We start from the raw sequence: 115,343 nt of genomic DNA on the forward strand, positions 1-115,343 counted from the left end.
GCGGAACTGCTCGGCGTCCCCGACGTCGGACCGGACGACGACTTCTTCGCGCTCGGCGGCAATTCGCTTCTCGCGACCCGCTTCTCGTCTGCACTGCGTGCCCGCGCCGGACGCAACCCGTCGATCCGCGACATCTTCGACCTGCGCACGCCCGCCCGGATCGCGGCATCGGTCCCCGCCGAGGCCACCGGGCCCGAACTGGCGCCGCGCGAACACGGGGATCTCGCGCCGATGTCCGCGGCCCAGCGTCGCCTGTGGTTCCTGTTCCGCCTCGAGGGCGCGTCGGCGACCTACAACATCCCGTACACGATGCGGTTGCGCGGCGACCTCGACCTCGACGCGATGCGAGAGGCCCTGCGCCGCCTGATCGCCGGGCACGAGACGCTGCGCACGGTGTTCACCGAGGCCGGCGAGGACGACGCCGAGGCGATCGGCTACCAGCGCGTCCTGCCCGCCGACGAGTGCACTCCCGAGCTGCGGATCGTCGACGCGACACCGGACGAACTCGACGACCTGCTCGTCGAGGCGTCGCGGTATCCCTTCGACCTCGCGCACGACCTGCCGATCCGTGCGACCCTGGTGCGCACCGCACCCGACGACGCGCACCTGGTGGTGCTCGTGCACCACATCGCCGCCGACGAATGGTCCGCTACCCCGCTGGTCGCCGACCTGTCCGCCTGGTACGCGCACCTGACCACCGGCTCGCCCGCCCCGGCCCCGCTGCCGGTGCAGTACCGCGACTTCACCCTCTGGCAGGGCGAACGCCTCGAGCAGGGGCTGCGGGAGGAGCAGACCGAGTACTGGGCACGCGTCCTCGCCGGTGCCCCCGAGGAACTCGACGTGCCCCGCGACCGCCCGCGCGGCGCCGTGAGCAGCTACCGAGGTGGCGCCGTGCCGTTCACGGTGGATGCCGGCACCCGCGAGACCCTCGCCTCCGTCGCGGCCGAGTCCGGCGCGACGATGTTCATGCTCACCCACGCGGCCGTCGCGGCGCTGCTGCACGCGCACGGCGCCGGCACCGATATCGTGCTCGGCACGCCGGTCGCGGGTCGCCCCGACGCGGCACTCGACCGGATCGTCGGGTTCTTCGTCAACACCCTGGTGCTGCGCACCGACCTGTCCGGCGACCCCACGGTGCGTGAACTCCTCACCCGGGTGCGCGAGACCGACCTCGACGCCTACGCCCACCAGGACCTGCCGTTCGAGGTGCTGGTCGAACGGCTCGCCCCCGCACGCTCGCTGGCCCGCCAGCCGCTGTTCCAGATCATGGTGCAGTACCGCGACCGGCTCGACGGGATCCGCATGCCGGGCCTGACCGCCGAACCCGTCTTCGTCGAGACCGGCACCTCCAAGTTCGACCTGACGTTCGACCTCGCCGAGACCGACGGCGGCGCCATCCGCGGCCGGATCGAGTACGCCACCGACCTGTTCGACCACGCCACCGTCGACGGCTTCGCCCGGCGCCTGACCGCCCTGCTCGAGTCGGTCGCCCGGCGGCCCGACGCGCGACTGTCGCAGCTCGACGTGCTCACCGCCGACGACCGCGCCGCACTCGCGGCCGCCGAGACCGGCCCGGTCGTGGCGGAGGATCCCGTCACGATCCCGGAGCTGTTCTCCCGGCAGGTCGCCGCGACACCCGACGCGCTCGCCCTCGTCGACGACGCGACCGGAACTCAGTGGACCTACGCGGAACTCGACCGTGCCGTCGCGGCCCTCGCCGGGCGGCTGCGCGCCGTGCCCGGGGTGGGAGTCGACGCCGTCGTCGCGGTGGCGATCCCGCGGAGCGTCGCACTGGTGGTCGCGCTGCTGGCGATCCACCGCGTCGGCGCCGCCTACCTGCCGCTCGACGAGAACTACCCGGCGGAGCGGCTCGCGTACATGATGAACGACGCGCGGCCGGTCGCCACGGTGACCGTCCCCGGCTCCACCGTCCCGGAGGCTCCCGGTGCGGTGGTGCTCGAGGTAGGCGAATTCGGTTCGGCCACAGGGGAGCATGCCGAGCCGGTGACGGTTCCGACGCCGATGCCCGCCGACCGTGCGGCCTACGTGCTCTACACCTCCGGTTCCACCGGCACCCCCAAGGGTGTCGTGGTCGGGCACCGCGCGATCGCGAACCGGCTGCGGTGGATGCAGGACGAATACGGCCTGACCGCGGACGACCGGGTCCTGCAGAAGACCCTCTCCGGTTTCGACGTGTCGGTGTGGGAGTTCTTCTGGCCGTTGATCACCGGAGCGACCCTCGTCGTCGCGACTCCCGACGGTCACCGCGACCCGCACTACCTGCGCGACGTGATCGCCCGCCGGTCGGTCACCACGGCGCACTTCGTGCCGTCGATGCTCGCCGCGCTGCTCGACGTCCTCGCCGAGCAGGACGAGAAGCTGCGCCTGACCCGGGTGGTGTGCAGCGGTGAGGCGCTCACCGCCGACCACCGCGACCGCTTCCACACATATGTCGACGCCGAACTGCACAACCTCTACGGCCCCACCGAGGCGGCGGTGGACGTCACCGCGGCACCCGTTCCCGCACAGGACATCCCGTGGGTGCCGATCGGACGTCCCGTCGACAACACGCGCACCCTCGTCCTCGACGAGCGGCTGCGGCCGGTGCCGCCGGGCGCGACCGGTGAGCTCTACCTCGGCGGTATCCAGCTCGCCCGCGGCTACCACCGCCGCCCGGACCTGACCGCGAGCCGCTTCGTCGCCGATCCCTACGGGGCACCGGGGGAGCGGCTGTACCGCACGGGCGACCTGGTGCGCCTGCGCGACCGCGGCCGGGGACTCGAACTCGACTACATCGGCCGCGCCGACGGCCAGGTCAAGCTCCGCGGCCTGCGCATCGAACTCGGGGAGATCGAGGCGACGCTGGTCGCCCATCCGGACGTGGCGCAGAGCGCCGTGATCGTGCGGGGCGGCATGCTCGCCGCCTACGTGGTGCCCGTCGCCGGACACGGGATCGACACCGCGGAGCTGATCGCGCACGCCGCGACCACCCTGCCCGACCACATGGTCCCGGTCACCGTCACCGTCCTCGAGGCGCTGCCCTCGAGCCCGAACGGCAAGCTCGACCGCCGCGCGCTGCCCGACCCCCAGCCGACCGTCTCGTCGCGCCGCGTGCCCGAGGGCCCGGTCGAGACCGCCCTGTGCACACTGTTCGCCGAGGCCCTGCGTCTCGACGTCGTCGGCCCCGACGACGACTTCTTCGCGCTCGGCGGTGACAGCATCGTCTCGATGCGGGTCGTCGCCGCGGCACGACGCCGGGGCATCGAACTCGGCCCGCGGGAGATCTTCCGCTGGCGCACCCCCGCAGCCCTCGCCGCCCAGGTGCAGGTCGACGAGACCACCGGGGACACCGAGCAACCGACCGGGCCCGTGGACGACCGTGATCCCGGCCCGGTGCCGGTGCCGCCCGCCGTGCACGCGCTGCGCGAGACCGGCACCGAACCGGCCGGGGCGGCCCTCGTGTTCGCGATCGACGCACCGGCCGCCGTGGGGGAGACGCAGGTCGTCGAGGCCGTGCGCACGGTGGTCGCCGCGCACGACGCACTGCGCATGCGGCTCACCCGTGTCGCATCGGTGCTGTGGTCGCTCGACACCACCGCAGGCGACGAGGCATCCGTGCCGGTGCGGACCGTCGAGACCACGGACCTGTCCGCCGCCGAGGAACAGGTCCGCGGCGAGATCGCGGCCGCGCTCGACCCCGAGTCCGGTGTGGTGCTCGCGGCGACCCTGCTCACCTCCGGTGACGCCGCCCGGCTCGTGGTGGCGGTGCACCCGTGCGTCGCGGACACACGGTCCGTGGCGGTCCTCGCCGCGGACCTGCACGCCGCGCTGACCGGAGCCACCGTCGCGGCGCCCGCCGCGACCGCCCGCGGCGCCGCGACCCGGCTCAACGAGCGGGCACAGGACCCGGCGCTGCTCGCCGAACTCGCCCACTGGGCGCAGGTCCTCGTGCCGGGTGCGGCGCTGAGCACCGCGGTGCTTCCGGTGGCCGAGCCGTCGGGGCCGATCGAGGTCGAGACCGCGGTGACGGGGGAGGAGGACCCCGCCCTCGTCGCGGTCGCCGCCCTCGCCGTCGCCCGCGCCCGCACCGGTGCCGCCGGCGAACTGCTCGTCGAACTCGAACGCGACGCCCGCCGTGTCACCGAGGACGAACCCGACTGCACCCGCACCGTCGGACCGTTCGCCGTCGGGGTGCCCGTCCGGGTGCAGGTCGCCGACGATCCGGATGCGGCGGCCGCGGCGGTGACGGCTGCGCTGGACGCGGTGCCGGGAGACGGCAGCGGATATGCCCTGCTGCGGCATCTCAATGCTCAGGCGGCACCCGCCTTCACGGCGCTGGCCCGGCCCGACGTCCTGGTCCGGTCCGAGCCGCTGCCCGTGGACCGACGGGTGCCGGCCGCGCACGCGGTCGAGCTGTCGGTGCGGATCGAGGAGCGGGCGGACGGGCGTGTCCTCGTCGCCGCGCTGCGGTCGGACGGGCGGTTGTCCGAGGACGAGGTCGGTGCGCTCGCGGAAGCGTGGTCGGAGGCGGTGAACAGCCCTGTCCGAGCGGGGTGAGATCCCCACCGCGCGCCTAGTATGGTTAGCCTAACCATTAGATAGTCGTCCTGTTGCATACCCGCGGGTTCCCGCGGCGACCCGTGGGAGTGAGTGCTTACATGTCGGTGTTTCCCGTGACCCGAGCTCAGCGGACCATCTTCTTCGGTCATCAGCTCGACGTCACCGGGCACCTCTACAACACCGGCATGTACACCGAGAGCGTCGGTGACGACATCGACATCGACCGGATGATCGAAGCGGTCCGATCGGTCCTCGACGCCGCCGAGACCCTCCACGTCAACTTCGACGTCGACGCGGACGGCAACGTCGTCCAGATCCCCCGCGCGACCCGCGAGTGGGAGCTGCCCGTCCTCGACTTCCGCGACGAGGACGACCCGGTGGCAGCCTCCGACCGCTGGATGCGCGAGACGATGAGCGAACCGCAGGACCTCGCGCGCGACCTGCTGTTCCGCTTCGCCGTCCACCGGATCGCCGACGACCGCGTGCGGCTGTACCAGCAGTACCACCACATCATCAACGACGGATACGGCATCGCCATGGCGACCGCCGCCATGACCAAGGCGTACGTCGAGGGCAAGGGTCCCGACCGCGCGGCCGACTGGACCGTCGAACGCTACGTCCGCGTCGACGAGGAGTACGTCGCGAGCGAGCAGCGCGAACTCGACCGGAAGTACTGGCTCGCCGAGATGGAGGACCTGCCGGAGGTGACCCGGCTGCTCGGATCCGGGCGGGTCTCGAGCCCCGGCGAACTCATCGCCTGGTCGAACCTCGACGGCGTCGGCCGCGAACGCCTCGAGCGGTACGCCAAGGCGCACGGCACCCGCCCCGCCACCGTGCTCATCGCGCTGCTCGGCACCTACATCGCGCGTGCCACCCGCCGCCGCGACGTCGTGCTCAGCCTGCCCACCACCGCGCGCGGGGCCCGCGAACTGCGCACCATGCCCGCGATGGTCGCGAGCGTCCTTCCGCTGCGCTTCGACGTCCCCGACGACGCGCGCCTGTCCGACATCGCCGCGACCATCGACGGCAAACTGCTCGGTCTGCTCAAGCACGGCCGGTACCGCGGCGAGGACCTCGGCCGCGAACTCGCCGAGATCGACCCGGACTGGCGGCCCCCGACCGTGGGCGTGAACATCATGCCCGCGTCCGCCTCCCGGTACACCGTGGGCCGGGAGTCCCGCGCCCACATGCTGTCCTCCGGCCCGGTCGGCGAACTCGAGTTCATCGTCGTGCTGGAGAAGGCCGGCCACCCCGTGGAGATCGGCCTTCGCGGACACGCCGACGACGCCCCGCTCGCCCGGCAGTGCGCCGCCGCCCTGGACGCCTTCCTCGCCGACATCCTCACCGACCCCGAGGCGCCGCTCGGCACCTTCGACGTCGCCCCGGCCCCGGTCCTCGGGGACGTCACGGACCCGCAGCACGAGGAGACCCTCCCCGGCCCGATCGCGCTGATGCCCGCCACCGCGCGACGCCGGGACGTCGGCGTGGACGTCGCCGCCGACCTGCGCGAACACCGCCTGCCCGCACCCGAGGGTCTCACCGAGGACGCCCTGCGCGCCGCGGTCGCCGCCGTGGTCCGGCACCACCCCGCGCTGCGCACCACCCTCACCGCCCCGGCTCCGGTGCTGTGGCTGCTGTCGGTGAACGACGCCGCCGGACTCGACGCCACGAGCCTCGTCACCACCGCGGCGCTGCCCACCGGCACCGCCACCACGGAACTCGCCGGCCGCCCCGATCCTGCCGCGGGCCGCATCCTGACCGCCGTGTGGCTGACCGAAGCCGAGGAGGGGGCGGGCGAACTCGTCCTCCTCGCCCCGGCCGCCCTCGTCGACGAGACCTCCTGGTCGATCGTCACCGCCGACCTGCACCGTGCCCTGCGTGCCGCACGTCGCGGCACGGAGATCACGCTGCCGCCCGTGCCCACATCGCCGGCCACGCACGCCCGCGTCTTCACCGAACAGGCCGCGTCACCGCAGCGTCTCGCCGAGCTGCCCGACTGGATGACCACCGTCGCGCCCGGCGCCGAGTTCGCGGCAGCGGTGGCCTCCGGCCGGATGCGGACGCCCGTGACCCTCACCCTGACCGGCGACGAATACGATACGGCGACAACCGCGGTCGCCGGGCTCGTCTCGGGTGACGCCACCGACGTGTGGGCCGCGGTGACCGCCGCCGCGGTCGCCCGTCTCCGCGAGGGGGCCGAAGGCGAACTGCTCGTCGACATCGCCCGCGACGGCCGCGTCCCGCTGGTCCCCGGCACCGACCTCGGCCGCACGGTCGGCGCCCTCGACTGGACGACCCCGGTGCGCCTGACACTCACCGCCGACCCGCTTAACGCCCTGCGCGCCGCGAAGGAACGCCTGCGCGCCGCTCCCGACCGCGGTATCGGCTGGCCGATGCTGCGCTACGCCAACGTCCAGGCCGGACCGGCCCTCGCGCCGCTCACGCAGCCGCAGGTGCTCGTGCGCTCCTCCGGCGACCGGATCGGCTCCTACCTGCTCGACATCCACGTCGACAACGGAACCGATGGTGCGGCAGTCCGTTTCACCGCCGACGACGCGCTCGACGCGGACCTCGTGACACGATTCGCCGACGCGTGGCGCGCGGTACTCGACGACCTGCTCGACCGCGCCGACGCGGCCTCGGGGAAGACGACGCTCACCCCGTCCGATCTCGGGTATCTCACCCTGAGCCAGGCCGAGATCGACCGCGTCGCTCGCATCGCCCCGGTGCGGATCGAGGACATCTGGCCGCTGTCCCCGCTGCAGCGCGGCCTGTACTTCCAGTCGGTCTTCGACACGTCGAAGGACATCTACACCGCCCAGTTCTCGCTGGACTTCGGGCACCGCCTCGACGTGCCCCGCCTGCGTCGCGCCGCCGCCCGCCTGCTCGCCGAGAACCCCACCGTGCGAGCCGGTTTCACCGACGACGGCCTGTCCGATCCGGTGCAGTTCATCGGCTCCCCGGATCTCGAGGTGCCCTTCACCGAGGTCGACCTGACCGGCCTCGACCCGGCCGAACAGCAGGCCCGCGCCGAGAAGCTGATCGAGGAGGACCGGCTGCAGCCGTTCGACCTCGCCACCCCGCCGCTGTGGCGCATGCTCCTGCTGCACCTCGACGGCATAGACCGCCTCGTGGTCAACCGCGAGTTCATCCTCTGGGACGGCTGGTCCGGCGCGCTGTTCGTCGACGAACTGCTCGCCCGCTACGCCGGTGACGAGATCGCCGCTCCCGAAGCCGGTTTCACCGACTACCTCGCCTGGCTCGCGACCCGCGACCGTGCCGCCGCCGAACAGGCCTGGCGCGACGAGTTCTCCGGCTTCGACAAGCCCACCCTGCTGGCCGGGTCCACCCGCGACCGCGCCGCCATCGTGCCGCTGCGCATCGAGTCGTACATCGACGAGGAGCTCACCACGGCGCTGCGCGAGCGTGCCCGCAGCACGGGCGTGACCCTGAACGCGTTGATGAACGCCGTCGTCGGCCTGCTGCTCGCGGCCGAATCCGGCAGCACCGACGTCGTGTTCGGCTCCACCGTTGCCGGCCGCCCCACCGAGATCGTCGGCCTCGACCGCGTGATCGGCATGTTCCTCAACACCGTCCCGGTGCGGGTGCGCATGTCGGGCGCCGAGACCCTCACCGCTCTGCTGCGCCGCATGCAGGACGAGTACGTCGACCGGATGGAGTTCGAGTACCTCGGGCTCGGCGACATCCTCCGTGCCGTCGGCCACTCCGAACTGTTCGACACCCTGTTCGTGCTGCAGAACTTCAAGGACGCCGAGCAGATGGCGCGGCAGTCCGAGCGGTACGACATCGTCGCCGAGGACAGCCTCGACCACACGCACTACCCGCTCGCGATCGTCGTGTCACCCGGGCGGACCATGCACGTCAAGATCGACTACCGGCCGGACGTCGTCGACGCCGCCCGCGCGCAGGCGCTGCACGACCGGTTCGTGGCGCTGCTCGGATTCGTCGCCGGCGACGGCGACCTGCCGGTCGCGGCCGTGCCCGCCCTGACCGCCGCCGAGCGGACCGTCACCGAGGCCCGGCTGCGCGCCGGGATCCCCGCGGTCGAGGACGTCACGATCGCGGAGATGCTCATCGCCCGCGCCGCGACCGACGGCGAACGCACCGCCCTCGTCGCCGGTGGGGAGAGCTGCACCTACCGCGAGCTCGCCGGGCGCGTCGAAGCGCTGGCCCGCACGCTGATCCGCCGGGGCGCCGGCCCCGAGACGATCGTGTGCCTCGGCCTGCCCCGCAGCATCGACACGGTCGTCGCCCTGTTCGCGATCCTGCGCACCGGTGCCGCCTACCTGCCGCTCGAGCTCGACCAGCCCGACGAGCGCCTGCGCACCGTGATCGACGACGCGCAGCCCGCACTGTTCCTCACCACCGGGGCGGTGCAGGAGCGGCTCGGCCTGCCCGCCGACCACAGCATCCGCCTCGACGAGACGGTCTTCGGCGCGGCCGACATGCAGCCGCTCACCGACGCCGAACTCGGGGCCTTCGCACCCGGCCGCCCGGGTCGCCTCGAGCATCCCGCCTACGTCATCTACACCTCCGGTTCCACCGGCCGGCCCAAGGGCGTCGTCACGCCCTATCGCGGCCTGACCAACATGCAGCGCAACCACCAGGACGAGATCTTCGACCCGGTGGTCTCCTCGGTGGACGGACGGCGGATGCGCGTCGCGCACACCGTCTCCTTCGCGTTCGACATGTCCTGGGAGGAGCTGCTCTGGCTCGTCGAGGGCCACGAGGTGCACGTCTGCGACGAGGACCTGCGCCGCGACGCGACCGCGCTCGTCGCCTACTGCGACACCCACGCCATCGACGTCGTCAACGTCACCCCCACCTACGCCACCCAGCTGATCGCCGACGGTCTGCTCGACAAGGGGGAGGGGCAGCACCGTCCGCCGCTGGTCCTGCTCGGCGGTGAGGCCGTGTCGGATTCGGTGTGGACCCGGCTGCGCGAGACCGACGGCACCCTCGGCTACAACCTCTACGGCCCCACCGAGTACACGATCAACACCCTCGGCGGCGGCACCGGCGACAGCGCCACCCCCACGGTCGGTGTGCCCATCCGCGCGACCCGCGCCTACATCCTCGACCCGTGGCTGCGGCCGGTCGTCGACGGTGTGGTCGGCGAGCTGTACATCGCGGGTGTGGGCCTGGCCCGCGGCTACCTGAACCGCCCGGACCTCACCGCGGACCGCTTCGTCGCCGACCCGTGGTCGGAGGGTGGGCGCATGTACCGCACCGGCGACCTGATGCGCCTGCGGCCCGACGGCAACCTCGACTACCTCGGCCGCGTCGACGACCAGGTCAAGATCCGCGGCTACCGCGTCGAACTCCACGAGATCGAGGCCGTGCTCGAATCGCACCCCGAGGTCGGCACCGCCGCGGTGATCGCCGTCGACGACCCGCTCGTCCCCGGCACCAAGCGCCTCGCCGCCTACGCGGTCCCGGTCCCCGGCACCGACACCGACGAGCTGTCCGCGCGGCTCGTCGCCCACCTGCGGGCCCAGCTGCCGGACTACATGGTCCCGGCCGCCGTGCAGCTCATCGACACCGTGCCGATGACGGTCAACGGCAAGCTCGACACCCGCGCCCTGCCCGAACCGCAGGCCCCCACCGGTCTCGGCGGCCGAGCCCCGCGCACCGAGACCGAACGCGCCCTGTGCGAGGTCTTCGCCGACGCGCTCGGCCTCGACGAGGTCGGCGCCGACGACGACTTCTTCGAACTCGGCGGGCACTCGATGATCGCCATGCGCATCGTCGGCCGGATCCGCTCGGAACTCGGTGTGGACCTGAACATCCGGGACCTGTTCGAGGCACGCACCGTCGAGGAGATCGCCCGGCGCATCCCCGCCGCCGGTGCCGCGCTGCCGCCGCTGACCGTGCAGGAACGCCCCGACCGGGTGCCGCTGTCCGCGGCCCAGGAGCGGCTGTGGCTGCTGCAGCAACTGCAGGACGACAGCCTCGCCTACCACTACGCGCACGTCGCCCGCCTCGACGGCGCCGTCGACGCCGACGCCCTCGCCGCCGCGGTCACCGACCTCGTGGAACGGCACGAAAGCCTGCGCACCGTCATCGAATCCGAGGACGGAAGCCCGTTCCAGCGGATCCTGCCGGCGAGCGAGGCCGTGCGCTTCGAGCTCACCGAGGCCGCGGACGAGGACACCGTCCGCGCGCTGCTCACCGAGCGGCTGACCGCGTCGTTCGACCTGCGCACCGATCCGCCGCTGCGCGTGGTGCTGGTGCGCATCGCCCCGGACCGGCACGTCCTCGCCGTGGTCCTGCACCACGTCGCCACCGACGAGTGGTCGGACGCACCGCTGCTCGGCGACCTCACCCGCGCCTATCTCGCCCGCTCCGGTGGGACGGCACCGGACTGGGCGCCGCTGCCGGTGCAGTACGCCGACTACGCCCTGTGGCAGCGCGAGCTGATCGAGGCCGGTCTGATCGACAGCCGCGTCGAATACTGGACCGACACCCTCGCCGGGTTGCCCGACGAGATCGTGCTGCCCACCGACCGGCCGCGTCCCGCGCAGCCCACCGGTACCGCCGGGAACACCACCGCGACCCTGCCCGCCGACATCGCCGGCCGGCTCCGCACCGTCGCCGAGAGCCGCGGCGGCACCATGTTCATGGCTCTGCACGCGGCCACCGCGGCGCTGCTGTCGCGGCTCGGCGCGGGCGAGGACGTCGTCGTCGGCACCCCGGTCTCCGGCCGGTCCGACACCGCCCTCGACGACCTCGTCGGCTTCTTCGTCAACACCCTCGTGCTGCGCACCGACCTGTCCGGCGATCCGACCTTCGCCGAACTCCTCGACCGCGTGCGCGAGACCGACCTCGCGGCGATGGCCCACCAGGAGGTGCCCTTCCAACAGCTCGTCGAGCGGCTCGCCCCGCCGCGGGTGGAGGGACGCAACCCGCTGTTCCAGGTGATGGTCAGCTACCTGCAGCGCCCCGCGCAGCTGCCCGACCTGCTCGGCGTCCCCACCCGCTGGGAGCCGCTGAGCAACGTCCGCGCCAAGTTCGACCTCAACCTCACCTTCGTCGACGCCCCGGACACCGGCGAGGTCGCGGTCTCCGTCGAATACGCCGCCGACCTGTTCGACGCGGCCACCGTCGAGACCCTCCTCGGGGCGCTGCTGACCCTGCTGGAGAAGGTCGCCGACACCCCCGACGCGCGCATCGGTGCCGTCGCCCTCCTCGACGAGGACGACGCGGCCCGCCAGCTCGCCGTCGGCACCGGTGAAGCCGTGGCGTTCCCGCTCACCACGCTGAGCGGGACGCTCGCCGCCGCAGCCGCCGAGCACGCGGCCCGTCCGGCGCTCGAGGCAGCCGACCGCACCCTCACCTACGCCGACCTCGACGCGGCCTCCAGCCGTCTGGCCCGCGAACTCGCGGCGCTCGGCGCCGGCCCGGGCGAGATCGTCGCCGTGGCCGTGCCGCGGTCGGTGGAGCAGGTCGTCGCGATCCATGCCGTCGTGAAATCCGGTGCGGCCTACCAGCCGATCGACACCACGCTGCCCGCCGCCCGCATCGAGTACCTGCTCGGCGACGCGCAGCCGCGGGTCGTTGTGACCCGCAGCGACGTCGAACTGCCGGGCGACCACGAGCGACTCGACCTCGATGCTCCCGAGGTCCGCGCCCGCATCGACGCCCGGGACCCCGCGCCGCTGTCGGATGCGGACCGGACCGCGCCCCTGACGCTCGACCACCCGGTGTACGTCATCTACACCTCGGGCTCGACCGGTCTGCCCAAGGGCGTCGTCGTGTCGCACCGCGCCGTGGCGAACCGCCTGGCCTGGGTGCAGCGCGCGCTGCCGCTGGTGCCGGAGGACCGGGTGCTGCTGCGCACCCCCGCCACCTTCGACGTGTCGGTGTGGGAGTTGTTCGCGCCCTTCGCCGAAGGCGCCGCCGTCGTCGTCGGCGGACCGGACGCCCACCGTGACCCCGCCGAGGCCGGGCAGCTGCTGCGCGACGGCGGCGTCACCGTCGCCCACTTCGTGCCGTCGATCCTCGAGGAGACCCTCGCCGTCCCTGCGACCGCCGGGGCCACCGCGCTGCGCCGCATCGTGTGCAGCGGTGAGGCACTGTCGCCGCGCACCGTCGACCGGGCGGCGAAGGTGCTGCCGCAGGTGCGGATCCACAACCTCTACGGTCCGACGGAAGCGGCCGTCGAGGTCACCCTCGACGCCGACCCCGTATCCCGGATCGGTTCGCCCGCACGCGGTTCGGTCATCGGCCGGCCCGGCGCGAACGTGGGCCTGTACGTGCTGGACCGGAACCTGCATCCGGTCCCGGCCGGCACCCCCGGCGAGCTGTACATCGGCGGGGTGCAGGTCGCGCAGGGGTACCTGCGGCGCCCGGCCCTCACCGCGCAGCGGTTCGTCGCCGATCCCTTCGGCGGACCGGGGGCACGCCTGTACCGCACGGGCGACCTCGCCCGCTGGGACACCCGCGGCGAACTCGAATATCTCGGCCGCGGCGACGACCAGATCAAGCTGCGCGGTCTGCGCATCGAGCTCGGCGAACTCGAAGCGGCCCTCGAGGCCGTGACGGGTGTCACCCGCGCTGTGGCCACCGTCAAGCCCGGACCGGCCGGCGACGACGTACTCGTCGGATACGCAGTCCCCGCACCGGGGTCCGACCTCGATCCGGCGGACGTGCGCGGCGCACTCGTCGGACGGATCCCCGACTACCTGCTGCCCGCGCGGGTGCTGGTGATCGACACGGTCCCGACGAACTTCAACGGCAAGCTCGACCGGAACGCCCTGCCGGCACCGGAGTTCGACACCGCCACCGACCGGGCGCCGCGCACCGAACTCGAGGCGACGATCGCCGGATTGTTCGCCGCCGCACTGGGGCTCGACGAGGTCGGCATCGACGACGATTTCTTCGCGCTCGGCGGCCATTCGCTCGCGGCGATCCGGCTCGTCAACGCGATCCGCTCCGAACTCGGCGTCGAGCTCGCGGTGCGTGCCGTCTTCGACGCCCCGACCGTGGAGTCGCTGGCGCAGCGGTGCGCCGGCGCCGAACAGGTCGCCCCGCGCCCCGCCCTGGTGCCGGTGCGGCCGCGGCCGGAGCGTGTGCCGCTGTCCTACGCGCAGCAGCGGTTGTGGATCCTCGATCAGTTCGGTGCCCGCGGCGGTGTCTACAACGTGCCCGTCACCTGGCGGATCCACGGGCCCGTGGACGTCGCGGCCCTCGAGATCGCCGTCCGCGACGTCGTGCTGCGGCACGAGGCCCTGCGCACCGTCTTCCCGGCCCCCGACGGGCAGCCGCACCAGCTGGTGCTCGCCCCCGAGGAGGTGCGGGTGGTCGCCGACCGCCGCACCGTCGCCCCGGAGGACGTGCGCGACACCCTCGCCGCGGTGATCGACCACCGCTTCGACCTCGCCGCCGACCTCCCGGTGCACCTGGCGGTGCTCGACACCGGGGACGACACCGTGGTGGCGCTGGTGATCCACCACATCGCGGTCGACGAATGGTCCACCAAGGCGCTGCTCACCGATCTCGCCACCGCCTACGCGCTGCGGCAGGTGGGGCAGGAACCCGAGTGGGCGCCGCTGCCCGTGCAGTACACCGACTTCACCCTGTGGCAGCGCGAACTGCTCGGCGACGCCGCCGATCCCGGCTCGCTCGCCGCCCGGCAGCGCGACCACTGGCGGCAGGCCCTCGCCGGGCTGCCCGAGGAACTGCCGCTGCCGGTGGACCACACCCGCCCGGCCCGCACCACCTACCGCGGTGGCGCGGTGCCCTTCGCGCTCGACCCCGAGATCGTCCGGGCCCTGCGGGAACTCGCCCGCGCGCACGACGTGTCGATGTTCATGGTCGTGCAGGCCGCGGTCGCGGTGCTGCTGTCCGCCTACGGTGCGGGCGAGGACATCCCGCTCGGCACTCCGGTGTCCGGGCGCAGCGACGCGCAGCTCGAGGATCTCGTCGGCTTCTTCCTCAACACCCTCGTGCTGCGCACCGACCTGTCCGGCGATCCCACCGTCGCGGAACTGCTCGACCGGATCCGCCGCACCGACCTCGAGGCGTTCGACCACCAGGACCTGCCCTTCGAGCAGGTGGTCGACGCGGTGCTCGGCTCCGACCGGTCCGTCTCCCGCGCGCTGCACCCGCTCTTCCAGGTGATGATCGTCTATCTGGTCGAGCCGGATCCGCGCAGCGCCGGTGGGCTCGCGGCGGGTGTCACCCCCGAACCGCACCCGATGGAGACCTCGAAGTTCGACCTGTCCTTCGACCTCGTCGAGTACGCGGGGACCGACACCGTCGTGGGTGTCGTCGAATACAGCTCGGATCTGTACGAGCGGGCCACCGTCGAACGGTTCGCGGCCGGACTCGACCGGGTCCTGCGTGCCCTGGCCGAGGACGGGGCTCAGCGGCACCTGTCGGCCATCGACGTGCTGGCCACGGAGGAACGCGCACGGCTCGAGAGCTGGCGCGCGACCCCCGCGCTGGACGCCGGGACCGCCACGGCCGCCGACCTGTTCGACGACGCCGTCGCCCGCTACCCGCACGAGACCGCGCTCGTCGCGGACGGTCTCGAACGGACCTTCGCCGAACTCGCGTCGCAGGTCCGCCGCTGGGCGCGCCTGCTCGTCGACGAGGGCGTCGGACCGGAACAGCGGGTCGCGCTGGTGCTGCCCCGCACCGCCGACACGATCGCGGCGATGCTCGCGGTGCTCGTCTCCGGCGGCGCCTACGTCGCGGTCGAACCCCGCACGCCTGCAGAGCGTCTCGCGGCGATCCTCGGTACCGCGGCCCCGAAGGTCGTGCTCACCACCGGCGAGCTCGCGGGCTCGCTGCCGGAGACGGACGCGGCGGTACTCGCGGTCGACGACGAGGCTCTGGCCGTCCGGGTCGCGGGATACGACGACGCCCCGCTCACCGACGCGGACCGGCTCGCCCCGCTGCGCGCCGACCACCCGGCCTACGTCGTGTACACCTCCGGCACCACCGGCACCCCCAAGGGGGTCGTCGCGCTGCACCGCGGCCTGACCGCGCTGTTCCGCAGCCATCGGGCCGATCTGTACGTGCCGACGCAGGCACGTGCCGGACGGGACCGCCTGCGGGTGGGCCACGCGTGGTCGTTCGCCTTCGACGCGTCGTGGCAGCCGCAACTGTGGCTGTTCGACGGGCACGCCGTGCACGTCGTCGACGAGCGGGTCCAGCGCGACCCCGCCGAGATGGTGCGCATCGCCCACGAGTCCGGCTGGGACTTCCTCGAGGTCACCCCCTCGCACCTCGCGCAGCTGCTCGACCACGGTCTCGCCGACGACGGGAAGTGCCCCGCCTCCCTCGGTTTCGGTGGCGAGGCCGTCTCGCAGCCGATGTGGGACCGCCTGCGCGGACTCGGTGGGGACGGACTCGGTGGGGACGGACTCGGCAACGTCGGTGCCTACAACCTCTACGGCCCCAGCGAGAGCACGGTCGACGCGCTGGTGGCGCGGGTCTCCGACGCCGAGACACCCGTGACGGGACGGCCCGTCGCCGGCACCCGCGCCTACATCCTCGACAAGTGGATGCGGCCCGTGCCCATCGGTGTGGAGGGCGAGCTGTACCTCGCCGGCCGCGGCCTGACCCGCGGCTACCTCGCCGACCCGGGCCGCACCGCCGACCGGTTCGTCGCCGATGCGATCGATCCGGAGTTCCCCGGCGACCGCATGTACCGCACGGGTGACCGCGCCCTCTGGACGCCCGACGGGCACATCCGGTACCGCGGTCGCGGCGACGACCAGATCAAGATCCGCGGCTACCGCATCGAACCGGCCGAGATCGAGACGGTGCTGTCCTCGCAGCCGGGTGTCGCCGACACCGTGGTCCTGGCCCGCACCGACCTCGGTGCCGTGGCACGTCTGGTCGCCTACGTGGTGCCCGCCGGACACGGTCTCGACGCGGAGACCCTGCGCCGGGCCGTCGGCCGGGTCCTGCCGGACTACATGGTGCCGTCCGCCACGGTGATCCTCGACGCGCTGCCGAAGCTCGCCAACGGCAAGATCGACCGTGCCGCCCTGCCGCGGCCCGAACTCGCCCCGCGCGAGTTCCGGGCGCCGTCCACCCCGGCAGAGGAGCTGCTGTGCACGCTCGCCGCGGAGGTCACCGGCGCCGACCGGGTCGGTGTCGACGACGACCTGCTCGAACTGGGATGCGACAGTATCTCGGTGATGCGGATTCTCGGCGGGCTGCGTACGGCCGGTTACACGGTCGACGCGGAGTCGGTGTTCACCAGCGGCTCGATCGGTGAACTCGCGGCGATGCTCGGCGAGACCGACCGTGCCGGCCACGCCGAACGAGGATCGACGAGTCCGTCCACTTCCACACCCACTGGTTGTGCCCCAACAGAGGAGAATCGATGAGGATCCACAAGCGACTGCGCCGGATCGGCGTCGCCCTCGCCGCCACCGCCGTGCTGGCCGGTGTCGCGGCGTGCGGTTCGGACACCGACAGCGACACCACGGCCGAGACCACGGTCGCGGCCGAAGGGCAGTTCCCGGTCACCGTCAGCGGCAAGTTCGGTGAGGTGACCGTCGAGGCCGAGCCCACTCGGGCCCTGCCCCTGTCGCCGCAGGACGCCGACATCCTGCTGTCGCTCGGCGTCACGCCGATCGCGCTCCCCGTCGATGCACAGAACCTCGCCGCCACCAACGGCACCGGCGTGTGGCCGTGGGAGGCCGAGGCCCTCGGCGGCGACGTCCCGCCGCTGCTGGACATGGACGCCGGCGCCACCGTGATCGCCGAGAAGATCGCCGCGCTGCAGCCCGACATCATCGTCTCCACCGGCTTCTGGGGGCTCGAGGAGAACACCTACGGCCAGCTCTCCGAGCAGTTCCCGGTCGTGCACTTCGACGTCCGCGCGAACGGTGAGCCGTGGCAGGACTCCACCCGCAAGGTCGCCGCGGCCCTCGGCATCCCGGAGAAGGCCGAGGAGGTCATCGAGCAGGCCGAGGTCGATCTCGCCGCGGCCACGGAGCAGTACCCCGCCCTCGAGGGTGCCACCTACAACGCGATCATCGGTGACACCGGTGGCCAGCTGTCGGTGCTCGCCTCCGACGACCGCGGCATCGGCCAGTTCCTGAGCTCGCTCGGCCTCGAGCTCAGCGAGTACGCGACCACCCTGCCCGTCGACGCCGACGGCCGCGGTGTGCTGTCCTACGAGCAGATCTCGCAGCTCGACGCCGACCTGCTCGTCGTCGTCTCGCCCACCGGCGATCTCGGCTACCTCACCAAGTTCGAGGCCTGGAACCGGCTGCCCGCCGTCGAACGCGGCGCGGTCGTCTCCCTCGCCCGCAACACCGGAATCCCGAACGCGGTCGGCTTCCCGTCCTCGCTGTCGCTGAAGTGGGCGACCGACGAGGTCGCTCCGATGCTGGCCGACGCCGCCGCGAAGTCCGAGTGACGGACCGGTACCGATGAGCACAGGCGGCGTCCTCTTCGACCTGCGGCCGCTGCGCGAGAGCGCGGCGTTCCGCCGGATCTTCATCGCCCGCACCATCTCGATCTTCGGCATCGGGATGCTCATGGTGGGTGTCCCGATCCAGGTCTACGACCTGACGGGGTCGTCCCCGACCGTGGGCCTGGTCTCCGCACTCGAAGGGGGCGCCGCCATCGGCGGCATGCTGCTCGGCGGCATGCTCGCCGACAGGTACAACCGCAAGATCCTGATCCTGTTCGCCCGCACCGTCTCCGGTCTCACCTTCGTGGGCCTGGCGATCAACGCGGGCCTCGAGAACCCCTCGGTCCCGGCGATCGTCGTGCTGATGATCGTCAACGGTCTGATCGGATCGATCAGCATCGCGGCCCTGTTCGCGGTCGTGCCCACCCTCGTCCCCAAGGACCAGATGGTCGGGGTCGGGGCCCTCAACGTCCTCAGTGCCCGCGCCGGCGCCGTGCTGTCCCCGGCGCTCGGCGGCCTCGTCATCGCGGCGTTCTCCGTCGCGTGGAACTACTGGGTGGCCGCCGTCGGCACCGCGATCACCGTCGCGCTGCTGTCCGGGCTGCCGTCGCTGAACCCGCCGAAGGACGACCACGAGCACGACGGCTCCGGCGCACCCGCCGAATCGGTCGCGGCGTTCCTGCGCCGCGAACGGATCGTCGGCGGCGTGATGGTCGCCGGCATCGTGGCGATGCTCGGCGGCGGTGTCCTCGTCCTCGTCCCGGCCTTCGCCGCCGACCGGTTCGAGGGCAACTCGGTGGCCGTCGGCGTGATGTACGCGGCGACCGCCCTCGGTGCCGCCGCAGCCACCGTCACCAGCGGATGGCTCGGCCGCGCCCGCAAGCCCGGCACCGTCCTGCTCGGTGCCCTGTTCCTCGGTTTCGTCGTGCAGGCCCTCGTCGGCTTCACCTCGATCCTGGCGGTCACCGTGGTGCTGCTGGTGATCGTCGGCGTCTTCGGCGCCGTCCAGGAGGTGCTGCGCTACTCGCTGATCCAGACCCACACCCCGCACGCGATGCTCGGGCGGGTCAACGGCCTGTGGTCCGCCCAGGAGGTTGCCGGCATGTCGCTCGGTGCGCTCGTCGCCGGTCTGTTCGGCGGCATCTTCACCGCCCCCGAGGCCGTCGTCTGGTACAGCGCCGCGATGGCGGTGCTCGCCCTGCTGGCGGGGTTCGTGCTCCGGCGGTTGCGCACCGCGACCGCGGACCCGGATGCACACCCGGTCGCGGTCGAGTGACGATCCGCCGCGCGGTCGAAGGCCTCGCCCTCGTCGCGGTGGCGACGGGCGCCCTAGGGGTCGTCGTCCACTATCTCGGCCCGGAGAGCAACAAGCTCATCCTGCTGTCCTCGTTCGTGCCGCTGCTCGTGGTCGTCGGGATCGCCGGCACCCTGGTGCTGGCCGCGATCCGGGCGTGGCGCAGCGCCCTGATCGGCCTGCTGGTCGTGCTCGCCGGGGTGTGGACGCAGTTGCCGCTGTTCGTCCCGAGCCGCCCGAGCTTCCCCGACCGGGTCGCGGGGGAACCGATCACCGTCCTGCAGGCCAACATCCGGTTGGGAGAGGCGGACGCCGAGGGTGTCGTCGATCTCGTCCGGCAGCACGACGCCGACGTCGTGACCGTCGAGGAACTCACCGACGACGCTGTCGTCCGTCTGCGCGAGGCGGGCATCGACGAACTCCTCCCCGAGCAGTACCTGAAGCCCCGGCCCGAGGGTGGGGGCGGCACCGGCATCTACAGCCGGTTCCCGCTGCGGAACGCGGAGCCGCTGGGCCGGTTCGCGATGGAGAACCTCGTGGCCGATCTCGAGGTCGGCGACGGACGCACCGTCCTGCTCGCCGTCGTGCACCCCATGCCGCCCTATCCCGAACCGGCCTGGAGGTGGGCGGCGGAGATGGAGAAGCTGGGAGTGCTGCTGCGCGAGCGGGCCTCCGCCGGCACCCCCGTGATCGTCAGCGGCGACTTCAACTCCACCTGGTCGCACACCCGCTACCGGTCGCTGCTCACCGACGGTTTCGTCGACGCCGCCGACCAGACGGGGGCGGGCCTGCTCCTCAGTTATCCGGCCGATACGGTCTATCCCGCGATGATCGGGATCGACCGGATCATCACCCGGGGCGCGACCGTCGATCGCCCGGCGCGCGTGGACATTCCGGGTTCGGACCATCACGGTCTCGTAGCGTCGGTCACACCCTGGTTCGAATGAGATCGGGATATTCTGGACGGGTTGTCCTCGGGGAGAAGGGGGAGCGGTGGAATCCGACCGGCTGCGCGTGAGCGTGGTGGTGCCCGTGTACCGCAGCCTGCCCTACGTCGAGAAGTGCCTGGGATCCGTGCTGCGCCAGACCCGTCCGGTCGATCAGATCGTGCTGGTCGACGATCGGGGCGGGGACGAGTCGATGGATGCCGCGACCGGATTCCTCGACGAGCGCGGCGTCGCGTACACGACCGTCGTCCATCCCCGCAATCTCGGGCTCGGCCGCGCACGCAACTCCGGTCTCCGCAGCGCGACAGGCGATCTCGTGTGGTTCCTCGACAGCGACGACGAAGCCGAACCGCAGTTCGTCGAGACCCTCGTCGCGGCACTCGAGGACGCCGACGCCGACTTCGCGTGCTGCCGCACCCTGCGGGTCGACGAACACGACCGCCCGCTGCAGATCGACGAGGAACCGGTACGTGAATCCGTCGTGTCAGGAGTCGATTTCGCGCACGAACTGATCCGTGGCCGGGTGAAGTCGTATGCGTGCACGAAGCTGTTCCGGCGCGAGATCCTCGGCGACCGGCCGTGGGACGAGGGCCAGGCCTACGAGGACTTCGCCTCGGTGCTCCGGATCGCTCTCGACGCGAAACGGGTCGCGATGGTGGACGATCCGCTCTATCGCTACCTGTTCCGTGAAGGATCGATCTCGAACGCTTTGGGAGAGAGCACCTTCGACCTGTTCAAGGTCGGCCGCGACGCCCGTGCCGCCGTCCGCCGGCACGGGCTGGACCGCGAATGGCTCGACGACATGCGGGGATTCCACTACCGTCAGGTCCTCACCTCCGTCGCGCACCTCGCGATGCGTGCCAGACACGCGTCGACGGACCGTCCCGGCCTCTACGACACCGCGATCCGGAAGGTGCGCAGCGAGATCTCCCTCTCCGACACCGTTCCGCTGGTCCGGTCCGGATATCGGCGGGAGGCGGTCTTCGCGGTCCTGGTGAAGACGGCGCCGTGGCTCTATTCGGCGATCCTGCGTCACCGCTGAGAACACTTCGCCGACGACACAGGAGAACCCGCCGATGTCCCGCCCGTCCACACCGAACCCGTCCACACCCGGGCCGCTCGTCACCGTCCTCGTGCCCGCGTACGACGCGGCGCCCTACCTGCGCGAGGCACTCGACTCGATCCTCGCCCAGGACCTGCGCGATCTCGAACTGCTCGTCGTCGACGACGGATCCACCGACGGCACCGACGAGGTCCTCGCCGGGATCACCGATCCGCGGCTGCGCGTGGTCCGCCAGGACAACACCGGCCTCGTCGGGGCCCTCAACCGCGGGCTCGACGAGGCCCGCGGGACGTTCCTGGCGCGCATGGATGCCGACGACATCATGCCGCCCGGCCGCCTGAGCGCCCAGCTGCGCGCGATGACCGCCGATCCCGATCTGGTGGTGTGCGGCACCGACTACGAGATGTTCGGCGCCATCGAGGGCCGGGTGCGCATGCCCCGCACCGACGCGGCGTGCCGCCAGCGCCTGCTGATGGGGAGCTGTCACTGCGGGGCGTCGGCGATGATCCGCATGTCGGTGCTGCAGCGCAGCGGGATCCGGTTCCGCCCGGAGTTCGCGCACGCCGAGGACTACCGGTTCTTCACCGAACTCGCCGCCCACGGGAAGATGGGCAACCTCCCGATCGTCGGGTACCTGTACCGGATGCATCCGCACCAGGTCAGCGCCGTGTACTCGGACGAACAGCGGGCCGCGCACCTGCGGATCGCCCGCGAGTACGCCCTCGCGACCGGGGTACGCCCCCTCGACGACACCGAACTCGAACTGCTGTTGTGGGCCGGCCGCCCCGAGGGGGCGCTGCCGTTGGCCCTGGCCCGGCAGATGCGCAGGGTGGCCGGACCGGCGGCGCGCGCCGTCATCCGACGCCCGGGGGTGGAGACGATGCGGTTCGTCGGCCGCAAGGTGTACGAGGCCGCGGCGCGCACCCGCGGTTGACGAACCGTTCTCAGGCGGCGGCGGACACCGGGATCCGCACGAACTCGGCCGCGAACCGGCGCAGCGGCACCGCCACCACCGCGAGTGCCACCACGTTCCCGGCAAGCGTCGCCAGACCGACACCGAGCAGCTCGAGGTGCGGCACGAGCAGGGCGGCACCACCGATCGTGACCGCGACGACGAGGCACTGCACGACGAGCATCGATTGCAGCCGCCGCAGGATCTGCGCGAGCAGGAAGTACACCACGACGATCGCCCCGACGACGGCGTCGACGGCCATCACCAGCACCAGGCCGGTCGCGGCGCGGAAGTAGTCGGGGGAGACGAGCCACAGGATCAACGGGCCGCCCACCGCGAGCCCGGCAGCGGAGACAAGGGTGACCGTGCCCAGCATGCGGACCAGCCGGCGCAGCAGGTGCGGACGGTCGGCACCGGGGGAGGAGGCCTCCACGACGAACGACGAACCCACCGCCCCGCGCAGCAGACCGAGCGCCGTGCACATCGTCCACGCCAGGTTGAAATAGGCGTTCTGCTCGGGTCCCAACGCCGACATCACGATCAGCGGCAGCGCCAGCGGCGTGAGGGTGAGCACCAGCGACATCGTGAAGAAGACACCCTGGAACGCCCACAGTTCCCGTGTCGGGGGCAGAGCGGGCTCGAGCTCGCGGCGCTCGCGCACCACCGCCCGCAGCACCCGGACGAGGATCACCGCGGTGATACCGAACGCCAGCCCACCCCACGACCCCGCCATCGCCAGCGCGGACCCCGTCCCGGCCAGGGCGACCACCGGCACGATCTTCAGCACCGACAACGCGATGTTCTTCACGGCGACCGTGCGGGCGCGGCGCAACCCGATCAGCACCGGATCGGTGATCGCATACAGCGCGAGAGCGCACACCAGGAACGGGAAGGCGACGGACTCCGTGCGGGTGGGGAACAACCGGTCGCTCGACGGGCCGAGCAGGACGAACAGTGCACCCAGGAGCAGTGCCACCGCCCCGACGACGAGACCCCCACCGATGATCAACCGCGCGGACATCCTTCCCGCCGCGGGCAGGAACCGCTGGTAGGCCCCGCCCAGGGACAGGCACGAGATGGACGCGAGCATCGTCGCGGTGCTGATCACCGCGGAGGCGTGGCCCACGACCGCGGTGGCGAAGAACCTTTCGGCGACGGCCCAGTACACGAGGCCGAGCACACCGGTGGCGAGCGAGGAGAGCATGAGCGCCGCGGCGTTCGACTCCAGTCCCGGTGCGGCACCGCCACGGATCCTGCGCAGCAGCGTGCCGATCACGCGACGGTCTCCCCGTCGAGTGCGGCGATGAGCCGGGCGGCAGTGGCGGGCTCGACCTTGCGGGCGAACAACGCACCCGACGCGCGCAACCGGGATGCGTCCGCCGGCGTCAGCACGCGGGGACTCGTCGCCAGCAGATCCGACCAGTCGACGAAGTGCATCCCGTGGAGTTGGACCTCGTGGCGTTCCTCCTCCGTGGCCGCGGTGAAGTCCTGCGCGATCCGGTCCCGTCGCGGGGAGGCCGCGACGATCGAGTGGACGACGATCTCGTCGGGACCGAAGGTGTGCCGGTGGAACCGTATCCACGACGGGTGGGCGTCGAGGAAGGCGAGTACGTGGTCGACCGCCGCGTCGGTGAGCGCCCACCACTGGGAGCCCTGGTAGAGGTCGATCGTGGTGTCCACCCGGCGGGGGATGCGGCCGTCGAGACGCCGCAGCACGCGGTTGTCGTGGTCGGGGAAGTGCAGGCGCGACACCCGGGCAGGCGGCCGGACACCGGCACCTGCGAGACGCCGGTCGAGACGGAGGAACTCGGTGGGCGAATCCCACGCGCGCAGCACGTCGTCGAGCGGTGCGATCCGGAGGTCGGCGCCGGAGAGCAGGGCGTAGCGGGTGTAGCGGCGCCCGCTGTGCCGCGCGGCGCGCAGCAGCGCGACGGTCGCCTCGATCTGGCTCAGGCCACCCCAGCGCACGTCGATCCGCCGGTCGCCGCGCAGATAGGTCACCGAACCGCCGTCGGGCACCGCACGTTCGAACGGTTCGAGCGGTACCTTCGCGTCGATGTGCAGGTAGACGTCGATCGCGGGATGCCGCAGCGAGTCGACGAGGGCCCGGATCAGATCGGGATGCTGATGCGCCTGGATCAGCACCGCGGCGCGTACGGTCACGGCCGCACCCGTCCGAGGGCGGCCCGCACGTGCGCGGCGGTGCGCGCGACGTGCGGTGGGCGCAGCATCCCGACGTGGTCGCCCGCCACCCGTTCGACCGACACGACGTTCGGGGCGATCGCCGGCCACCACTGCGGATCGTCCGGATTGTCCTCGGCCATCACCACTTCGAGGTGCCCGTTCCACGGGCGGAAGCGGTGCATCAGGGCGACGCGTCGTCCGAGTTCGTGGAACAGCGACCACTGGGTCCGTGCCGGGTACTGCACGACCCCGGCGGTGAGCAGTCGCGCGCGGGTGCGCCACAGATCCGCCTTCGAGCGCGCGGGCTCCGCCGGTTCCGGTGCTGCCGGTGCCGGCTCGCTCCTGCGGGGCAGTTCGGGACCGCCCTGCGTGAGGGGGCCGTCGAGGATCGTGTCGAGACATACGACGGCCGAGACGGTCTCGCCGCGGGCCTCGAGCAGTCGCGCGACATCCATCGCGATCACCCCGCCGAGCGAGTGCCCGACGAAGAAGTACGGGCCGTGCGGCTGGATCCGCCGGATGTGCCGCAGATAGCGGCGGGCGGCCGACCGGATCGTCCAGTCCGGCAGTCCGCGCCGCTCGAGCCCGCGCGCCTGCAACCCGTAGACGGGTTGATCGGGTCCCAGCTCCCGGGCGAGCGGCAGCAGTGCGAGCGCCGTGGATCCCGCTCCGGCGAAGGCGAACACCGGGGTGCGGGTCCCCGTGGTCTGCAGCGCGACCAGCACCGAGCCGGTCGATCCGGCTCCGGTGGCGGCGGAGGTGCTGCCGGGTGCGGAGGCGTCGATGTGCCGGGCGAACTGCCGCAGGGTCGGGTTGTAGGCGAGGGTCGCCGAGGACGTCTCGATCCCGAAGCGGTCGCCGACCCGGGCGAGCATCTGCTGGGTCTGCAGCGAGTCGCCGCCGAGGGAGACGAAGTCGTCGTCGCGGCCGACACTGTCGAGCCCGAGGATCTCCGCCCAGATACCCGCCAGATCGCGTTCGGTGCCGGTGCCCGGCTCGACATGGGCGGGACGGCCGGGCGGGGGCGGCAGCGCGCCGCGGTCCACCTTGCCGCGTTCGTTGCGGGGCAGGGCGGGCAGCAGCACGATGCGGCCCGGCACCATCCAGACGGGCAGTGCGGCACGCAGTTCGCGGCGCAGGTCCGCCTCGGACGGCGCCCGCACGTCCGGGTCGACGGCGGCGTATCCGACGAGGGAGACGGCGGTGCCGTCGCGGTGCGTGGTCACCACCGCGTCGTCGACACTCGGCAGCGACCGCAGTGCGGCGGCGACCTCGTTCGGCTCGACGAGATAACCGCGAACCTTCACCGCGTCGTCCCGGCGACCCACGAGATGCAGACGGCCCTCGGTGTCGAACCGGCCGAGATCACCGGTGCGGAAGACCGGCAGGCCATCCGCGGTGCGGCCGAAGGCGTCCGGGTCGCCGGCGAGAACACCGTCCGCGTCGGTGAAATAGCCCTCGGCGATGAACGGCGACTCGATCACGAGGGTGCCGATCCGGCCCGGCTCGACCTCGGCGCCGTCCTCGTCCACCAGGCGAACGGTCTTGCGGGAAGCCGGTTCTCCGGCGGGGAGGATGCCCGCGGGGACGTCGGATCCGGTGTCGTAGGCCGCGAACGCGATGTTCCCCGTCTCCGAGGAGCCCGACAGATTGCAGTAGGTGCTCCCGGCGTCGAGTCGCTCGAGCAGTGCCCGCACGTCGTCGCCGTGGACGGGTTCCCCGCAGGTGGTCACCAGGCGCACACCACGCAGAACGTCGGGCCCGCAGACCTTCAGGATCGAGCGCAGCAGCGAGGGGGTGGTGTGCAGGGTGGTCGGACGAGTGTCGGCGAGCCAGCCCGGGACGGCGTCGATGCCGGTCTGCCGCGGGTCGATCACGTGCAGTGCGGCACCGTTCAGCAGTGCCGAGATCACGACGTCCATGCCACCGCCGAAGGCGAGCGGCAGGGGCAGACCCACCCGCTCGCCCGGCCCGATCCCGAGGCGTTCGCCGAACTCGCCCGCCTGATTGAGCCACAGGCGATGGCCCTGGCGCACCGCTTTCGGGGTTCCGGTGGAACCGGAGGTGAACAGCAGGGTCACCGGATCGCGGGCACCGATGTCCCGCAGCGGCACGTCCGCGGCGGGCAGCGAGCGGACGTCGGCGGGGGAGAAGCGGAGACCGCCGCTGCGCCGGTGGATCTCGGCGCGCCGGTCCTCCGGGAGCTGGGAGTCGAGGAGCACCAGCGGATGTCCGGACCGCAGAACCGACACGAGCGCAACGAGCGTGTCGAGATCGCCCGCGGTGTCCAGGGCGACCGGCTGTCGCGGGTCCGGAACACGCGCGACGATCGCGCGGGCCCGGTCGGTGGTCCGTTCGAGAAGTTCGCCGTAGGTGAGGGATTCGCCGCCGGACACCACGGCGGTGGCGTCGGGTGCGGTGTCCGCGACCAGGACGAAGCGATCGCGGACGGTGTGGGTGTCCGCGATCGGGTGGACGGGGATCATCGCAGTGCGGCCGCCCGAACGGTCGTCGCCGGAGCCGGCAGGCCGAGGCGGGGGAACAGCAGCTCCGCCGCGATCTCCGCTTCGCGGGCGAGCGGCCAGCCGGACAGGATCCAGATGTCCACACCCAGCTGCGCGCTCATCTCCCGGATCCGCGCGGCGACGTTGTCGGCGCTGCCCACGAGGTAGTTGCCGGTGCCCTTGCCCGCGATGTCGAAAGGGGGCTCCGCGGCGGTCCAGGTGGTCAGACCCGCCGCCATGTTGGGGGCGAACTCGAGTTCGCTGCGGGTGGGCAGCCGCCCGGCGCGCAGCGCCTCGATGCGAGCCTGCACCTGCGGGTCGTCGGAGCTCAGTTCCGCCAGGGGCGGGAAGTGGAAGCTGGTGAGGTTACGGTCGACCGTCTCGAGCACCGAATGCGGATCGGTCTGGGCGAGTTGCCATTCGAATCGCTCCCACGCCTCCTCTTCGGTCTCGCGCACGACGACGCTGGCGAGCACTCCGAATCGCATGGTGCGGCCGCGCGCCGCGGCGGCCTCGCGGACCCGGTCGAAGAGCCTGCCCATGTCCTCGGCCGGCCCCATGAACGTCAGGTAGGCGTCGAGTACCGCGGCGGCGTGAGCGATGCCCTCCGGCGACGCGCCGGTACCCCACAGCGGCACCCCGCCCGGCTGGCGGGGGCCGGGGATGGCCGGCTTGTAGCGGGGACCGAACTCGAAGTAGCGGCCGTGGTATTCCTCCGTGCTGTCGAGATACAGGTCCTTGAAGACGGTCCAGTACTCCTCGGAGACCGCGTAACGCTCCTGCTTCGAGTGGAAGCGCCCGTAGCGGGCCAGCACGGGGTCGGCGCCGTTGACCTGGTTGTAGATCAGCCGACCACCGGAATAGTGGTCGAACACCTGCGCCTGCTCGGCGAGCAGGGCCGGGGGCTTGATGCCGGGATACTCGGGAATCACGAACCGCAGCCGCTCGGTGTCGCCGACCAGCGAGATCGGTTCCCGTGCAGTCGTGAGCGCCCCGTAATAGCCGAGACGGTCGAGGACACGGGCCTGCTCGCGGATCCCCTCGAAGGACTGCGGGTAGCGGTGGCGGGCGTCCCAGGGGGCCTCGCCGTCGACCGCACCGATGTACCAGAGGATGTCGGGCGCGTTCGTGTCCTCGACCGTCATGCTGTTCGTTCGTTCCTTCGTCGGTCTCTAGCGCTCGTCGCAGAACTCGGTGATGGGCAGGCCGACGTGACGTGCCTCGGTGGGGACGTAGCCGAGCAGCTTGTCGCCGGGCTTCAGTTCGGTGACGTTGTTGACCGAGCCGCCCGGGCCGAGCAGGCGCACGTGCCAGTCGTCCTGGGTGATGACGTTGACGGACTTGCCGTTCGGGGCGGTCGCGGTGATCGACAGCAGCGGGCGCTTCTCGATCTTCACGCGGCCGATGCGCACCTCGCGTACGCTGCCGTCCGACCGCACGGCCAGGATCGGGAACCCGGCCTGCAGCTCGCTGATGTAGCGGGTGCGGTTCTCGGGGCCGAGCACGTAGGAGTGGACGGCGCCGGCGTTCCAGCGGAACGGGCGGGTAGGCATGTAGGGGAGGGGGTGGGTTTCGCTGCAGGACAGGAACATTCCGGTCGAGAACGAGCCGAGTAGGCAACCTTCGTCCTTCTCCAGGAGCGAGCAGGTGTCGATGCAGGCCCGGTCGCCCATGCCGATGTGCTCGACCTTCGACACGACCAGCTCGGACAGCTCCATCCGGTCGAGCTTGTGCTCGACGATGCGGGAGATCTTCACGACGTCGTCGGCGGTGCGGGGTGCGAGCAGCAGGCCGTCGGAGCCGTGCTCGAGAACGAGCTTGACGATCTCGGCGTCCTCGACGTCGGTCACCGTGGTGACGGTCCGCCCACCGGAGTTCTCGGCGGCGGCGATGACGATCTCGAGGGGGATCTTCGTCGGGTCGGTGAAGGTCAGCACCGTCCACGGCACCTCGCGGACGACCTCGCAGGCCTCCTGCAGGGTAGGGGCGTCGGAGACGACCACGTGCACACCGCGATCGGGGGTGTGGCCGATGTTCTTCGAGTTCAGGTGGGCGCGATCGCCGACGACGACGAGGTCGACCTTGTCGTACGGGAAGTCCTCGGCGACGGGCTCGTTCACCACGAGAATCCGACGCACGGTCGGCGGCAGGTCGGACAGGACCTCGACGGAGTCGGCGACGATACCGTCGACACGCTGGTGCAGGGAGGCCTGCACGATCGCGTCGAACTGCGACTCCTCGACGTCGCGGACGTCGATCCACGCGAAGTGGCCCTCGCGGCTCGCGGGTGCGCGGCAGGTGTCGGAGCCGGCTCCGTCGACCGGGACGATCTGATCGGTGACGATTGTGCTGTCCATGGGTGGACGGATTCCCTTCGTAGCGTGCGTGTCGGTGTCGCGCTGTGGAGTGACGTCAGGCGGTTTCGAGCCGGGGCTCGAGATCCAGGTGGTCGGCGGCGCGGGTCGGTGTCCGGATCCCGTGGACCATGGCCGACAGTGCGGACGCCACCGCGAACGGATTCTCCGCTCCGAAGACGTTCCTGCCGAAGCTCAAGCCTGCCACACCCGCGTCGAGGATCTCACCGGCGAGGTCGAGGACGGCCTGGTCGGTGGGGGTCCGGTCGCCACCGGCGACGCACACGGGGATCGGGCAGCTGTCGACGACGGCGCGCATCGACTCGGTGGCGCCCGTGTAGTCGAGCTTGACGATGTCGGCGCCGAGATCGGTGGCGATCGCGCCGAGGTGGGCGATCTCGGCGGCGGTGGGGCGGTCCGAACGGCGCGGGCCGCGGGCGTACATCATGGCGAGCAGCGGGACGCCGAGGGTCTCGCACTCGCGGGAGACCGCGGCGAAGTCCTCGAGCTGGCGGCGTTCGGTCTCGGAGCCGATGTTGACGTGCACGCTCACCGCGTCGGCGCCGAGCCGGAGTGCGTCCTCGACACCGGAGACGAGGATCTTGGCGTCGGTGTCGAGGCTGAGCTCGGTGCCGGCCGACAGGTGGACGATGAGCGCCATACGCGCGAAGTGGGTGGGGTCGACGTGACGGGCGCGGCCGCGGTGCAGGACCACGGCGTTCGCGCCGGCGTTCGCGAGGATGCCGACGGTGGTGTCCGCGTGGTCGGCGGCGCCGAGCGGGCCGATGGTCACCGAGTGGTCCATCGGCACGATGAAGGTGCGTCCCGTGGCGGGATCGCAGATGCGGGACATGCGAAGGGACTTACCGCCGGCCACGCGCTTGGGCGCGAGTGTGGATAGCGTCCGCATCGATTCTCTCCTGTTCGGCAGGGATGCCTGCAGCCGTCGGAACCCCGGCGACACCTTAGGGTAGGCTACACAAAACTGCCCGAGATGAGGATAGGGGGTCCCGTGCGATCTACGCCACTCGTCTCGAAGGTCCGGATTCGGGTACAGGAACCGGACGATCGACGCGACGTGGATGCCGCGACCGGTGCCGAGCTGCACGCCTACCTGCGCAGGATCGGTCTCCCGGTCGAGCGCGCCGAGGATCCCGTCGGCGAGGACCTGCTCCGGGCCGTCGTCGCCGCCCAGATCGCGACCGTGCCCTTCGAGAACCTCGACATCCACCGCGGGATCCCCGTCGACCTCGACGTCGCCGCGCTGACGGCCAAGCTCGTCACCGGGCGCCGCGGGGGCATCTGCTACGAACTCAACGGACTGCTCGCCCGGGTCCTGCGCGGGCTGGGTTTCGACGCCCGGCTCGTGGGGGCCACCGTCCTCGCCGAGGGGGTGCCGGGCCCGCCCCTGGGGCACGTCGCCGTCGTCGTCCGCGCGGACGGGCAGGTCTGGCTCGTCGACGCCGGTTTCGGTGGGGAGGCGCTCGTCGAGGAGATCACCGACGGCGACCCCGGGGCGGGGACACCGATCGAGGTGCGATTCGACTCAGGGGCGGCCTACCGCACCGACGGGACGGTGCGTCCGCTCTCGGACTTCGTTGCGATGGCCCACTGGCACAGCACTTCGCCGCGGTCGCGCTTCACCGGCGGGATCGTCTGCTCGGTCACCGGCCCGGACTCCCGTCGCACCCTGTCGTGCGCGCCGGACGGCGGCTACCGCCTCGTCGTCACCGCGGGTGGTTCCCGCACGGTGCACGACCTCGACTCCGTGCAGGTCGTGGAGGTCCTGCACCGCGACTTCGGCATCACCCTCGCCGATCCGCCGCGGCCCCGGACGTTCGGTTCTCAGGCGTAGGACCACGGAGTGGGGAAGGGCAACCCCAGATAGACCTCGCCGAGGGCGCGCTGTTCGGCCTCGGACTCCACCCACCGCCGCATGCGGCTCAGGCGCAACTGCAGGTCCATCGGATCGTCCGAGAGGGTGTGGAAGGTCGTGGTGAGCAGCCAGGAGAAGTGCTGGGCCTGCCAGATCCGGGGCAGACAGGTGCGGCTGTAGGAGTCCAGGTGCTCGCGGATGCCGTCCCGGTAGTACGCACCGAGGGCGTAGGACAGCACGCACGCGTCCGAGACCGCGAGGTTGAGTCCCTTCGCTCCGGCGGGAGGCACGATGTGCGCGGCGTCGCCGAGCAGGAACAGGCGGCCGTTCTGCATGGTCTCGCAGACGTAGCTGCGAAGCGGGGCCAGCGACTTGTCGAAGATCTCGCCGCGCTCGAGTTCCGGGTGGTCGACGCTCTCGCTGCGCCGGGTCAGTTCGTCCCAGATCCGCTCGTCGGGCCAGTCCTCCAGATCGGTGTCCGGCGGCACCTGGAGGTACTGCCGCGTGATGTGGGGCCCGCGCATGCTGTGCAGCGACATGCCGTCCTCGTGTGCGCAGTACATGCCCTCGGGGGTGGCCGGCGCGGTGCGGGCCAGGATGCCCAGCCACGCCACCGGATAGGTGCGTGTCACCTCGACCCGCTCGGATTCGGGGATGTGGGTGCGCCCGATGCCGTGGAAGCCGTCGCATGCGGCGACGAAGTCCGCCTCGATGGTGAGCGGCCCGCCGGGCCCCTCGGCGTGCACGACCACCCCGTCCGGTTTCGTGTCGATGCCGACGGCCTTCGTCTCGAACAGGATGGGGCCGTCCGCCTCGAGGCGCAGGGCGACGAGATCCTTGACGAGCTCCTGCTGCGGGTAGACGGTCGCGTGCCCGCCGACGAGCCGGTGGAAGTCCAGATGGTGGGTGGTGCGGTCGAAGCGGAGGTAGAAACCGTCGTGGTCCATGCCCTCCGCGGCCAGGCGGGTGCCCGCGCCGAGTTCGTGCATGAGGGTCACCGTCGGCTGTTCGAGGATGCCTGCCCGGGTGCGGGTCTCGATGTAGGTGCGGTCGCGGTGCTCGACGACGACCGAGTCGATGCCCTGCAGGGCGAGCTGACGGGCAAGGGTGAGCCCCGCCGGGCCGGCGCCGATGATTGCCACTCGAGTACGCACGCGCGATTCCTTCTACCTGTGTCGCCCGCGACCGGCTCCCGAAATGTCTGTGATGTCCGACACAGGAAGGGGTTAGGGCTTTGCTTAGGCTTACCTTGTTTCTAATCTACTGTACGAATGACGTTGAATCGCAGGCGCCCGTCCACCGGCGGTGGCGGCGCCGTCGGCCTCGACGCTTCGACCAGTATTCTTCTGTGCCGAGTGGAGACGATTGCCTTGAGTATTGCAGTGCCGGGGGACCAGTTCGATACGGGTGACGTCGACACGACTTCGCGGGGCCCGGACACCGCGCCGGGGAAGGGTGGGAACCGCCCGACGGTGTCGGTCATCATCCCGGCGATGAACGAAGCGAAGAACCTTCCCTATGTCGCCTACCGCATGCCGGACGGCATCGACCAGATCGTCTTCGTGGACGGCAACTCGTCCGACGACACGGTCGAGGTCGCCCGGAAGCTGTGGCCCGACGCCACTTTCGTCACGCAGACGCGCAGCGGCAAGGGCAACGCTCTCGCCTGCGGGTTCGAGGCCGCCACCGGCGACATCATCGTCATGATCGACGCCGACGGCTCCACCGACCCCGCCGAGATCCCGCGCTTCGTGGAGGCGCTGGTGGGCGGAGCCGATCTGGCCAAGGGCAGCCGTTTCGTCGCCCCCGGTGGCAGCACCGACATCACCGCTCTGCGCAGCCTCGGCAACAAGGGCCTCAACGGGCTGGTCAACCTCGTCTTCCGGACCGGCTTCACCGATCTGTGCTACGGCTACAACGCCTTCTGGCGCAGGCATCTCGCGCTGCTCGAGCTGCCGCCCACCTCCTACACGCGTCCGCAGTGGGGCGACGGCTTCGAGATCGAGACCGTCATCAACGTCCGGCTCGCGACCAGCGGCCTCGAGATCGTCGAGGTCGGCAGCTTCGAGGGGCCGCGCCTGCACGGCCGCAGCAACCTCAACGCCTACAGCGACGGCATGCGCGTGTTGCGCACCATCGGCCAGGAATGGAAGCACTGGCGTGAGGTGCGGAAGATCCGCAAGGCCACCGAGAGTGCCGACGTCCGCCAGCTGACGGCATGACCGCGACCGCGCCCGGTAGTCCTACCGGCGCGGCCCCCGGCAGCGACCCGATCGGCGAGACTGCGCCCAGGATCGACGACGTCGTCGATGCAACCCCGGCCACGGGCCGGAGCCTCGAGCACAACAGCATGGCGCTCGCGGTGTCGGCCCTCGTCACGGGTGTCGTGGGACTCGCCTACTGGGCGATCGTCGGGCGACTGTACCCGGCGTCCGAAGTGGGAGCGGCGTCGGCGGTGATCACGACCGCGACGATGCTGTCGGCCTTCGGCAATCTCAGCATCGGCGCACTGTTCGAACGGTTCCTGCCGCTGGCGGGAATTCGGTCGAAGTCGATGGTGTGCACCGGTTTCCTCGTCGGTGCCGGTTTCGGGACCGCCCTCGGTGCCGGATTCCTGTTCTGGGGCCCGATCGAGGAGATGTTCCACGGCCGGCTCGACGCCGCGCTCTTCCCGGCCGTCGTCGCGGTGCTGTCGGCCTTCGCCCTGCTCGACCACACCTCCGTCGGCCTGCGCGAAGCAGGCTGGGCGGCAACGAAGAACGTCGCCCACTCGGTGGTCAAACTCGCGGCGGTCGTCCTCTTCGCCTACACCGCCTCACGCCTGGCGATCGTGTGGACGTGGATCCTGCCGGCCGCGGTCGCCGTGGTGCTGCTCGGACTGCGTGTCGGGCAACGGCTCCGGCACCAGGAGAGCCGGGCGGACGGCTCCGACCTGCCGCCCCGCCGCGAACTCGGTGAGTTCCTCGTCGGCGCCTACGGCATCTACGTCGTGGGTGCGCTCGCACCGCTCGTGCTCCCGCTGATCGTCATCGACCGTCTCGGAGCCGATGCCAACGCCTATTTCGCGATCACCTGGTCGCTCGTCACCTCGGTCGTGGTGCTGCTGGCCATGCTGATGGGACCGTACGTCGCCGCCGCGGCTGCCGACGCCGACCGCACCTGGCAGCTCACCCTCCGTTTCCTCGCGATCCTCGGGCTCGTCGCCACCGGTGGCGTGATGCTGTTCGCCCTGATCGGTCCGGTGCTGTTGCGGATCGTCGGACCCGAATACGCCGACGCCGGAACACCTCTGCTGCACTGGGCGGCGCTCGCGCTCGTGCCCGCCGTCGTCTCCTTCGCCTACAACGCCGTCGCCCGCGTGCAGCGGCGGCTGCGGCTGGCGGTCACAGTGCAGGTCGTCAACGCCGCCATCGTGCTCGGCGCCAGCTGGGTGCTCATCGGCGACCACGGTCTCGTCGCGCTCGGAAAGGCCTACGTCGTCGCCGAATCCGTCTCCGCCGTGCTGCTGGTGGTCCCGCTGGTGCTGGCGCTGATCCGGATGCGCCGGGACGCTCAGCGGTCGGTGAACTGGATCGCGGACTCGGTGGGCGCGAATTCCCCGTCGTAGTACATCTGCTCGAGCACCTCGAAGTCCGGGGCGTACACCGCCACCCAGTCGATCTCGACGGACACCTCGTCGGCGCGCAGGTCCGACTCCTCCGCGCACGGTGCCAGGCCCCAGTCGACGCGCCGCTCGCACGACCCGCCCTCGGTCTGCATCCCCAGCCACATCGGCACGTCGGGGACCATCTCGTCGGAATGGGCCTCCGCCCAGACCTCACCGTCGAGCAGGAAACGCACGATCCCCGGGCCCCACTCGACACCGACGGTGTGCCAGTCGGAGAAGTTCCCCCAGGTGGACACCCCGTGCTTGTCGCGGCCGTCGGATGTGCGCCAGTGGAGGAAGGCCGACATCTCGTCCCGGAACCCGTCCACGCTCTCCGCGAAGTCGATCTCCGGCGGCCACTGATCGCTCTGCGGCCACAGCAGCATGTGGTACGAAATGTCGTCGCTGACGTCGGCGCGCATCCGGATCTCCCACCGCCCGTAGGTCTGCGTGACGGGGTAGTTCGACACCCCGCCGCTGACCCATCCGGAATCGGTTCGGACCGAACGCAACTCGAGGACGCTGCCGTCCACGCCCACCATCGACTCGTCCCACCAGCCCAGCGGATTGCCGCCCGGCTGGCCGCTGTAGGTGCCCCACGAGTCACCGAGTTCGCAGCGGTCGAAGTCGTCGGTGAAGATCTGCTTCCAGCCGGGAAGATCCCCCTCGGGCAGGGGCACTCCGCCGGCAGGCTGCGCGGCGACCGGGCAGTCGTCCGCGGCCGTGCCGGACGCGGTGGAACAGGCCGTCGCGGCGGCGAGGGTCAACGCGGCGGTCAGGCACGCAGTGGCCCGTGTACCGATCATGCGGCGAGTTCTCCGAATCGGACGAGGGTGAGGATCGCCGCGACGATCACCCAGACGGCCAGTGCGCCGGAGACGAGCCATGCGTCCCGGGTGCGGCCGATGGAACCGCTTGCGGGGACCTGGCGTTCGCGCAGGACCACGCCCGCGACCAGGAGCAGGCCCGCGACGACGAAGGAGATGATGGTCAGATTCATGAGCTTCCGAGGTCGAGGTGGGCGGCGTCGATCCGGCGCAGCACGATCGTCCCGTCGTGATCGAAGATCGAGACGTACTTCCCGCTGCCGAGGATCCTTGCGAACTGGGAGTTGATGTAGTCCTCCGACATACCGTACTGGAGGCGCAACATTCCGGTGCCCTGGGTGGTGACGAGCACGTACTCGGGGCTGCGCGCGAGCACACAGCCGGCGAGATCCTCGAGGCAGTCGTAGCTGTCGACGAAGATCAGGACCGGACCGGTGGGATCGAGGATCCGTCGCGGGCCGACGGCATGCGGGGCGTGGCTGAGCGGCATGATCTTCGACCGGGCGGGCACCTCGGCGATCAGTTCGTCGGTGATCTCGACCATCTCGGTGGTCGACACCTCGAACGACGCGTTCAGACCGCGGTTCGTCGTCAGCACGAGGGAGGTGGCGAGCAGCGCGATCGTGCCGGCCACGACGGTGACCCGGCGTCCGGTCGTCCCGATCCGCGGTCGGTCACCACGCCGGAGGTGTCGCCGGATCAGGGCCGCGAGGGTGGCGACCGCCAGCGCCGCGAACGGTGCGAGCACGGGCGAGGCCAGAACGAAGCACCGGATGATCATCTCGCCGCCGTAGCTCTGCAACGCGACGAGCGAGAACGGTGCGGCGCACACGAGTCCGGCTGCGAGCCAGGGCCGGCGGTGCCGGGACAGGATCCAGCCGACGAAGGCGACCAACGCGAACCCACCAGAGGCCGCGATGCGCAGGTACTGCATCTTCTGGTAGGTCGGGTCGCCCGAGAGACGGTTGCCGATACCGCGTTCGACGGCGTTGCCGACGTTGCCGATCTCGGCGATCAGGTTCTGAAGGTGCCCCATCCAGAAGTCGGTGGCGCCGTAGCTGAACCACGCGGCGAAGACGAGGCCGGCGGCGAGCCACAGGGTCCGGTAGCGGGTCGCGCCGACGATCGCGAAGCAGGCCAGCGCGATGATCGTGAGGATCGGGGTGATCTGGTGGGTCACCGTGTTCGCGCCGATCACCAGCAACAGGACACCACCGAGCACGGTGGTGCGGACGTGCCCGAAACCGGGCACCAGTCCGGGGGTCCGGCGCGGTGCGTTCAGCACGAACTTCCACAGGCCCGGCCCGGTGCCGGGCAGGGGTGCGCTGCGCAGCTGCCACAGCAGGGTGGCGAGCACCGTCGTGTACAGCACCAGCGCCACGGCCTGCGGCGCGAAGTAGTCCTGCTGGTACCAGTTGAACAGCTGGTAGAGGACTACGGCGAGCCAGGCGAGGCGGACCCGGCCGGTCACCACGATCGCAATGGCGTAGAGGGGGAACAGCAGCAGCCCGCCGAGCACGAGGGAGGCGCCGGCGAGGAACACACCGGAATCGGGGATGCCGGAGGCGATCACCATCTGGGCGCCCGCCGAGAAGAACGCGGCCCAGCTGAAGCGGGCGTCCACGGCGTCGGGGAGCACACCGGATTCGGCGAGCGTGGCGATGAAGCCACGGTGGACGAAGGAGGTGGGGACCGCGGTCTGCCCGGTCGCGACGGGCAGGAGCATCGTCGTGTAGGTGACGAGGACGAGCGAGGCGACCGCCATCACGATGTGGTCGACGCGGGTGCGGGTGAGCGCGAAGGCTATGGTCGCGCACAGGATCACGAGACCGGCGAGGTAGTACGGGCCGACCTCGGTGATGATCCCGAAGTGCCCGGCCGCGGCGTAGTCGAGGCCGCGGGCGGCGATCACGAACAGCACCACGGCTCCGACGAGCGCGGCGAGGCTGCCCGCCCGCTCCCGGGTCATCACCGCGATCCGCCCGGTAGCCCGCGTGGGGAAGACGTGGGGCACGGGCAGGGTCCTCGCGGCGATCCCGCACAGAGCCAGGGAGCCGACTGCGATCGTGGCCTGCCAGTACACCGGATGCCACTGGCCGAGCACCATCGCGAAGTGTGCGACGAGCAGCGTCGTCGACAGCGACACCGACACGGCCAGGGAGGCGCCGAGCGCCCGCCCCGGGATGCGGAGCAGGACCACGGCCGGCACACCCGGGATCACCACCGCGCCCGCCACCGCGATCAGCACGCGGATGGGCAGGGGGAGCACGGAGGCGGAACCGGTTGCTGCGAGGAGAGTCTGCAGTCCGAGCGCGGCCGACACGACGGCCGCGACGATCAGCGCGATACGCGGATTCCAACCGAAGCGGACCGGCGTCCGGAACTCGCCCTCGACGCCGCTCGTGTCCGGCAACGGGGGAGTGGGGGTGTCGGCCACCTTCACGTCAGATCGAGCCTTTCCACCCGCGCTCGGCGGCTCCGCAGGAACAGACAGGGACCGGCCACGTACCCCCACGCCTCGCGCAGCCGCAGCTCCCACGGCCATTCGCGGGGCAGGTCGACGTTCTTGGCGGAGGTCGGGGCGAGCAGCATGTGCAGGCCGCGCGGCAGGCGGCGGACGACGGCCCAGGCGCCGGACGGCCCGGACAGTACCAGCTTGGTCAGCGACGCGGCCATGCCCGTGCCGTAGCCGTAGGACTGGATCCGCAGGTCGTCCATGTTGTCGCGGTGGTAGTGCCGGACGATCGCGTGCGGGTCGTAGGCGATGGCCCAGCCGTCCAGGATCGCGGCGCGGAAGGCGTCGAGGTCCTCCCCGCCCCGCGTGGGGGTGCCGGTGCCGAGCCGTTCGTCGAATCCGCCGATCGAGACGAGCGCGGACCTGCGGAAGACCATGTTGTTGCCCGAGCCGCACTCGCCGGCGGTGAAGGGGAAGAAGGGGCCGTGCTCGCCGTAGGCGCCGAGTTCGTCGGTTGTGCCCTCGTGGCGCAGCGCCCAGATCGTGGCGTCGGCGCCCTTGTCGAAGATCTTCGCCTCCTCGAACCATTCCTGTTCGACGGTGGCGGCGGCGGTACCGAGAACCCGGCCGGTGACGATGCCGACGACGCCGTTCGTGTCGGCGGCGAAGGTCGACACGGCGTGGGCGACCCAGTCCGGATCGGGACGGGCGTCGTCGTCGGTGAAGGCGATCAGGCGGCCGCGGGCGTGGGCCGCGCCGCGGTTGCGGGCGGCCGAGACACCCGGCACCGGTTCCTCCACCACACGCAGACGCGGGTCGTCGATCTCGGCGACGAGGGCCGAGGCGAGTCCCTGCTGCGGCCGGTTGTCGATGACGAGCAGCTCGAGATTGCGGTGCGTCTGCGCGAGCACGGCGTGAACGGTGTCGAGCAGCGAGGGGCGTCCGACCGTCGCGATCACCACCGAGACGAGTTCGTCCTCGGTGACCGGACTCTCGGCGGCGGCGAGTCCGAGCACGGGCTGGGAGACCTGCGGGCGGCCGCCGGTGAGCGTGCGCGAGACGGTGCCGAAGGCGGTGACGAACAGGCCGAGCACGATCACGATCGCGCGGGTGAACGCCGACGGGGTGCCCGTGACCGTGCGGAGCAGGTTGCGGGCGATGCCGGTGGAGAGGGTGCGCAGCACGAAGCTGCGCTCCGACGACAGGCCGGCTCCGGCGCCGACCATCGCGGACAGGATCGCCTTCGAACGGCCCTCGTGCAGGCACCGGTCGGTGAAGTAACGCAGGTTCGCGCGCGAGCGCGGCACGTTGTGGTCGACCGCGAAGTCCTCGATCCGCACGATCCGTGACTCGGGGAACAGCCGCCGCAGCTCGATGCCCATCAGGGTCTCCTCGCAGCCGGCGGGCACCGAGCCCACCCGTCCGAGGCGGTGCGAGAAACCCCCGGCCTTCAGCAGGGCGTCGCGGCGCACCGCCATCGCGGCGCCGATGGGATTGCGGATCTCGCTGCCGTCCGGGGGAAGTCCCCGGTAGTCGCAGCCGACGACCCAGCCGAACTCCTCGGGGAACCAGGCGGGGGCCGCGCCGCTCTGCCAGCGGGGGTGGACGGCGCCGCCGATCGCGACCACGGTGTCGTCGGCGAAGGCGCGTCGCACGGCCTCGAGCCCGCCGGGGCGCAGGGCCGCGTCGTCGTCGAGGAACACCACGACGTCGGCTTCGGTCGCGGCGACGCCGGTGTTGCGGGCCCCGGACAGGCCGCGTTCCTCGCGGTTGGGGACGACCGTCACGCCCTCGGGAAACCGGTCGGTGAGCCAGTCCCGCAGGGATTCGTTGTGGTCGACGACGACGACGAGTTCGTCGGTCTCGGGGGACAACTGGCCACGGGCAGCGCGCACGGCGCGGTCGAGTTCACCACGACGATCGTCGCTGAAACAGCAGAGGACGACGGCGAGCCGCAGGCCCGGAGTGGTCTTCGATGTCAACGTGGAGCTCCGGGTCGGTCGGCGGACGGGACAAACACGGCCCTAGTAGGCAAGGCTTGCCTTATCCTAGCGGGAAATGGCCGAATCCGGGAAATCGGGTATCCGCCCGAGCAGGGCGAGCGGATCGGTCGTCGCGCGGTGCAGTGCCGCGCGCACACGGTCGGCGGGGAAGACGTTGTCGTGGAAGGACGCCACCACGATCACCCGATCACCGAAAGCGCTGGTGGTGAAGGTGATTCCCTCCGGTCCCGTCGGTTCGTTGTAGGCGGCGTAGAAGGGTCGTTCGGCGTCGATCCAGGGCAGACGGTCCACCAGGGGGCCCTGGCCCAGACTCGACTTGGTCAGGCTCGAGAAGAGGAGGCGGGCGCGCGGGAACCGCGGCCGGTGCCCGGGCGAGGGGAAGTCGATCCCGCGGTGCAGGGCCAGCCGGGCCCGCAGCGAACTCATCGCGAGATTGGCCACCGGCCGGCCCGTCGCGGCGGCGTGGTTCAGCGCGTCGTGGATCGCGCGTGGCGACGGCGAGGTGCCGACCTCGAAATCGAGACCCGCGACGAAGTTGCCGAGCGGTGTCCGGCCCGCCGGGAGGTAGCGGCGCACGTCGAAAGGGACGGAGATCGTCGGTGCCGGATCGATCCCCTCGGCACCCAGCGCACGGTGCAGGACGGTCGCGGTGACCGCGAACATCGACACCCCCGGTGCGTTCTGCTCGCGCCAGCCGCGTAGCCGCGCGTGGACGTCGTGCTCGAAGATCGCCACCGCACCCGCCCGCGACGGAGCCCAGGGCATCTCGTCGCGCTGCTCCGGCGCGGAGGAACCGGCGGTACGCCCGCCGTAGAGATGCCGCAGGGCCCAGAGCCGGCGCGGATCGGAGCCGAAGGCCCGGATCGCGGCGGTGGGCAGTCCGGATCCGCGTCGGCGGGTGTCCTTCCAGAGGGCGGGGTCCGTCGGGTCGAGCACGCCGAGCAGCGCCGCGTGGAAGCGCAGGGTCAGTTCGACCTCGCCGAGCCCGTGATTGTGGTCGGTGAGGACGTGGTCGCCGGCCAGCACGATGCGGGTGCGTTCGTCGGTGGGACGGAAGGACGGATCCAGCAGCAGCTCCGCCGCCGATTCCGGGCGGTCGGCGACGAGGATCTCGGGAGTGGCCGCCGGGTCGTAGAGCCAGCGGCGGGTCGTCGACGACGGCCGCAGCCCGAAGCGGGTGTGCGGACCGGCCTCGACGAGAGCACGGACGCGGTCGGCGACGACCTCGGGGTCGGGGACGGCCACGGGACCGATCGCGACGGTGACACGGGACCTGCTGTGCAGGACGTCCAGCGGACCGACCGTGACCGTGCGCGTCCCCGTGTGCGCGGCCCCGGTCATCCGCCGGCGAGGGCTTCGGTCTCGCGCTCGGCGCGGAAATAGTCGACGGTACGGGCGATTCCCTCGGCGAGGTCCACACGCGGCGACCAGCCCAGGACCTTCCTCGCGAGGCCCGAGTCCAGCGCCGAGCGGCGCACGTCGCCGGAGCGTGCCGGGTGCCGCTCGGCTTCGGCGGTGGATCCGGTGGCGCGGGCGACCATCGTGTGCAGTTCGCTGTCGCTGGTTTCGATTCCGGTGCCGACGTTGAACCGCATGCCGGATCCGGCGGTCCCCGAGGCCGCGACGAACGCCTCGACGACGTCGTCTACGTAGACGTAGTCGCGGGTGTTGCCACCGTCGCCGAACAGCTTGGTGGGGGTTCCGTCCAGCATGGCGCGCGCGAAGACGGCGACCACGCCCGCCTCGCCGTGGGGATCCTGGCGGGGGCCGTACACGTTCGCCGGGGCGATGTGCGAGCAGTCGAGGCCGTGGAGGGCGCGGAAACTTTCGAGGTACATCTCGCCGCCGACCTTACTGCAGGCGTACGGCGAGACCGGCGCGACGGGCGTGGTCTCCGCGATCGGGGGAACGGCCGCGGACCCGTAGATGGCGCCGCCGGACGAGGCGAAGACGATCTTGCGGGTGTCCGCCGCGAGGGCGGCGCGGGCGACGGCGATGGTGCCGAGGATGTTGGTGGAGGCGTCGCCGATCGGATCCTCGACGCTCACCCGCACGTCGATCTGAGCGGCGAGGTGGAAGACGACCTCGGGGGCGAAGCGCGTGAAGATCGGTGTCGGATCCTCGCGGCGGATGTCGAGCACTTCGAGATCCGTGCTGCCGTCGGCCAGGGCCGCGGCGAGGTTGCTCTCGCGACCCCGGCTGAGGTCGTCCACCACGAGTACACGATGACCGTCCGCACGAAGCCGGTCGACGAGTGTCGATCCGATGAATCCGGCGCCGCCGGTGACCAGCGCATGCACGGGCATCTCCGTTTCTCGGTGCGAGGGTGCTCGGAGTGAGCGACCAAGGAAGTTTAGGCAAACCTATCTTCCCACGGCGCATCCGCTGACCTGTCATGCTCCTCGAGGGTTCGTGATGTGTCGAACCTCATAAATTGGGAGTTGTCCTAATTTGCGAAGATTTGTCATGGGTTGAATCACCACAACTGCTAGCGTCCCCCGTAATCGATCTTGAAATTCGTGCGGTTCCGATTGGTGGGACCCGCCCCGGCACTGGGGGTTGCAGATGGCAGCAGATGCGGGTGGGCGTCGGACGTCGTCGCGGAACCGGTTCCGAGGGGTGCTCGCCGCCCTCGCCGCGGTGCTCCTGCCCGTCGGTGCGGCGGTGGCGACGGCTCCGGTGGCCCAGGCCTTCGAGATCGGGCAGGTCCTTGACTCGAACGGTCGGTGCCTCGACAACAAGTGGGGTGTGACGACCAACGGCAATCCGGTCCAGGTGTACACCTGCAACGGCTCGGCCGCACAGTCGTGGAGCGTCGAGGCCGACGGCACCGTGCGGGTGCAGGGCAAGTGCCTGATGCCCCGGCAGGGCCGGCTGAACAACAACACCCAGGTCGTGATCTCCGACTGCACCGGCGCCGCCGTCCAGAAGTGGACGGCGGGCGGTGTCGGCACCGTGAAGCCGCAGGGCAACCAGTCGCTGTGCCTCGAGAACTCGGGAGGCGCGAACGTGGACGGGAACCCCGTGGTCCTGCGCAACTGCACCGGAGCCCCGGCCCAGGTCTGGCAGTACGCGCTGCCGACCGATCTGTCTCCCGCCCAGCCGCCCGCTCCGGCACCGCAGCCGGTCGCCGCGCCGTCCGGCGTCTCCGCTCCCCGTGGCAACCTCTCGGGCTGGCGGCAGATCTTCGTCGACGAGTTCACCAAGGACGCACCGGTCGGCAGCTGGGCCAACCTCTGCGATCCGAACCGCATCGTCTACACGGGCGCCGAAGGACAGAAGTGGCGCACCTACCCGAGTTGCTATCTCGACACCTACCAGAAGCGGCCGTACCGACCCGACCAGGTGCTGTCGGTGCAGAACGGCGTGCTGAACTTCGCCCTGCACCCGGTCGACGGCATGCCCGCCGGTGCGAATCCCTCGCCGCTGATCGACGGGGCGTCGCAGTACCAGACCTACGGCCGCTACAGCATCCGGCTCAAGGTCGACAACCCGAACCTGCAGGAGTACTACATCGCCTCGCTGCTGTGGCCGCAGTCCGAACGGTGGCCGGCGGACGGCGAATTCGACTTCCCCGAAGGGGGACTCGCCGGAACGGTCAGCGGGTTCCATCATTACGCCGGCGTGGGTGCCTGCGCGGGCTGCCAGCTCGAGGCTGCGTTCACCGGGGCGCGCTTCACCGATTGGCACACCTACACCATCGAGTGGTCGCCGGGCCGCGTCCGCTACCTGCTCGACGACCGGGTGGTGCTCGACAGCACCGACTGGGTGCCCTCGACCCCCATGCGGTGGCAGATCCAGGTGGAGACCAACGGCTACGGCTCGAACTCCGGGAACCTGCTCGTCGACTGGGTCTCGGTGTGGGCCTACGACCCCGCCGCGCGGTGATACGCACGATCACCAGCGGGGCGTCCGTGCACTCGATGGTGCCTCCGTTTACGTAAACTTCACCGACACTCCTCGTCCGCGGCGAGCGGAATGCCCGGATCGGCACTAGCGTCAGGAATGTAGGCGGCGCAGGTGCCGACTACGCGGGAGGTCCCTGATCGTGTGGCTGACTCAGTCCGAGCGAGGGGGCCGGCACCGGGCCTCCGTGGTCGCAACGACACAGGGGACCGCCGGCCCACCGAACAACGTCCGGGCGGTGCCCTCCGGGCCGAGGAGCCTCACGTGAACGCAACACGCTCCGTCCCCACCCGCTCCGTCGACGCCACCGGCGCCACCGCAGCGAAAGAATCCGATGTACGCACCTACGTGCTGGACACCTCCGTGTTGCTGTCCGATCCCTGGGCGGTCACCCGGTTCGCCGAACACGAAGTCGTCCTTCCCCTGGTGGTCATCGGTGAACTCGAGGGTAAACGCCATCACCACGAACTGGGATGGTTCGCCCGCGAGTCGCTGAGGTTGCTGGACGATCTGCGGCAGCGGTACGGACGCCTCGACCAGCCCGTCCCCATCGGCGACGAGGGCGGCACCCTCCACGTGGAGCTCAACCACACCGACCAGGCGGTCCTGCCCGCAGGATTCCGCACCGACACCAACGACTCCCGGATCCTCGCGTGCGCACTGAACCTCGCCACCGAGGGACGCGACGTCGTGCTCGTCAGCAAGGACGTCCCGCTGCGCGTCAAGGCCGGCGCCGTCGGACTCGTCGCCGACGAGTACCACGCCCAGGACGTCGTGAGCTCGGGCTGGACCGGCATGACCGAACTCGAGGTGGACCGCGCCCTCGTCGACGAACTCTTCGAGGCGGGCGTGGTGGACGTCGACGACGCCCGGGACCTCCCGTGTCACACGGGAATCCGTCTCCTCGGCGGCACCTCCAGCGCACTCGGCCGCGTCACCCCCGACAAGCGGGTGCAGCTCGTGCGGGGTGACCGCGAGGCGTTCGGTCTGCACGGACGGTCCGCCGAACAGCGGGTCGCGCTGGACCTGCTGCTCGACGAGTCGGTGGGCATCGTCTCCCTCGGCGGGCGCGCCGGCACCGGCAAGTCCGCACTGGCCCTGATGGCCGGTCTCGAAGCGGTGCTCGAACGCCGCACCCATCGCAAGGTGGTCGTCTTCCGTCCGCTCTACGCCGTGGGCGGGCAGGAACTCGGCTACCTCCCGGGCAGCGAGGCCGAGAAGATGAATCCCTGGGCGCAGGCCGTCTTCGACACCCTCGAGGGCCTCGCCAGCCCGGCGGTGATGGACGAGGTGATCAGCCGCGGGATGCTGGAGGTCCTGCCGCTCACACACATTCGCGGCAGATCGCTGCACGACTCGTTCGTGATCGTCGACGAAGCGCAGTCGCTCGAACGCAACGTGCTGCTCACCGTGCTGTCCCGGCTCGGATCCGGATCGCGGGTCGTGCTCACCCACGACGTCGCCCAGCGTGACAACCTGCGGGTCGGGCGGTACGACGGTGTCGCGGCGGTCATCGAGAAACTCAAGGGGCACCCGCTGTTCGCGCACATCACGCTTACGCGCAGTGAACGTTCCCCGATAGCGGCGCTGGTGACGGAGATGCTCGAGGAGAGCGCTCCGGGCGCCTGACGCCGCAGAGCCGAAACGACGCGTCCGTCGGAAAAACCTTCCGGCGGACGCGTCGTCGTGTCACTCGCTCTCGCCGAGCGGTCCGAGTTCGGCGTCGAGGACCTCCTGCACGACGCGCATCGCCGCGAGCCCGGCGGGGGCGCCGCAGTAGGCGGTGCAGTGGACCACCGACTCGACGATCTCCTCACGGCTCAGGCCGTTGCGGAGGGCGCCGCGGACGTGGCCGCGCAGTTCGTTCTCGGCGCGCAGTGCGATGAGCATGCCCAGGTTCAGCAGGCTCCGGCTGCGCCGGTCCAGGCCCGGACGCGACCACACCGCGCCCCAGGCGTGTTCGGTGACGAACTCCTGCATCACCTCGGAATCGGTCCCGCGGGACCGCTCGAAAGCACGCTCGACGAAGTCGTCTCCCATCACCTCACGGCGGATCTCCAGACCCTGCGTGAAACCGGGATTGTGCTCGGCGTCGGACACTGTCTCGCTCCCTGCTCGTCCGTCGCCGAACGGCTCGGCGACGGACGAGAGTCTATGCGGGCGCCCGGTGCCCGGGAGTCAACGCTTGCCGAGTGTGGCGCGCAGCACCCCGACCACGGTGCCGCGGAGGAAGGTGAGCATGTCGAAGTGGTCGTCCCACAACGTGATCCGGCCGTCGCGCACCTCGAAGGTGCCGCATACCCAGAACTCGATGCTCACCGGACCGAAACGCAGGATGTCGGTGCGTTCGGTGAGGACGGTGCCGCCCTCGGCGGCGATGTGGTGCACGACGACCCCGAAACCCACCGACGGTTTCGCGAGGCCGGCGAGGATCCGCCGTACCTTCGCCCCACCGCGGATGGTCGGCAGCCCGGTGTTGCGCCATGCGATGTCGTCGGCGACCAGGGACGAGGCGTGGCCGATGTCCCCTGCTGCCATCGCGACCAGGAAGTCCTCGACCACGGTGACGGCCGTGCTGTCCGTGGTGCTCGATGTCGTCATCGTTCCCCCTCGGTGATCGGTGCGTCGCATGGTAGCGACCGCGGGCACCGGTCGCGACGGGAAATCCCATCCCGCCGAATCCCGGGAAACGCGGGGTGCGCCGGAGAGGAGTGGGGCACCCTGGGAAACAGGAATCCGTCCTCACGTCGACAGGAGCGAAACGATGAAGCGAATTCCTCGGGGGCGAGCGGCCGTGGTGGCCGCCGCGGCCGCGGTGGGGCTCGTCGCCGCGGGATGCGGCGACGACAACTCGGCCGAGGACACGGTGGCCAGTGCGACCAGTGCCGTCGGATCCGTCGCGGAGAGTGTGGGATCGCAGGCGGAGAGCGTGGTCGAGTCGATCACGCAGGGTGACGATTCACCGCAGGCGGACGAGCCGGCGGCGGACCAGACCAGTGCGGTCCCGGGTCCGGACGGCGAGGAAGTCGAGCTCAGCGGACCGATCCTCCTGAAGTACAACGAGGTCGGTGGCGTGTCGAGCCCGCTCGGACCGGCGACGGGTGAGCAGGATGACGTGGGCGACGGTTACGTCGCGGAGTTCGAGGGCGGCATCATCGCGTGGAGTCCGGACACGGAGGCCCACATCGTATGGGGTGAGATCCGGACCGCTTGGGAGGCCGCGGGTGGTGCCGGTGGCGATCTCGGCTTCCCGATCAGCGACGAGGAGCGGACTCCCGCGGGTGCGCGCAGCAACTTCCAGTTCGGCTACATCACCTGGGAGAACGGTGAGACGCAGGTGGTGATGGACGGGCCGTGAGGTGCCCCGATGAGGTGACCCGGTAGGGCCCTCGTACACGTCGACGGTCCGAGTGAACCGGGTTCACTCGGACCGTCGACGGTCGGGCATCGATCAGCCGAACAGGCTGTCGACGATGAGGCCCAGGCCGTTCAGCGTGTTGGTGATCGAGTCGAGGATGCCGGCGCTGACCAGGTCGATGCTGCCGAGCGGGATCAGGATGAGGGTTTCGAGGGAGCCCATGTTTTCCTCCGTGAGGCGGGGCGACGCCGTCGTGGCGCCGCCGAAGAAACTGTGGATCTCGACGGTCGTCGAGTACGCGAGGGGACCGGGGGAGTCCGGTTCACGCAAGAGATCCGGGTCGGTACCCGGACCCGATCAGAAGTCCAGCGAGCTGGACAGAACCCCGAGCAGGTGCGACAGCGAGCTGATGGCCTGGCTGTCGGCGAGCAGGCCGATGATCGACTCGATCGATCCCATGTTCGTCTCCTTCAAGACAGAGGGAGGCACCCGACGCACATGCGTGGGGCCCGTGACATTGGAAAGTTCACGTATCGAGGTACGTGAACTTAGGCGATGCTAACAGCACTTTTGTCCCTTTTGGCAAGAACTGTCCCGCTGCGTGTCCGAATCGGGGTATCCGGAGACGAGCATCACAGCGCGCGGCCCCGACCCGCAGAGGTCGGGGCCGACGCGTGCTCTGCCGTCAGGACTCCTCGTCCACCCGCGTCATCGCCAGCACATCGAGGCGGCGGTCCAGTTCCTCCTCGCTCAACCGGTCGCCGACGAGCCCGCGGTCCACCACCGCCTGACGGATCGTCTTCTTGTCCCGCAGCGCCTCCTTCGCGACCGCGGCGGCCTCCTCGTATCCGATCGCGGAGTTGAGCGGCGTCACGATGGACGGCGACGACTCGGCGAGCGTGCGCAGATGCTCCTCGTTCGCGATCAGACCGCTCACGCACCGGTCGGCGAACAGCCGGGAGACGTTGGCCAGCAAGCGGATCGACTCGAGAACGTTGCGGGCCATCATCGGGATGTAGACGTTGAGCTCGAAGGCACCGGCGGCACCGCCCCACGCCACCGCGGCGTCGTTCCCGACGACCTGCGCGGCGACCTGCGTGACGGCCTCGGGCAGAACGGGATTGACCTTGCCCGGCATGATCGAGCTGCCCGGCTGCAGGTCGGGAAGCCTGATCTCCGCGAGACCGGTGAGCGGCCCGGACCCCATCCAGCGGATGTCGTTGGCGATCTTCGTCAGCGACACCGCGATCGTGCGCAGCGCCCCGGACAGCTCGACCAGACCGTCGCGAGCGGCCTGCGCTTCGAAACGATTGCGGGCGGGCCGCAGATCGGACAGTCCCGTGGTCTCGACGAGCACCGCCACCACCCGCGGTCCGAAGTCCGCCGGGGCGTTGAGGCCCGTGCCGACCGCGGTCCCGCCGATGGGGAGCTCACCCAGGCGGGGGAGCGTCGCCTGCAGCCGCTCGATCCCCGCCTCGATCTGGCGGGCGTAGCCACCGAACTCCTGCCCGAGCGTCACCGGCACGGCGTCCATCAGGTGCGTGCGACCGGACTTGACGACGGTCCCCCACTCCTCGGCCTTCCCGGCGAGCGCACCGTGGAGGTGCCCGAGGGCGGGAACGAGGTCCTTGACCGTCGCCTCCGTCGCCGCGACGTGCGTCGCGGTGGGGAAAGTGTCGTTCGACGACTGCGACATGTTGACGTCGTCGTTCGGGTGGACCGTCACCCCGGCCTTCGCGGCGAGCGACGCGATGACCTCGTTGGCGTTCATGTTCGAGCTCGTACCCGAACCCGTCTGGAAGACGTCGATCGGGAACTGGTCGTCGTGCTCACCGGCGGCGATCGCGTCGGCGGCGGCCACGATCGCCGCGGCCTTCGCCGGGTCGAGCAGACCCAGTTCCTCGTTCACGCGCGCGCAGGCGCTCTTGAGCAGACCGAGCGCGCGGATCTGCGCGCGTTCGAGACCACGACCCGAGATCGGGAAGTTCTCGACGGCACGCTGGGTCTGGGCGCGCCACAAGGCGTCGACCGGAACCCGGACCTCACCCATCGTGTCGCGTTCGATACGGAACTGCTGAGAAGACTGTTCGGTGTCGGTCATGTCCTCCACGTTAGGTCGCCGGAACGCGCGAGGAGGGGCACTGCACGAAGAACTCGTCGCAGTACCCCTCCTCGCAGGAGCGGCGGTGCCACAGTACCGCTCCCGCAGGAGCGGCGGTGCCGCAGTACCGCTCCCGCAGGAGCGGCGGTGGAATTCAGAGCCGCGGTGCAGTCGGACCGCGAAGGATCACGGCATGGGCGGCTGCGAGCCGTCGACCCCGTGGAAGTCGATCGACGAGAACTCGCTGAGCTTCTGCAGCCGGTGGTACGCCTCGATCATGCGCACCGTGCCCGACTTGCTGCGCATCACGATCGACTGCGTCTCCGCGCCACCGGCGGTGTAGCGGACACCGCGCAGCAGCTCACCGTCGGTGACACCGGTTGCGCAGAAGAAGATGTTCTCGCCGGTGACCAGATCGGTGGTGGTGAGGACACGGTCGAGATCGTGGCCGGCGTCGATCGCCTTCTGACGCTCGGCGTCGTCCTTCGGCGCCAGGCGGCCCTGCAGCGCACCACCCATGCAGCGCATCGCGGCCGCGGCGATGATGCCCTCGGGGGTACCACCGATGCCGAGCAGCATGTCGACACCCGAACCCGGACGGGCCGCAGCGATGGCGCCGGCGACGTCACCGTCGGCGATCAGACGGATGCGGGCACCCGCCTCGCGTACCTCCTTGATGATCTGCGCGTGGCGCGGACGGTCGAGGATCGTCACGGTCAGGTCGCCGTGCGCGATGTTCTTAGCCTTCGCGACGCGGCGGATGTTCTCCGCGATCGGGGCGGTGATGTCGATGACGTCGGCGGCCTCGGGGCCGACGGCGATCTTCTCCATGTAGAACACGGCGGACGGATCGAACATCGCGCCGCGCTCGGCGACGGCGAGCACCGCGATCGCGCCGGGAGCGCCCTTCGACATGAGGGTCGTGCCGTCGATCGGATCGACCGCGACGTCGCACAGCGGGCCGTCGCCGTTGCCGACCTCCTCGCCGTTGTACAGCATGGGCGCTTCGTCCTTCTCGCCCTCACCGATCACGACGACACCCTGCATCGACACCGAGCTCACCATGTGCCGCATCGCGTCGACAGCGGCACCGTCGCCGCCTTCCTTGTCGCCGCGTCCGACCCAGCGGCCTGCCGCCATCGCCGCGGCCTCTGTGACGCGAACCAGTTCGAGTGCGAGATTTCGGTCCGGAGCTTCGCGGCGTGGGGTGCTGGCCGTCATGGGCTACTGCCTCCTGAGAATTTACGGTCGACGCAGTGCGTCGGCAGCGGAGCGGCCACCGGGGGCGGCCGCACGATCCGTGTGTGTCGCGTGGCTATTGTCTCACCACGGCCGTTCGTGCGGGCTGTCGGATCCGACCGCCTTCACCGTCGCCTCGGTGCAGCTGTCAGACTGGACGCGTGGCATCCAACAAACCTCGCATTCTGCAGGGCACGCGCGACATGATGTGGTCGCTGGTCGCGCTGCTCGTGCTGTGCATGCTCATCGCTGCGATCGCCAGCCAGTGCGAATTCAAGCCGGGTGGTCCCACCGCCGGGCCGGCGCCGACCTTCGACATCGACGCCGGGCTCGACTACGACGCGAAGGAACTGGGGTTCCCGATCCGCCACCCCGAGGTGCCCGAGGACTGGCAGCCGAACTCCGGTAGCCGCAGCATCATCTCCGGCGCCGAGGGCGGCGACTCGAGCACCGTCGGGTTCATCACCCCCGGCGGCCGCTACGTGCGGTTCACGCAGTCGGACGCCGGTGAGGACGAACTCGTGCGGTTCGTCGCCGGCGGACCCCGCACCGCCACCGACGTCCGTGCGATCGACGGCCGCGACTGGGTGGTCTACGGCGGCGAGGACGTCGAGGCGATCTGGGTGTCCGACTTCGGGGACGTGCGCATCCTGATCGGCGGATCCGGCGATCAGGAGGAGTTCACGCTCCTCGCCGCGGCGGCCGGCCGGGCGGAGCCGCTCCAGTCCTGACGCCGCGTTGAGCACTGTTGCGCTGAGCACTGCTGCGCTGGACACTGCCGCGCCGGACTCTGCGGCTCCGGCCCGACCCGCCACAGGTCATCACTCGTCGAAGTCGTCCTCGTCCGTGTAGTCGTCCTCGTCGACCTCGGCCAGCACCCGCTCGACGCGTTCCCGCGCCCCCGCGAGGTGCTCCTCGCAACGCTTGGCGAGCGCCTCGCCGCGCTCCCACAGCTGCAGCGAGTCGTCGAGGTCGAGGCCGCCCTGCTCGAGCATCTTCACGACGTTGACGAGCTCGTCGCGCGCGCGTTCGTAGCCGAACTCCCGCACGTCGGCATTGGGGTCACCCGCCGGAGTTCCGGCCTGCGTATCGGTCACTGTCCTCGTCTTCCTACCGTTCGTGTCCCATGACGGCTGCGCGGGCGGCACCGTCGGCCACCCGCACCCGCAATTGTGTGCCGATGGGCATCTCGTCGAGCGCGCGCACCACCTCGGGGTCGCCGCCCGGCACGATCCGCTGCACCACCGCGTAGCCACGCGCCAGCGTCGCGGCCGGTCCCAGCGTCGCCAGGCGGGCGCCCAGGTGTTCCAGGTCCGACGACTCGGCGGCGATCAGCCGCCCCACGTCGCGTCGCCCCGCCTCCCGCAGCCGGTCGATCTCGTCGTACCGCCGGTCGAGATCGCGGAAGGGCGCCGCCAGCACCGGGCGGCCCCGCAGCTGCGCGATCACGTGTTCCTCCCGGCGCACCCAGTTGCGCAGCGCCGCCGCGGACCGGGCCCGCAGTTCGTCGACGAGGTCCTGCTCGGCGACGGCGTCCGGCACCACCAGCTTGGCGGCGTCGGTGGGGGTGGCGGCCCGCAGGTCGGCAACGTGATCGCAGAGCGGACTGTCCGGCTCGTGCCCGATCGCGCTGACCACCGGTGTCGTGCACGCCGCGATCGCGCGGCACAGTGCCTCGTCGGAGAACGGCAGCAGGTCCTCGACGCTGCCGCCACCGCGGGCCAGGACGATCACGTCCACGTCCGGGTCGGCGTCGAGCGCCTCGAGGGCGTCGATGATCTGCGGTACCGCCGTCGGTCCCTGCACCGTGGCGTGCCGGACGTCGAACCGCACCGCCGGCCAGCGGCGCCGCGCCACCGACAGGACGTCGCGTTCGGCGGCGCTGCCACGGCTGGTGATCAGCCCGATGCGCTGCGGCAGGAACGGCAGGGGGCGCTTGAGCCGGGGATCGAACAATCCCTCCGCCGCCAGCAGCGCCCGCAACCGTTCGAGTCGTGCGAGCAGCTCACCGATACCGACGGCCCGGATCTCCGTCACCCGCAACGCCAGGCTGCCCCGGCCGGGCCAGAACGTCATCTTGCCGAAGACCACCACCCGGCTGCCCTCGGTGAGCGGCACCGGCGCCTGCTGCAGCAGCTGCGGTGAACAGGTCACCTGCAGCGACATGTCGACCGAGGGGTCGCGCAGGGTCAGGAACGCCGTGCGTGTCCCGGGCCGGGCGTTGATCTGCGTGATCTGTCCTTCGACCCAGATGGTGCCGAGCCGGTCGATCCACCCGGCCACCTTCTGAGCCACGGTCCGCACCGGCCACGGCTGCTCGGGGGAGTTCGGCCGTCCGGCCTGCCCTTCCGTCACTTGTTACGCGCGGTCGAGATCCGGTTGGACAGCATCGTCACGAACGGAGGACGCGCGGCGTGGGAGTTCTCGTAGTCGAGCAGCGTCGTCAGTTCCTCCACCGAGAGCGTGCGCAGGCGGGCGCGCAGCTGGGCGAGGGTCAGCGAGTCGTAATCGAGGTACTCGACGATCTCGGGACGGTCGCCCGCGGCCTCGGCCGCCGCTTTCTTCGCGGTGGACGTGGCCTTCTTCGCGGTGGACTTCGTGCCGGCCGTCTTCTTCGCGGCCTTCCGGGCCGGGGCCTTCGGTGCCGCGGCAGGAGCGCTCGCGGCATCGCCGGTGGGCTTCGCGCCGGAGTCGCCGTTCTCCGTCGCCGGCGGGATCGAGTACAGGGCGAAACGCCCGGTCGCAGCATGGGGGGTCTCGGCGCCGACCTTCGTGGCGGTCTCGGTCGCCGTCGTCCGGGGCGTGGTAGCCGGCGCCGCACCACCGGAGGTGTCGTCGTCGAAGGTCGCCCATCCGGCCGTCTCCTCCGGCGCGGCACCGAAGATCTCGAAGACCTGGTCGCCCTTGATCGCCAGCGAGGTCAGGACCTGCTGCACACGCATCGTGGTCTGCAGGATCTGGCTGACCGTCGTCATCGGCAGCGACACGGCGGTGCTCGGCAGTTTGAGGGTCTCTTCGTATGCGGTGACTGCCACGCCGGCAGCCACCCGCGCCAGGAACGGAGGACGGATCATGCCCCAAGCCTGCACGAAGATCGTCCCGATTGGTAGCGGAGAACACAGCGGAGCTGCCGGAGCAGAGGAGCCCGCCACCCGTACGCCCCGTACTCTGGTGGTATGTCTGCGCCTGTTCCACTGCAAGTCGGGATCACACGGTCCGCCGGTACCTCCGCCTCCGGAAAGCGCGTCCTGCTCGCCGAACCCCGCGGTTACTGCGCCGGCGTCGACCGCGCCGTCGAGACCGTGGAGAAGGCGCTGGACAAGTACGGGGCGCCGATCTACGTCCGCAAGGAGATCGTCCACAACCGCCACGTCGTCGACACCCTCGCCGACCGCGGCGTGATCTTCGTCGACGAGACCGATGAGGTCCCCGAAGGGGCGGTCCTGGTGTTCTCCGCCCACGGTGTGTCCCCGGCCGTGCACGAGGCCGCGGCCTCCCGCAGCCTGCGCACCATCGACGCGACCTGCCCGCTGGTGACCAAGGTCCACCAGGAGGCCAAGCGCTTCGCCCGCGACGACTACGACATCCTGCTCATCGGCCACGAGGGCCACGAGGAGGTCGAAGGAACCGCCGGTGAGGCCCCCGACCACGTGCAGCTCGTCGACGGACCCGACGCCGTCGACTCGGTGACGGTGCGCGACCCCTCCAAGGTGATCTGGCTCTCCCAGACCACTCTCAGCGTCGACGAGACCATGGAGACGGTGCAGCGTCTGCGCCGGAAGTTCCCGCAGCTGCAGGACCCGCCGAGCGACGACATCTGCTACGCCACCCAGAACCGGCAGGTCGCGGTGAAGGCGATGGCGCCCGAATGCGATCTGGTGATCGTGGTCGGCTCGCGCAACTCGTCGAACTCCGTGCGGCTCGTAGAAGTGGCGCTCGGTGCGGGCGCGAAGGCCGCGCACCTGGTGGACTACGCCAAGGAGATCGAACCGGCATGGCTCGAGGGCGTCGAGACCATCGGCATCACCTCGGGTGCATCGGTGCCGGAGATCCTCGTCCAGGGCGTTGTCGAGTTCCTCGACCAGCACGGCTTCCACGACGTGCAGACGGTGACCACCGCCAACGAGACCCTGGTGTTCGCGCTGCCGCGTGAGCTGCGTGCATCGCGCCGCTGAAGTAGCGAGGGAGTGGTCGCGTACCGCGACCCTGCGAGTGACTCAGTCCTCGTAGCGGTCGCGGTACCGCACGCGCGGCGCCGGGTAGTCCTGGGTCGGCACCACTGCCGTGACCTCCGCCTCCGGAACCGCGGGACGGCGAACCGGCTGACGGCGCTCGTCGACGGGTGGGTAGTCGGCCGGCCGGTAGTCCACGGGACGGACCGGTGCCTGCCTCGGCTCGCCCCGGTACTGCTGCGCCGGCTCGGCAGCGCGGTAGGCGGCGGGCTCGGTCGGGCGCGGCGCACGGTCCTGTTCCGCCCGCCGCGGCCGTGCCGCGAGAGCAGGGTCCTCGTGCATCCGATCGGAGCGCGACCGGCGCCGGGCCCGGGTGTCCGTGACGTCCCGGACGGACGCCTTCTCCGGCGCACCGTTCCTGCTGCGTCCTCGGCCCCGAGCGTCCACCGGCGACGCAGCGGCGGCCGGGTCGGCCCCGCGGGAGCGCGCCTCACCGGCGAACCGTGCCGGCCGGCGGGCGGCAGCGGGCTGCGCGGCGCGGTTGCGGGGCGCACGGGCCCGCACCGCCACGTTGTTCCTGGTCACGAAGATCCGGAAACCACCCACCGCCAGCACCAGCAGGGTGGCCAGCAGCATCGCGGGAAAACGGTTCACCAGGGGATACGCCACGTTCAGGGCGAGATCCTTCCACCCCGTCGTGCTGCCGGAGGAGACGAACTCCTGGCCGACCGGAACCGCGGCGAGCAGCAGCAACGGCGGTTGCACCATCGCACTGAACAGACCGCGGTAGCGCACCGCCACCGCGGCGGCGACGCAGCCGAGCACGTAGAAGACGGTGAACGCGGTGGTGAGTTCGTTCCCGCGTGCGCTGTCGATCAGCACCCCGACGAACGTCGTTCCCGCTGCGATCGCGAGTGCACCCCACCAGGGCACGCCCGGCACCGTGGGAACCAACGACCGCATGTCGAGCGGCACCGCCGAGCGAGCACGTTGGGTTGCAGACACAACGTAGACATTAGCGCGCGAAGGTCGGCTCGCCTCGTCGACAGGACCGTCGGCACCCGTTCTCTCCGCCGGCGTGCTGCGCCGCGGCCAGGCGTCCACCCGGTGCACCTCCGGCACCTCGCCGTCGAATATCTCCAGGTCGTGGAGCCTGCGGGCGGTCACACCCAGCCGGCTGTCCACCGACGACACCGTGAGATCGAACGAGTCGACGGCCTTTTCCGATTGGGTGCCGTGCCGGTCGGGATGCGTGGCCACGACACCGAGCCGTCGGTACAGCTCCGACGGAGCCTGTGGACGGTCGCCACGTCGCGCGAGAGCGACTCCTGCCGCCAGGTGTGGGCGATGGTCCGCAGCAACGCCACCAGTGTGGTCGGGGTGGCGAGGATCACGTTCTGCCGGAAGGCGTATTCGAGCAGATCCGGATCCGCGCCGGCTGCGCCTCCGTGCGGGCGGCCCGGTCCCCGTCGCGCGCGGCCCGCAGCGGCCACCCGAGCACGGTGCCGAGGCAGAGGGTGACGATCAGGCCGAGCGCCGTGAGTGCCGTCATGGGGCGGGTGATGCCGGAGGAGACCGACATCACCCGGCACCCGGAGTTGTCGGGCGGGTCCTCTACCGTCTGACCACATGCGGATCCTGCACACCTCCGACTGGCACATCGGCCGCACCTTCCACGGTGTGGACCTGCTCGCCGACCAGACGCGCGTCCTGCGCGCAATCGCGGAGCTGGTCACCGAACGGGGGATCGATGTGGTGGTCGTACCCGGCGACGTGTACGACCGCTCCATTCCCTCCTCGGACGCCGTCGCGGTGTGCAACGCGGGCTTCGAGGCCATCCGCGAGGCCGGCGCCGTCATCGTCGCGACCTCCGGCAACCACGACTCCCCGGTCCGGCTCGGTGCCGGCGCGGCCTTCGCCGCCCACGGCGGGCTGCACCTGATCACCCGTGTCTCGCAGATCGACAACCCGGTCGTCCTCGACGACGAGTACGGTTCCGTCCTCTTCTACGGCATCCCCTATCTCGAACCGGAGATCACCCGCGCCGAGCTCGGGGTGCCCGGCGCGCGCTCGCACCAGGAGATCGTCGACGCCGCGATGGACCGGGTGCGGGCCGACGCCGGGCGCCGCGGCGGACGCACCGTCGTGCTGGCCCACGCCTTCGTCGTCGGCGCCGAACCCAGCGAGTCCGAACGCTCCATCTCCGTCGGCGGTGTGGAGACGGTCTCGGCCTCGTCGTTCGACGGCGCCGACTACGTCGCCCTCGGGCACCTGCACTCGCCGCAGACCGTCGCCGAGACCGTCCGTTACTCCGGCTCCCCGTTGCCGTACTCGTTCGGTGAGCGCACCCACCGCAAGGCGGTGTTCGTCGTCGACCTCGACGCCTCCGGCGTGACCGCGGTCGATCGCGTCGACCTGCCGGTGGTCCGGGGTCTGAGCCGGCTCGAGGGCACCCTCGACGAGTTGCTCGCCGATCCCGCCCACGCCGAGGCCGAGGACCACTACGTCTCCGCGGTGCTCACCGACCCGATCCGCCCGCTCGACGCGATGCGCCGGCTGCAGGAACGCTTCCCCTTCGCGGTGCACGTCGAATGGCAGCGACCCGCCGGGAGCACCGAGGGCAGCTACCGCGACAAGGTGCGCGGACGCAGCGACCGGGAGATCGCCGCGGCCTTCCTCACCGATGTGCGCTCCGATCCGTCCGCGCGGGAACTCGGCTGGATCGACGAGGCGCTGCGCGAGGTCGACCGCCGTCGCGGAGTGGGGGAGGCCGCCGGAACCGTGCGGACGGACGTGGCATGAGACTGCATTCCCTCGAGATCACCGCCTTCGGTCCGTTCGCCGGCACGGTGGAGATCGACTTCGACGAGCTCGGCGCCGACGGGCTGTTCCTGCTGCACGGGCAGACGGGCGCGGGCAAGACGTCCATCCTCGACGCCGTCGCCTTCGCCCTCTACGGCACGGTGCCCGGTGCGCGCGCCGAGGGCCGCCGCCTGCTGTCCGACCACGCCCCCGCCGGGGCCGTGCCGAAGGTGCGGCTCGAGGCGACCATCGCCGGCCGGCGGCTGCGCATCGAACGCAGCCCCGAATACGAACGGCCGAAACTCCGCGGCTCGGGTACCGTCAAACAACAGGCCAAGGCCACTCTCACCTGGCTCGACGGGTCGGGGGAGAACCTGTCGCGCATCCCCGACATCGGCGACGCGGTCCGCTCGCTGCTGGGGATGAGCGCCGAACAGTTCTTCCAGGTGGTGCTGCTCCCGCAGGGCGAGTTCGCGAAGTTCCTGCGGGCCGGCAGCGAGGAACGCGGCAAGCTGCTCGAGCGGCTCTTCGACACCACCCGCTTCGGCGACGTCGAGCAGTGGTTCCGCGATCGTCGCGGATCGAGCACGAAACTCGTTGCGGAACAACAACACAAGGTCGACGTCCTCGCCGCGAAGGTGGCGGCGGCCGCTGGGATCGAGGCCGGCGCCGACGGCGATCCGGTCGAATGGGCGCACCGTCTGCTCGACGACGCCGCCGAGAACCGCGATGCTGCCGGCGCCGCGCTCGCCCGGGCCCGCGAGGTGGACGAGGTCAATCGCCGGAAGTTCGACGAGACACTCGCGCTCGCCGACCGGCTCCGGCGCCGCCGCGAGGCACTCGACGTTCTCGCCGCGCTCGACCGGACCGAACCCGAACGTGCGGCCCTGCGCGCCGAACGCGATGCGGCACAACGCGCCGTGCCCGTCGCTGTCGCCGACCGGGAGGCCACCCGTCTCGTGCGGGAGGCCGACGAGGCCGCGGCCGACGCCGCCCGCGCGGCGGCACCGCTCGAGGCCGACGACGAGGGACGCGAACTCCTCGGGGCGGTGGGGCCGGTCCCCGATCCCGCCGACCGCGACATCATCCGTCCCCGCTGCGAACAGTGGTCCTCGGAGGCCGCGCGGCTCGACATCCTGCTAGACCAGCAGTGCCGCCTGACCGCCCTCGAAACCGAACGCGACCGGCTCGCGACCCGCCGGCGCACCCTCGTCGACGAGCGGCAGCGGGTCGCCGACGAGCGTGCCGCCCTACCCGGCCGCTCCACCGCCGCGGCGACGGCCGTTGCCGACGCCGAACGGGCGGCCGCCTCGTTGCCGGGGCTGGTGTCGGTTCGCGACCGCGCCGCCGACGCACTCGACGCTGCCGTCGAACTCGCCTCGCGGAGAATCGAACTCGACCTGCTCGAGGAGCGGGTGCGGCAACTGCACGCGGCGTTCAACGACGCGCGCGAGGCACATCTGGACATCCGGCAGCGACGCATCGACGGCATGGCCGCCGAACTCGCCGCGCGCCTGACCGACGGGCAGCCCTGCGAGGTGTGCGGCTCCACCGAGCACCCGGCTCCCGCCCGGCCCGCACCCGACACTGCGACCGAGGCCGACGAGGAACGCGCCCGCACCGCCGAACAGCAGGCCGCTACGGCGCTGTCGGAGGCCCGCGACGCCGTGACCACCCTGTCCGGCACCGTCGCCGTCCTCCGTGAGCGGTGCGGCGACGCCGCCCTCGACGACCTGCGGGCCGCACACGTGGAAGCGGTGCGCGCCCACGACGAGGCCGCCGCCCTCGCGGCCCGGCTCGACCGGCTGCGCGCCGACGTCGAGAACCTGCGCCGCCTCGACACCGAGCTGGGGGAGCAGGAGAAACGCATCGACGCCGACCTCGCCGACCTCGACCGCGACGACGCCGTGCGCGCCGCCGAGATCACCGAGATCCGCACCCGCATCACCGAGGCGGTCGGCGACCCCGAACACCTCGCCCCGCGCCGCCGGCGGGTCGCCGGGCTGGCCGCGGCGGCCACGGCACTGCTCGACGCGCGGTCGGCTGCTCTCCGAGCCCGCACGGCCGCCGACGAACGGACCGAGCGGGTGCGTGCCGCGGCGGTCGAGGCGGGATTCGCCGACCTCGACGCCGCCCGCGCGGCGGTGCGCTCACCCGAGCGGCTCACCGAGATCGACGCCGTGCTGCGGTCCGCCGACAACGAACGCGCCGTCGCGACGGCCACCCTGGACGATCCCGCGGTCGCGGTGCTCACCGGTGAGGAGACCGCCGACGTCGACGCCGCCCGCGCCACGGTCGACGCCGGGGCCGCCGCCGTCGAGGCCGCGCTGAGTGCGGCGACCGAGGCGGAACGCCGTCACGCCGAGGTCGAGAACTACACGCGGCGCCTCGAACGCGCCCACACCGACCTGCGTCCGCTGCTCGACGAGCACGCCGAACTGTCCTCACTGGCCGAGGTCGTCGCCGGTATGGGCAGCAACGCCAAGAAGATGTCACTGCGCTCGTACGTCCTCGCCGCGCGCCTCGAGGAGGTCGCCGACGCGGCCTCCGAGCGGCTGCGCCGCATGTCCGGGGGCCGCTACGAGTTCGTGCACTCGGACGCCGTGGAGAACCGGGGCCGGCGCGGGGGCCTCGGCCTCGACATCCACGACGAGTACACCGGCGCCGTGCGTTCGACGAAGACGCTCTCCGGTGGCGAGTCCTTCCAGGCCTCCCTCGCCCTCGCGCTGGGGCTGGCCGACGTCGTCGCCGCCGAGGCGGGTGGGCGCGTGCTCGACACGATGTTCATCGACGAGGGCTTCGGCTCGCTCGACCCCGACTCGCTCGAAGCGGTGATGGGGGTGCTCGACGAACTGCGCGCCGGTGGCCGGGTCGTCGGGGTGGTCAGCCACGTCGACGAGATGCGGCAGCGGATCCCGAACCGGCTGCACGTGATCCGCGGCCGGTCGGGATCCACCGTCCGTGCGGTGAGCTGACCGCTCAGGCACTGGGCCCGAGGTCTCAGTCCTGGGGGACGGTGCTGCTGTCCGGTTCGGGTGCGGAGGTGTCGCCCGGGGCGGGCAGGGCCTTCGTCTCCTCCTCCGGGCCGGTCTCCTCGGCGCGGGCGTCGATCTGTTCGCCGATGTAGCGGATCACCACCGCGGCGACCGCAGCGACCGGCACGGACAGGAACGCACCGACGATGCCGAACAACGACGATCCGGCGGTGACCGCGAGCAGCACCACCGCGGCGTGCAGGTTCATCGACCGCGACTGCAGCACCGGCTGCAGCACGTTGCCCTCGATCTGCTGCACCGCGATGATCAGCACCAGCACGATGATCGCGGTGGTCAGGCCGTTCGCGACCAGGGCCACCAGCACCGCCAGCGCGCCGGCGACGAACGCACCGACGATCGGGACGAAGCCACCGATGAACGTGAGGATCGCCAGCACCGGCGCCAGCGGCACCCCGAGGATCACCAGACCGATGCCGATGAACAGGGCGTCGATGAAGCTCACCAGCGCTTGGGTGCGGATGAAGCCGCCGAGCGTCGCCCACATCCGGCCGAGGACCTCTTCGAGGTGACGGCCGGCGCGACCACCACCGACGCGGTGCAGCCACGGGATGAACCGCGGCCCGTCCTTGATGAAGAAGAAGCTGAGCACCAGCACGAGCGCGAGCGTCACGAGCAGCGACCCGGCGGTGCTCACCCCGGAGAACACACCGCCCGCGATCGTCGCGGCGCTGCCCTGCACCCGCTCGATGACCAGGTGCACGGCGTTGTCGAGCTGCTCGTCACGCAGGTTGATCGGCGGGCCCTTGACCCAGTTCTGCACGGTGTTGATGCCCTCGGTGGCCTTGTTGGCCAGGTCCGGGGCCTGGGAGACCACCGACGGCACGATCCCGGCGATGATGCCGCCGACGATCGCGAAGAACAACACGAGGGTCAGGCCGGCCGCGGCGGCGGGCGGGACACCACGCTTGGTCATCGCCCGGGTCGGCGGCCACAGGATCGTCGAGACCACGATCGCCAGCGCGACCGGCAGCACGATCACCCACATCTTCTCGATGACCCAGCCGATCACGACGGCCGCGGCCGCGATGACCACCAGACAGGCCGACCACTTCGCCAGCCAGATACCGCCCGCGCCCAGCAGGGCTCCGCGGTCGGGTTTCTTCGTGGGTGCGGCGCCGCCTCCCTCGGGCGGGGTCTTCGGTTCGGTCAACGACGTGGTCCTTCCGACGTGTGTGCTCGACTTCGGCCGACAGCCGCCAATCTACGGCGGATTCGCCGGAATCCGGGGACATCCGCGCCGTGAGTGGTGTGCCCGACAGGCCCGAATGCCGATGCAGGGTCCCCGGGCGTGGCATTCTCGAAACGTGACGAATCGAACGGGTGATGCCCGGTGCATCCGTGTTTCCGCCGCCCTGGCCGCGGCCGTGGCGGTCCTGACGCTCGGTGCGTGCAGCGCCGAGGACGACACCAGCACCGCGGACGTGCGGTCCTCCGCGGACGCCGCGGTCACCAGCGTGCAGGAGCAGGCCGAAGGGGCGATCTCGTCGGTGCAGAGCATCGCGTCGAGCGCGGCCGAGCGTGCCGGCGACCTGTTCGACGAGGCCAAGCTCGACGTCTTCGTCGCCGCCTTCCGCACCGCCTATCCGCAGCTGTCGGCGGACCGGGAGACGCAGTCGATCGAGACCATCGTCACCGAGACCTGCCCGCTGATCGATTCCGGCGCATCCGACCAGGACGTGAACGCGAAGGTCAAGGAGGTCGCCACCAACGGTTCGCTCGAACCCGACGACGAGCAGACCGCGCGGATCGCCCAGCTGGTGCGGGTGGCGTGCGGGTGAAGTGAGCCCCTCGGGACCGCGTAGAATATCGATCCCGTGAGCCTTACCCTCGGAATCGTCGGTCTTCCCAACGTCGGCAAGTCGACGCTGTTCAATGCGCTGACCAAGAACGATGTGCTGGCAGCGAACTATCCGTTCGCCACCATCGAACCCAACGTCGGCGTCGTCGAGCTGCCCGACCCGCGGCTGAACCGGCTCGCCGAGATCTTCGGTTCCGAGCGCATCCTCCCGGCCACGGTGTCCTTCGTCGACATCGCCGGCATCGTCAAGGGTGCCTCCGCCGGTGAGGGCATGGGCAACAAGTTCCTCGCCAACATCCGCGAGGCCGACGCCATCTGCCAGGTCGTGCGTGTGTTCGACGACCCGGACGTGGTCCACGTCGAGGGGAAGGTCGACCCGATGGCCGACATCGAGGTCATCGCGACCGAGCTGATCCTCGCCGACCTCGAGACCATCGAGCGGGCCCTTCCGCGCCTCGAGAAGGAAGCGCGCAAGAACAAGGAACTCGTCGACCAGGTCGAGGAGACCAAGAAGGCGCAGGCGATCCTCGAGGACGGCCGCACTATCTTCTCCGCCCAGTCGGAGGTCAAGTCCGCGCTGCTGCGCGACCTGCACCTGCTCACGGCCAAGCCGTTCCTGTACGTCTTCAACGCCGACGAGTCGGTCCTCACCAACGAGGAGCGCAAGGAGGAGCTGCGCAAGGCCGTCGCTCCCGCCGACGCCGTCTTCCTCGACGCCAAGGTCGAATCCGAGCTCCTCGAACTCGACGAGGAGGAGGCGATGGAGCTGCTCGAGTCCATCGGCCAGACCGAGGCCGGCCTCAAGCAGCTCGCCCGCGCCGGCTTCCACACCCTCGGCCTGCAGACCTACCTGACTGCCGGACCGAAGGAAGCGCGCGCCTGGACGATCCGCAAGGGCGACACCGCCCCCAAGGCCGCCGGCGTGATCCACACCGACTTCGAGCGCGGCTTCATCAAGGCCGAGATCGTCTCCTTCGCCGACCTCGACGAGGCCGGTTCGATGGCCGAGGCCAAGGCCCGCGGCAAGGTCCGCATGGAGGGCAAGGACTACGTCATGGCCGACGGCGACGTGGTGGAGTTCCGCTTCAACGTCTAGTACCACGAACTTCGGTGGTTCCGACCCGTTCAGCGGGACCGAACCACCGAAGTTCGTGTGATCGCACCCTTTCCACGGCGGAGATCGCCGAAATCCGTGCGGGCCGGGTCGGCCCTCGTGAATACTGCTCCGGTATGCGCCCAGTCCGAACCGGATTCTCCGTTGTATCGATGGTGATGTTCGTGGTCGCGAGCCTGCTGGTCGCAACGTCGGGAAGCAGTACCGCCGCCCCACTCGGCCTGCGGTACACGATGGTCGGCTTCAGCAACACCAGCGACCGCGACATGGACGTCTACGAGTCCGTCGACGGCACGCAGTTCGCCCTCGTCCAGGCCTCGGCCTACCGGCCACCCTCCGGGCTCGTGCGCGACCCGAGCATCTTCCGGCACTCCGACGGCTTCTACTACGTCACCTACACGACGGTGGACGGCGCGAACGTCGGCTTCGCCCGCAGTCCGGACCGCGTCACGTGGACGCACGTGGGGAACTGGCCCGTCCCGTTCTGCTGTGCCTTCCTGCCGGGAACGGGGGACGGCACCGGCTCGGCGAGCCCGCCCGGATCCTCGGGATCGGCGGGATTCCGTGACGGACCGTCGTTGTCGCCCTTCACCACCAAGGCGTGGGCACCCGAATGGTTCGTCGACGGCGACCGTGTCCACGTCATCCTGTCCATGTCGACCGGCGGCGGGTTCGTGCCCTATCTGATGACCGCCCTCGACCCGTCGCTGCAGCTGTGGAGCTTCCCCGTGCCGCTCGACGGCATCGGTGCCGACCACATCGACACCACCGTCGTGAAGGTCGGCGACACCTACCACGCCTTCACGAAGAACGAGTTCGAGAAGGTCATCGAGCACGCCGTCGCCCCGTCGGTGACGGGCCCCTACCGGTTCGTCGCCCCCGGCGACTGGGGCACCCTCGTCGAGGGTCCGTCGGTGATCCAGCTGCCCGACGGCACCTGGCGGCTGTTCTTCGACGCCTACGACGAGGGCAAGTACTACTACTCCGACAGCCCGGACCTGAACACCTGGTCGCCGCGGCAGGAACTGCCCGGCCTGTCCGGAACCGTGCGGCACTTCACCGTGATCCGGGAAACCGCCTGAAACTTCGGTGTTCTCGACTGCGGTATGCGCAGTCGAGAACACCGAAATCCATGTCAGGGCACGTAGAAGGTGGCGAACCCCGGGGTGACCACTCCGGCGGCCGGCCGCAGCACGAGCACGACCTGCCCGCTGCCCGTGTCGATCACCGCCTCGGGCGGGAAACCGTGCAGCCCGTCGGACGTCCGGGCGGTGCCCGACGCGCCGGTCGACAGGTTCAGCCAGTTCACCTCGGCGAAGATCAGGCATCCCCACCCCTCGGGTTTCCCACCCGAGATCCGCACGGTGCCGGGCTGCTCGTCGACCACCGCCACACACTCGAGGGGCGGTACGTCGAAGCTGCCGTGGGGATTGCCGAAGGAAGCGGGATCGATCCGGAAGGGGACGGTCGTCGATGCCCCGGCGACTCCCGTCGTTCCCAGGGCGATCAGGCCCGCGGCGGTCGCACAGAGTCCGGCGGTGCGAATACGTTCCACGAGGGACCTCCCGGGCCGAGTGTCGTCACCGCGAGTCAACCATGCCGGGCGACGTCCTCGCAGAGAATGCTCGGCCACTGCGCGAGATCGGCCGGGGTGTGCGCGATCTCCAGCTTCGCGTGCGGGAGCAGCCCCACCAGCGCCTCGGCCGTGGACACCGGGTGGGCGGGGTCGTCGATCCACGCCAGCACCGTCACCGGAACGGCGATGCCGGACACGGCCTCCGGATCGGGCAGGTCGCTCAGCGCGGCGCCCCGGAACAGCGACGGCAGCAGTTCCTCGGTCACGTCGGGCACGGTCTCCGGCGCGTCGGCGGTGGCGGGTGGACGCGGTGCCCCGAGGTCGCGGGCCAGGAACGCCTCGAGTCCCTGCTGCTCGATGAGGTCCGCGGCGGCCCGGTACTCGGCGGCCTTCGCGGCGCGGGTGGCCCAGGCCGTCGCCGGCACCAGCAGGGTGAGGCTGCTGAACCGCTCCGGGTCCTTCACCGCTGCGTGCAGCAGCGTCCCGGTCCCCATCGACGGTCCGACACCATGGACCTTCTCGCCGGGGAACCAGTGGTCGAGCAGCCGCAGCAGGTCGTCGGCGAGCGCCGGCCAGCGGTAGTCCTCCGGCACCGGCCGGCCGGTGGAGCGGCCATGGCCCCGCGCGTCGTAGCGCAGCAGCCGGGTGCCGCTGAGACCGCGGCCCAGATCGAGGTCCATGAGGCGGTCGCGGTGGCGGCTCGAGGTCAGGCCGTGGAGCTGGACGACGGGGTGGCCACCCTCGTCGCTCAGTTCCACGTCGAGTTCGGCCCCCGGCACACTGAAGGTCGGCACGTCGTCTCCCGAGGTTGGAAAGCGGTTGCTGAGGAAGGCGCCTAGGATACCCGGCATGCGGCTGACAAATGTGGCGCACCTGCGCCTGCCGTTCGGCCGATTGCTCGGTTACGACGTGACCGTCTCGGGGCTCGGCCGGGCGCTTCCCGTGTCGTTCGACCAGCGACGGCACGTGGGCGCGGGCGATCGCCCCGGCTCCTGGATGGCACTGTCCTTCCGCCTGTCCGACCCGGTCTCACCCGACGACCTGGCGGCGGCGTGGCTGGCGGTGATCGCGCGGCACGGCACCCTGCGGTCGGTGTTCACCTACGGCGACGACGGCGAGCCGCTCCTGCACGAGGCCGAGATCCGTCCCGGCGGCTGGGTCGAACATCCCATCGGACCCGGTCAGGCAGTCAACGACGCTCTGCGCGACGTCCTCGACGGGGCCTGCTCGCCGTACAACCGGCCTTCGCACCGGTTGTGCGTGCTCGAGACCGCGTCCGGCCCGACCGTGGTGGTCGCGGCCGACCACTCGCACGTCGACATGTGGTCCATGCTCGTGATCGCCCGCGACCTGCTCGCCGCCCTGTCCGCCGTGCGCGCGGGACGCGACCCGGCGCTGCCGCCCACCCCGGCGTTCGCGGAACACACCCGCGCCCTGCGGGACCGGCCCCCGGCCCCACCCGAGGTGCACGAACGGTGGGCGGAGGTCCTCGCGGCGAGCGGCGACGTGATGCCCCGCTTCCCGCTGTCCCTCGGCGCGGCGAGCCTCCAGCGGGAACGCGTGGAGGTGCGCGACGTGCTCGACGTCGACGACAGCGCCGCCTTCTCCGCGCAGGCCAAGGACGACGGGGTGTCCACCCTCGCCCTGGTGGTCGCGGCGATGACCGAGGTGACCCTGGAGATGTCCAGCGAACCGCTGCGCGCGGTGTTCCCGGTGCACAGCCGCTACGACGCCACCTGGCACGACTCCGTCGGCTGGTTCATCACCAACTCGGTCATCGAATCGGCCGTCCCCGACCCCCGCGCTGCCGCGGAGGCGGTCAAGGAAGCGGTCCGGCTCGGTTCCTGGCCGCTCGAGGACATCCTGCAGCCGTGGGGTGGGATGCCTGAGGTGCCGGGCATGTTCGCGATCTCCTGGCTCGACCTGCGCCGACTGCCGGTGCGGGTCGACACGACCGGCCTCGAGGCCCAGTACGTCGGCGCGACCATCCGCACCGACGGCGTGATGCTGTGGTTCATCCTCGACGACTCCGGCCTGCACCTGCGGTGCCGCTATCCCGACACCGTCGAGGCGCGACGGCACGTCGGGGGCTGGCTGGACCTGCTCATCGCCCGGCTGCAGGTGCGCGCCCGCGAATCGGTCGGTGGGCTGATCCGGTTGGGCGACAGGAGTTATCGGGTGCAGCGCGCCGGGCGAGCCGACGTGCCGGCGATGGTCGGGCTGCTCTCCGAGAACGAGCGGATCCCCTGCGAGGGTGCCGAACTCGCCCGCTACGAGGAGGCCTACGACGCCGTGGCCCGCGACCCCTCGCACTACCTCGCGGTGGTGCGCGACGAGACCGGCCGGACCGTCGGCACGATGCAGTTGACGATCGTGCCGGGCCTGTTCCGCGGCGGCGCCACCCGCCTGCTGGTGGAGGGGATCCGGGTGGCCGCGTCCGAACGCTGCCGCGGGATCGGCACGGCCATGCTCGAGTGGGCGCACGACCACGGCCGCAACCGGGGTGCGACCTTCGCGCAGATCGCCGTCGACCCGGCCGACGAGCGGTTCCGGGCGTTCGGCGCGCGGCTCGGATACGACTGCACCCATGCGGGTTTCGAGCGGGCGCTCTGATCTCAGACGCGAGTGCTCTCGGCGACGGGGGCTTCGCTCAGCGTCCGCCGGGTGACGAACCGTCGCGGCGAGCCGGTCAGCGGATCGGTGAATTCCAGTTCCCGCGCGAGCAATTGGAGCGGGAGGGAATGGTCGTCGGGTGTCTCGGGTAGCAACTCGGGATACCAGTGGTCGCCGAGGATCCCGGTGCCGAGCGCCGCGAGGTGCACGCGCAGCTGGTGCATCCGTCCGGAGTGCGGGCGCAGGATCGTGTGCAGCACGGCACGACCCGAGGCGCTGACCCCGGTGCCGAGCACGTCGATCAGCGTCTCGGCGTTGGGTTCCCGGCTGTCGTCGACGACGACCCGCAGTTCCCCGCGCCGCGCCTCGATGTGGTTGCGGTAGACCACGGGCACGGGCCGGCCGGCGAGTGCCGGGGCGTCCGGATCCCAGTCGGGCGGCAGCGCCGACACGGCCTCGTAGACCTTCGTGACGCGGCGCTTCTCGAACAACGTCTGGTAGGCGCCGCGGGTGGCGGGGCGCGCCGAGAACATGACGAGGCCGGCGGTCGCGCGGTCGAGCCGGTGGATCGGTGTCAGGTCCGGATTGTCGAGCCGGGTCCGCAGCCGCACGAGTGCGGATTCGCGCAGGTACCGGCCGCCCGGGGTGGTCGGCAGGAAATGCGGTTTGTCGATCACGACGAGGTCGTCGTCGACGTGGAGGATCTCCTCCCGGAACGGCACCGGCTCCTCGACCGGCAGGTCGCGGTAGTACCAGACGAAGGGTTCCGCGCCGAGCGTGGTGTCGCGGCGGATCGGGCTGCCGTCGGCGGCGACGATCTCGCCGGCGTCGAACCTCCGGTACAGCTCGTCCGCGTCCAGATGGCCGAACCGTTCGACGACGTACTCGGCGATCGTGGACCACGGTCCGGAGGCCGGCACCCGCAGCCGCGTCGGGCCGACACCGTTCCGGACGGGCAGCGGGGAGGGCATGGGCACGGCCTCCATCCTCTCATCGGGCCCGGCGACGGCGTGGCGTGGGCCGGGCGATCTGCCAGGATGTCCGCATGAGTTCACCGGTCCGCGCGGGCGCGATCCCGTCCGGCGTCCTGATCCTGCTGGCGGCGTTGTACTTCGCGCAGGGTCTGCCCTACGGGTTCTTCACCCAGGCCCTGCCGGTGGTGCTGCGGGAGGAGGGGCTGTCGCTGACGGCGATCAGCGCGACGGGAATCCTGTTCGCCCCGTGGGCCCTGAAGTTCCTCTGGGCGCCGTACGTGGACCGCTACGGCACCCGGAGGCAGTGGCTGCTCACGCTCCAGCTCGCCGCGTCGGCCGTCGCCCTGGTCCTGGCGTGCCTGGACCTGTCGACGGGACTGACGCTGCTGCTGGTGGGTATCGCCGTGGTCAACGCGATCTCGGCGACCCAGGACGTCGCCACCGACGGTCTCGCGGTGCAGCTGCTCGGGCCGCAGCAACGCGGCCTGGGCAACGGAATCCAGGTGGGCGCGTACCGCATCGGGATGATCGTCGGCGGGGGAGCGCTGCTGTGGTTGTTCTCCCTCGCCGGCTGGCGCAGCCTGTTCCTCGCGATGGCGGTCCTGCTGCTGCTGACCACGATCCCGGTGTGGACGTTGCGGCAGACCGCGACCCGCGGCACGTCGCAGCCCGCACCGGCCCGCGGCGCGAAGCTGAGCGTCGAGTGGTGGGCGCGTCTGCGCCGACCCGGGATGATCGCGTTCATCCTGCTCATCGGCGGGTTCAAGTTCGGCGACTCGATGGGTTCGGCGATGGTCGGGCCGTTCATGTCCGACGCCGGCCTGACCCTGGGGCAGATCGCCCTCGTCAAGGGGGTCCTGTCGTCGGTGGGTGCGCTCGCGGGCGCGGCGCTCGGCGGCTGGCTGTGCTTCCACTGGGGACGCCGCACGGCCCTGCTGATCGGCGGTGTCACCCAGACGGCGAGCATCGTCCTGTACGTCGTCGCGGCGCTCGGCTACGGCGGGTTCGGCACCATCGTCTCCGCGAGCCTCGCCGAGCACGTCCTCGGGGGTGCGGCGACGGTCGCGGTGTTCACCCTGATGATGGACGCCTCCGACCGCGACCACGCCGGCAGCGACTACACCCTGCTCGCGTGTGCGGTCGTCGTCGTGCAGGGCATCGCGGGGGTTGCGGCGGGCGTGGTCGGTGACGCCTTCGGTTATCCGGTCCTGTTCGGCACGAGCTTTGTGCTGTCCGGGATCGGGTGCGCCGTGCTGCTCCTGGCGATGGACCGGGGCCAGGGCCCGGTGGGTGTCCACCGGGTGTGGCGGACCACCCCCTCGGGGCGGCTCGCTGCGTCCTAGGGGAGCCAGTACTGCAGCATCGGTTCCTCGGCGAGCAGGGTGGACCCCTCGGTGATGGTGAGGGAGATCGGTGAGATCCGGTACTTCACACCGTTGTTCGTCGCGACGAAACCGTCGACGGTCTCCACGGGGTCGTCGATCTCGATCGCGGCGCCGTCGCTCAGCCGCACGCCCTTGTAGTAGTAGCGGCCCACACCCGTCCGGCACACCACGACCAGCGACTCGGTGGTCTGCCCGACCGCCACGGCGGGATTGGTGTGGTTGCACCGGGCGTCGGGCACGCCGACGAACCCCTGCCCGTCGGTGCTGCCGAACGACGGCGCCGTCCGCGACGGTTGTGGCACCGGGACGGACCCGCCGGTGGGGGTCAGTTCGAGGTCCTCGATCCGCAGCGCGACGTCGCCGGGCAGGACCGCGACGTAGCTGTTGCCCTGCACGTAGTCGTTGGCCGTCAGGCAGGTGTAGTCGCCGGTGAGGCAGGCCAGGCGTTCCCAGTAGCCGCCGAGCGGGTCGGTCGGCCGGACGGCGTACTCGCCGGGTGCGATGTCGACGCCGACCTTCAGGATCCCGTGGGTGGGAAGCCCGGGGGCCGGCGCGGCGGGTTTCGTCTCTCGTGCGGGGGCCGGGGCCTGCGTCGACTCGGGTTCGGAGGTCGGCGCGGCCGTGACGGTGACGGTCGAGACCGACGGGCTCGCCGCGACGGTGTCGTTCCGGTCCGTGTCGGACGAGCGGGTCAGTACCACCACGAGGGCGGCGACCGCCGCCACGATCGCGACGAGTGCCGCACCGGCGACCGCCCAGGGCCACTTGGGGCGCCGGGGTGGTGGGGCGGCCGACCAGGTCGGCTGGGTGGGGTCGTACCCGTCGGGCGGGGGCGGAATCGACATCCGGAGGTTCCTTCGATCGCACGCTGGTGTCGATCGGACATATCGCCCACCGGGACGTGTCGTTACCCCGCGGGAAGGTCAGCCGGTCTGCCGCAGGTCGGTGTCGGGGAGGCAGAGTGCGGCCAGTTCGTCGAGCGAGACCGGCAGGACGCGGGCCAGTGCGGCGATCGTGGTGAAAGCCGGGGTGGCCAGGCGGCCGGTCTCGATCTTGCGGAGGGTCATCCCCGCCTCCTGCGCGACGTCGGCGAGGATGCGGCCTCCGCGGGCGTGCCGCAGGCGCTCGCCGAGGCGTTTGCCGGCAGCGCGTTTTTCGGGGGTGAGGGGGAGACGCACCATGCACGAGGACCCGCACGTACCGAACCGGGGCCGCGCCGGCCGCGGTCTCGTGTTGCGGCCGGGGCTCACGCTCGCACTGGAACCGTGGTTCGCTGCGGGCACCGACGAGATCGTCTTCGACCCGGACGGCTGGACCATCCGCTCCGCCGACGGCTCGCGCACCGCCCACAGTGAGCACACCATCGCGATCACCGAGGACGGCCCGCTCGTGCTGACGGCCCGGGGTCGCGTCGCCAGGGTCTGAGCGGCTCGGTCAGGGGCGCATGCCCGCCAGCACGATCGAGATCAGGCGGGGTACGAGATCGGGTGCCGCCGCGCGGATCGGTTCCGGCTGCGGGCGCGTCACCATGCCGATGAGCAGCACGAACTCCAGCGCCGTCAGATCCGGCCGGACGAGCTCCGCCGTTCGCGCGGCGTCGAGCAGGTCCTCCACGCCGGTGAGGGTCCGCTCCTGCTCCCGGCGGACGACACCGGACATCTCGTCGGCGACGAACTCGCCCAGGGCCTCGGAGAGCGCGCCGAGGTCGAGTTCGACGAGCCGCTGCACGTACGCCGCCCAGGCGGTCTCGGGGGAGGCCGCGATCGAGTCGAGTGCCTCGGTCGCGGCCTGCTGCATGTCGCGCAGGATGGTCAGGACCACCTCGTCCACCAGGGCCGCTCGCGAATCGAAGTTGCGGTAGAGGGTGGCGATCCCCACCCCTGCGGCTTCGGCGACGCTCTCGAGCGCGATGTCGCTCCCGTGCGCGGCGAACAGGTGCCGCGCCTCCCGGACGATGGCCTGTCGGCGCCGTGCGGCATCGGCACGCATGTCGCTCTCCTTCCGGGCCCGGGACGGACCGGGTCCATTTGACAGACCATCTTAACCGGAGGATTATCATCCGATATAAACGGAGGAAATTAATCCGGTTAGCTTCGAGCAAGAAAGAAGACGATGAGCGATATCGATACCGACGCGCCCGCCTCCGGCGAGGAGGCGGCACCCGCTCGGCGCAAGCCGCACCCCGCGCTCATGGGGGTGGGGATGAGCCTCGGCCTCGGCGTCATCCTGGTGCTGCTGCTGATGGTCTTCATCATGCCGTCGCTCGAGAGCGGACCCCACGACCTGCGCGTGGGCCTCGTCGGTGCGCCCGACGCCGTCGCCGGCTTCGAGCAGGCCCTCGACAACGCCGTGCCCGGTGCCTACGAGGCGCAGCGCTTCGACTCGGAGGACGACCTGCGCGCCGCCATCGTCGACCGCGACGTCGTCGGTGGATTCGTCGTCGGCGACTCCACCGTGAACACCCTGGTCGCCAGCGCCGGCTCCGCCACCATCTCCGGTTCGCTCACCGGCACCGCCCAGGCCGTCGGCCGCGCGCTGGGCGACGAGGTGACCGTCGAGGACGTCGTCCCGCTGCCCGCGGACGACCCCACCGGCATCGGCATCGGCGGCCTCGCCTTCCCGCTCGTGTTCGGCGGCATCGTCCCGGTCGTCGCCTTCCGGAAGGTGTTCGAGCGCAACAACGTCGCGTACTTCACGAGCCTGGTCGGCTTCTCGATCCTCGGCGGCATCGTGGTCTCGTCGGTCCTCACCTTCGTGTTCGGCAGCATCGAGGGGGCCCTCTGGCCGGTCGCCGGTGCGATGGCGCTGGGTATCGGGGCCATGGCGCTCCCGCTCGCCGGTCTGCAGAACATGTTCGGCGCCAAGGGATTCACGCTCGGCGCGATGGTCATGATGTTCCTCGGCAACCCGCTGGCCGGTATCGCGAGCACCTCGGCCTGGCTGCCCAACGGCCTCGGCACCTTCGGTCAGATCCTCCCGCCCGGCTCGACCGGCACCCTGGTCCGTGCCGTCGCCTACTTCGACGGAGCCGGCGGAGCCGGTGCGGCAACGATCCTCACGGCCTGGATCGTCGTCGGCGTGGTGCTGTTCGTCCTCGGCGCGCGGCGCTCCGCCGCGGCCGCTCCCGAAGCGGAGAAGGAACCCGCCCTCACCCACTGACAAACCGTTCGTCCCCCCGCCGGGGACGCGCGTACCGTCGCCCGGGTCGAATGCTCCGACCCGGGCGATCGTCGTCGAAGGGGGCGGCCACCGCCGAGTCGCGGCCTCAGTGGGACGTGCTCCCGCCCAGGTGTGCGCGTTCGCCGTTCTGGTCGAGGATGGTGAGGATCTCCACCGCGCCGCCGTACGCGGTGATCGCGTGCGGTGTCATCGTCGAGAACTCCGCCGCGTTGCCCTCGTTCACGAGGAGGGTGCGCTCGCCCAGCTGGAGCCGCGCGGTGCCGGACAGGACGGTGAACCACTCGCGTCCCGGGTGCACGGGCAGATCGTCCACCGGACGCGGTTCCGCCGCGGTGATCCGCATCTTCGCGACGGTCACCCCACCCATCGCCCGTTCCCGGGACAGCAGCCAGGTGGTGTAGCCGGGAGTCTCGCACGGCTGCGGCCTGATGACCACGTCCTCGTCCTCCCCGGACTCCACGAGCTGATCGATGGTGGTGTCGAGCGCGCGGGCGATCGGAACGAGCTGGTCGAGCGCGATCCGGCGACGCCCGGTCTCGATGCGGCTGAGGTTGGACGGGCTGATGTGACAGCGGGCCGCCAGCGCGTCGAGCGTCCATCCCCGGGCCACCCGGAGGCTGCGGATGCGGCGGCGGATGAGCTGGTCCAGATCGGACGAATCTTGCTCCATAGGCAGGAGGATATGCTGTATGCGCATGATCGACTCTAGGGTGGAGGACATGCACGACCACCCCCACCCCACCCCCGGCCACGCACACGGTCACGGCCACGACGACTCGATCGCCGAGGTCCTGGATCTGGACGCGACGATCCACCGGCCCTTCGTCGAGGCGCTCCTGGACCGCGTCACCGACCTGACCGACCGCGAACCCCGCACGATCGTCGACCTCGGCGCCGGAACGGGCGCCGGCACACTCGCCCTGGCACGGCTGTTCCCCAGCGCCCGCATCGTCGCGATCGACAGCTCCGACGCGATGCTCGCCCGCCTCACGGCCGCCGCTCGACGGGACGGGGTGGACGACCGGGTCCGCACCGTCGAGGCCGACCTGGACACGACCTGGCCGGACGTCGGCTCGCTCGACCTCGCGTGGGCCGCCCTGTCGCTGCACCATGTCGCCGATCCCGATGCGGTGATCGGGCGGGTCGCCGACGCGCTGGAACCCGGGGGACTCTTCGTCGTCACGGAGATGCCGTCGCAGCCGCGGTTCCTCCCCGACGACATCGGGATCGGCACCCCCGGACTCGAAGCGCGCTGCCACGCGGCCTCCGCGGCACAGGGTTGGAACTTCTTCCCCGACTGGAGCGACCACCTGCGGCGCGCCGGACTCGAGGTCGTGCACCATCGCAGCGACGACCTGCACGTCGAGGTCGACGACACCGTCCGCCGCTACGCCCGGGCGGTGACGGCCCGCACCCGCACCGGACTCGCCGACCTGCTGTCCACCGAGGACCTGGCCACGCTCGACCGCCTTCTCGGGGACGGCCCCGACGCGCTCCGGCACCGCGACGACCTGCACTTCCGCGGCACCCGGACGGTGTGGATCGCCCGCAGGCCCGCACCCCGAGATCGCACCGAGGAGGAGACCCGATGAACAGCTACGACGTCGTCGTGATCGGAGGCGGCTCGGCCGGTCTGAGTGCCGCCACCGCCCTGGCCCGCTCGCGCCGCTCGGTGCTCGTCGTCGACGCCGGTGAACCCCGTAACGCACCCGCCGCCGGAGCCCACAACGTCCTCGGCCACGACGGGATCGCCCCCACCGCCCTGCTCGAACTCGGCCGCAAGGAGGCGACGGGCTACGGCGCGGAGATCCGCACCGACCGCGCCGTAGCGGCCCGCCGTACCGACACGGGATTCGAGGTGGACCTCGACGAGACCGGACGGGTGCGGGCCCGCCGGCTGATCCTGGCCACCGGCCTCGCCGACGAACTGCCCGACCTGCCCGGGGTGCGCGAGGCGTGGGGGAGGAGCGTGCTGCACTGCCCCTACTGCCACGGCTGGGAGGTCCGCGACCGCCGCATCGGGGTGATCGGGTCGAGTCCGATGAGCGGGCACCAGACGCTGATGTTCCGGCAGCTCAGCGACGACGTCACGCTCTTCACCCACACGATGCCCGCCCCGGAGGGCGAGGAACTCGACCGGCTCGTCGCGCGCGGCGTCCGGATCGTCCCCGGCATCGTGTCGGCCCTGCGCACCGAGGGGGACGCCGTCCGCGCCGTCGTCCTCGACGGCGGCGACGAGATCGAGGTCGACGCCGCCGTCGTCGCACCGCGATTCGTGGCCCGCGCGGAGCTGTACGAGCAGCTCGGCGGTACGGTCACCGAGACCCCCGTGGGCTCGTTCGTCGAGACCGGCCCGATGGGGCAGACCGCGGTGCCCGGAGTGTGGGCGGCCGGCAACACCGCCGACCTCACGGCGATGGTCGTCTCCTCGGCGGGATCGGGTGTGGCCGCCGGGGCAGCCGTCAACGCCGATCTCGTCGCGGAGGACGCCGAGGCCGCGGTGCGGGAACGCGCCACCCCCTGAGCCGTTCCCCTCTATGATCCGGTCGTGCCGTCCACCTCACCGACATCCGGGGACCTGCCCACCTCCATCGGCAGGCCCGCCACGGGCGCGCTGCACGCCGAAGGCATCGAGACGCTCGACGCCGTCGCCCGCCACACCAGGCGGGAACTCGCGGCGCTGCACGGTGTCGGTCCGAAGGCCCTGCGCATCCTGGAGGAGGCACTCGCCGAACGCGGACTCGGCTTCGCCGGGTAGACCGGATGGTTCAGAAGGGGTAGGGCGCGATGTCGGGGCGCACGGTGACCCACTGGGTCTCGGTGAACGCCTCGATGTTCGCGGCCGGGCCCCCGAACCGTGACCCGGTGCCGGAGGCGCCGACACCACCGAAGGGGGCGTTGGCCTCGTCGGCGACGGTCATCTCGTTGATGTGGACCTTGCCGGTGTTCACACGGTCGGCGATCGGCATGGCCTGCCCGACCTCACCGACGATGCTCACCGACAGTCCGTACTCGGAGGCGTTGGTCAGCGCGACGGCCTCGTCCACGGTGGAGAACGACAGCACGGGGGCGACCGGGCCGAAGATCTCCTGGCTCCAGGCGGGCATGTCCGGGGTCAGGCCACCGAGCACGGTGGGCCGGTAGAACAGGCCCTCGTGGGTGCCGCCCGCGGCGAGGGTGCCGCCGGCGGCGACGGTGTCACGGACGATCCGGTCGATGTTCGCCAGCTGCGTGTCGTCGATGATCGGGCCGAGGTGCACCGGCCCGGCGGCGGGATCGCCGACGACGAGCGCGTCGGCCTTCGCGGCCAGCGCGGCGACGTACTCGTCGTACAGCGATTCGTGCACGAGATGGCGGCCGGTGGTCATGCAGATCTGGCCCTGGTGGAAGAACGAGCCCATCGCCCCGACCCCGGCGGCGAGGTCGACGTCGGCGCCGGGCAGCACGATCAGCGCGTTGTTGCCACCGAGTTCGAGATGGGTGCGCTTGAGATGCTCGGCGCCGGCGCGGCCGACGTGGCGTCCGGCGGCGGTGGAGCCGGTGAACGAGACGACCCGCACCTCGGGGGCGTCGACGGTGGCGGCGCGGGCGAGGGACCAGTGGGCGTGGTCGGAGGGCAGGTACTCGCCGTGCGGGTGGGTGGGCAGCGCCGCGGCCTCGAAGCATTCGCCGGCGGATCCGAAGACCTCCATGGCGGCCTTGTCGGGGATGGATCCGGCTTCGTGGATGCCCCAGCCGATCAGCTCGTCCGCGTGCTCACGGAAGGCCTGTCCGGCGCGGCGCAGGATCTCGGCGCGTTCGGACGGTGCGGTCGCGGCCCAGCTCCTCTGGGCGGTGGCGGCGGTGCGGGCGGCGTCGTAGACGTCCTCGGTGGTGGCCAGGCCGATCTCGGCGATCGCCGCGCCGGTGGAGGGGTTGGTGACCTTGGTGGTGCCGCCGCGGCCGGGGCGCCAGTCGTCGAGACGGATCCGGCCCGTCCACAGGGATTCGTCGAGCAGAGACATGGGTCCTCCTCAGCACGTTCGTCGCCGTCTCGGCCGGCGAGCGCAGATGTCCACCGAGTGTGCTGGCTCACGCTCGACGCCCGTGCGGGCGTTTTCGTTGAACGAGAAAAGTCCGCCGCGTCACACGCCCCGCCACCCGACCGGGGTCCGACGCGGCCGAGCATCCCTGCCCGAGCAGAATCGTCGGAATGGATCTGACTCTGATAGCCGTGATCGGTGTCGCCAGCATCGTCACCGTCGCGGCGTTCTCGCAACGACTCGGACTGGCGGCTCCCCTGAGCCTGGTGGTGGTCGGGGTGGTCCTCGGCTTCGTACCCGGCGTACCCGATGTCGACGTGGAACCGGAGCTGATCCTCGACGTCGTACTGCCGCCGCTGCTGTACTCGGCGGCCGTGACCATGCCGGCGCAGGACTTCCGGCGGAACTTCAAGGCCATCAGCGGACTCGCCGTCCTCCTGGTCGTGGTGACCACCGCCGGCGCGGGTGTGCTGTTCCACCTGCTCATCCCGGATCTCGGGTGGGCGGCGTGCTTCGCGCTCGGTGCGGTCGTGAGCCCGACGGACGCGGTCGCGGCGACCTCCGTCGGCCGCAAGCTGGGCCTGCCCTCCCGGCTGCTGACCGTGCTCGAGGGCGAGGGACTCGTCAACGACGCGTCGGCGCTGGTCCTGCTGCGCTCGGCCGTCGCCGCGATGGCCGGGGCCGTGTCGCTGTGGCACGTGGCCGGAGACTTCCTGTTCTCGGTGGTGGTCGCCACGATCATCGGCATCGTCGTCGGCATCCTCAACGTCCGGATCCGGGCCCTGTTCAACGAGACCGTGCTCAACACCGCCGTCTCGTTCGTGCTGCCCTTCGTCGCGTTCGTGCCTGCCGAGGAGTTCGGCGCCTCCGGGGTGCTCGCCGTCGTGGTCACCGGTGTCGTCACCGGGCATCTGAGCCCCCGTTACCTGCGGGCCGAGGACCGCATCACCGAGGAGCTGAACTGGCGCACCGTCGCCTTTCTCCTCGAGTCCGCGATCTTCCTCATCATGGGCCTGAGCCTCGAACATCTCCTCGACGAGGTCCACGAATCGGGGCTCCCCGCGGGGCAGGGCCTGTGGATCGGCCTGATCGCGAGTGCCTTCGTCATCGCGGCCCGCATGGCGTTCGTCGTTCCGCTCGTCGCCGTCCTCAAGCGCGACGAACGGAAGGCGGCGGAGACCCTGCCGGAACTCCAGCGGCGCAGGGAGAAGCTCGCGCAGTACGAGGCGATGGGCAGTCGGGCGCGGCGTCATCAGGCACGCCGGGTCGAGCGGGCCGCCGCGGACATGGACTTCCTCGTCACCGAAACCCTCGGCTGGCGGGGCGGAGTGGTGCTGGCGTGGTCGGGCATGCGCGGTGCGATCACCCTCGCCGCAGCCCAGTCCCTGCCGGAGGACACCCCGTACCGTGCGGAGCTGGTGCTCATCGCGTTCGTGGTCGCGGTGACCACCCTCCTGCTCCAGGGCCTGTCGCTGCCCACGGTGATCAGCTGGGTGAAGGTCCCCGGCGACGACCACGACCGGCTCCGCGTCGAATACGGCGACCTGCTCGGGGAGCTGGCCGAGTCCGGTGAGAAGGCCCTCGGCTCCGCCGCCGGGGACGTCCGGCCCGAGGTGGTGGATCGGGTGCGGTCGGACAGCCTGATCGGGGTGAAGAAGGTGCGCGACGCGATGTCGCCCGATCCGGAACACGACGAGTGGCGCGAGCAGTACATCGAGTTGCGTCTGCTCACCATCGCCGCCGAACGCGAGGCGCTCCTGGACGCCCGCTCCCGCGGCACCTACAGTTCCCAGACCCTCGGGGCCGCGCAGCGTCGTCTGGACCTCGAGGAGACACGACTGCAGGCCCTGAGCGAACACTACTGACAGCGAGCAGCACCGACGACGCGCGCCGTGCGGACGTTCACCCGCACCCGGAAGGGGTGCGAACGTCCACACGGCGCGCGGTGGTATCGGGGCCGGTCGGTCCCGGCGGTCAGCCCAGGGCGACGACCTCGCGTTCCGACGCGGTCGGTTCGGAGGACATGATCGCCGAGTCGAGCATCTGCTCCGCCTGCTCCTCCGGCAGCGACAGGCCCAGGCACAGTTCGGTGAGGACGGTGGTGCGGGCGGCCTTGAGCATCGTCCGCTCACCCATCGACAGACCCTTGCGGTGTTCGCGGCGGGTGAGATCGCGGACGACGGCGGCGGTGACGTGGAGATCACCCGACCGCAGCCTGTCCTGGTTCTCCTTGAACCGCCGCGACCACGTCTCCTCCTCGTGATCGGTTGGGGTGTGGAGGATCTCGAACAACTTCTTCAGCTCGTCGGAGCTGTAGACGTCGCGCAGGCCGATCTCCTCGGCCTTGTCCAGCGGGAGAGCGACCGTCAGGTCGGAGCTGTGGACCTTCAACTGCAGATACGACACCGGTTGCTGTTTGATCGTCCTGGTGGTGATCGCGGCGACCGTGGCGGGTCCGTGATGTGGATGGACGACGATCTGACCGGTCGAGAACTGCATGTGATGACCTTCTTGTTCGCGCGTACGCCGTGCTCGGTCGTTCGGGCCCGCGGGACGAACCCGGGGTCGAAGCGACCGCGCACCGATTCCGGAAGCGGGAACGGTGTGGACGCGGGACGGTGCACTCATACGGATGAATCCACCGGAGCCCGTGAGCCGGCTCTTTCCATCATCCCAGTTCACGGGCGTTTTCGCAGGTGTGGATTCGCTCACCCGCAAGGCCGTGTCCGCGATTCGCGGTGCCCCAGGGGATCTCGTGCTCGAATGGATCCATGGGTGATCGAGAACACGATCGGTCCCGCCGGGAGAAACGCATCCGCCACACCGCGGAGCGCATCGCCCGGCGGGAGGGACACCGGGTCGCGCGCCTGCCGAAGGGCGGTTCGGCGACGGCGTTCCCGCTCACCTATCTGCGCACCGGGCCGCGCGGACGGACGCCGGTGGTGATGATCCCCGGCGGTCCGGGTCTGGCGTCGGCGGTGCCCTACCGGTCGCTGCGTGCCCTCGCCGCACGCGAGGGACTCGACGTGCTCATGGTCGAGCACCGCGGGATCGGACTGTCGCGGCGCGACGAACGAGGTGTCGACCTGCCGAGGGCGGCGGTGACCGTCGTCGAGGCCGTCGACGACATCGCCGCGGCACTCGACCACGCGGGGGTCTCGCAGGCGGTGATCTACGGATCGTCGTACGGAAGTTGTCTCGCACAGGGTTTCGGGGTGCGGCATCCCGATCGGGTCGCTTCGATGGTGCTGGACTCCCCGATGTGGAGCGTCGAACAGGATCTCGCCACGGTGCGTGACTATCGACGGAAACTGTTCCTCGGCAACGACACCCGAGCGGACCGCGGGCTGTCCGAGGTCGTCCGGCGTGCATTGGCGAGCGATCTGCCCGGCGACGAGGTGACCGACATCGTCCAGATCGTCTACGAGTTCGCCGGACCGGACGTGCTGCGCGACCTGCTCGAGGCCCGGTTGCGGGGGCGGCTCCGGCGGACCTGGGCGGCGGTGTGCCGCCTCGCGAGGGCGGAGGCCGAGAACCCGTACGTGCCCTACTGTTTCGAAGCCGACCTCGTCGAGGACATCATGTACCGCGAACTCGGTTTCGGGTTGCCACCGGACGGTGAACCCCTCGACCCGCAGGTGCTCTTCGCGAAAACCGGTCCCCATCCGGAGTTCTCCGGTGAGCCCTTCGACTTCCCGCGTCGGGTACGGGAATTCACCTGGCCGATCGCGGTCCTGTCGGGGGAGCGGGACCTGCGGACCCCGCCGCCGATCGCCGACCGCATCGCCGCGACGGTACCCACCGCGACCGTCGTGCCCGTCGCCGGAATGGGGCACAGCGCTCTCGACACGCATCAGTACGTGGCCGTGCGGGTCGCGGCGGCGATGACCGACGGTGCCCACGGCAGCCTCGGGGCGATGGTCCCGGTGCTGTCTCGCCTGCCGAGGAAGGGCGGGCCGAACGTGCTCGGCCGGCTCGTCGCGACCGCGGTGGTGCTCGGCGGGCGGTGACCGCGGTGGTGCTCGGCGGGCGGTGACCGCGATGATGCTCGGCGGGCGGTGACCGCGGTGATGCTCGGCGGGCCGTAGCCCCGCGGCGCGATCGGCGCACGCGGTACGGGGCCGTTTGGCATGATCGACTGGCCCGGACGGACCGGGCCGCAGCATCCCGGCAGGAGTCGACGAGTGGCGGAGGACGGAACGGACACGGCGCCGCGCCCGCGCAGGCGCATCGGCCGCCTGATCCTGCTGGCGTTCGTCGTCGTACTGGTCCTGGCAGCGGCCGCCTTCGTGTTCACCCCGGTGCCGGGGGCACTGATCGTGCGGGCGGTGTTCGAACGTGACGCCCGGCAGCAGACCGAGAAACTCGCCGTGGACGCACCCGAGACCGATCTCGTCGCGAACCTGCAGTACCGCGAGGGTGATCCCGACGCCTACCTCGACGTCTACACCCCGAAAGGCACCACGGCGGTACTGCCCACGATCGTGTGGACGCACGGCGGTGCCTGGCTGTCGGGCAGCCGCGCCGACTACGCCGGCTACTACCGACGGCTCGCCGACGCGGGCTTCACCGTCGTGTCCCTCGGCTACTCCCTCGCGCCGGAGCACCGATATCCCACCGCGGTGCACCAGCTCGCCGACGCCCAGGCCTACCTGCTCGACCACGCCGACGAACTGCACATCGACACCCACCGCATCGTGCTCGCCGGCGACTCGGCCGGTGCCCAGCTGAGCTCGCAGATGGCCGCGGCGATCACCGACAAGGAGTACGCCGCGCAGGCCGGTATCGACCCCGCTTTCACCCCCGAGCAGCTGCGCGGAGTCGTGCTGAACTGCGGTCTCTACGACGTCGCCGCCCTCGAGGGCGGGAGCGGACTGATCGGCTGGGGCATCGAGCAGGCCATGTGGGCCTACACCGGGGCCCGGGACTTCGCGTCCTCCGATGCCGCCCGGCTGATGTCGACCCTGGACATCGTGACCGCCGACTTCCCGGCGACCTTCATCACCGGAGGCAACGCGGACCCGCTCACTCCCAAGCAGTCGAAGCCGCTCGCGGAGAAACTCACACGCCTCGGCGTCGAGGTGGACGCCCTGTTCTATCCCGACGACCACATCCCGGAACTGGCACACGAGTACCAGTTCGATCTGTCGACGCCGGACGCCCGCGCCGCGCTGGAACGGACGATCGACTTCGTCCGCAAGGTCACCGCGTAGCCAGGTCGGCGACGACCCGCTCGGCGAGCGGGCGCGACGACGCCGGGTTCTGACCCGTGTAGAGCCGTCGGTCCACCTCCACGTTCGGCTGCCACGCCTCGGCGGAGGTGAAGATCGCGCCGGCCTCCCGCAGCCGGTCCTGCAGCAGCCACGGCGCCTTGTCCGCCAGTCCCGCCTGGGCCTCCTCCAGATTGGTGAACGCGGTCAGCCGGTATCCCTCGAACAGCCAGCGGCCACCCGAGCCGAAGGCCGGCAGGAGAGCGGCCGGGGCGTGACACACCATGGCGACGACCTTGTCCGCCTCGACGAAGTGCCGCACGAGCTCACCGAAACGCTCGTCGACGGCGAGATCCTCCATCGGACCGTGCCCGCCGGGCACGAACAGCAGGTCGTAGTCGTCGGCGCTCTGCTCCCCGAGGACGACGGCACCCTCCAGGACGGGCCGCAGATCCTCGAGGGACTGCTTCAACGCGGCGACGCGGTCCTCGCCACCGGCGGCGTCGGGTTCGAGGCTCGCCGCGTCCACGACGGGGGTGCGGCCCCCGGGCGTCGCCAGGGTGATGTCGAATCCGGCCTCGTCGAAGACGCTGTACGGCTCGACGAGTTCCTCGGCCCAGAATCCCGTGGGATGCCGGGTGCCGTCCTGCAGGGTCCAGTGGTCGGCGGCACTGACGACGAACAGAAGTTTCGGCATGGCGGACGTCCTCTCGACGGATGGTCGTTTCCCGGCTGCGTACCCGCGGGTGGTTCGTCCTACCCCCGGGACACGAATCGCCGGGCCCGGCGGAGCGGGCCCGGCGATTCGCGGTCGGTGTGCGTCAGACCCCGACGACGTCCTGCGCGATGGCGGCCAGACGGGTCTGGGCTGCGGAGATCACGCCGTGCCGGTCCTTGTGGGCCTCCTCGTAGGCCACGATCGCGCGGATGTCCGCGGGTTCGGTCAGATCCTTCACCGCGGCCACGGCCTTCGGCACGGTGAGATCGTCGTAGTCGCGGATGGGCAGTTCCTCGGCGGTGAGGACACCGGTGGCGCTGCGAGCCCGGTGCAGGGCGTCCGCCGCACCGTCGGCACCTTCGCGCCGGCTGACCCGCTCGGCGGTCTCGAGGGCGGCATCCCGGGACGCGGTCAGCGTCCGGGCGGCGACGTCACCGGCGTGCGCGCCGCGGGAGAGCAGCGACTCGATGCGCGGCCGCGTGGACCGGGCCACGTCGATCGCGCGGTCGATGCCGCGGGTCGACCAGGTGACCGGGGCGTTGACCAGACGCACCGCCGCGCCGGCCGCCGCCTGGAAGGGGGTGCGCCGCAGGGCGGCCGGACCACCGAGGGCCTCCTCGGCGATGACGGTCGTCAGCCACTCGACGGTGGCGGTGTGCGCGGTGACGAGACGGTCGGCCAGGGTGACGACGGACCTGTGCCCGCCCGCGGTGGCCAGCGCCTTGACGTAGCGGGCGCGGTCGAGCAATTGGTGCTCGAGCGCCAGATCGGACAGCAGGGCCTCGTCGAACGGCTGGGCCTGCTCGGTGAGGGTCTTGACCATGACGGCCGCGCGGCCCAGGAAGGGGCCGACCACATCGGGCAGACCGCCCAGATCGCGGATGGCCTCCTCGATGGCGACCGCCCGGATCCGGCAGTTCTCGGCGTTCTCGGTGAGCTCCTTGCGGACCGCTTCGGTACGAGCCTGGGCGACACGGGTTTCGGCCACCTGGGTCTCGGCATGGGTCAGTTCGTGGAGTGTGCGCAACTGTGTGAGCAACGCGGGGATACGGTTCTCGGTCATCGTGCGTTCGCCTCCTTCGCACTGGAAGAGCCGGCGATCTACCGGCGAATTCACATCGATCGGCTACACGACGTGACAACTGGCGCTTACCCGGCACGATCTCCTGCTAACGTTTATGTGACCCATGACACAGCTGTTGTCGGTGGGTGGCGTCGCGTCCGCCTCTCGGGGCGACACGAGTCACAGTTGTGCCGGTTTGGGTCCGCGGCACCCGGGGAAACTTTCGGAGCACGAACCGCGAACGACCGTGAGGCTCGGGCGGATCGCGACAGAATCGCACAGCGAACAGGAAGCGGGGGACAGGATGACCACGGCAGCACCCGCCATGACCCCGACGGCGCCCGCTGTCCCGGCCGCGACCGTCGGGCGGCCCGCGGTCGCGAAACCGGTCTCACCGGCACGACCCGCCGACGACCCGCCCCCGCTGCTCGAACACCCCCTCGCCGGTGCGGTGATCCTGCTGGTGCTCATGGTCCTCGGCTGCGTGGCCGCGACGGCGCTCACCGGTTCGATCGGGACGGGACTGGCCTTCGCCGGCATGATCGGCGGTGCCACAGCACTTCTCGTCGCCCTCATCTAGGACCTCGCCGGGAGCCGTCACCGTGCCGAAGAAGTTCTCCTTCACCTCCGCGCTGGACCACGACGTCGAACGGGTGCATGCCACCCTCACGAACGAGGAGTTCTGGAAGAACCGGATCGCCGCGAGCCCCACCGGCGACGCCGAACTCGAGGTGCGCGTGTCCGGCCCCGGCACCATCTCGCTGACGATGGCCGACAGCATGGGCACCTCCGGACTGCCGTCCGTCGTGCGCGGAGTGCTGCCCGGCCCCCTGGTCATCGAACGCGCCGACGAGTGGGGTCCCCTCGACGGGGGGATCGCGCACGGCGTCCTCACCGGCGGTGCACGGGGGCTGCCGATCACCGTCTCCGCTCGCTCCGAACTGCGCGCCGGCGACACCGGCGGCACGGTCGTCGAGGTGCACGGAGAGGCCACCGTGAAGGTGCCGCTCGTCGGCGGAAAGATCGAAGGACTGATCGTGCAGCTGGTCGAGAGCATGGTCCGCAACGACAGCCGTGAGATCGACACCTGGCTCGCGGACTCCTGAACCCGCTCCCGGAACTCGGCCACTGCGCCGGATTCGTCCCCTCCGCCCGCTCACGGCGGCGGTGATCGGCGACACACCGTACGAGGTCGTTGTTCCCCGACCTGCGGGAGCGCACCATCGGACCATGTCGGCGCCGTGGAACGAGGACGGCGGCTTCGCGTGGGAACGCCGCGAGGCCGGATACACCTGGGAGCAGATCGGCAACGAACTCGGCTGTCCCGCGCATGTCGCGCGGGACCTCGGAGAGCGCTACCACGCCGAGTTCAGCGCCCGGATCTCGCGGGACCAGCTCCCGCTGTTCGATCTCGCCCCCGACAGCTGACCACCCTCCACCTGCGTCGTGCTCGCCCTGTCCGTGCGGTGTGACTGTCCGTGCGGTGTGACTGTCCGTGCGGTGTGACTGTCCGTGCGGTGTGATAAGCCGTAGCGGACGGAACCGAGCGACGACGAGGGAGAACGACGAGTGCTGATCCTGCACCGTGCGGAACGCACCGACGTGCTGGCCGATGCGCTCGGGGAGGTGCTCGCGAAGCCCCTCGACGACCCGTTCGCCCCCGAGGTCGTCGCCGTGCCCGCCCGCGGCATCGAGCGCTGGCTCACCCAGCGACTGTCCGGCATTCTCGGCGCGCCGGTGAACCCCCGACGCGTGGCGCGTGTCGAAGGCGACGGCGTCGCCGCGAACATCCGTTTCCCCTCCTCCATGCGGCTCGTCGACGAGGCCCTCGCCGCCGCGTCCGGCATCGACGCCGACGACGACCCCTGGCATCCCTCCCGGATGCTGTGGACGCTGCTCGACGTGATCGACGAGTGCGTCGGGGAACCGTGGTGCGCCACCCTCGCCCGGCATCTCGGCAACGGCAGCGACGACCACCGGGCCGGACGCCGTTACGCGACGGCCGCACACCTCACCGCGCTGCTGCGCAGCTACGGGCTGCAGCGCCCGGAGATGATCGCCCGCTGGGCGGCGGGGGAGGACACCGACGGCACCGACGCGCCCCTGGACGACCACCTGCGGTGGCAGGCCGAACTGTGGCGGCGGCTGCGGGCCCGGATCGGTGCCGACAGCCCCGCCCAGCGCCTCGGCGACCTCTGTGCCCGGCTGCGCGCCGAGCCCGACGTCGTGGATCTTCCCGAACGTCTCTCGGTCTTCGGCCCCACCCGGCTCGACACCGTCCGCCTCGACGTGCTGTCCGCGCTCGCCGAGCACCGCGACGTGCACGTCTGGCTGCCGCACCCGAGCCCCGTGATGTGGCAGAACCTCGCCGGACGGCCGTCCTCGCTGCGCCGCGCCGACGACCGCAGCGCGCTGCGGGTCCGGCACCCCCTGCTCGCCGCGCTCGGCCGCGACGTGCGCGAATTCGAGGCGCGGCTCTCCGCCCTGGACTGCACCGAGATCGTCCACCCCTCCCCGGAACCACCCGCGACCCTTCTCGGCCGGCTGCAGGCCGACCTGCGCGACGACCGTGCCCCCGGACCCGGCTCGGCGACCGCCGACGGCACCGTCGTCATCCACGCCTGCCACGGCCCCACCCGGCAGGTCGAGGTGCTCCGCGAATCGCTGCTGCACCTGTTCCAGGACGATCCCACCCTCGAACCTCGCGACGTCGTCGTCATGTGCCCCGACGTCGAGACCTACGCCCCGCTCGTCCACGCGGCGTTCGGCGCCGGGGTGGGTGAGCACCCCGGCCACACCCTGCGGGTCCGGCTCGCCGACCGCGCACTCGGCCGTACCGACCCGGTGCTGGCGGTGGTCACCGAACTGCTCCGCCTCGCCGACGGTCGCGTCACCGCCAGCGAGGTGCTCGACCTCGCGGCCACCGCGCCCGTGCGCCGCAAGTTCGGTTTCGACGACGACGAACTCGAACGGCTGCAGCAGTGGACCGCGGAAGCCGGCGCCCGGTGGGGGCTCGGATCGTGGCAGCGCAAGTCCTTCGGCCTCGGCGAGTTCGTGCAGAACACCTTCGGTACGGCCCTCGACCGCATCCTGCTGGGCGTGGCCGCCGACGGCACCGACGGCGACTGGCTCTCGCTGGCCCTGCCCCTCGACGACGTCGACAGCAACGACATCGACCTCGCCGGCCGCTTCGCCGAGTACATCGACCGGCTGACGGTGGTGCTGCTCGGGCTCCGCGGTCCGCAGCCCGCGACCCGCTGGGCGGCCGAACTGACCCGCGGCATCGACTTGCTCTGCGATCTCCCCGCGGCCGACGCATGGCAACTCGACCGTGCCTGCCGCGAGATCGCCGAGGCGGTCGAACATGCCGGCGAGATCCGTTTGGGTCTGAGCGACATCCGCTCGATGTTCGCCTCCCGGCTCGCCGCCCGGCCCTCGCGTTCCAACTTCCGCACCGGCGAACTCACGGTGTGCTCGATGGTGCCCATGCGGTCGGTGCCGCACCGGGTGGTGGTGCTCCTCGGTCTCGACGACGACGTCTTCCCGCGCACCGCACACACCGACGGCGACGACGTGCTCGCACAGAATCCGTGTATCGGTGAACGGGATTCGCGCAGCGAGGACCGGCAGCTGCTCCTCGACGCGCTGCTGGCCGCGCAGGAACGGGTGCTGTTGTTCCACACCGGCGCCGACGCCGTCACCGGAGCGGCACGGCCCCCGGCGATCCCGCTCACGGAGATCCGCGACGTGGTCGCGACGATGACCGGACTGCCGGCCGACGACGAGCGGATCGTGCGCCGGCACCCGCTGCAGCCCTTCGATCCACGCAACTTCCGCGCCGACGACCCGTTCGGATTCGACACCGCCGCGCTCGCCGGCGCACGGGCGGCCCACAGCTCACCGTCGGGCCGACCCGGACGCATCGCCGAACTCGTCGCGGCGCTGCCCGCAGTCGAGCGCACCGACGTCGACCTCGACGAACTCGTCGCCTTCCTCACCCACCCCAGCCAGGGTTTCCTGCGCCAGCGCCTCGGCATCCGCATCCCCGATGCAGAGGAGGGCATCACCGACGCCCTCGACATCGAACTCGACGGCCTCGCCCAGTGGAAGCTCGGCGACCGCATGCTCGAGAAGCGCCTGGCCGGCATGTCCCAGGCGGCCTTCCGCAGCGCGGAGTGGCGCCGCGGCACCCTGCCGCCCGCGACCCTCGGCGGCAAGGTGCTCGACGCCGTGACCGACAACGTCGAACGGCTGGTCGCCGCGTGCTCCGGCGTGCACACCGGCCCGTCCCGCACCGTCGACGTGCGCGTCGACCTGGGCGACGGCCGGCGGGTCACCGGCACGGTCGGTGGTGTCCACGGCTGCGTCCTGGCCCGCAGTACCTACTCGCGGCTGGCCCCGAAACACCGGCTCGAGGCGTGGATCCGGCTGCTCGCCGTCGTCGCCTCGGGGCATCGAGGAGAGTGGCGGGCGGTTACCACGGGGCGAAGCGGCTCGCGGTCGTGGCGCTCCACCTTGCACCCTCCGGCCGACGCCGCCGGAATTCTCGCCGTGCTCGTCGACCTGCGTGATCGTGGGCTGTGTGCGCCGTTGCCGATGACGACCAAGGCTTCGGCCGTGTACGCCGATCGTCGTTACCGCGGCGATTCCGTGGACATGGCGCTCGCTGCCGCACGGAAGGAATTCGGAGGCAACTTCGGTGACGGGACGGACCGGCACGTGACCTACCTGCACGGGTCGGGCGTCACGCTCGACCGGCTCGCCGCCGACCCGCCGCGTCCCGACGAGGCGGCCTGGTTCGACGAGCCGAGCCGCTTCGGGGTGCTCGCACGACGACTCTGGGAACCCCTGCTGGCCTCCGAGAACCAGGGGCGCCCGTGACGGAAGGACGCATCATGCCCGCGCCGACCACTCCCGAGGTGACGGGATTCGACCTGTTCGCCCCGCTACCCACCGGCACCACGGTGCTCGAGGCGAGCGCGGGCACCGGCAAGACCTACGCGATCGTCGGTCTCGCCACCCGGTTCGTCGCCGAAGGTCACGCACGGTTGTCCGACCTGCTGCTCGTGACCTTCAGCCGCGCCGCCACCCAGGAACTGCGCGAACGCACCCGCAACCGGTTCGCGGAGGTCGTGCGGGCCCTCGCCGACCCCGACACCGCACGGGAGAGCGGGGACCGGCTGATCCGGCATCTCGCGACCGAGGACGTCGAGAACCGGCGCGCCCGGCTGCGGCAGGCGTTGTCGGACTTCGACTCCGGCACCATCTCCACCACCCACGGCTTCTGCCGGCGGATGCTCGACGAACTCGGTATCGCGGGCGAACGCGAACCCGACGTGACGGTCGTCGAGAACGTCGACGACCTCCGCGACGAGGTGGTCGCCGACCTCTACCTGCGGCGCTACGGCAAGAGCGAAGCCCCCATCGGCTACGCCGAGGCCGCCTCGGCGGCCAAGGAGGCGATCTTCGATCCGCAGGCCACCCTCGCACCCGACGACGCCGACGGCACCGTCGCGGGGGAGCGGGTGGACTTCGCCCGCGCCGTGCGCGCGGAGGTCGAGCGCCGCAAGCGGCAGTTGGGCCTGCGCGACTTCGACGATCAGCTCTCGCTGCTGCACGAGGTGCTCCGCGACCCGGTGCACGGCGAGGACGCCTGCCGCCGGGTGCGGGCCCGGTTCTCCGTCGTGCTCGTCGACGAGTTCCAGGACACCGACCCGAAGCAGTGGGAGATCCTGCGGCGCGCCTTCCACGGCCACTGCACCCTCGTGCTCGTCGGCGATCCCAAGCAGGCCATCTACGCTTTCCGCGGCGCCGAGGTGCTCAGCTATCTCGACGCCGTCTCCGAATCCGACGCCTACTGCGAGCTGACCACCAACTGGCGCAGCGACGGGCAGCTGGTGCGCGCCCTCGAACACGTCTGTCTCGGTGCCGCCCTGGGTGACTCGCGCATCGTGGTGAACCCCGTGAAGGCCGCGAAATCGGAGTCCCGGATCTCCGGCCTCGCTCCGCTGCGGCTGCGGCACCTGCCCCGCGCCGGTGCCGGACCGATCAACGACTGGGGTTTCCCACAGAACCTCGAGGGTCTGCGCGGGCGGGTCGCCCGTGACGTCGCAGCCGACATCGTGCGGCTGCTCGACGGCGACGTCACCGTCGACCTCGGCGCCGGTCCCGAACGCGTGCAGCCGGGCCACATCGCGGTGCTCGTGCGCAAGCACAAGCAGGTCGCGCTCGTCCACGACGCGCTGAGCCGGGCCGGGGTGCCGTCCGTCGTCGCGGGCGGCACGAGCGTGTTCGCCACCACCGCGGCCCGCGACTGGCTCTGGGTGCTGCACGCCCTCGAACAGCCCCACCGGGCCGACCGGGTACGCCTGGCCGCCCTGACCTCGCTGCTCGGACGTACCCCCGCCGAGATCGACGAGGGCGGTGACTCGCTCGTCGTGGAGATCGGTGGTCTGCTGCGCGAACTCGCCGCGGTGCACGCACGGGTGGGTTTCGCGGCGGTCTTCGAACGACTCGCCGCCTACGGCGCCGTCGAGTCCCGGCTGCTCGCCGAACCGTCGGGGGAGCGCACCCTGACCGACATCCGGCACGTCGCGCAGCTGCTCGAGGACGCCTCCTCGGCGCAGGCCCTCGGGCTCGCCGCGCTCACCCGCTGGCTCGAGGACCGTATCAACGACCCCGACACGGGCGGCGCCGACCGGATCCGTCGCCTCGACAGCGACGCCGCCGCCGTCCAGATCCTCACCGTGCACGGCAGCAAGGGACTCGAATTCCCGATCGTGCACGTGCCGTACGGCTGGGACGCGGCGAAGAACCCGGAACCCGAGAGGCTGCTGCTGCACGAGGACGGCCGCCGCATCCTCGACGTCGGCGGGAAGACCGGCCCCGGTTACGCCGCGCGGCGCCGTCAGCACGACCTCGAGGAGGCGGGGGAGGAACTGCGCCTGTTCTACGTCGCCGCGACCCGGGCACAGTGCGCCCTCACCCTGTGGTGGGCGCCCTCCACCCCCACCGGGCGCTCACCCCTGCACCGTCTGCTCTTCGCTCGCACCCCGGGCTCGTCCGAGGTGGGTGCGGAAGGGCCGATCCCGCACGACGAGGCGATGGCCGAGCAGTTCGAACGGTGGGCCGCTCGCGCCGACGGGCTGATCGCCGTCGAGGCGGTGGGACCGCACCCGATCCCACAGCCGGCCTGGACGCCTCCACGCGAGGAGACCGGCCCGCTCGCCGCGGCGCGGTTCGACCGCGTGGTCGACGAGACCTGGCGCCGCACCTCCTATTCGGCGCTCACCGCCTCCGCGCACGAGACCCCGGGCGTGCCCGAGACGGACACCGCCACGAAGGACGACGAACCGGAGGAACCGCCGCTGCTCGTCCCCGAACCGGAACAGGCGGGCCTGCCGTCGCCCATGAACGGCCTGCCCGGTGGCGCGGTCTTCGGCACCCTGGTGCACGCCGTCCTCGAGATCGTGGACACCGCCGCCCCCGATCTCGAAGCCGAACTGATCGAACGCTGCCGGGAGGTGACCGCGCAGCACCTGTCGCCGATCGAGCCCGAACGGCTCGCTGCCGCACTGCTTCCGGTGATGCGCACCCCGCTCGGGCCGCTCGGCCGGACCCTCGCGGACTTCGCGCCGCGGGATCGCCTGTCCGAGCTGAACTTCGAGCTGCCGCTGACCGGTGGGGAGACCCCGGCCCCCGTCACCGTGACCCTCGGGTCCGTGGCCGCGCTGCTGCGCCGTCACCTGCCCGCCGACGATCCGCTGCTGCCCTACGCCGACCGGGTGGGCGAACTCGAACCCGTGCCGCTGCGGGGCTATCTCACCGGTAGCATCGACGCGGTGCTGCGCACCGAGGGGCCGCGGTTCGTGGTGGTCGACTACAAGACCAACCGGCTCGCGCCCGTCGAGGAACTCACCACCGCGCACTACACCCGCGAGGCGATGGCCGCCGAGATGATGCGTGCCCACTATCCGATGCAGGCCCTGCTGTACTCCGTTGCGCTGCACCGGTACCTGCGCTGGCGGATGCCCGCCTACGACCCGCAACTCCATCTCGGTGGGGTGCAGTACCTGTTCGTGCGGGGCATGGCCGGACCGGACAGCCCACCCGGCAGCGGTGTCTTCGACTGGCACCCGCCCGCCGCTCTCGTCACCGAACTGTCCGACCTGCTCGCCGGAAAGGCGGTGATCGCGTGACCGTCTCGACGACCGATGTTCGAATCGCGCAGCGCGGTAAGGGTGCTCTGCGCGCCTTCAACGAGGCCGGGGCGTTGGTGGCTGCCGACGTGCACGTCGCGCTGCGGCTCGCCGCGCTCGGTGGTGAGGACGACCCCGACGTGCACCTGGCCACCGCGCTGGCGGTGCGGGCCGTGCGGTCCGGCTCGGTGTGCCTCGACCTGACCCGGCTGCGGGACGTCACCGTCGCCGAGGACGACGAGGGCAATCCGGTGGTCGACCCCGCCGACCTGCCCTGGCCGCGCGACGAGGACGTCCTCGACGCGCTGCGCCGCAGCCCGCTCGTGGTCGGTGGCGACCGCGGCCCCCTGCGGCCGCTGCGCCTCGTCGACACGACGGACGGGCCCCTGCTCTATCTGGACCGCTACTTCCGGCAGGAGCAGACCATCCGCCACGTGCTCGCCGAACGCTCGGGCACCCTGCCCGGCCTCGACGAACAGCGGCTCGCCGCTGTCCTCGACGAACTGTTCCACCATCCCGACGATCCCTCCCGGCCGTCGCCGGCACCGGACCGGCAGCGGGTCGCGGCGGCGCTCGCAGCCACGCATCCGACCACGGTCATCGCCGGCGGACCGGGCACCGGCAAGACCCACACCGTCGCGCGGATCCTGGCGCTGCTCACCCGCCTGCACGGCAGCGACCTGCGCATCGGACTCGCGGCACCCACCGGCAAGGCCGCTGCGCGGCTGCAGGAATCGGTGCGCGAACAGGAGACGGCCCTGGGGCTGCCCCCGCACCTGACCGCGATGACCGTGCACCGGATGCTCGGCTGGCGACCTGGTGGCCGGTACCGCTACCACGCGACCAACCACCTGCCCTACGACGTGATCATCGTGGACGAGACGTCGATGGTGTCGCTGACGATCATGTGCCGCCTGCTCGAAGCGGTGCGGCCCGACACCCGCCTGATCTTCGTGGGCGACCCCGACCAGCTCGCCTCGGTCGACGCGGGTGCCGTCCTCGCCGACCTGGTGGCCCGCCCCGTGACCGGCACCCTCGACCCGGTCTTCGAGCGTGTCGCCGCCCGAGACCTCGCAGCGGTGAACGACTCCCGGGAGGCCTTCGGGCCGGAGGGCTCGGACGACCGCGAGCGGTTGCGCAACGGCGTGGTGAGTCTGAGCCGCGGACGTCGATTCGACGGGGCGATCGCCGACCTGGCCGCCGCCGTGCGCAAGGGCGGTGCCGACCGGGTGCTGAAGATCCTGCGCAGCGGCGACCCGATGGTGTCCTTCCACGACCCCGGCGAGCTCGACACGCTGCGCGAGGACGTCGTCCGCTCGGCCGAGGCGGTCATGGAAGCTGCCGAGGCCGGGGACATCGACACGACCCTCGTCCGCAGCGAGGACCACCGGCTGTTGTGCGCGCACCGCGACGGCCCGGCCGGGGTCCAGTTCTGGGCGCGCCGCGCCACCGAATGGATCGGTGAGGCCACGGGACGGCGCCTCGACCCCGACCGCTGGTATCCCGGGCAGCCGCTGCTCGTCACCGCCAACGACCACGACCTGCAGATCTACAACGGCGACACCGGGGTGGTCGTGCGGCAGGGCGACGAACTCGTCGCGGCGTTCGCGCGGGGCAGGACGCCCTACGTGCTGCGCCCGAGTCAGCTGCCCGCGGTGAGCACCGTCTACGCGATGACGATCCACCGCAGCCAGGGCAGCCAGTACGGCACCGTCTCGGTGGTGCTGCCAGACGCCCGCTCGGCCCTGCTCACCCGCGAACTGCTGTACACCGCGATCACCCGGGCCCGCACCCACGTGCGGATCGTCGGGACCGAGGACGCGGTGCGTGCCGGCGTGGCCCGCCAGGTGCTCCGAGCGAGCGGGCTGCGACGGGAGATCCGCGTCTGACCCGACCACCCACCCTGCTCGCACCGGACGTGGCATGCTCGACATCGGCGCGCACGAACACGAACGAACCGAGCGATGGACTGGTTGGACGCGGACGGGTACACGATCGGGCGGCTGCTGGTCACCCGCGGACTCGCCGCGCTGTACGTCGTCGCCTTCCTCGCGGCGCTGCTGCAGTTCCGGGCGCTGATCGGGGAACGCGGCATCCTGCCCGTCCCGCAGTTCCTGGCGCACCGGTCGTTCCGGCAGGCACCGAGCCTGTTCCACTGGCGGTACTCCGACCGGGTGTTCACGGTGGTCGCCGCGACCGGCCTGGTGCTGTCCGCGGCGACGTTGGCCGGGGTCACCGAGCGGCTGCCGCTCCCGGCCTGCATGGGTGTGTGGCTGCTGATGTGGGCGCTCTACCTGTCGATCGTCAACGTGGGTCAGATCTGGTACTCGTTCGGCTGGGAGTCGCTGCTCCTCGAGGCCGGGCTGCTGGCGGTCTTCCTCGGCGACGCCGACACCGCGCCGCCCTTCCTCGTGCTGATTCTGCTGCGCTGGCTGCTGTTCCGGCTGGAGTTCGGTGCCGGGCTGATCAAGATGCGCGGCGACAGGTGCTGGCGCGACCTGACCTGCCTGTACTACCACCACGAGACCCAGCCGATGCCCGGGCCGCTGAGCCGGCACTTCCATCTGCTGCCGAACCCGCTGCACCGCATCGAGGTCGCCGGGAACCACGTCACCCAGCTCGTGGTGCCGTTCGGGTTGTTCCTGCCGCAGCCGGTCGCGGGGATCGCCGCGACACTCATGATCGTCACCCAGCTGTGGCTCGTGGTCAGCGGCAACTTCGCGTGGCTGAACTGGCTCACCATCGTCCTCGCGCTGTCGGTGATCCCCGACGGCTTCTACTCCCGGTTCGCCGACACCGCTCGGGAGTACGGGTCGACCCCGCTGCCGTTCACCGTCGCTGTGGTGGTGCTGACGGTGCTGGTCGCGGTACTGAGCTACTGGCCGGTGGCGAACATGCTCTCGCGTCGTCAGGCGATGAACGCGTCGTTCAACAAGTGGCACTTCGTCAACACCTACGGTGCGTTCGGCACCGTTACCCGCACCCGCCGCGAGGTGATCGTGGAGGGCACCGACGACGCGGTGGACACCCCCGCCACCGAGTGGCGCGAGTACGAGTTCAAGGGCAAGCCGGGCGACGTGTACCGCCGGCCCCGCCAGTACGCTCCCTACCATCTGCGGCTGGACTGGCTGATGTGGTTCGCGGCGATCTCCCGCGACTACGCCGCCGGCTGGTTCCCCCGCTTCGTCGGCAAGCTCCTCGAGAACGACCCCGACACTCTGAGGCTGCTCCGGCACAACCCGTTCCCGGACGCGCCGCCGCGCCGGATCCGCGCCCGGATGTTCCGCTACCGCTTCGCGACCCGCGGCGAGCGCCGGGCGACCGGGCAGTGGTGGATGCGGGAGGAACTCTGGGACTTCATGCTGCCGATGTCCCGTGAGGACCTGCCATAGGTATCCGCATGCAGTGCGGACGGATACATCGTGTAGAACGGGTGTATCGGTCTGCGGGGCGCGCGAGTATCCGGTTCGATCCGGCCCTGCCGAAAGAACCTGCGGGAGAATCCGAATGAGCGGACACGCACTGGTGGTGGGGGAGGCCCTCGTCGACGTCGTGCGGCGGGCCGGCACCGACCCCGTCGAACACGTCGGGGGCAGCCCCCTCAACGTCGCGGTGGGACTCGGCCGTCTCGGCCGGGCGGTGCAGTTCACCACCCGGATCGCCGACGACCCGCGCGGCACCCGCATCCTCGGGTACCTCGCGGACTCCGGCGTGAGCCTCACCCCCGGCAGCGCCGCCGCCGACCGCACCGCCACCGCGCAGGCCATGATCGACGAGACCGGCTCCGCCAGTTACGAGTTCGACATCGCGTGGGAACCCGTCGCACCTCCGCCCACCGTCGACGCCGTCCTCGTCCACACCGGCTCCATCGCCACTGTCCTCGGACCCGGCTGCGAACTCGTCGCGGAACTCGTCGCGCAGCAGGCGGTCTCGTCGACGGTGAGCTTCGACCCGAACGTCCGGCCGGCGCTGATCGGCGACCCCGCTCGCGGCCGGGCCCGTATCGACCGGCTGGTCGCGCTCGCCGACGTCGTCAAGGCCAGCGACGAGGACCTCGGCTGGTACGCACCCGACCGCGACCCTGTCGACACCGCCCGCGGATGGCTGTCCCGCGGGCCCGCGATCGTCGCCGTCACCCGTGGTGCGAAGGGCTCGGTGGCGGTGTGCGCGGCGGGCACCGTGGAGATCCCCGCCGTGGAGGCCGACGTGGTCGACACCGTCGGTGCCGGCGACGCCTTCACCGCCGGTCTGCTCGACGGCCTGTGGACCCGGAACCTGCTCGGCGCCGAGAAGCGGGACGCGTTGCGTGCGATCGGCACGGACGCCCTGCGCGAGGTGCTCACCACCGCGGCGTGGACGTCGGCGCTCACCGTGGCGCGCGCCGGCGCCGACCTGCCCACCCGTGCCGAACGTGAGGCCGCGCGGGAGAGCGGCGGCCGCGTGCGGAGACCACCTTCTCGGAAAACGCCTTCTCAGAAATCACCCTCTGCCACCTGAAAGCACACCAGGCCCATCCGCCGCCACATGCGCACCACCTGATCGCGGTCGTCGAGCACCGCGACGACGCGGTAGCGGTGCCGGATGTGCGCGTCGAACAGTTCCGCCTTGACGATCGAGTCCTTGCGGTTGTCGCCGGGTGCCCGCATGTACAGCTCGTCGTAGGGGATGTCGTGCCGGGCCAGCCACTCCTCGGTCTCGGGCCGGCAGATCCCGTCGCGCCCCGAGAGCAGCACGATCGCGAATCCGTCGGGGGCGGCCGCGAACGCCCGCACCGCGGCCTCCACGGCGGGGGAGACGGTGTCCTCGCCGACCCGGTGCCACTGGTAGGGGCTGCGATCACCCATGTGGGCGAGGGTGCCGTCGATGTCGACGAGCCAGGCCGGCGGGAGCGTGGGATCCGCGACGTACCGCGCGGGTGGGGGCGCCGCCGCGCTCGGCGGACGGTACCGCTTCGTCTCGGGACGGTCCCGGTGGGGCTTCCTCCTGGTCACGCCTCTGGATACCCGATCGGATCCGTTCCTGTCGAACCCGCCGGTAGCCGTTGCCTTCTGTGCGGGGGAGGCGCACCGTGGATACGGGGAAACGACCGGCGACGCCGTGTCGGCGCCGCCCCGAGTAGAAAGGGGCCGATCGTGTTCGCACGCTCGACCACAATTCGCGCTCATCCGTCCTACATCGATGCCGGGATCAAGTACGTCCGCGACACCGTGATACCCGCGCTGGTGGATCTCGAAGGCTGTGTCGGCACGTCGCTGATCGTCGACCGGGATTCGGGACGATGCATCGCGACCAGTTCGTGGCGGGACCTCGATGCGATGCGGTCCGCCGAGGATCCGGTGGCCCGGATGCGGGACGAGGCCGCGCGCGTCTTCCACGCGACGACCGAGGTCTCGCGATGGGAGGTCGCGGGCATGCACCGCGATCACCGCGCCGCTCGCGGGGCCTGCTGCGAAGTCACCTGGGTGAAGGTCGACCCGGCGGAGGTGGACCGTGGGGTGGATCTGTGGAAGATGGCCGCACTGCCCCGGATGGAGGAACTCGACGGCTTCTGCAGCGCCGGGCTCATGATCGATCGTGAGGCGGGGCTCGGCGTCACCTCGCTGACCTTCGACAGTGCCGAGGCGATGGCCCGCAACCGCGAGCACGTCGACGCGATCCGCACCGAGGTCTCGAGGGCGGCGAACGCCGAGATCCTCGACACGGGCGAGTTCGAGCTCCTCGTCGCCCAGCTCCACGTCCCCGAGATGGTGTGACCGTCAGCCTGCGCCGTCGGGCTCGTCCATGTCCCCGGTCGCGGGGACGCCCTCGGCGAGCCCGTAGCGCAGGTGCACCGCGCCCTTCGGCCCGGCCGCCGGGGGTTCGAGGAGGGTGAGGTTGGTCGGCACCGTGCCGCCGGCGAACACCTTCTTGCCGACACCCAGCACGATCGGGTGCACCCACAGGTCCAGCCGGTCGAAGAGCTTCTCCCGCAACAACGTCTGCACCAGATCGACACTGCCGACGACCGTCACGTGCTCGTGCCAGTCGCGGAGTTCGCGCACCGCGGCGGGCAGGTCCGGCCTCAGCAGCGTCGACCCCGACCACGACAGCTCCGGTGCGCCGCGGGAGGCGACGTACTTGGGGATGCTGTTGAACAGCGAGGCGAAGTCACCGTCCGGGCCACCCTCCCGGTGCGGCCAGTAGGCGGCGAAGATGTCGTAGGTCCGCCGTCCGAGCAGCAGTGCGTCGGTGCCCTCGTAGGCGGCGTCGATCTGTTCCCCGGCCACGTCGTCGAGCAGGGGCGCCTGCCAGCCCCCGAACGGGAAACCCTCCGGGTCCTCCTCGGGACCGCCCGGTGCCTGCGCGACGAGATCGAGCGTGGCGAACAGCTCGATGTGGATGGTCCCCATGGTTCACTCCGATGCGTCGGTGTCTCCGGTCGCAAGGACAGACCCGCGGTCGCCCGGAACTCATCGCCGCGATGAGTTCCGGGCGCCGGTCCGGTCCGTTCTTCACGAGACCGCACCGATCCCGAGAAGCGAGGAGAGACCGATGCCCGCACTCACCCCGTGCCTGTGGTTCGACATGAACGCCCAGGAGGCCGCCGAGTTCTACACGAAGGTGTTCCCGAATTCGCGGATCCTGAGCACCTCCTACTATCCCGAGGGCGCGCCGGCACCGGCCGGAACCGTCCTGACCGTCGAGTTCGAGCTCGACGGGGTGCGGTTCACCGCCCTCAACGGCGGCCCGCAATTCCCCTTCACCGAGGCCGTGTCCTTCCGGATCGACTGCGCCGACCAGGACGAGGTCGACCACTACTGGGACTCGCTCCTCGCCGACGGCGGCGAGGAGTCGCAGTGCGGCTGGCTGAAGGACCGCTTCGGACTGTCCTGGCAGGTGGTGCCGCGCCGGCTCGTCGAACTGCTCGAAAGTTCCGATCCGGAGGTCGCACAGCGGGCCAACGCCGCGATGATGACGATGCGCAGGATCGACATCGCCCAGGTGGAGGCGGCCGCACGCGGCTGATCGCACCGGAGCCGCACGCGGCTGATCCCACCGGAGCCGCTGCGGTACGTTGCCGGACATGACCACACGCACCCGGCGGCTCGACGACCTGCCCTTCACCGGCAAGCACCGGCGTCTGCTGACCGGTTCCGGAGTGGGTTGGGCGCTCGACGCGATGGACGTCGGGCTGATCTCGTTCGTCATGGCGGCGCTCGCGGTGCAGTGGGACCTGTCGTCGACGCAGTTGTCGTGGATCGGCTCGATCGGTTTCGTCGGGATGGCCGTCGGCGCCTCGCTGGGCGGCCTGCTCGCCGACCGCGTCGGGCGCCGCCAGGTCTTCGCCGCGACGCTGCTCGTCTACGGCCTTGCCACCGGGGCGGCCGCGTTGTCGGCCTCGGTGGCGATGCTCATCGTTCTGCGTTTCGTCGTCGGCCTGGGTCTCGGTGCGGAACTGCCGGTCGCCTCGACCCTGGTCAGCGAGTTCGCGCCGCGCAAGGTTCGCGGGCGGGTGGTCGTCGCCCTGGAGGCGTTCTGGGCCGTCGGCTGGCTGCTGGCGGCATTGATCGGCTACTTCGTGGTGCCGACCGGTGACGACGGTTGGCGGTGGGCGCTCGCGGTCGGTCTCGTGCCCGCGGCCTACGCCCTCGTCGTGCGCTTCGGGCTGCCCGAATCGGTGCGGTTTCTCGAGAGCAGGGGGCGGTACGCGGAGGCCGAGGCCGTCGTCCGGGACTACGAGAAGTCCGCGGGGGTGGCGTACGTCCCCGACGAGCAGGACGACGGGCACGAGGAATCGGTGGTCCCGGGCGAGCCCGCCGAACGGGGCTCGGTGTGGGCGCCGCACCTGCGCCGCCGCACCGCCGCGCTGTGGATCGTGTGGTTCGGCATCAACTTCTCGTACTACGGCGCGTTCATCTGGCTCCCGAGCCTGCTCGTCGCGCAGGGCTTCGACCTGGTGACCTCGTTCGGCTACACCCTCGTCATCACCCTCGCACAGCTGCCGGGTTACGCCGTCGCGGCGTGGCTCATCGAGGTGTGGGGCCGGCGCACGACCCTCGGGGTGTTCCTGGCCGGGTCGGCGGTCTCGGCGGGGCTGTTCGGGCTCGCGGAGACCCCCGGCACCATCGTCGCCGCGGGGATGGCGTTGTCGTTCTTCAATCTCGGGGCGTGGGGCGCGCTCTACGCGATCGGACCCGAGCTGTACCCGACACCGGTGCGCGGCACCGGAACCGGATCCGCGGCGGCCTTCGGCCGGCTCGCGTCGATCGTCGCGCCGCTGGTGGTGCCGCTGCTGCTCGACGGCGGCGGAAACGCTCTGGTGTTCGGCGCTTTCGCGGCCTCGTTCGTCGTGGCCGCGGTCGCGGCGTTCACGCTCCCCGAACGCGCCGGGACGGCTCTCGACGAGACCTGACGTCGAGAACCGTCCCGCGCGGTTCAGAGCCGGTCGCGCAGTTCGACCTTGCGGATCTTGCCCGAGGCGGTCTTCGGCAGCGGACCGAAGGTGATGCTGTCGGGCACCTTGAAACCGGCGAGCTGCGACCGCACGTGGGTCCGCAGTTCGTCCTCGGTGGCGCTCGCGCCGCTGCGCAGCGTCACGTAGGCCACGGGCCGCTCGCCCCACTTCTCGCTCGGCGCGGCGACGACGGCGGCCTCGAGGACGGCGGGGTGGCTGATCAGCGCGGACTCGACCTCCACGGACGAGATGTTCTCTCCGCCGGAGATGATGACGTCCTTGGCGCGGTCGCGGATCTCGATGTAGCCGTCGGGGTGCATGACGCCGATGTCGCCGGTGCGGAACCAGCCGTCCGGCACCGCGCGGGCGGTCGCGTCGGGGTTGTTGTAGTAGCCCAGCATCACGTTGTTGCCGCGCAGGGCGATCTCACCGGTCGTCTCGCCGTCGGCCGGCACGTCCGAGCCCATCGCGTCGACGATGCGCAGTTCACCGGCGACGACGTTGCCGACGCCCTGCCGGGACCGCAGCCGCGCCTTCTCGTCCTCGGGCAGCACGTCCCACTCGGAGCGCCACTCGCAGATCGCGGCCGGGCCGTAGGTCTCGGTCAGGCCGTACAGATGCGTGATGTCGAGGCCGAGGTCGGTGCACCGCTCGATCAGTGCGGGCGCCGGGGGAGCACCCCCGATCGCAGCGACCACGCGGTGGTCGATGCCGCCCGCGTTCGGGGCGTCGACGAGGGAGGCGAGCACCGTGGGGGCGCCGCACAGGTGCGTGACACCCTCGGTCTGCACCAGCTCCCAGATGCGCACCGGATCGACCTTCGGCAGGCACACGTGGGTGCCACCGGCGGCGGTGACGGCCCAGGTGAACGTCCAGCCGTTGCAATGGAACATCGGCAGGGTCCACAGGTAGGTGGAGTCGCTGGTGAGGCCGAAGTGCGCGACCATCGCCAGGGCCTGCAGGTAGGCGCCGCGAGCGTGGTACATCACGCCCTTCGGGTCGCCGGTGGTGCCGGACGTGTAGTTCAGTGCGATCATGGAGCGCTCGTCGCCGAGCGGCACGTAGCGGTGGCGTGCGGAGGCGAGCCGTTCCTCGTAGTCGTCGGCGACCACGGTGACGTCCGGCAGGTCGGCCGTGGCCTCGCGGGCGAGGGAGACCAGGGAGTCGTCGACGAGCAGGACCCGGCTGCCCGAGTGCTCGAGGATGAACCGGAGTTCGGGGCCGGTCAGCCGGGTGTTGAGCGAGACCAGGACGGCGCCCGCGTAGAGCACGCCGTAGTGCGCCTCGAGCATGAGGGCGGTGTTGGGGGCGAGGACTGCGACACGGTCGCCCGGCTCGACGCCGAGGTCGTGCAGCATGCCCGACTGGCGCAGGCAGCGATCGCGCAATTCGGCGTAGGTGCGCCGGATCTCGCCGTCGACCACCGCGGTGTCGTTGCGGAAGACGCGCGCGGACCGGTCGAGAAAGGCTGTCGGCGTGAGTGTTTCGTAGCTGAACTGCGCTGTCACCTTTGTCGGTTCTCCTTCGAGTGTGCGTGGGTGCACGTCGCGTCGCAGGCGGGCGATCCGGACGAATCTCCCCGTGTTCGGCAGGTGCGGCGCCCATTCTTCCAAGCGATCGGACCGGCGTCGCGCACCGGTCCGGCAGGCGTGTCGATGATCTTGAAAAGTGTTGCTCCGCAGGCATTGACCGTCGACACGCGGAAGCGTTGACTGGGAGGTCACGGCGCAATTCTCCGCAGCGTTCCACGAGGGAGACGGACGGTCATGAACGGTCGGCACGAACCGGGCCGTCGGACACGGTCACCACTGGACGCCGTCGAGGACCACCTGCGGGATTGGATCGACCGGCGGCTGGACGGGCTGACGGTGCTCGGCGAGGACGCGATCCGCCGGGTCCGCGGATGGGTGGACGTCCTGCTCGACGAGATCGCCGAGGGCGGCGCCGGGATGCAGGCCGCGGTCGGCGGACTCCGGGCCGCGACCGCCGGCCGGAACCCCGTCCTCGGCGCGCTCGCCGGACTGGTGTCCGCGCTGAGCGTCGCGGCCCGGATCGGCCTGGCCGTCCTCGTCGCGGTCGCGCTCCTGCTCGGTCCGCTGCTCCTCGTCGTCCTGCTGGTGGCCCTGCTCGTCGCTGTCGTCATCGGTGCGCTTCGCGCCGCCGGCGCCTGACCGTTTCCGCAGCTACGAACCCTGCCGATCCACCCGTAACGGGGACGTAACCGGAGTTAACCGGACGCATGACCTGGTACCGATACCGTCCCCCGTATACAGCCGTGGATACAGGACAGGAGTTCGGGTGCCGACAGGACTGCAGAGGCTCGCGGACGACCTCGACGAGCGACTCGCCGAGGTCGACGCGCGCTACACCGCGACCTATCCCGGAGCCGACGGGAGCCGGCAACCGGTCCACACCGTCTACATCCCTGCCGACCGCTACGAGGCCGGAACGGCGACACAGTGGGGAGCGCAGGCACTCGAGGTCCTCGACGCGCACATCGACGGCCCGGCCGATCTGGCCGCCGTGACCGGCATCGACCCTGCCCTCGCGGAGGAGGTGCTGCCGCTGGTCGAGACCAAACTGCGCACCGAACCCATCGAGGACCTCCGCATCGACTTCGAGGACGGGTTCACCCAGGCCGGGGTCCCCGTGCAGGATCGCGACGCCGACGAGGACGCCCACGTCGCCCGCACCGCCGCCCTGGTCGCCGCAGACCTCTCGGCCACTCCCTTCGTCGGCCTCCGGTTCTCCTCCTTCGAGGCGGCCACCCGCCGCCGCGGCCTGCGCACCCTCGACGGTTTCGTCTCCGTGCTCGCCCAGAGCGGTTCGGTGCCCGACGGTTTCGTGGTCACTCTGCCCAAGGTGACCGCGACCGAACAGGTCTCGGCGATGGTGACCGTCTGCGAGCACCTCGAGACCACCTACTCCCTCACCGCCCCGCTGCGGTTCGAGATCCAGATCGAGACCCCACAGGCGATCTGCGGGCCCGACGGCACCGCCGCGGTCGCCACGATGATCCGTGCCGCGCAGGGCCGCTGCTCCGGCCTGCACTACGGCACCTACGACTACTCCGCAGCCTGCGACATCGCCGCCGAGTACCAGGCGATGGACCACCCAGTCGCCGACCACGCCAAGGCCACCATGCAGGTCGCGGCCGCCGGCACCGGGGTGCGGCTGTCCGACGGGTCGACGAACCGGCTGCCCGTCGGCGACCGCGAGTCGATCCGGCAGGCCTGGGGACTGCACGCCCGCCTGGTCGACCGGTCGCTGCGCCGCGGCTTCTACCAGGGCTGGGACCTGCACCCGGCACAGCTGCCCACCCGCTACGCCGCGACCTTCGCCTTCTACCGCCGGTCGCTGCCCACCGCCGCCGCCCGGATCGCCGCCTACGTCGACCCGAGCCTGTCGTCGGGTTATCTCGACGAACCCGCCACCGCCCGCGCCCTCGCCTCGTTCCTCCTCCGGGGGACGAGCTGCGGCGCCGTCACCGAGAAGGAAGTATGCGAACGGACCGGAACGACCCTCGACCACCTGGCCCGGTTGGCCGGCCGTCCGGTGGAGACGACCCGATGACCACCGTGATCCGGGCCCGTCGTGCTGTGGTGGGGGAGCGGGAACGGGCCTGCACCGTCACGGTGCGGGACGGACGCATCGCCTCGATCGACGCCTACGACAGCCCGCTGCCGCACGGCGCCCACGAGGTGGTCCTCCGCGAGGACGAGGTGCTGCTCCCCGGACTCGTCGACACCCACGTCCACGTCAACGAACCCGGACGCACCGAATGGGAGGGCTTCGCCAGCGCCACCCGGGCCGCCGCGGCAGGTGGTGTGACCACCCTCGTCGACATGCCGCTCAACTCCATCCCGTCCACGATCGACGTGCCCGCCCTCGACGTGAAGCGCAAGGTCGCCGACGGGCAGGCGACCGTCGACGTCGGATTCTGGGGCGGAGCTGTCCCCGACAATCTCGGCGAGCTCGAATCCCTCTGGGATGCAGGGGTGTACGGGTTCAAGTGCTTCCTCGCCCATTCCGGGCTGGACGAGTACCCGCCGCTCGACCGCGAGCAGATGATCGAGGCGATGCGCGTCATCGCCGGATTCGATGGCCTGCTCATCGTGCACGCCGAGGACGGGCCGACCCTCGACGAACAGGATCCGCCCGCCGGCCGTCTCTACGACGACTTCCTGCACTCCCGGCCACCCGTCGCCGAGGCCCGCGCCATCGCCCAGGTGATCGACGGTGCCCGCGAGACCGGTTGCCGCGTGCACATCCTGCACCTGTCCGATGCCGGTAGCCTGCCGCTCGTCGCGGCGGCGAAGGCCGAGGGACTGCCCGTCACCGCCGAGACCTGCCCCCACTACCTGTCGCTGTTCAGCGAGGAGATCCTCGACGGCTCCACCCATTTCAAGTGCTGTCCGCCGATCCGCGAGGCACGCAACCGGGAAGGGCTGTGGCGGGGCCTGGCCGACGGCACGCTCGACTGCATCGTCTCCGACCACTCGCCGTGCCTGCCCGAGCTGAAGAAGTTCGCCACCGGTGACTTCGGGCAGGCCTGGGGCGGTATCTCCTCGCTGCAGCTCGGCCTGCCGATCGTGTGGTCGGAGGCGCGCCGCCGCGGCCACACCCTCGTGGACGTGTGCCGCTGGATGGCCTCACGCACAGCCGATCTGGTCGGACTGGCCGACCGCGGGCGCATCGCCGTCGGCAACACCGCCGACCTGTGCGTCCTGGCCCCGGACGACGCGTTCGTGGTGTTCCCCGAACGGCTTCACCACCGCAACGCCGTGACCCCCTACGCGCAGCGGGCGCTCGCCGGAGTGGTCCGGCAGACCTGGCTCGCGGGTGAGTCCGTCACCGTCACGCTCGACCCCGTCCAGGACCCCGCACCCCGCGGCCGCCTGCTGTCCCGAAAGGAAATGTGAATGCCCGACCAGGACTTCCTGCAGCTTCCCGACCTCGCGTGCCGCGATCTGGGCGGCTCCGTGGTGTACGCGAACGACGAGTTCTTCGCCGAACGGGAGAACCTCGTCGCGCCCGGGCCGCCGGTCTTCGACAGCTCGGAGTTCGGGCACAAGGGCAAGGTGTACGACGGGTGGGAGACCCGGCGTCGCCGCGAGGAGGGCCACGACTTCGCGATCGTCCGCCTCGGTGTCCCCGGTGTCGTGCACGGACTCGTCATCGACACCGCCTGGTTCAAGGGCAACTACCCGCCCTTCGCCTCCGTGGACGGGCTGTGCGTCGAGGGCTACCCGACACCGCAGGAACTCCTCGATGCGAAGTGGGAGCCGATCCTCGATCGTGTTCCCCTCGAAGGGGACACGGCCAACACCTTCGCCGTCGACGACGACCGGCGCTGGACCCACCTGCGCCTGAACATCTTCCCGGACGGCGGTGTCGCCCGGTTCCGGGTGCACGGCAAGGCGAAACCGGATCCGGCCTTCCTGACCGGCACCGTCGACCTCGCTGCACTCGAGAACGGCGGCGACGTGGTGGCCTGCTCGGACCAGTTCTACGGGTCGCCGCGCAACATCATCGGTCTCGGCCGTGCCCGGCACATGGGGGAGGGCTGGGAGAACGCACGACGGCGCGACGGCGGAAACGACTACGTGGTGGTCGAACTCGCGGGTGAGGGACTCGTCGAGCACGTCGAGATCGACACCTCCTATTTCATCGGCAACGCCCCCGGCGCGGCCCGGCTCGTCGGCATTCCCGCCGACGGCGACCTCGCCGACGAATCCTCCTGGGTCGAACTCGTGCCACGTACCCGGCTGCTCCCGGACTGCCGGCACCGCTTCCGGGTCGACGCCGGAACCCCGGTGCGGCACGTGCGGCTCGACGTCTACCCGGACGGAGGGATCGCGCGTCTGCGGGTGCACGGTCGCCTGACCTGACCTCCGCCCGGATGCGGTGAGCCGTTCCTTACCTGGCGGAAACACTCGGACTCGAGTTCGAAAAGTCCGAACGACACGATGTATTCGCCTCCGTATACAGGCCCCGAATCCGAAAAGGGAGCGCACACATGGCAACTTCGCATCCAGTCGATACCCGGCTGCCGTTCCTGCGGCAGCTCGCCTTCGGTATCCAGCACGTGCTGATCATGTACACCGGATGCATCACCGTGCCCCTGGTGTTCGGTGCTGCCGTCGGGCTCGATCGCGACACCGTGGCGATGCTCATCAGCGCCGACCTGCTGATCGCCGGGCTGATCACCATCGTCCAGAGCCTCGGTGTCGGCAAGCTCGTCGGTGTGCGGCTTCCCATCGTGTGCGGCGCGACCTTCGCCGGCCTGACCCCGATGATCCTCATCGCCTCGGAGTACGGGCTGCAGGCGGTCTACGGCTCCATGCTCGTCGGCGGCATCGTCGGCCTCGCCCTGGCGTGGCCGTTCGCCAAGGTGATCCGGTTCTTCCCGCCGCTGGTCACCGGCGCGGTGCTCACCGTCGTCGGCATCTCGCTCATCGGGGTCTCCGGCGGGCTGATCGTCGGCAACGACCCGGACTCCCCGTCCTACGCGTCGCCGACCAACATCGCCCTGGCCGTGCTGGTCATGGCCGTCGCCATCGGCTTCCTGTGCCTCGGCCGGGGCATCTGGTCGCAGCTCGGCGTGCTGATCGCCCTGCTCGTCGGCACCGCCGCCGCCGTCCCGCTCGGCCTGATCGACCTCGGCGGGGTCCCCGGCGCGGCCTGGCTCGGCGTCCCCACCCCCTTCCACTTCGGTGCTCCCGAGTTCCCGATCGCCGCGGTCGTCGCCATGAGCATCGTCATCTCCGTCGTGTTCGCCGAGTCCACCGCGAGCATGCTCGCCGTCAGCGAGATCACCGGTAAGAAGGTCACCAAGGCCGACGTGGCCCGCGGTCTCGCCGGCGACGGTGCCTCCGCGGTGCTCGGCGGTGTCTTCAACGCCTTCGTCGACACCGTCTTCACCCAGAACGTCGGAGCGGTCGCCACGACCCGCGTGTACAGCCGCTACGTCACCGCGACCTCCGGTGCGATCCTCGTGGTGCTCGGCGTGCTCCCCAAGGCCAGTGCGGTGGTCGCCGCACTGCCCGGTCCGGTGGTCGGCGGGGTCGGTCTGATCCTGTTCGCGACCGTCGCCCTGGTGGGGATCAACACCCTGCGGTCGGTGGACCTGTCCGACCGGATCAACGCCACCATCGCGGCCGTCGCGGTGGGCGTCGGTCTGCTCCCCGAGTTCGCCGAGGGGATGTTCGAGCGCTTCCCGTCGGCAGCGCAGATCCTGCTCGGCAGCGGCATCACCCTCGCCGCCATCGCAGCGTTCTCCCTGAACCTGCTGTTCAACCACACTCGGCTCGGACGTGCGGCACGTGCCGCGTCCCGGCCCGGGACCCCGGCCCCCGAAACCCCGGCCGGGACCCCCACCCCCGCCCCCACAGGAGTTGCCGATGAACTCGCAGCCGTCTGACACCTTCGAGGTCCCCACGGTCGACATAGGACCTTACGTCCGAGGAGGCAGCGACGACGAGCGCGCCGAGGTGGCCCGCCGTATGGACGATGCCTGCAGCCGCGTCGGATTCGTCCAGATCCTCGGACACGGGATCCCCGAAGCCGTCGTCGACGGGCTCACCACCGCCCTCGACGCCTTCTTCGGGCAGCCCCTCGACTTCAAGGAGCAGTACCGCGTCGTCGGCGCGAACCGCGGCTACAGCCCGCCCAAGAGCGAGTCGCTGAGCCTGAGCCTCGGAGTCGAGTCCGCGAGCCGGATGAACGACTTCTTCGAGGCCTACAACATCGGTGTGGAGGCCCGCTCCTTCCCGCATCTGGACCTGTCCGAGGACGACTACGGCCTCAACGTCTGGCCCGAAGTCGACGGCTTCCGGGACCGGGTGCAGACCTACTTCGACGAGGCCGCGCGGGTCGCCCGCACCCTCACCCGGGTGTTCGCCGACGCACTCGGCCAGCCGGCCGACTACTTCGAGCGCCTCACCGACCACTCCATCGACGTGCTGCGCATGAACAACTACGCGCTGCCGGAGGGAACGGTGACCCTCGACGGCGACCTCACCGGCATGGGTGAGCACACCGACTTCGGCATCGTCACCGTCCTGTGGGCCGACCGGGTCGCGGGCCTGCAGGTGCTCGGCACCGACGGGGTGTGGCACGACGTCGAACCCCTGCCCGGCGCGCTCTTGGTGAACCTCGGCGATCTCACCGCCCGCATCACCGACGACCACTGGATGTCCACCCTGCACCGCGTCAAGCCGCCGATCGTCGACGGCCGCATCAAGCGCCGCCGCTCGGTCGCCTTCTTCCACGACGGCAACGTCGATGCGGTGGTCTCCACGCTGCCCGAGTACGCGGGCCCGGAGCCCTACGAACCCATCCTCATCCGCGACCACATCAAGGCGAAGCTCGCCGGTTCCCGGCACGGGAAGGCCAACACGGCCGCCGTCCGGGAGGCCGCCCGGGTGCTCGCCGCAGCGGGGGAGAACCGGGGGTGACCCACGTCGTGCTCGTCCACGGAGCGTGGGCGGGCCCGTGGGTGTGGGACACCGTGCTCGGACCGCTGCGCGCGGCCGGGCACGTCCCACACGCCCTGTCGCTGCCCGGTGTGGGGTCGTGGGGTGCCGGCGACGTCACCCTCGACGACGTCGCCGGTCACGTGGCCGACCACGTCGCCGGGCTCGACGGACCGGTGGTCCTCGTCGGGCACTCCGGCGGCGGCATCGTCGTCACGCAGGTCGCGGAGATGCTGCCCGAGCGCGTCACCGGGGTCGCCTACGTGGCGGGGATGATGCTGCCCTCCGGTGTCGACTTCGGGATGCTCTGTGACGGACTGGGACTCGAACCGCCCGTGGGGATCTCGAAATGGTTGCGTCCCACCGGCGACGGCCGCGGCACGGTGGTGCCGCCCGAGGCCGGTGCCGCGGTGTTCTTCCACGAGGCGAGTGCCGACGACGCGATCGGCGCGGCCCGCCGGCTCGTGCCGCAGCTCGAGACGGCCCGGCTCATGGCGCCCACCTGGACACCGGAGCGTTTCGGGACCGTGCCGCGGCTGTACGTCGAGGCGACGCTGGACCGTTCGGTCCCCCTCACCGCGCAGCGGTGGATGCAACAGCTGACGCCGGGCGCCGAGGTGGTCTCGCTCGAATCCGATCACGCCCCGCAGCTGTCCGCCCGCGGTGAGCTCGCGGCGGCACTGGTGCGGTGGTGCGGCTCCCTCACGTAACCGCGCCGAGCCACGGTACGAACGGACGAGACCGACGTTGTGTGCGAAATCCGTCGGGAAATCGCACACAACGCCGGTCTCGTCGGTCCGGCCGACGACACCTCGCTCGGAGCCGCCACGCACACGGTTCGGGGAGACACACACCTGTCTCGGGGCGTCCACCGGGTAGCCCCGGGCCGGCTCACTGCAGCAGACGCCAGATGCGGTCGCGGGAAAGCGGAAGTTCGTGGGGCCGCACCCCGATCGCGTCGCGCACGGCGTTCGCCAGGGCAGGGGCCACCGGGTTGAAGGGGGCCTCGCTCATCGACTTCGCGCCCATCGGGCCGAGTTCGTCGTAGGTGTCGGCGAAGTACACCTCGGTCCGGGGGAGGTCGGCGTAATGCGGAATGTGGTAGTTCCGCAACACGGTCGTCGTCACCTCGCCCTGCTCGTCGGTGAGTATCTCCTCGTACATCGCCACGCCGATCGCCTGCGCGGCGCCGCCCTCGACCTGCCCGCGGCACTGCTCGGGGTTGAGGACGGTGCCCGCGTCGGCGGCCTGGATCGACCGCAGGATCCGCACCTCACCGGTGCGCACGTCCACCGCGACCCGGAAGGCCTGCACGTTGAACGACAACGACCGCGGCAGACCGCCGTGGCGGCCCTCGGCTCGCAGCCGCCCCCCGACCGCGTCGAGCAGTTCCCCCGGGGTGACGAGCCGATCCCCGCACCGCACCCCGTCGGCGCACGGCTCCGCCCGGTCGGGATCGGTACCGGTCAGTTCCGCGGCCGCCTTCGTCATCCGACGCCGCAGTTCCTGGGTCGCGGCCAGCAGGGCCTTCGCCGCGACCACGGTGCCCGACGACCCGAACGCGCCGGTGTCGTGCGTGGTGACGTCGGTGTCGGACTGGCGCACCACGATCCGGTCGGGGGTGGTGCCGAGCGCCGTGGCCGCGATCTGGGTGTGCACGGTGGTGGTGCCGTTGCCGAACTCTGCCGTGCCCACCCGCGCGACGTACCGGCCGTCGGGGAGCAGTTCGATCGACGCCTCGGCGATGTGCCCGTTGGGCGGGTTGGTGGCGATCATGGCCAGTGCCATGCCCTCACCGATGCGCCAGTGGTCACCGGCCGGGGCCGGGAGGCCACCGCTGCGGCCCAGAGCACGTTCGACGAGATCGAGGCACTGGTCGAGCCCGTAGCTGCCGTACGTCAGGTCGGCGCCCTCCGGGTGCGCCGCGACGAGCGGATCCCCGGGCACGACGACGTTGCGGCGCCGCAACTCGAAGGGATCCATCCCGAGTTCGCGGGCGAGTTCGTCCATCGCCGATTCCACCGCGAAGATCACCTGGCCGAGGCCGTAGCCGCGGAACGCACCCGACGGCCGGTTGTTGGTGTACACCGCCTGTGCGTCGACGCGCTTGTTCGCGCACCGGTACACCGCGACCGATTCGGTGCAGCCGTGGAACATCACGCCCGGACTGTGGTTGCCGTAGGCGCCGGCGTCGGAGAGGACGTCGATCGCGAGCGCGGTGAGGGTGCCGTCCGCGTCGGCGGCCACGGTCACGTCGACCCGCATGGGATGCCGGCAGGGAGCGACGGTGAGCTGGTCGGAGCGGGAGAACTCCCACTGCACGGGCCGGCCGGTACGCAGGACCGCGGCGGCGACGACGTCCTCGACGAGCATCTCCTGCTTGGCGCCGAAACCGCCGCCGACGCGGGTGGCGAACACCCGGACCCGGTCGCGGTCGAGTCCGAAGACGTGGCACAGCTCGTCGCGCACCAGGAACGGCACCTGGGTCGAGCTGCGGATGACGAGGCGGCCGTCGTCGTCGATCCACCCGATCGCGCCGTGGGTCTCGAGGTGGGTGTGCTGGACCCGGTGGGTCTGCCAGCGGCCCCGCACCACCGCCGCCGCGGACGCGACCGCGGCGTCGACATCACCGGTGCTGCCGTGGAGTTCGGCGACGATGTTGCGTCCCGGATCGGCGATACGTGCCTCGGGTCCCTTGCCGGCGTGCAGCAGGGGAGCGCCGGGGCTGCGGGCCTCGTCGGGGTCGAGGACGATCGGCAGCTCCTCGTACTCCACGCGGATCAGCCCGCACGCCTGCTGGGCGAGACCGGGACTCTCCGCGACCACTGCGGCGACCCGCTGCCCGCGGAACCGCACGACGGTGTCGAACAGGTGGGTGTCGTCGGGATCGTCCTCGCGCAGCTCGTGCCGGGCCGTCGAGTACGCGGTGGCGGGTGCGTCCCGGTGCGTGAGCACCGCGTGCACCCCGGGCAGTGCCTCGGCGGCGGACGTGTCGATCGAGAGGATGCGGGCATGTGTGTGGGGGCTGCCGAGCACCGCGACGTGCAGCAGTCCCTCCACGGTGGTGTCGAGCGTGTACGGTTCCGTGCCGGTGACCACGCGGGGCGCGGCGGGGGCGCGCTGCGCCCGCCCGCACGACGGCCCCTCCACCCGCTCGACGTTGGCCCGGCCGTGCAGGGCGTCGTCGATGGAGCGGTAGCCGGTGCAGCGGCACAGATTGCCCTTCAACCGGTTCGGCAGGTCGTCGAGATCGTCGTCGGTGAAGGTGGAGGCGGTGACGATCATCCCGGCGGTGCAGAAGCCGCACTGGAAGCCGGCGGCGTCGACGAATCTCTGCTGGACCGGGTGCAGGTCGTCGGGGGTGCCCAGCCCGGAGACGGTGGTGACCTCCCGGCCCTCGACGCGCACCGCGGGCACCAGGCACGAATGGACCGGTTCGCCGTCGAGCAGCACCGAGCACGCCCCGCAGTCGCCGGCGTCGCACCCCTTCTTGACCTCGAAGTGCTCGGTCTCGCGCAGCAGGGTGCGCAGGCACTGACCGGGGCGGTGGTCGACGTCGACCTCGTGGCCGTTGACGGTGAGTCTCACGGCAGTTCCCCCGTGTTCGGCTGGTCGGTCGCGGCCAGTTCGGTCCGGATCTCCTCGGCGAGGACGGCGGTGACGGCGCGTCGCCAGTCGACCGCGCCGTGCGCGTCGGTGTGGTACTCCGCCGCCGGGATCCGTTCGGTCAGGGCGTATGACAGTTCTTGTTCCGCAGGAACATTCGGGAATCGCAGCAGGTGCGGGCGCACCGTCGACGCGGTGACCGCCAGGGTGAACGCCCCGTCCTCGTCCTGCCGGCCGACGACGACGGCACCCGACCGCCCCAGCGGAGACAGTGCGATCTTGCGGAAGGCCGTGCGGGAGTTCAGGACCCGAGCCGGGATCAGGATGCTCCGCAGGATCTCCCCGGGCGCGAGAACGTTGGAGGCGACCCCGCGCACGAAATCGGCCACCGGCAAACGTCGTTCACCGCCGTCGACCGTCCAGATCACCGCGGTCGCGTCGAGAGCGGTCGCCAGCGAGATCATGGCGCCGGCGGGAAAGGACAGACAGATGTTGCCGCCGACGGTGGCGCGCTTCCAGATCTTCCACGACGCCAGCAACGCCTGGGCACACTGCCGGAACAGCGGTGCCGCGGTCCACTCCGAACGGTCGGAGAGTGTGGCGAGTCGCTCGACGGTGCAGGTCGCGGCGATCTCCAGCGCGTCGGGATGTTCCGTCACCGGTGGCCAGCCGAGGCCGGACAGGTCCACCAGCCGGTGCAGATGCGGTTGCGGTTCGGAGAACAGCCAGGTGCCGCCGCCGAGCGGGGCGGCACCGTCCTCGAACACGAGATCGCTGCGGTCGCGGGCGATGTCGTAGGCGGTAACGGTGTGCAGATCCATCGGGCTCACCCGGCCTTGGCGACGAGGGCGGTGTGCGCCGCCGCGACCTGCCGCGCCACGGTCTCCTCGTCGACGGTGCAGACCTCGTCGTCGACGACCACCTCGCGGCCGTCGATCAGCAGCAGATCGAGCGGGGGCATGCTGCCGAGGACCAGGGCGGTGACGGGATCGGTGATGCCGGAGTGGGCGAGACCGTCGATCCGCCACAACGCCAGGTCGGCGAGCTTGCCGACCTCGATCGATCCGATCTCGTTCTCGCGTCCCAGCACCCGGGCGCCGCCGATGGTGGCGAGTTCGAGGCTCTGCCGCACCGTCATGGCGCGGGGACCGCTGCGGGCCCGCGCGAACAGTGCGGCGTGGTGTGCCTCCTCGAGCATGCAGCACGACTCGTTGCTCGCTGCCCCGTCGACCCCCAGCCCGAGCGGCACCCCCGCGGCGTACAGGTCCGCGGCCCGGGCGATGCCGGCGCCGAGCCGGGCGTTGGAGGTGGGGCAGTGCGCCGCGCCGGTCCCGGAGGCGGCGAGCACCCCGATGTCGCGGTCGTCGAGGTGCACCGCGTGGGCGTACCAGACGTCCGGCCCGGTCCAGCCGAGGGACTCCATGTACTGCACCGGCTTGCAGCCGAACTTCTCGAGGCAGAACTCCTCCTCGTCGAGGGTCTCGGCGAGGTGCGTGTGCAACCGGACCCCGAGCTCGCGGGCGAGCAGCGCCGACTGCTCCAGCAGGTCGCCGGTCACCGAGAACGGGGAGCAGGGGGCGAGAGCGATGCGCAGCATCGAGTCGAACGACGGGTCGTGCCACTTCTCCACGGCCTCGCGGCTGCCCTCGAGGATCGCGTCGAGGTTCTCGACGATGTGGTCCGGTGGCAGGCCGCCGGCGCTGCGGCCGAGGTCCATCGACCCCCGGCAGGGATGGAAGCGGATGCCCACCTCGGCGGCCGCAGCGATCTCTGCACCGAACACGTCGCCGCCGTCGCGGGGCACGACGTAGTGGTGGTCGGTGGTGGTCGTGCAGCCGGTGCGCACCAGATGGGCCAGGCCACCGGTCGCGGCGACGTGCACGGCGTCGGCGTCGATCCCACCCCAGATCGGGTAGAGGGTGGTGAGCCACTCGAAGAGAGTGTGGTCGGCGGCGAGACCGCGGGTGATCCACTGGTAGAGGTGGTGATGGGTGTTGATCAGGCCCGGGGTGAGCACGCAGCCGGTGCCGTCGACGACGGTCGCGTCGTCGTAGCCGGTGGGTTCACCGGCGCCGACCGCGACGATCCGGTTGCCCTCGACCACGACGTGACCGGTCCGGTGCTCGGCGCGGGCACCGTCCATCGTCACCACGTATGCCCCGCGGATGACGATCGGGCGGGTGGTGGCGTTCGGATCCATCGGCGACTCCTCGGACTTGTCGGAGTCTCCAGTCAACGTCCTCAGCAAAGCACAACTCCAAGGCAGCACGC

The 115,343-nt window shown here is 71.1% G+C and carries 88 protein-coding genes and 2 pseudogenes (1 of these 90 cut by a window edge); 48 read left to right on the plus strand and 42 right to left on the minus strand.

Annotation, left to right across the window (positions count from 1 at the left end; translation table 11 throughout):
• The 7 genes from OED52_RS05115 to OED52_RS05145 all read left to right on the plus strand — a co-directional run.
• Nucleotides 1–4,557: the final stretch of a non-ribosomal peptide synthetase gene (locus OED52_RS05115; protein WP_264153601.1), read on the plus strand. Its footprint begins 6,132 nt before the window's first position; 4,557 of the gene's 10,689 nt are visible here — the last part of the coding sequence; its start codon lies beyond the left edge, outside the window; the stop codon is at nt 4,555–4,557.
• Nucleotides 4,558–4,658: 101 nt separating this feature from the next.
• On the plus strand, nt 4,659–16,928 hold the full coding sequence (locus OED52_RS05120; RefSeq protein ID WP_413247716.1) for an amino acid adenylation domain-containing protein: 12,270 nt from the start codon (nt 4,659–4,661) through the stop codon (nt 16,926–16,928).
• Nucleotides 16,925–17,968, plus strand: a complete 1,044-nt coding sequence (locus OED52_RS05125) for an ABC transporter substrate-binding protein (protein WP_264153603.1) — start codon at nt 16,925–16,927, stop codon at nt 17,966–17,968. The genes OED52_RS05120 and OED52_RS05125 overlap by 4 nt, the downstream gene beginning before the upstream one ends.
• A 13-nt stretch (nt 17,969–17,981) precedes the next feature.
• Nucleotides 17,982–19,241 (plus strand): enterobactin transporter EntS, encoded by a 1,260-nt coding sequence (gene entS, locus OED52_RS05130; protein WP_264153604.1) that lies wholly within the window; start codon nt 17,982–17,984, stop codon nt 19,239–19,241.
• Entirely contained in the window at nt 19,238–20,206 is a 969-nt protein-coding gene (locus OED52_RS05135; RefSeq protein WP_264153605.1) for an endonuclease/exonuclease/phosphatase family protein, read from the plus strand. The genes entS and OED52_RS05135 overlap by 4 nt, the downstream gene beginning before the upstream one ends.
• A 46-nt stretch (nt 20,207–20,252) precedes the next feature.
• Nucleotides 20,253–21,248 (plus strand): glycosyltransferase family 2 protein, encoded by a 996-nt coding sequence (locus tag OED52_RS05140; protein ID WP_264153606.1) that lies wholly within the window; start codon nt 20,253–20,255, stop codon nt 21,246–21,248.
• 34 nt (nt 21,249–21,282) lie between these two features.
• Complete coding sequence (locus OED52_RS05145; protein ID WP_264153607.1) at nt 21,283–22,203, plus strand: glycosyltransferase family 2 protein; 921 nt, start codon at nt 21,283–21,285, stop codon at nt 22,201–22,203.
• 10 nt (nt 22,204–22,213) lie between these two features.
• Here the strand turns inward: OED52_RS05145 and OED52_RS05150 are convergent, their stop codons facing one another.
• From OED52_RS05150 to OED52_RS05175, 6 genes are read right to left on the minus strand one after another with little or no spacing between them, the layout of a single operon-like run.
• Nucleotides 22,214–23,497: a lipopolysaccharide biosynthesis protein gene (locus OED52_RS05150; protein WP_264153608.1), complete on the minus strand. Its 1,284-nt coding sequence runs from the start codon at nt 23,495–23,497 to the stop codon at nt 22,214–22,216.
• Nucleotides 23,494–24,384, minus strand: coding sequence for a beta-1,6-N-acetylglucosaminyltransferase (locus OED52_RS05155; protein WP_264153609.1), 891 nt, complete (start codon nt 24,382–24,384; stop codon nt 23,494–23,496). The genes OED52_RS05150 and OED52_RS05155 overlap by 4 nt, the downstream gene beginning before the upstream one ends.
• The gene (locus OED52_RS05160; protein ID WP_264153610.1) at nt 24,381–26,891 is read right to left on the minus strand and encodes a non-ribosomal peptide synthetase; all 2,511 of its coding nucleotides are present in this window, start codon (nt 26,889–26,891) and stop codon (nt 24,381–24,383) included. Before OED52_RS05160 ends, OED52_RS05155 begins: the two co-directional genes overlap by 4 nt.
• Nucleotides 26,888–28,054 (minus strand): LLM class flavin-dependent oxidoreductase, encoded by a 1,167-nt coding sequence (locus OED52_RS05165; protein WP_264153611.1) that lies wholly within the window; start codon nt 28,052–28,054, stop codon nt 26,888–26,890. Before OED52_RS05165 ends, OED52_RS05160 begins: the two co-directional genes overlap by 4 nt.
• A gap of 27 nt (nt 28,055–28,081) precedes the next feature.
• Nucleotides 28,082–29,266, minus strand: coding sequence for a 3-dehydroquinate synthase II (locus OED52_RS05170; RefSeq protein WP_264153612.1), 1,185 nt, complete (start codon nt 29,264–29,266; stop codon nt 28,082–28,084).
• Between the two features lie 55 nt (nt 29,267–29,321).
• Entirely contained in the window at nt 29,322–30,173 is an 852-nt protein-coding gene (locus tag OED52_RS05175; protein WP_264153613.1) for a 2-amino-3,7-dideoxy-D-threo-hept-6-ulosonate synthase, read from the minus strand.
• A gap of 168 nt (nt 30,174–30,341) precedes the next feature.
• On the opposite strand from OED52_RS05175, the gene OED52_RS05180 reads away from it, so the two are divergent.
• Nucleotides 30,342–31,118 (plus strand): arylamine N-acetyltransferase family protein, encoded by a 777-nt coding sequence (locus OED52_RS05180; protein WP_264153614.1) that lies wholly within the window; start codon nt 30,342–30,344, stop codon nt 31,116–31,118.
• On the opposite strand, the gene OED52_RS05185 is transcribed toward OED52_RS05180, so the two are convergent.
• On the minus strand, nt 31,109–32,293 hold the full coding sequence (locus OED52_RS05185) for a 4-hydroxybenzoate 3-monooxygenase (protein WP_264153615.1): 1,185 nt from the start codon (nt 32,291–32,293) through the stop codon (nt 31,109–31,111). The genes OED52_RS05180 and OED52_RS05185 overlap by 10 nt on opposite strands.
• Before the next feature lie 228 nt (nt 32,294–32,521).
• Here OED52_RS05185 and OED52_RS05190 point away from each other — a divergent pair, with 228 nt between their 5' ends.
• Both OED52_RS05190 and OED52_RS05195 read left to right on the plus strand, forming a co-directional pair.
• The gene (locus OED52_RS05190) at nt 32,522–33,361 is read left to right on the plus strand and encodes a glycosyltransferase family 2 protein (RefSeq protein ID WP_413247745.1); all 840 of its coding nucleotides are present in this window, start codon (nt 32,522–32,524) and stop codon (nt 33,359–33,361) included.
• Nucleotides 33,358–34,746, plus strand: a complete 1,389-nt coding sequence (locus OED52_RS05195; protein WP_264153617.1) for a lipopolysaccharide biosynthesis protein — start codon at nt 33,358–33,360, stop codon at nt 34,744–34,746. The genes OED52_RS05190 and OED52_RS05195 overlap by 4 nt, the downstream gene beginning before the upstream one ends.
• Here the strand turns inward: OED52_RS05195 and OED52_RS05200 are convergent.
• The 6 genes from OED52_RS05200 to OED52_RS05225 all read right to left on the minus strand — a co-directional run bounded on the left by OED52_RS05200 (nt 34,692) and on the right by OED52_RS05225 (nt 42,370).
• The gene (locus OED52_RS05200) at nt 34,692–35,591 is read right to left on the minus strand and encodes a glycoside hydrolase family 16 protein (protein ID WP_264153618.1); all 900 of its coding nucleotides are present in this window, start codon (nt 35,589–35,591) and stop codon (nt 34,692–34,694) included. The two genes, OED52_RS05195 and OED52_RS05200, sit on opposite strands and share 55 nt — an antisense overlap.
• Nucleotides 35,588–35,785 (minus strand): hypothetical protein, encoded by a 198-nt coding sequence (locus OED52_RS05205; RefSeq protein ID WP_264153619.1) that lies wholly within the window; start codon nt 35,783–35,785, stop codon nt 35,588–35,590. The genes OED52_RS05200 and OED52_RS05205 overlap by 4 nt, the downstream gene beginning before the upstream one ends.
• A complete protein-coding gene (locus tag OED52_RS05210) occupies nt 35,782–38,055 on the minus strand; it encodes a hypothetical protein (RefSeq protein ID WP_264153620.1) in 2,274 nt (757 codons plus the stop codon). The genes OED52_RS05205 and OED52_RS05210 overlap by 4 nt, the downstream gene beginning before the upstream one ends.
• A complete protein-coding gene (locus OED52_RS05215; protein ID WP_264153621.1) occupies nt 38,052–40,049 on the minus strand; it encodes a glycosyltransferase family 2 protein in 1,998 nt (665 codons plus the stop codon). The genes OED52_RS05210 and OED52_RS05215 overlap by 4 nt, the downstream gene beginning before the upstream one ends.
• Before the next feature lie 66 nt (nt 40,050–40,115).
• Nucleotides 40,116–41,315, minus strand: coding sequence for a hypothetical protein (locus OED52_RS05220; RefSeq protein WP_264153622.1), 1,200 nt, complete (start codon nt 41,313–41,315; stop codon nt 40,116–40,118).
• Nucleotides 41,316–41,407: 92 nt separating this feature from the next.
• Entirely contained in the window at nt 41,408–42,370 is a 963-nt protein-coding gene (locus OED52_RS05225) for an NAD-dependent epimerase/dehydratase family protein (protein ID WP_264154584.1), read from the minus strand.
• Nucleotides 42,371–42,635: 265 nt separating this feature from the next.
• Between OED52_RS05225 and OED52_RS05230 the strand changes: the two genes are divergently transcribed.
• Both OED52_RS05230 and OED52_RS05235 read left to right on the plus strand, forming a co-directional pair.
• On the plus strand, nt 42,636–43,958 hold the full coding sequence (locus tag OED52_RS05230) for a ricin-type beta-trefoil lectin domain protein (RefSeq protein WP_264153623.1): 1,323 nt from the start codon (nt 42,636–42,638) through the stop codon (nt 43,956–43,958).
• Between the two features lie 282 nt (nt 43,959–44,240).
• Nucleotides 44,241–45,605 (plus strand): PhoH family protein, encoded by a 1,365-nt coding sequence (locus OED52_RS05235; RefSeq protein ID WP_413247717.1) that lies wholly within the window; start codon nt 44,241–44,243, stop codon nt 45,603–45,605.
• Nucleotides 45,606–45,665: 60 nt separating this feature from the next.
• Here the strand turns inward: OED52_RS05235 and OED52_RS05240 are convergent, their stop codons facing one another.
• Entirely contained in the window at nt 45,666–46,016 is a 351-nt protein-coding gene (locus OED52_RS05240; protein ID WP_413247746.1) for a carboxymuconolactone decarboxylase family protein, read from the minus strand.
• Nucleotides 46,017–46,154: 138 nt separating this feature from the next.
• A complete protein-coding gene (locus OED52_RS05245) occupies nt 46,155–46,577 on the minus strand; it encodes a limonene-1,2-epoxide hydrolase family protein (protein ID WP_264153625.1) in 423 nt (140 codons plus the stop codon).
• 163 nt (nt 46,578–46,740) lie between these two features.
• On the opposite strand from OED52_RS05245, the gene OED52_RS05250 reads away from it, so the two are divergent.
• On the plus strand, nt 46,741–47,334 hold the full coding sequence (locus tag OED52_RS05250; RefSeq protein ID WP_264153626.1) for an LGFP repeat-containing protein: 594 nt from the start codon (nt 46,741–46,743) through the stop codon (nt 47,332–47,334).
• 93 nt (nt 47,335–47,427) lie between these two features.
• On the opposite strand, the gene OED52_RS05255 is transcribed toward OED52_RS05250, so the two are convergent.
• The 3 genes from OED52_RS05255 to glpX form a co-directional block, all read right to left on the minus strand.
• Nucleotides 47,428–47,556 carry a hypothetical protein gene (locus OED52_RS05255; RefSeq protein WP_264153627.1) on the minus strand — a complete coding sequence of 43 codons (129 nt, stop codon included), beginning with the start codon at nt 47,554–47,556 and terminating at the stop codon, nt 47,428–47,430.
• 463 nt (nt 47,557–48,019) lie between these two features.
• Nucleotides 48,020–49,435 (minus strand): class II fumarate hydratase, encoded by a 1,416-nt coding sequence (locus OED52_RS05260; protein ID WP_264153628.1) that lies wholly within the window; start codon nt 49,433–49,435, stop codon nt 48,020–48,022.
• A 186-nt stretch (nt 49,436–49,621) separates the two neighbouring features.
• The gene (gene glpX, locus OED52_RS05265; protein WP_264153629.1) at nt 49,622–50,656 is read right to left on the minus strand and encodes a class II fructose-bisphosphatase; all 1,035 of its coding nucleotides are present in this window, start codon (nt 50,654–50,656) and stop codon (nt 49,622–49,624) included.
• 179 nt (nt 50,657–50,835) lie between these two features.
• On the opposite strand from glpX, the gene OED52_RS05270 reads away from it, so the two are divergent.
• The gene (locus tag OED52_RS05270) at nt 50,836–51,405 is read left to right on the plus strand and encodes a DUF4245 domain-containing protein (RefSeq protein WP_264153630.1); all 570 of its coding nucleotides are present in this window, start codon (nt 50,836–50,838) and stop codon (nt 51,403–51,405) included.
• Nucleotides 51,406–51,495: 90 nt separating this feature from the next.
• On the opposite strand, the gene OED52_RS05275 is transcribed toward OED52_RS05270, so the two are convergent.
• From OED52_RS05275 to OED52_RS05285, 3 genes are read right to left on the minus strand one after another with little or no spacing between them, the layout of a single operon-like run.
• Nucleotides 51,496–51,771: an exodeoxyribonuclease VII small subunit gene (locus OED52_RS05275; protein WP_264153631.1), complete on the minus strand. Its 276-nt coding sequence runs from the start codon at nt 51,769–51,771 to the stop codon at nt 51,496–51,498.
• 13 nt (nt 51,772–51,784) lie between these two features.
• Nucleotides 51,785–53,029 (minus strand): exodeoxyribonuclease VII large subunit, encoded by a 1,245-nt coding sequence (gene xseA / locus OED52_RS05280; protein ID WP_264153632.1) that lies wholly within the window; start codon nt 53,027–53,029, stop codon nt 51,785–51,787.
• The gene (locus tag OED52_RS05285; protein ID WP_264153633.1) at nt 53,026–53,748 is read right to left on the minus strand and encodes a lipid droplet-associated protein; all 723 of its coding nucleotides are present in this window, start codon (nt 53,746–53,748) and stop codon (nt 53,026–53,028) included. The genes xseA and OED52_RS05285 overlap by 4 nt, the downstream gene beginning before the upstream one ends.
• Nucleotides 53,749–53,850: 102 nt before the next feature.
• On the opposite strand from OED52_RS05285, the gene OED52_RS05290 reads away from it, so the two are divergent.
• Nucleotides 53,851–54,849, plus strand: a complete 999-nt coding sequence (locus OED52_RS05290) for a 4-hydroxy-3-methylbut-2-enyl diphosphate reductase (protein ID WP_264153634.1) — start codon at nt 53,851–53,853, stop codon at nt 54,847–54,849.
• Nucleotides 54,850–54,891: 42 nt separating this feature from the next.
• On the opposite strand, the gene OED52_RS05295 is transcribed toward OED52_RS05290, so the two are convergent.
• The 3 genes and pseudogenes from OED52_RS05295 to OED52_RS05305 form a co-directional block, all read right to left on the minus strand.
• A complete protein-coding gene (locus tag OED52_RS05295; RefSeq protein ID WP_264154586.1) occupies nt 54,892–55,851 on the minus strand; it encodes a DUF6542 domain-containing protein in 960 nt (319 codons plus the stop codon).
• Nucleotides 55,852–55,878: 27 nt separating this feature from the next.
• Nucleotides 55,879–56,309: pseudogene (gene rmuC, locus OED52_RS05300) on the minus strand (DNA recombination protein RmuC); the annotation flags it as partial.
• Nucleotides 56,237–56,428 carry a hypothetical protein gene (locus tag OED52_RS05305; protein WP_264154809.1) on the minus strand — a complete coding sequence of 64 codons (192 nt, stop codon included), beginning with the start codon at nt 56,426–56,428 and terminating at the stop codon, nt 56,237–56,239. The pseudogene rmuC and the gene OED52_RS05305, both read right to left, overlap by 73 nt.
• A 47-nt stretch (nt 56,429–56,475) precedes the next feature.
• On the opposite strand from OED52_RS05305, the gene OED52_RS05310 reads away from it, so the two are divergent.
• Nucleotides 56,476–57,648: an exonuclease SbcCD subunit D gene (locus OED52_RS05310; RefSeq protein ID WP_264153635.1), complete on the plus strand. Its 1,173-nt coding sequence runs from the start codon at nt 56,476–56,478 to the stop codon at nt 57,646–57,648.
• Complete coding sequence (locus OED52_RS05315; RefSeq protein WP_264153636.1) at nt 57,645–60,623, plus strand: AAA family ATPase; 2,979 nt, start codon at nt 57,645–57,647, stop codon at nt 60,621–60,623. Before OED52_RS05310 ends, OED52_RS05315 begins: the two co-directional genes overlap by 4 nt.
• A gap of 25 nt (nt 60,624–60,648) precedes the next feature.
• Here OED52_RS05315 and OED52_RS05320 read toward each other — a convergent pair whose 3' ends face one another.
• Nucleotides 60,649–61,854: an AI-2E family transporter gene (locus OED52_RS05320; protein WP_264153637.1), complete on the minus strand. Its 1,206-nt coding sequence runs from the start codon at nt 61,852–61,854 to the stop codon at nt 60,649–60,651.
• 154 nt (nt 61,855–62,008) lie between these two features.
• Between OED52_RS05320 and OED52_RS05325 the strand changes: the two genes are divergently transcribed.
• From OED52_RS05325 to OED52_RS05335, 3 genes are all read left to right on the plus strand, one after another.
• Nucleotides 62,009–62,482 (plus strand): hypothetical protein, encoded by a 474-nt coding sequence (locus OED52_RS05325; protein WP_264153638.1) that lies wholly within the window; start codon nt 62,009–62,011, stop codon nt 62,480–62,482.
• 36 nt (nt 62,483–62,518) lie between these two features.
• Nucleotides 62,519–63,598, plus strand: coding sequence for a redox-regulated ATPase YchF (gene ychF / locus OED52_RS05330; protein WP_264153639.1), 1,080 nt, complete (start codon nt 62,519–62,521; stop codon nt 63,596–63,598).
• Between the two features lie 170 nt (nt 63,599–63,768).
• A complete protein-coding gene (locus OED52_RS05335; protein ID WP_264153640.1) occupies nt 63,769–64,698 on the plus strand; it encodes a glycoside hydrolase family 43 protein in 930 nt (309 codons plus the stop codon).
• 53 nt (nt 64,699–64,751) lie between these two features.
• On the opposite strand, the gene OED52_RS05340 is transcribed toward OED52_RS05335, so the two are convergent.
• Entirely contained in the window at nt 64,752–65,171 is a 420-nt protein-coding gene (locus OED52_RS05340; RefSeq protein ID WP_413247718.1) for a hypothetical protein, read from the minus strand.
• Between the two features lie 35 nt (nt 65,172–65,206).
• The gene (locus OED52_RS05345) at nt 65,207–65,986 is read right to left on the minus strand and encodes an alpha/beta fold hydrolase (protein ID WP_264153641.1); all 780 of its coding nucleotides are present in this window, start codon (nt 65,984–65,986) and stop codon (nt 65,207–65,209) included.
• Nucleotides 65,987–66,041: 55 nt separating this feature from the next.
• Here OED52_RS05345 and OED52_RS05350 point away from each other — a divergent pair, with 55 nt between their 5' ends.
• Nucleotides 66,042–67,805 (plus strand): GNAT family N-acetyltransferase, encoded by a 1,764-nt coding sequence (locus tag OED52_RS05350; RefSeq protein WP_264153642.1) that lies wholly within the window; start codon nt 66,042–66,044, stop codon nt 67,803–67,805.
• Nucleotides 67,806–67,807: 2 nt separating this feature from the next.
• Here OED52_RS05350 and OED52_RS05355 read toward each other — a convergent pair whose 3' ends face one another.
• Nucleotides 67,808–68,791, minus strand: a complete 984-nt coding sequence (locus OED52_RS05355) for a pseudouridine synthase (RefSeq protein ID WP_264153643.1) — start codon at nt 68,789–68,791, stop codon at nt 67,808–67,810.
• 59 nt (nt 68,792–68,850) lie between these two features.
• Between OED52_RS05355 and OED52_RS05360 the strand changes: the two genes are divergently transcribed.
• A complete protein-coding gene (locus OED52_RS05360; RefSeq protein WP_264153644.1) occupies nt 68,851–70,122 on the plus strand; it encodes an MFS transporter in 1,272 nt (423 codons plus the stop codon).
• Here OED52_RS05360 and OED52_RS05365 read toward each other — a convergent pair.
• Both OED52_RS05365 and OED52_RS05370 read right to left on the minus strand, forming a co-directional pair.
• A complete protein-coding gene (locus OED52_RS05365; RefSeq protein ID WP_264153645.1) occupies nt 70,119–71,009 on the minus strand; it encodes a hypothetical protein in 891 nt (296 codons plus the stop codon). The two genes, OED52_RS05360 and OED52_RS05365, sit on opposite strands and share 4 nt — an antisense overlap.
• A gap of 78 nt (nt 71,010–71,087) precedes the next feature.
• The gene (locus OED52_RS05370; protein WP_413247719.1) at nt 71,088–71,345 is read right to left on the minus strand and encodes a helix-turn-helix domain-containing protein; all 258 of its coding nucleotides are present in this window, start codon (nt 71,343–71,345) and stop codon (nt 71,088–71,090) included.
• On the opposite strand from OED52_RS05370, the pseudogene OED52_RS05375 reads away from it, so the two are divergent.
• Nucleotides 71,332–71,589: pseudogene (locus tag OED52_RS05375) on the plus strand (type I methionyl aminopeptidase); the annotation flags it as partial. The gene OED52_RS05370 and the pseudogene OED52_RS05375 overlap by 14 nt on opposite strands.
• A gap of 9 nt (nt 71,590–71,598) precedes the next feature.
• On the opposite strand, the gene OED52_RS05380 reads toward OED52_RS05375, so the two are convergent.
• A complete protein-coding gene (locus OED52_RS05380) occupies nt 71,599–72,153 on the minus strand; it encodes a TetR/AcrR family transcriptional regulator (RefSeq protein ID WP_264153646.1) in 555 nt (184 codons plus the stop codon).
• A gap of 123 nt (nt 72,154–72,276) precedes the next feature.
• On the opposite strand from OED52_RS05380, the gene OED52_RS05385 reads away from it, so the two are divergent.
• Nucleotides 72,277–73,323 carry an ABC transporter permease gene (locus OED52_RS05385; RefSeq protein WP_264153647.1) on the plus strand — a complete coding sequence of 349 codons (1,047 nt, stop codon included), beginning with the start codon at nt 72,277–72,279 and terminating at the stop codon, nt 73,321–73,323.
• Nucleotides 73,324–73,429: 106 nt separating this feature from the next.
• Here OED52_RS05385 and OED52_RS05390 read toward each other — a convergent pair whose 3' ends face one another.
• Nucleotides 73,430–74,014, minus strand: coding sequence for a helix-turn-helix domain-containing protein (locus tag OED52_RS05390; protein WP_264153648.1), 585 nt, complete (start codon nt 74,012–74,014; stop codon nt 73,430–73,432).
• Nucleotides 74,015–74,039: 25 nt separating this feature from the next.
• Between OED52_RS05390 and OED52_RS05395 the strand changes: the two genes are divergently transcribed.
• Genes OED52_RS05395 through OED52_RS05405 form a run of 3 tightly spaced genes read left to right on the plus strand, consistent with a single transcriptional unit; the run spans nt 74,040 to nt 76,102 of the window.
• A complete protein-coding gene (locus OED52_RS05395) occupies nt 74,040–74,936 on the plus strand; it encodes a class I SAM-dependent methyltransferase (RefSeq protein WP_264153649.1) in 897 nt (298 codons plus the stop codon).
• Nucleotides 74,933–75,868: an NAD(P)/FAD-dependent oxidoreductase gene (locus OED52_RS05400; RefSeq protein WP_264153650.1), complete on the plus strand. Its 936-nt coding sequence runs from the start codon at nt 74,933–74,935 to the stop codon at nt 75,866–75,868. The genes OED52_RS05395 and OED52_RS05400 overlap by 4 nt, the downstream gene beginning before the upstream one ends.
• A gap of 24 nt (nt 75,869–75,892) precedes the next feature.
• Nucleotides 75,893–76,102, plus strand: coding sequence for a helix-hairpin-helix domain-containing protein (locus OED52_RS05405; RefSeq protein WP_264153651.1), 210 nt, complete (start codon nt 75,893–75,895; stop codon nt 76,100–76,102).
• A 10-nt stretch (nt 76,103–76,112) separates the two neighbouring features.
• Here OED52_RS05405 and OED52_RS05410 read toward each other — a convergent pair whose 3' ends face one another.
• The gene (locus OED52_RS05410) at nt 76,113–77,348 is read right to left on the minus strand and encodes an aldehyde dehydrogenase family protein (RefSeq protein WP_264153652.1); all 1,236 of its coding nucleotides are present in this window, start codon (nt 77,346–77,348) and stop codon (nt 76,113–76,115) included.
• A 188-nt stretch (nt 77,349–77,536) separates the two neighbouring features.
• On the opposite strand from OED52_RS05410, the gene OED52_RS05415 reads away from it, so the two are divergent.
• Nucleotides 77,537–79,231, plus strand: a complete 1,695-nt coding sequence (locus tag OED52_RS05415; protein ID WP_264153653.1) for a cation:proton antiporter — start codon at nt 77,537–77,539, stop codon at nt 79,229–79,231.
• Between the two features lie 109 nt (nt 79,232–79,340).
• Here OED52_RS05415 and OED52_RS05420 read toward each other — a convergent pair whose 3' ends face one another.
• Complete coding sequence (locus tag OED52_RS05420) at nt 79,341–79,865, minus strand: CarD family transcriptional regulator (protein ID WP_264153654.1); 525 nt, start codon at nt 79,863–79,865, stop codon at nt 79,341–79,343.
• Nucleotides 79,866–80,137: 272 nt separating this feature from the next.
• On the opposite strand from OED52_RS05420, the gene OED52_RS05425 reads away from it, so the two are divergent.
• Nucleotides 80,138–81,376, plus strand: coding sequence for an alpha/beta fold hydrolase (locus OED52_RS05425; RefSeq protein ID WP_264153655.1), 1,239 nt, complete (start codon nt 80,138–80,140; stop codon nt 81,374–81,376).
• A 174-nt stretch (nt 81,377–81,550) separates the two neighbouring features.
• On the plus strand, nt 81,551–82,579 hold the full coding sequence (locus OED52_RS05430) for an alpha/beta hydrolase (protein ID WP_264153656.1): 1,029 nt from the start codon (nt 81,551–81,553) through the stop codon (nt 82,577–82,579).
• Here the strand turns inward: OED52_RS05430 and OED52_RS05435 are convergent.
• Together OED52_RS05435 and OED52_RS05440 are read right to left on the minus strand one after the other, a co-directional pair.
• A complete protein-coding gene (locus OED52_RS05435) occupies nt 82,569–83,273 on the minus strand; it encodes a type 1 glutamine amidotransferase domain-containing protein (protein WP_264153657.1) in 705 nt (234 codons plus the stop codon). The two genes, OED52_RS05430 and OED52_RS05435, sit on opposite strands and share 11 nt — an antisense overlap.
• A 124-nt stretch (nt 83,274–83,397) precedes the next feature.
• Nucleotides 83,398–84,357: a ferritin-like domain-containing protein gene (locus tag OED52_RS05440; protein ID WP_264153658.1), complete on the minus strand. Its 960-nt coding sequence runs from the start codon at nt 84,355–84,357 to the stop codon at nt 83,398–83,400.
• Nucleotides 84,358–84,661: 304 nt separating this feature from the next.
• Here OED52_RS05440 and OED52_RS05445 point away from each other — a divergent pair, with 304 nt between their 5' ends.
• The 8 genes from OED52_RS05445 (at nt 84,662) to OED52_RS05480 (ending at nt 97,052) form a co-directional block, all read left to right on the plus strand.
• Nucleotides 84,662–84,937, plus strand: a complete 276-nt coding sequence (locus OED52_RS05445; RefSeq protein WP_264153659.1) for a hypothetical protein — start codon at nt 84,662–84,664, stop codon at nt 84,935–84,937.
• A 22-nt stretch (nt 84,938–84,959) separates the two neighbouring features.
• Nucleotides 84,960–85,463, plus strand: a complete 504-nt coding sequence (locus OED52_RS05450; RefSeq protein WP_264153660.1) for a DUF2505 domain-containing protein — start codon at nt 84,960–84,962, stop codon at nt 85,461–85,463.
• Between the two features lie 124 nt (nt 85,464–85,587).
• Nucleotides 85,588–85,785, plus strand: coding sequence for a hypothetical protein (locus OED52_RS05455; protein ID WP_264153661.1), 198 nt, complete (start codon nt 85,588–85,590; stop codon nt 85,783–85,785).
• A gap of 141 nt (nt 85,786–85,926) precedes the next feature.
• The gene (recC, locus tag OED52_RS05460; RefSeq protein ID WP_264153662.1) at nt 85,927–89,238 is read left to right on the plus strand and encodes an exodeoxyribonuclease V subunit gamma; all 3,312 of its coding nucleotides are present in this window, start codon (nt 85,927–85,929) and stop codon (nt 89,236–89,238) included.
• Between the two features lie 14 nt (nt 89,239–89,252).
• A complete protein-coding gene (locus tag OED52_RS05465; RefSeq protein WP_264153663.1) occupies nt 89,253–92,555 on the plus strand; it encodes a UvrD-helicase domain-containing protein in 3,303 nt (1,100 codons plus the stop codon).
• The gene (recD, locus tag OED52_RS05470; RefSeq protein WP_264153664.1) at nt 92,552–94,444 is read left to right on the plus strand and encodes an exodeoxyribonuclease V subunit alpha; all 1,893 of its coding nucleotides are present in this window, start codon (nt 92,552–92,554) and stop codon (nt 94,442–94,444) included. The genes OED52_RS05465 and recD overlap by 4 nt, the downstream gene beginning before the upstream one ends.
• Before the next feature lie 75 nt (nt 94,445–94,519).
• On the plus strand, nt 94,520–95,947 hold the full coding sequence (locus OED52_RS05475; protein ID WP_264153665.1) for a lipase maturation factor family protein: 1,428 nt from the start codon (nt 94,520–94,522) through the stop codon (nt 95,945–95,947).
• Nucleotides 95,948–96,062: 115 nt separating this feature from the next.
• Complete coding sequence (locus OED52_RS05480; RefSeq protein WP_264153666.1) at nt 96,063–97,052, plus strand: carbohydrate kinase family protein; 990 nt, start codon at nt 96,063–96,065, stop codon at nt 97,050–97,052.
• Here OED52_RS05480 and OED52_RS05485 read toward each other — a convergent pair.
• Nucleotides 97,028–97,546, minus strand: a complete 519-nt coding sequence (locus OED52_RS05485; protein ID WP_264153667.1) for a phosphatase domain-containing protein — start codon at nt 97,544–97,546, stop codon at nt 97,028–97,030. The genes OED52_RS05480 and OED52_RS05485 overlap by 25 nt on opposite strands.
• Nucleotides 97,547–97,687: 141 nt before the next feature.
• Between OED52_RS05485 and OED52_RS05490 the strand changes: the two genes are divergently transcribed.
• Complete coding sequence (locus OED52_RS05490; RefSeq protein WP_264153668.1) at nt 97,688–98,308, plus strand: hypothetical protein; 621 nt, start codon at nt 97,688–97,690, stop codon at nt 98,306–98,308.
• Between the two features lie 3 nt (nt 98,309–98,311).
• Here the strand turns inward: OED52_RS05490 and OED52_RS05495 are convergent, their stop codons facing one another.
• Nucleotides 98,312–98,944 carry a dihydrofolate reductase family protein gene (locus OED52_RS05495; protein WP_264153669.1) on the minus strand — a complete coding sequence of 211 codons (633 nt, stop codon included), beginning with the start codon at nt 98,942–98,944 and terminating at the stop codon, nt 98,312–98,314.
• 142 nt (nt 98,945–99,086) lie between these two features.
• Between OED52_RS05495 and OED52_RS05500 the strand changes: the two genes are divergently transcribed.
• A complete protein-coding gene (locus OED52_RS05500; protein ID WP_264153670.1) occupies nt 99,087–99,560 on the plus strand; it encodes a VOC family protein in 474 nt (157 codons plus the stop codon).
• Nucleotides 99,561–99,618: 58 nt separating this feature from the next.
• A complete protein-coding gene (locus OED52_RS05505; RefSeq protein WP_264153671.1) occupies nt 99,619–100,947 on the plus strand; it encodes an MFS transporter in 1,329 nt (442 codons plus the stop codon).
• 23 nt (nt 100,948–100,970) lie between these two features.
• Here the strand turns inward: OED52_RS05505 and OED52_RS05510 are convergent, their stop codons facing one another.
• Nucleotides 100,971–102,497 (minus strand): AMP-binding protein, encoded by a 1,527-nt coding sequence (locus OED52_RS05510; protein WP_264153672.1) that lies wholly within the window; start codon nt 102,495–102,497, stop codon nt 100,971–100,973.
• A gap of 222 nt (nt 102,498–102,719) precedes the next feature.
• Between OED52_RS05510 and ampE the strand changes: the two genes are divergently transcribed.
• The 7 genes from ampE (at nt 102,720) to OED52_RS05545 (ending at nt 110,176) form a co-directional block, all read left to right on the plus strand.
• Entirely contained in the window at nt 102,720–103,160 is a 441-nt protein-coding gene (ampE, locus tag OED52_RS05515; RefSeq protein ID WP_264154589.1) for a regulatory signaling modulator protein AmpE, read from the plus strand.
• 127 nt (nt 103,161–103,287) lie between these two features.
• Entirely contained in the window at nt 103,288–104,562 is a 1,275-nt protein-coding gene (locus tag OED52_RS05520) for a DUF6986 family protein (RefSeq protein WP_264153673.1), read from the plus strand.
• A complete protein-coding gene (gene allB / locus OED52_RS05525; RefSeq protein WP_264153674.1) occupies nt 104,559–105,911 on the plus strand; it encodes an allantoinase AllB in 1,353 nt (450 codons plus the stop codon). Before OED52_RS05520 ends, allB begins: the two co-directional genes overlap by 4 nt.
• Nucleotides 105,912–106,880, plus strand: a complete 969-nt coding sequence (alc, locus tag OED52_RS05530; protein WP_264153675.1) for an allantoicase — start codon at nt 105,912–105,914, stop codon at nt 106,878–106,880. It abuts the gene before it with no gap.
• Nucleotides 106,881–107,008: 128 nt separating this feature from the next.
• Nucleotides 107,009–108,412 (plus strand): uracil-xanthine permease family protein, encoded by a 1,404-nt coding sequence (locus OED52_RS05535; protein ID WP_264153676.1) that lies wholly within the window; start codon nt 107,009–107,011, stop codon nt 108,410–108,412.
• Nucleotides 108,393–109,448, plus strand: coding sequence for an isopenicillin N synthase family dioxygenase (locus OED52_RS05540; RefSeq protein ID WP_264153677.1), 1,056 nt, complete (start codon nt 108,393–108,395; stop codon nt 109,446–109,448). Before OED52_RS05535 ends, OED52_RS05540 begins: the two co-directional genes overlap by 20 nt.
• Nucleotides 109,445–110,176, plus strand: coding sequence for an alpha/beta fold hydrolase (locus tag OED52_RS05545; RefSeq protein ID WP_264153678.1), 732 nt, complete (start codon nt 109,445–109,447; stop codon nt 110,174–110,176). Before OED52_RS05540 ends, OED52_RS05545 begins: the two co-directional genes overlap by 4 nt.
• A gap of 181 nt (nt 110,177–110,357) precedes the next feature.
• Here OED52_RS05545 and OED52_RS05550 read toward each other — a convergent pair whose 3' ends face one another.
• The 3 genes from OED52_RS05550 to OED52_RS05560 are packed head-to-tail and all read right to left on the minus strand — an operon-like array spanning nt 110,358 to nt 115,272.
• Nucleotides 110,358–113,054: a molybdopterin-dependent oxidoreductase gene (locus OED52_RS05550; RefSeq protein ID WP_264153679.1), complete on the minus strand. Its 2,697-nt coding sequence runs from the start codon at nt 113,052–113,054 to the stop codon at nt 110,358–110,360.
• A complete protein-coding gene (locus OED52_RS05555; protein WP_264153680.1) occupies nt 113,051–113,893 on the minus strand; it encodes an FAD binding domain-containing protein in 843 nt (280 codons plus the stop codon). The genes OED52_RS05550 and OED52_RS05555 overlap by 4 nt, the downstream gene beginning before the upstream one ends.
• Nucleotides 113,894–113,898: 5 nt before the next feature.
• Complete coding sequence (locus OED52_RS05560) at nt 113,899–115,272, minus strand: 8-oxoguanine deaminase (RefSeq protein WP_264153681.1); 1,374 nt, start codon at nt 115,270–115,272, stop codon at nt 113,899–113,901.
• Between the last annotated feature and the right edge of the window lie 71 nt (nt 115,273–115,343).

It is taken from the genome of Rhodococcus sp. Z13, from assembly GCF_025837095.1.
GTDB classification, from domain to species: domain Bacteria; phylum Actinomycetota; class Actinomycetes; order Mycobacteriales; family Mycobacteriaceae; genus Rhodococcus; species Rhodococcus sacchari.

Excerpts from the sequence above, each read along its gene's own strand:
- OED52_RS05495 (WP_264153669.1), bottom strand. The coding sequence starts at position 98,944 with ATGGGGACCATCCACATCGAGCTGTTCGCCACGCTCGATCTCGTCGCG.
- OED52_RS05245 (WP_264153625.1), bottom strand. The coding sequence starts at position 46,577 with ATGACGACATCGAGCACCACGGACAGCACGGCCGTCACCGTGGTCGAG.
- entS (WP_264153604.1), top strand. The coding sequence starts at position 17,982 with ATGAGCACAGGCGGCGTCCTCTTCGACCTGCGGCCGCTGCGCGAGAGC.
- OED52_RS05360 (WP_264153644.1), top strand. The coding sequence starts at position 68,851 with ATGAGTTCACCGGTCCGCGCGGGCGCGATCCCGTCCGGCGTCCTGATC.
- OED52_RS05195 (WP_264153617.1), top strand. The coding sequence starts at position 33,358 with ATGACCGCGACCGCGCCCGGTAGTCCTACCGGCGCGGCCCCCGGCAGC.
- OED52_RS05285 (WP_264153633.1), bottom strand. The coding sequence starts at position 53,748 with ATGATCCGTCCTCCGTTCCTGGCGCGGGTGGCTGCCGGCGTGGCAGTC.
- OED52_RS05535 (WP_264153676.1), top strand. The coding sequence starts at position 107,009 with ATGGCAACTTCGCATCCAGTCGATACCCGGCTGCCGTTCCTGCGGCAG.
- alc (WP_264153675.1), top strand. The coding sequence starts at position 105,912 with ATGCCCGACCAGGACTTCCTGCAGCTTCCCGACCTCGCGTGCCGCGAT.
- OED52_RS05500 (WP_264153670.1), top strand. The coding sequence starts at position 99,087 with ATGCCCGCACTCACCCCGTGCCTGTGGTTCGACATGAACGCCCAGGAG.
- OED52_RS05480 (WP_264153666.1), top strand. The coding sequence starts at position 96,063 with ATGAGCGGACACGCACTGGTGGTGGGGGAGGCCCTCGTCGACGTCGTG.
- OED52_RS05370 (WP_413247719.1), bottom strand. The coding sequence starts at position 71,345 with ATGGTGCGTCTCCCCCTCACCCCCGAAAAACGCGCTGCCGGCAAACGC.
- OED52_RS05365 (WP_264153645.1), bottom strand. The coding sequence starts at position 71,009 with ATGTCGATTCCGCCCCCGCCCGACGGGTACGACCCCACCCAGCCGACC.
- OED52_RS05290 (WP_264153634.1), top strand. The coding sequence starts at position 53,851 with ATGTCTGCGCCTGTTCCACTGCAAGTCGGGATCACACGGTCCGCCGGT.
- OED52_RS05465 (WP_264153663.1), top strand. The coding sequence starts at position 89,253 with ATGCCCGCGCCGACCACTCCCGAGGTGACGGGATTCGACCTGTTCGCC.
- OED52_RS05435 (WP_264153657.1), bottom strand. The coding sequence starts at position 83,273 with ATGCCGAAACTTCTGTTCGTCGTCAGTGCCGCCGACCACTGGACCCTG.
- OED52_RS05305 (WP_264154809.1), bottom strand. The coding sequence starts at position 56,428 with ATGTCGGTCTCCTCCGGCATCACCCGCCCCATGACGGCACTCACGGCG.
- OED52_RS05475 (WP_264153665.1), top strand. The coding sequence starts at position 94,520 with ATGGACTGGTTGGACGCGGACGGGTACACGATCGGGCGGCTGCTGGTC.
- OED52_RS05120 (WP_413247716.1), top strand. The coding sequence starts at position 4,659 with ATGTCGGTGTTTCCCGTGACCCGAGCTCAGCGGACCATCTTCTTCGGT.
- OED52_RS05250 (WP_264153626.1), top strand. The coding sequence starts at position 46,741 with ATGAAGCGAATTCCTCGGGGGCGAGCGGCCGTGGTGGCCGCCGCGGCC.
- OED52_RS05385 (WP_264153647.1), top strand. The coding sequence starts at position 72,277 with ATGAGCGATATCGATACCGACGCGCCCGCCTCCGGCGAGGAGGCGGCA.
- OED52_RS05555 (WP_264153680.1), bottom strand. The coding sequence starts at position 113,893 with ATGGATCTGCACACCGTTACCGCCTACGACATCGCCCGCGACCGCAGC.
- OED52_RS05240 (WP_413247746.1), bottom strand. The coding sequence starts at position 46,016 with ATGGGAGACGACTTCGTCGAGCGTGCTTTCGAGCGGTCCCGCGGGACC.
- OED52_RS05380 (WP_264153646.1), bottom strand. The coding sequence starts at position 72,153 with ATGCGTGCCGATGCCGCACGGCGCCGACAGGCCATCGTCCGGGAGGCG.
- OED52_RS05350 (WP_264153642.1), top strand. The coding sequence starts at position 66,042 with ATGCGGCTGACAAATGTGGCGCACCTGCGCCTGCCGTTCGGCCGATTG.
- OED52_RS05205 (WP_264153619.1), bottom strand. The coding sequence starts at position 35,785 with ATGAATCTGACCATCATCTCCTTCGTCGTCGCGGGCCTGCTCCTGGTC.
- OED52_RS05455 (WP_264153661.1), top strand. The coding sequence starts at position 85,588 with ATGTCGGCGCCGTGGAACGAGGACGGCGGCTTCGCGTGGGAACGCCGC.
- OED52_RS05390 (WP_264153648.1), bottom strand. The coding sequence starts at position 74,014 with ATGGAGCAAGATTCGTCCGATCTGGACCAGCTCATCCGCCGCCGCATC.
- OED52_RS05425 (WP_264153655.1), top strand. The coding sequence starts at position 80,138 with ATGGGTGATCGAGAACACGATCGGTCCCGCCGGGAGAAACGCATCCGC.
- OED52_RS05310 (WP_264153635.1), top strand. The coding sequence starts at position 56,476 with ATGCGGATCCTGCACACCTCCGACTGGCACATCGGCCGCACCTTCCAC.
- OED52_RS05395 (WP_264153649.1), top strand. The coding sequence starts at position 74,040 with ATGATCGACTCTAGGGTGGAGGACATGCACGACCACCCCCACCCCACC.
- OED52_RS05125 (WP_264153603.1), top strand. The coding sequence starts at position 16,925 with ATGAGGATCCACAAGCGACTGCGCCGGATCGGCGTCGCCCTCGCCGCC.
- OED52_RS05160 (WP_264153610.1), bottom strand. The coding sequence starts at position 26,891 with ATGATCCCCGTCCACCCGATCGCGGACACCCACACCGTCCGCGATCGC.
- OED52_RS05410 (WP_264153652.1), bottom strand. The coding sequence starts at position 77,348 with ATGTCTCTGCTCGACGAATCCCTGTGGACGGGCCGGATCCGTCTCGAC.
- OED52_RS05505 (WP_264153671.1), top strand. The coding sequence starts at position 99,619 with ATGACCACACGCACCCGGCGGCTCGACGACCTGCCCTTCACCGGCAAG.
- OED52_RS05165 (WP_264153611.1), bottom strand. The coding sequence starts at position 28,054 with ATGACGGTCGAGGACACGAACGCGCCCGACATCCTCTGGTACATCGGT.
- OED52_RS05175 (WP_264153613.1), bottom strand. The coding sequence starts at position 30,173 with ATGCGGACGCTATCCACACTCGCGCCCAAGCGCGTGGCCGGCGGTAAG.
- OED52_RS05170 (WP_264153612.1), bottom strand. The coding sequence starts at position 29,266 with ATGGACAGCACAATCGTCACCGATCAGATCGTCCCGGTCGACGGAGCC.
- OED52_RS05440 (WP_264153658.1), bottom strand. The coding sequence starts at position 84,357 with ATGACCGAGAACCGTATCCCCGCGTTGCTCACACAGTTGCGCACACTC.
- OED52_RS05445 (WP_264153659.1), top strand. The coding sequence starts at position 84,662 with ATGACCACGGCAGCACCCGCCATGACCCCGACGGCGCCCGCTGTCCCG.
- OED52_RS05255 (WP_264153627.1), bottom strand. The coding sequence starts at position 47,556 with ATGGGCTCCCTCGAAACCCTCATCCTGATCCCGCTCGGCAGCATCGAC.
- glpX (WP_264153629.1), bottom strand. The coding sequence starts at position 50,656 with ATGACGGCCAGCACCCCACGCCGCGAAGCTCCGGACCGAAATCTCGCA.
- OED52_RS05540 (WP_264153677.1), top strand. The coding sequence starts at position 108,393 with ATGAACTCGCAGCCGTCTGACACCTTCGAGGTCCCCACGGTCGACATA.
- OED52_RS05420 (WP_264153654.1), bottom strand. The coding sequence starts at position 79,865 with ATGCAGTTCTCGACCGGTCAGATCGTCGTCCATCCACATCACGGACCC.
- OED52_RS05400 (WP_264153650.1), top strand. The coding sequence starts at position 74,933 with ATGAACAGCTACGACGTCGTCGTGATCGGAGGCGGCTCGGCCGGTCTG.
- OED52_RS05260 (WP_264153628.1), bottom strand. The coding sequence starts at position 49,435 with ATGACCGACACCGAACAGTCTTCTCAGCAGTTCCGTATCGAACGCGAC.
- OED52_RS05335 (WP_264153640.1), top strand. The coding sequence starts at position 63,769 with ATGGTGATGTTCGTGGTCGCGAGCCTGCTGGTCGCAACGTCGGGAAGC.
- OED52_RS05415 (WP_264153653.1), top strand. The coding sequence starts at position 77,537 with ATGGATCTGACTCTGATAGCCGTGATCGGTGTCGCCAGCATCGTCACC.
- OED52_RS05145 (WP_264153607.1), top strand. The coding sequence starts at position 21,283 with ATGTCCCGCCCGTCCACACCGAACCCGTCCACACCCGGGCCGCTCGTC.
- OED52_RS05315 (WP_264153636.1), top strand. The coding sequence starts at position 57,645 with ATGAGACTGCATTCCCTCGAGATCACCGCCTTCGGTCCGTTCGCCGGC.
- OED52_RS05230 (WP_264153623.1), top strand. The coding sequence starts at position 42,636 with ATGGCAGCAGATGCGGGTGGGCGTCGGACGTCGTCGCGGAACCGGTTC.
- OED52_RS05560 (WP_264153681.1), bottom strand. The coding sequence starts at position 115,272 with ATGGATCCGAACGCCACCACCCGCCCGATCGTCATCCGCGGGGCATAC.
- OED52_RS05200 (WP_264153618.1), bottom strand. The coding sequence starts at position 35,591 with ATGATCGGTACACGGGCCACTGCGTGCCTGACCGCCGCGTTGACCCTC.
- OED52_RS05355 (WP_264153643.1), bottom strand. The coding sequence starts at position 68,791 with ATGGAGGCCGTGCCCATGCCCTCCCCGCTGCCCGTCCGGAACGGTGTC.
- allB (WP_264153674.1), top strand. The coding sequence starts at position 104,559 with ATGACCACCGTGATCCGGGCCCGTCGTGCTGTGGTGGGGGAGCGGGAA.